At 71.6% G+C, this 108,168-nt stretch carries 116 protein-coding genes, 1 tRNA gene and 1 riboswitch (1 of these 118 only partly in view); of the genes, 46 read left to right on the top strand and 71 right to left on the bottom strand.

Annotated elements, in window-relative coordinates:
* Positions 1-1,583, top strand: the 3' end of a protein-coding gene (locus ABT123_RS27160) for a S8 family serine peptidase (protein ID WP_351319306.1). The gene continues 1,777 nt to the left of window position 1, outside the view; only the last 1,583 of its 3,360 coding nucleotides appear in the window; the start codon falls outside the window, past its left edge; its stop codon occupies positions 1,581-1,583.
* A gap of 87 nt (positions 1,584-1,670) precedes the next feature.
* On the opposite strand, the gene ABT123_RS27155 is transcribed toward ABT123_RS27160, so the two are convergent.
* From ABT123_RS27155 to ABT123_RS27145, 3 genes are all read right to left on the bottom strand, one after another.
* On the bottom strand, positions 1,671-2,087 hold the full coding sequence (locus tag ABT123_RS27155; RefSeq protein WP_351319304.1) for a PIN domain nuclease: 417 nt from the start codon (positions 2,085-2,087) through the stop codon (positions 1,671-1,673).
* The gene (locus ABT123_RS27150) at positions 2,078-2,284 is read right to left on the bottom strand and encodes a type II toxin-antitoxin system VapB family antitoxin (RefSeq protein ID WP_351319302.1); all 207 of its coding nucleotides are present in this window, start codon (positions 2,282-2,284) and stop codon (positions 2,078-2,080) included. Before ABT123_RS27150 ends, ABT123_RS27155 begins: the two co-directional genes overlap by 10 nt.
* Positions 2,285-2,355: 71 nt before the next feature.
* On the bottom strand, positions 2,356-2,574 hold the full coding sequence (locus tag ABT123_RS27145; RefSeq protein ID WP_351319300.1) for a hypothetical protein: 219 nt from the start codon (positions 2,572-2,574) through the stop codon (positions 2,356-2,358).
* A 114-nt stretch (positions 2,575-2,688) separates the two neighbouring features.
* Here ABT123_RS27145 and ABT123_RS27140 point away from each other — a divergent pair, with 114 nt between their 5' ends.
* Both ABT123_RS27140 and ABT123_RS27135 read left to right on the top strand, forming a co-directional pair.
* A complete protein-coding gene (locus ABT123_RS27140; RefSeq protein WP_351319298.1) occupies positions 2,689-3,525 on the top strand; it encodes a helix-turn-helix domain-containing protein in 837 nt (278 codons plus the stop codon).
* A complete protein-coding gene (locus tag ABT123_RS27135; protein ID WP_351319296.1) occupies positions 3,509-3,763 on the top strand; it encodes a DUF397 domain-containing protein in 255 nt (84 codons plus the stop codon). Before ABT123_RS27140 ends, ABT123_RS27135 begins: the two co-directional genes overlap by 17 nt.
* Here ABT123_RS27135 and ABT123_RS27130 read toward each other — a convergent pair.
* Together ABT123_RS27130 and ABT123_RS27125 are read right to left on the bottom strand one after the other, a co-directional pair.
* Positions 3,750-5,177: an outer membrane protein assembly factor BamB family protein gene (locus ABT123_RS27130; protein WP_351319294.1), complete on the bottom strand. Its 1,428-nt coding sequence runs from the start codon at positions 5,175-5,177 to the stop codon at positions 3,750-3,752. The two genes, ABT123_RS27135 and ABT123_RS27130, sit on opposite strands and share 14 nt — an antisense overlap.
* Positions 5,178-5,195: 18 nt before the next feature.
* Entirely contained in the window at positions 5,196-5,768 is a 573-nt protein-coding gene (locus tag ABT123_RS27125) for a hypothetical protein (RefSeq protein ID WP_351319292.1), read from the bottom strand.
* Positions 5,769-5,970: 202 nt separating this feature from the next.
* On the opposite strand from ABT123_RS27125, the gene ABT123_RS27120 reads away from it, so the two are divergent.
* Complete coding sequence (locus ABT123_RS27120; RefSeq protein ID WP_351319290.1) at positions 5,971-7,395, top strand: zinc ribbon domain-containing protein; 1,425 nt, start codon at positions 5,971-5,973, stop codon at positions 7,393-7,395.
* A gap of 15 nt (positions 7,396-7,410) precedes the next feature.
* Entirely contained in the window at positions 7,411-7,989 is a 579-nt protein-coding gene (locus ABT123_RS27115) for a Uma2 family endonuclease (RefSeq protein WP_351319288.1), read from the top strand.
* Positions 7,990-8,086: 97 nt separating this feature from the next.
* Here ABT123_RS27115 and ABT123_RS27110 read toward each other — a convergent pair whose 3' ends face one another.
* On the bottom strand, positions 8,087-8,659 hold the full coding sequence (locus ABT123_RS27110) for a TetR/AcrR family transcriptional regulator (RefSeq protein ID WP_351319286.1): 573 nt from the start codon (positions 8,657-8,659) through the stop codon (positions 8,087-8,089).
* 100 nt (positions 8,660-8,759) lie between these two features.
* Between ABT123_RS27110 and ABT123_RS27105 the strand changes: the two genes are divergently transcribed.
* Positions 8,760-9,047 (top strand): antibiotic biosynthesis monooxygenase, encoded by a 288-nt coding sequence (locus ABT123_RS27105; RefSeq protein WP_351319284.1) that lies wholly within the window; start codon positions 8,760-8,762, stop codon positions 9,045-9,047.
* Here ABT123_RS27105 and ABT123_RS27100 read toward each other — a convergent pair.
* From ABT123_RS27100 to ABT123_RS27090, 3 genes are all read right to left on the bottom strand, one after another.
* The gene (locus ABT123_RS27100; protein ID WP_351319282.1) at positions 9,010-10,578 is read right to left on the bottom strand and encodes an alpha/beta fold hydrolase; all 1,569 of its coding nucleotides are present in this window, start codon (positions 10,576-10,578) and stop codon (positions 9,010-9,012) included. The genes ABT123_RS27105 and ABT123_RS27100 overlap by 38 nt on opposite strands.
* Positions 10,579-10,590: 12 nt before the next feature.
* Positions 10,591-12,168, bottom strand: coding sequence for an alpha/beta fold hydrolase (locus ABT123_RS27095; protein WP_351319280.1), 1,578 nt, complete (start codon positions 12,166-12,168; stop codon positions 10,591-10,593).
* 109 nt (positions 12,169-12,277) lie between these two features.
* A complete protein-coding gene (locus tag ABT123_RS27090) occupies positions 12,278-12,877 on the bottom strand; it encodes a phosphoribosylanthranilate isomerase (RefSeq protein ID WP_351319278.1) in 600 nt (199 codons plus the stop codon).
* Between the two features lie 113 nt (positions 12,878-12,990).
* Here ABT123_RS27090 and ABT123_RS27085 point away from each other — a divergent pair, with 113 nt between their 5' ends.
* Together ABT123_RS27085 and ABT123_RS27080 are read left to right on the top strand one after the other, a co-directional pair.
* A complete protein-coding gene (locus ABT123_RS27085; protein ID WP_351319276.1) occupies positions 12,991-13,371 on the top strand; it encodes a type II toxin-antitoxin system RelE/ParE family toxin in 381 nt (126 codons plus the stop codon).
* The gene (locus tag ABT123_RS27080) at positions 13,368-13,703 is read left to right on the top strand and encodes a helix-turn-helix domain-containing protein (RefSeq protein WP_351319274.1); all 336 of its coding nucleotides are present in this window, start codon (positions 13,368-13,370) and stop codon (positions 13,701-13,703) included. Before ABT123_RS27085 ends, ABT123_RS27080 begins: the two co-directional genes overlap by 4 nt.
* A 117-nt stretch (positions 13,704-13,820) precedes the next feature.
* On the opposite strand, the gene groL is transcribed toward ABT123_RS27080, so the two are convergent.
* The 4 genes from groL to thrC all read right to left on the bottom strand — a co-directional run bounded on the left by groL (position 13,821) and on the right by thrC (position 17,971).
* On the bottom strand, positions 13,821-15,446 hold the full coding sequence (groL, locus tag ABT123_RS27075; protein WP_351319272.1) for a chaperonin GroEL: 1,626 nt from the start codon (positions 15,444-15,446) through the stop codon (positions 13,821-13,823).
* A 302-nt stretch (positions 15,447-15,748) separates the two neighbouring features.
* Complete coding sequence (locus ABT123_RS27070; RefSeq protein ID WP_005315736.1) at positions 15,749-15,952, bottom strand: cold-shock protein; 204 nt, start codon at positions 15,950-15,952, stop codon at positions 15,749-15,751.
* Positions 15,953-16,349: 397 nt separating this feature from the next.
* Entirely contained in the window at positions 16,350-16,628 is a 279-nt protein-coding gene (locus ABT123_RS27065; protein ID WP_351319269.1) for a MoaD/ThiS family protein, read from the bottom strand.
* Between the two features lie 44 nt (positions 16,629-16,672).
* Positions 16,673-17,971, bottom strand: a complete 1,299-nt coding sequence (gene thrC, locus ABT123_RS27060) for a threonine synthase (RefSeq protein WP_351319267.1) — start codon at positions 17,969-17,971, stop codon at positions 16,673-16,675.
* Positions 17,965-18,121: riboswitch (SAM riboswitch) on the bottom strand. It overlaps the preceding gene by 7 nt.
* A 175-nt stretch (positions 18,122-18,296) precedes the next feature.
* Between thrC and ABT123_RS27055 the strand changes: the two genes are divergently transcribed.
* On the top strand, positions 18,297-19,247 hold the full coding sequence (locus tag ABT123_RS27055) for a glucosyl-3-phosphoglycerate synthase (RefSeq protein WP_351319265.1): 951 nt from the start codon (positions 18,297-18,299) through the stop codon (positions 19,245-19,247).
* Between the two features lie 103 nt (positions 19,248-19,350).
* Positions 19,351-20,802 carry an alpha,alpha-trehalose-phosphate synthase (UDP-forming) gene (locus tag ABT123_RS27050; RefSeq protein ID WP_351319263.1) on the top strand — a complete coding sequence of 484 codons (1,452 nt, stop codon included), beginning with the start codon at positions 19,351-19,353 and terminating at the stop codon, positions 20,800-20,802.
* 4 nt (positions 20,803-20,806) lie between these two features.
* Here the strand turns inward: ABT123_RS27050 and ABT123_RS27045 are convergent, their stop codons facing one another.
* The 6 genes from ABT123_RS27045 to ABT123_RS27020 all read right to left on the bottom strand — a co-directional run bounded on the left by ABT123_RS27045 (position 20,807) and on the right by ABT123_RS27020 (position 25,521).
* Positions 20,807-21,115: a hypothetical protein gene (locus tag ABT123_RS27045; RefSeq protein WP_351319261.1), complete on the bottom strand. Its 309-nt coding sequence runs from the start codon at positions 21,113-21,115 to the stop codon at positions 20,807-20,809.
* The gene (locus ABT123_RS27040; protein WP_351319259.1) at positions 21,112-22,509 is read right to left on the bottom strand and encodes a hypothetical protein; all 1,398 of its coding nucleotides are present in this window, start codon (positions 22,507-22,509) and stop codon (positions 21,112-21,114) included. Before ABT123_RS27040 ends, ABT123_RS27045 begins: the two co-directional genes overlap by 4 nt.
* The gene (locus ABT123_RS27035; protein ID WP_351319257.1) at positions 22,506-22,946 is read right to left on the bottom strand and encodes a hypothetical protein; all 441 of its coding nucleotides are present in this window, start codon (positions 22,944-22,946) and stop codon (positions 22,506-22,508) included. Before ABT123_RS27035 ends, ABT123_RS27040 begins: the two co-directional genes overlap by 4 nt.
* A gap of 52 nt (positions 22,947-22,998) precedes the next feature.
* Positions 22,999-23,847 (bottom strand): trehalose-phosphatase, encoded by an 849-nt coding sequence (otsB, locus tag ABT123_RS27030; RefSeq protein ID WP_351319255.1) that lies wholly within the window; start codon positions 23,845-23,847, stop codon positions 22,999-23,001.
* 65 nt (positions 23,848-23,912) lie between these two features.
* Complete coding sequence (locus tag ABT123_RS27025) at positions 23,913-24,179, bottom strand: DUF3263 domain-containing protein (RefSeq protein WP_351319253.1); 267 nt, start codon at positions 24,177-24,179, stop codon at positions 23,913-23,915.
* Positions 24,180-24,237: 58 nt separating this feature from the next.
* A complete protein-coding gene (locus ABT123_RS27020) occupies positions 24,238-25,521 on the bottom strand; it encodes an extracellular solute-binding protein (protein ID WP_351319251.1) in 1,284 nt (427 codons plus the stop codon).
* 231 nt (positions 25,522-25,752) lie between these two features.
* Here ABT123_RS27020 and ABT123_RS27015 point away from each other — a divergent pair, with 231 nt between their 5' ends.
* From ABT123_RS27015 to ABT123_RS27000, 4 genes are all read left to right on the top strand, one after another.
* Positions 25,753-26,685: an ROK family protein gene (locus ABT123_RS27015; protein ID WP_351319332.1), complete on the top strand. Its 933-nt coding sequence runs from the start codon at positions 25,753-25,755 to the stop codon at positions 26,683-26,685.
* Entirely contained in the window at positions 26,685-27,836 is a 1,152-nt protein-coding gene (gene nagA, locus ABT123_RS27010; protein ID WP_351319249.1) for an N-acetylglucosamine-6-phosphate deacetylase, read from the top strand. The genes ABT123_RS27015 and nagA overlap by 1 nt, the downstream gene beginning before the upstream one ends.
* A 115-nt stretch (positions 27,837-27,951) precedes the next feature.
* Positions 27,952-28,860 carry a 1-phosphofructokinase family hexose kinase gene (locus ABT123_RS27005; RefSeq protein ID WP_351319247.1) on the top strand — a complete coding sequence of 303 codons (909 nt, stop codon included), beginning with the start codon at positions 27,952-27,954 and terminating at the stop codon, positions 28,858-28,860.
* A 111-nt stretch (positions 28,861-28,971) separates the two neighbouring features.
* Positions 28,972-29,319 carry an SH3 domain-containing protein gene (locus ABT123_RS27000; RefSeq protein ID WP_351319246.1) on the top strand — a complete coding sequence of 116 codons (348 nt, stop codon included), beginning with the start codon at positions 28,972-28,974 and terminating at the stop codon, positions 29,317-29,319.
* Positions 29,320-29,387: 68 nt separating this feature from the next.
* Here the strand turns inward: ABT123_RS27000 and ABT123_RS26995 are convergent, their stop codons facing one another.
* Complete coding sequence (locus ABT123_RS26995; protein WP_351319245.1) at positions 29,388-30,383, bottom strand: CBM35 domain-containing protein; 996 nt, start codon at positions 30,381-30,383, stop codon at positions 29,388-29,390.
* A gap of 68 nt (positions 30,384-30,451) precedes the next feature.
* Positions 30,452-32,179 carry a diguanylate cyclase CdgB gene (cdgB, locus tag ABT123_RS26990; protein WP_351319243.1) on the bottom strand — a complete coding sequence of 576 codons (1,728 nt, stop codon included), beginning with the start codon at positions 32,177-32,179 and terminating at the stop codon, positions 30,452-30,454.
* A 383-nt stretch (positions 32,180-32,562) separates the two neighbouring features.
* Between cdgB and ABT123_RS26985 the strand changes: the two genes are divergently transcribed.
* Positions 32,563-33,048 (top strand): flavin reductase family protein, encoded by a 486-nt coding sequence (locus ABT123_RS26985; protein WP_502971065.1) that lies wholly within the window; start codon positions 32,563-32,565, stop codon positions 33,046-33,048.
* Between the two features lie 26 nt (positions 33,049-33,074).
* On the opposite strand, the gene arfB is transcribed toward ABT123_RS26985, so the two are convergent.
* On the bottom strand, positions 33,075-33,509 hold the full coding sequence (gene arfB, locus ABT123_RS26980) for an alternative ribosome rescue aminoacyl-tRNA hydrolase ArfB (protein WP_351319239.1): 435 nt from the start codon (positions 33,507-33,509) through the stop codon (positions 33,075-33,077).
* 149 nt (positions 33,510-33,658) lie between these two features.
* Here arfB and ABT123_RS26975 point away from each other — a divergent pair, with 149 nt between their 5' ends.
* Together ABT123_RS26975 and ABT123_RS26970 are read left to right on the top strand one after the other, a co-directional pair.
* On the top strand, positions 33,659-34,234 hold the full coding sequence (locus tag ABT123_RS26975; protein WP_150208500.1) for a TerD family protein: 576 nt from the start codon (positions 33,659-33,661) through the stop codon (positions 34,232-34,234).
* A gap of 104 nt (positions 34,235-34,338) precedes the next feature.
* Positions 34,339-34,848, top strand: coding sequence for a GNAT family N-acetyltransferase (locus ABT123_RS26970; RefSeq protein WP_351319237.1), 510 nt, complete (start codon positions 34,339-34,341; stop codon positions 34,846-34,848).
* Positions 34,849-34,882: 34 nt separating this feature from the next.
* On the opposite strand, the gene ABT123_RS26965 is transcribed toward ABT123_RS26970, so the two are convergent.
* The gene (locus tag ABT123_RS26965; RefSeq protein ID WP_351319235.1) at positions 34,883-36,310 is read right to left on the bottom strand and encodes a M1 family metallopeptidase; all 1,428 of its coding nucleotides are present in this window, start codon (positions 36,308-36,310) and stop codon (positions 34,883-34,885) included.
* 57 nt (positions 36,311-36,367) lie between these two features.
* A complete protein-coding gene (locus ABT123_RS26960) occupies positions 36,368-36,916 on the bottom strand; it encodes a GlcG/HbpS family heme-binding protein (protein WP_351319233.1) in 549 nt (182 codons plus the stop codon).
* Between the two features lie 320 nt (positions 36,917-37,236).
* On the opposite strand from ABT123_RS26960, the gene ABT123_RS26955 reads away from it, so the two are divergent.
* Genes ABT123_RS26955 through ABT123_RS26945 form a run of 3 tightly spaced genes read left to right on the top strand, consistent with a single transcriptional unit; the run spans position 37,237 to position 39,617 of the window.
* Complete coding sequence (locus ABT123_RS26955; protein ID WP_502971062.1) at positions 37,237-38,454, top strand: sensor histidine kinase; 1,218 nt, start codon at positions 37,237-37,239, stop codon at positions 38,452-38,454.
* 2 nt (positions 38,455-38,456) lie between these two features.
* Entirely contained in the window at positions 38,457-39,083 is a 627-nt protein-coding gene (locus tag ABT123_RS26950) for a response regulator (protein ID WP_351319231.1), read from the top strand.
* Positions 39,084-39,113: 30 nt separating this feature from the next.
* Complete coding sequence (locus tag ABT123_RS26945) at positions 39,114-39,617, top strand: hypothetical protein (protein ID WP_351319229.1); 504 nt, start codon at positions 39,114-39,116, stop codon at positions 39,615-39,617.
* A gap of 18 nt (positions 39,618-39,635) precedes the next feature.
* Here the strand turns inward: ABT123_RS26945 and ABT123_RS26940 are convergent, their stop codons facing one another.
* The 4 genes from ABT123_RS26940 to ABT123_RS26925 are packed head-to-tail and all read right to left on the bottom strand — an operon-like array spanning position 39,636 to position 42,384.
* Positions 39,636-40,289, bottom strand: a complete 654-nt coding sequence (locus ABT123_RS26940; RefSeq protein ID WP_351319227.1) for a pentapeptide repeat-containing protein — start codon at positions 40,287-40,289, stop codon at positions 39,636-39,638.
* Positions 40,290-40,291: 2 nt separating this feature from the next.
* Positions 40,292-40,762 carry a GNAT family N-acetyltransferase gene (locus ABT123_RS26935; RefSeq protein ID WP_351319225.1) on the bottom strand — a complete coding sequence of 157 codons (471 nt, stop codon included), beginning with the start codon at positions 40,760-40,762 and terminating at the stop codon, positions 40,292-40,294.
* Positions 40,759-41,676 carry an aminoglycoside phosphotransferase family protein gene (locus tag ABT123_RS26930; RefSeq protein ID WP_351319223.1) on the bottom strand — a complete coding sequence of 306 codons (918 nt, stop codon included), beginning with the start codon at positions 41,674-41,676 and terminating at the stop codon, positions 40,759-40,761. The genes ABT123_RS26935 and ABT123_RS26930 overlap by 4 nt, the downstream gene beginning before the upstream one ends.
* Before the next feature lie 9 nt (positions 41,677-41,685).
* On the bottom strand, positions 41,686-42,384 hold the full coding sequence (locus tag ABT123_RS26925) for a DsbA family protein (RefSeq protein ID WP_351319221.1): 699 nt from the start codon (positions 42,382-42,384) through the stop codon (positions 41,686-41,688).
* A 191-nt stretch (positions 42,385-42,575) separates the two neighbouring features.
* Between ABT123_RS26925 and ABT123_RS26920 the strand changes: the two genes are divergently transcribed.
* Positions 42,576-43,973, top strand: a complete 1,398-nt coding sequence (locus ABT123_RS26920) for an NAD(P)/FAD-dependent oxidoreductase (protein WP_351319219.1) — start codon at positions 42,576-42,578, stop codon at positions 43,971-43,973.
* Positions 43,974-44,015: 42 nt separating this feature from the next.
* On the opposite strand, the gene ABT123_RS26915 is transcribed toward ABT123_RS26920, so the two are convergent.
* Together ABT123_RS26915 and ABT123_RS26910 are read right to left on the bottom strand one after the other, a co-directional pair.
* Complete coding sequence (locus ABT123_RS26915; protein ID WP_351319217.1) at positions 44,016-44,876, bottom strand: NAD(P)H-binding protein; 861 nt, start codon at positions 44,874-44,876, stop codon at positions 44,016-44,018.
* Complete coding sequence (locus ABT123_RS26910) at positions 44,873-45,502, bottom strand: ScbR family autoregulator-binding transcription factor (RefSeq protein ID WP_351319215.1); 630 nt, start codon at positions 45,500-45,502, stop codon at positions 44,873-44,875. Before ABT123_RS26910 ends, ABT123_RS26915 begins: the two co-directional genes overlap by 4 nt.
* A gap of 127 nt (positions 45,503-45,629) precedes the next feature.
* Here ABT123_RS26910 and ABT123_RS26905 point away from each other — a divergent pair, with 127 nt between their 5' ends.
* On the top strand, positions 45,630-46,541 hold the full coding sequence (locus ABT123_RS26905; protein WP_351319213.1) for a ScbA/BarX family gamma-butyrolactone biosynthesis protein: 912 nt from the start codon (positions 45,630-45,632) through the stop codon (positions 46,539-46,541).
* 10 nt (positions 46,542-46,551) lie between these two features.
* Here ABT123_RS26905 and ABT123_RS26900 read toward each other — a convergent pair whose 3' ends face one another.
* Positions 46,552-48,009, bottom strand: a complete 1,458-nt coding sequence (locus ABT123_RS26900; RefSeq protein WP_351319211.1) for a multicopper oxidase family protein — start codon at positions 48,007-48,009, stop codon at positions 46,552-46,554.
* Positions 48,010-48,234: 225 nt separating this feature from the next.
* Positions 48,235-48,307 (bottom strand) — tRNA-Thr (locus tag ABT123_RS26895).
* 163 nt (positions 48,308-48,470) lie between these two features.
* On the opposite strand from ABT123_RS26895, the gene ABT123_RS26890 reads away from it, so the two are divergent.
* From ABT123_RS26890 to ABT123_RS26870, 5 genes are all read left to right on the top strand, one after another.
* The gene (locus ABT123_RS26890) at positions 48,471-49,850 is read left to right on the top strand and encodes an RNA-guided endonuclease InsQ/TnpB family protein (protein WP_351319209.1); all 1,380 of its coding nucleotides are present in this window, start codon (positions 48,471-48,473) and stop codon (positions 49,848-49,850) included.
* A gap of 327 nt (positions 49,851-50,177) precedes the next feature.
* On the top strand, positions 50,178-51,266 hold the full coding sequence (locus ABT123_RS26885) for an ABC transporter ATP-binding protein (RefSeq protein ID WP_351319207.1): 1,089 nt from the start codon (positions 50,178-50,180) through the stop codon (positions 51,264-51,266).
* 78 nt (positions 51,267-51,344) lie between these two features.
* Positions 51,345-52,847, top strand: coding sequence for a hypothetical protein (locus ABT123_RS26880; RefSeq protein ID WP_351319205.1), 1,503 nt, complete (start codon positions 51,345-51,347; stop codon positions 52,845-52,847).
* A gap of 38 nt (positions 52,848-52,885) precedes the next feature.
* Positions 52,886-53,302 carry a hypothetical protein gene (locus tag ABT123_RS26875; protein WP_351319203.1) on the top strand — a complete coding sequence of 139 codons (417 nt, stop codon included), beginning with the start codon at positions 52,886-52,888 and terminating at the stop codon, positions 53,300-53,302.
* Between the two features lie 57 nt (positions 53,303-53,359).
* Positions 53,360-54,187 (top strand): nucleotidyltransferase family protein, encoded by an 828-nt coding sequence (locus tag ABT123_RS26870; RefSeq protein WP_351319201.1) that lies wholly within the window; start codon positions 53,360-53,362, stop codon positions 54,185-54,187.
* A 106-nt stretch (positions 54,188-54,293) separates the two neighbouring features.
* On the opposite strand, the gene ABT123_RS26865 is transcribed toward ABT123_RS26870, so the two are convergent.
* The 6 genes from ABT123_RS26865 to ABT123_RS26840 form a co-directional block, all read right to left on the bottom strand.
* Positions 54,294-55,922 (bottom strand): DoxX family protein, encoded by a 1,629-nt coding sequence (locus ABT123_RS26865; RefSeq protein ID WP_351319199.1) that lies wholly within the window; start codon positions 55,920-55,922, stop codon positions 54,294-54,296.
* Between the two features lie 147 nt (positions 55,923-56,069).
* Positions 56,070-57,026, bottom strand: coding sequence for a 23S rRNA (guanosine(2251)-2'-O)-methyltransferase RlmB (rlmB, locus tag ABT123_RS26860; protein ID WP_351319197.1), 957 nt, complete (start codon positions 57,024-57,026; stop codon positions 56,070-56,072).
* A gap of 98 nt (positions 57,027-57,124) precedes the next feature.
* On the bottom strand, positions 57,125-58,525 hold the full coding sequence (cysS, locus tag ABT123_RS26855; RefSeq protein WP_351319195.1) for a cysteine--tRNA ligase: 1,401 nt from the start codon (positions 58,523-58,525) through the stop codon (positions 57,125-57,127).
* 97 nt (positions 58,526-58,622) lie between these two features.
* Entirely contained in the window at positions 58,623-59,120 is a 498-nt protein-coding gene (gene ispF, locus ABT123_RS26850) for a 2-C-methyl-D-erythritol 2,4-cyclodiphosphate synthase (RefSeq protein ID WP_351319193.1), read from the bottom strand.
* Complete coding sequence (ispD, locus tag ABT123_RS26845; RefSeq protein WP_351319191.1) at positions 59,110-59,877, bottom strand: 2-C-methyl-D-erythritol 4-phosphate cytidylyltransferase; 768 nt, start codon at positions 59,875-59,877, stop codon at positions 59,110-59,112. The genes ispF and ispD overlap by 11 nt, the downstream gene beginning before the upstream one ends.
* A gap of 310 nt (positions 59,878-60,187) precedes the next feature.
* Complete coding sequence (locus ABT123_RS26840) at positions 60,188-60,670, bottom strand: CarD family transcriptional regulator (protein ID WP_003953493.1); 483 nt, start codon at positions 60,668-60,670, stop codon at positions 60,188-60,190.
* Positions 60,671-61,241: 571 nt separating this feature from the next.
* On the opposite strand from ABT123_RS26840, the gene ABT123_RS26835 reads away from it, so the two are divergent.
* A complete protein-coding gene (locus ABT123_RS26835) occupies positions 61,242-61,967 on the top strand; it encodes a DUF461 domain-containing protein (RefSeq protein ID WP_351319189.1) in 726 nt (241 codons plus the stop codon).
* A 64-nt stretch (positions 61,968-62,031) separates the two neighbouring features.
* On the opposite strand, the gene phoP is transcribed toward ABT123_RS26835, so the two are convergent.
* A complete protein-coding gene (gene phoP, locus ABT123_RS26830) occupies positions 62,032-62,703 on the bottom strand; it encodes a two-component system response regulator PhoP (RefSeq protein ID WP_502971061.1) in 672 nt (223 codons plus the stop codon).
* A 5-nt stretch (positions 62,704-62,708) separates the two neighbouring features.
* Positions 62,709-63,926: a two-component system sensor histidine kinase PhoR gene (gene phoR / locus ABT123_RS26825; RefSeq protein WP_351319187.1), complete on the bottom strand. Its 1,218-nt coding sequence runs from the start codon at positions 63,924-63,926 to the stop codon at positions 62,709-62,711.
* 209 nt (positions 63,927-64,135) lie between these two features.
* Here phoR and phoU point away from each other — a divergent pair, with 209 nt between their 5' ends.
* Together phoU and ABT123_RS26815 are read left to right on the top strand one after the other, a co-directional pair.
* Positions 64,136-64,813 carry a phosphate signaling complex protein PhoU gene (gene phoU / locus ABT123_RS26820; RefSeq protein WP_351319185.1) on the top strand — a complete coding sequence of 226 codons (678 nt, stop codon included), beginning with the start codon at positions 64,136-64,138 and terminating at the stop codon, positions 64,811-64,813.
* A gap of 163 nt (positions 64,814-64,976) precedes the next feature.
* Complete coding sequence (locus ABT123_RS26815; RefSeq protein ID WP_351319183.1) at positions 64,977-65,126, top strand: hypothetical protein; 150 nt, start codon at positions 64,977-64,979, stop codon at positions 65,124-65,126.
* A gap of 69 nt (positions 65,127-65,195) precedes the next feature.
* Here the strand turns inward: ABT123_RS26815 and ABT123_RS26810 are convergent, their stop codons facing one another.
* On the bottom strand, positions 65,196-65,648 hold the full coding sequence (locus ABT123_RS26810; protein WP_351319181.1) for a hypothetical protein: 453 nt from the start codon (positions 65,646-65,648) through the stop codon (positions 65,196-65,198).
* Entirely contained in the window at positions 65,641-66,108 is a 468-nt protein-coding gene (locus ABT123_RS26805) for a GNAT family N-acetyltransferase (RefSeq protein ID WP_351319179.1), read from the bottom strand. The genes ABT123_RS26810 and ABT123_RS26805 overlap by 8 nt, the downstream gene beginning before the upstream one ends.
* A gap of 80 nt (positions 66,109-66,188) precedes the next feature.
* Between ABT123_RS26805 and ABT123_RS26800 the strand changes: the two genes are divergently transcribed.
* The 4 genes from ABT123_RS26800 to ABT123_RS26785 all read left to right on the top strand — a co-directional run bounded on the left by ABT123_RS26800 (position 66,189) and on the right by ABT123_RS26785 (position 69,354).
* Positions 66,189-67,031, top strand: coding sequence for a hypothetical protein (locus tag ABT123_RS26800; protein WP_351319177.1), 843 nt, complete (start codon positions 66,189-66,191; stop codon positions 67,029-67,031).
* Between the two features lie 69 nt (positions 67,032-67,100).
* Positions 67,101-67,670, top strand: coding sequence for a hypothetical protein (locus ABT123_RS26795; protein WP_351319175.1), 570 nt, complete (start codon positions 67,101-67,103; stop codon positions 67,668-67,670).
* A gap of 113 nt (positions 67,671-67,783) precedes the next feature.
* Positions 67,784-68,191 carry a YciI family protein gene (locus tag ABT123_RS26790; protein ID WP_351319173.1) on the top strand — a complete coding sequence of 136 codons (408 nt, stop codon included), beginning with the start codon at positions 67,784-67,786 and terminating at the stop codon, positions 68,189-68,191.
* A gap of 17 nt (positions 68,192-68,208) precedes the next feature.
* Complete coding sequence (locus ABT123_RS26785; protein WP_351319328.1) at positions 68,209-69,354, top strand: RNA polymerase sigma factor; 1,146 nt, start codon at positions 68,209-68,211, stop codon at positions 69,352-69,354.
* A 146-nt stretch (positions 69,355-69,500) separates the two neighbouring features.
* Here the strand turns inward: ABT123_RS26785 and ABT123_RS26780 are convergent, their stop codons facing one another.
* Positions 69,501-69,722 (bottom strand): hypothetical protein, encoded by a 222-nt coding sequence (locus ABT123_RS26780; RefSeq protein WP_351319171.1) that lies wholly within the window; start codon positions 69,720-69,722, stop codon positions 69,501-69,503.
* 115 nt (positions 69,723-69,837) lie between these two features.
* Positions 69,838-70,596 (bottom strand): phosphoglyceromutase, encoded by a 759-nt coding sequence (locus tag ABT123_RS26775; RefSeq protein ID WP_351319169.1) that lies wholly within the window; start codon positions 70,594-70,596, stop codon positions 69,838-69,840.
* A 153-nt stretch (positions 70,597-70,749) separates the two neighbouring features.
* On the opposite strand from ABT123_RS26775, the gene ABT123_RS26770 reads away from it, so the two are divergent.
* On the top strand, positions 70,750-72,072 hold the full coding sequence (locus ABT123_RS26770; protein ID WP_351319167.1) for an MDR family MFS transporter: 1,323 nt from the start codon (positions 70,750-70,752) through the stop codon (positions 72,070-72,072).
* Here the strand turns inward: ABT123_RS26770 and ABT123_RS26765 are convergent.
* Together ABT123_RS26765 and mshA are read right to left on the bottom strand one after the other, a co-directional pair.
* The gene (locus ABT123_RS26765; protein ID WP_351319165.1) at positions 72,050-72,544 is read right to left on the bottom strand and encodes a type III secretion system chaperone family protein; all 495 of its coding nucleotides are present in this window, start codon (positions 72,542-72,544) and stop codon (positions 72,050-72,052) included. The two genes, ABT123_RS26770 and ABT123_RS26765, sit on opposite strands and share 23 nt — an antisense overlap.
* Positions 72,537-73,907 (bottom strand): D-inositol-3-phosphate glycosyltransferase, encoded by a 1,371-nt coding sequence (gene mshA / locus ABT123_RS26760; protein ID WP_351319163.1) that lies wholly within the window; start codon positions 73,905-73,907, stop codon positions 72,537-72,539. Before mshA ends, ABT123_RS26765 begins: the two co-directional genes overlap by 8 nt.
* Before the next feature lie 209 nt (positions 73,908-74,116).
* Between mshA and ABT123_RS26755 the strand changes: the two genes are divergently transcribed.
* From ABT123_RS26755 to ABT123_RS26745, 3 genes are all read left to right on the top strand, one after another.
* Positions 74,117-74,932: a class I SAM-dependent methyltransferase gene (locus ABT123_RS26755; protein WP_351319161.1), complete on the top strand. Its 816-nt coding sequence runs from the start codon at positions 74,117-74,119 to the stop codon at positions 74,930-74,932.
* Positions 74,933-75,135: 203 nt separating this feature from the next.
* On the top strand, positions 75,136-76,197 hold the full coding sequence (locus ABT123_RS26750) for a C40 family peptidase (protein ID WP_502971060.1): 1,062 nt from the start codon (positions 75,136-75,138) through the stop codon (positions 76,195-76,197).
* A gap of 221 nt (positions 76,198-76,418) precedes the next feature.
* The gene (locus ABT123_RS26745; RefSeq protein WP_351319159.1) at positions 76,419-77,723 is read left to right on the top strand and encodes a PP2C family protein-serine/threonine phosphatase; all 1,305 of its coding nucleotides are present in this window, start codon (positions 76,419-76,421) and stop codon (positions 77,721-77,723) included.
* A gap of 17 nt (positions 77,724-77,740) precedes the next feature.
* On the opposite strand, the gene ABT123_RS26740 is transcribed toward ABT123_RS26745, so the two are convergent.
* The 8 genes from ABT123_RS26740 to ABT123_RS26705 all read right to left on the bottom strand — a co-directional run bounded on the left by ABT123_RS26740 (position 77,741) and on the right by ABT123_RS26705 (position 83,908).
* Positions 77,741-78,070 (bottom strand): DUF2516 family protein, encoded by a 330-nt coding sequence (locus ABT123_RS26740; RefSeq protein WP_351319157.1) that lies wholly within the window; start codon positions 78,068-78,070, stop codon positions 77,741-77,743.
* A gap of 121 nt (positions 78,071-78,191) precedes the next feature.
* On the bottom strand, positions 78,192-78,767 hold the full coding sequence (locus ABT123_RS26735; RefSeq protein ID WP_351319155.1) for a hypothetical protein: 576 nt from the start codon (positions 78,765-78,767) through the stop codon (positions 78,192-78,194).
* Positions 78,768-78,792: 25 nt separating this feature from the next.
* Positions 78,793-79,182, bottom strand: coding sequence for a helix-turn-helix domain-containing protein (locus tag ABT123_RS26730; protein WP_150208536.1), 390 nt, complete (start codon positions 79,180-79,182; stop codon positions 78,793-78,795).
* 77 nt (positions 79,183-79,259) lie between these two features.
* A complete protein-coding gene (locus ABT123_RS26725) occupies positions 79,260-80,201 on the bottom strand; it encodes a sigma-70 family RNA polymerase sigma factor (RefSeq protein WP_351319153.1) in 942 nt (313 codons plus the stop codon).
* Between the two features lie 49 nt (positions 80,202-80,250).
* Positions 80,251-81,039 carry a putative protein N(5)-glutamine methyltransferase gene (locus tag ABT123_RS26720; protein ID WP_351319151.1) on the bottom strand — a complete coding sequence of 263 codons (789 nt, stop codon included), beginning with the start codon at positions 81,037-81,039 and terminating at the stop codon, positions 80,251-80,253.
* The gene (gene sigJ, locus ABT123_RS26715; protein WP_351319149.1) at positions 81,040-81,948 is read right to left on the bottom strand and encodes an RNA polymerase sigma factor SigJ; all 909 of its coding nucleotides are present in this window, start codon (positions 81,946-81,948) and stop codon (positions 81,040-81,042) included.
* A 92-nt stretch (positions 81,949-82,040) separates the two neighbouring features.
* On the bottom strand, positions 82,041-83,285 hold the full coding sequence (locus tag ABT123_RS26710) for a GNAT family N-acetyltransferase (protein ID WP_351319147.1): 1,245 nt from the start codon (positions 83,283-83,285) through the stop codon (positions 82,041-82,043).
* 41 nt (positions 83,286-83,326) lie between these two features.
* Positions 83,327-83,908 (bottom strand): RsiG family protein, encoded by a 582-nt coding sequence (locus ABT123_RS26705; protein WP_351319145.1) that lies wholly within the window; start codon positions 83,906-83,908, stop codon positions 83,327-83,329.
* 164 nt (positions 83,909-84,072) lie between these two features.
* On the opposite strand from ABT123_RS26705, the gene dtd reads away from it, so the two are divergent.
* The gene (gene dtd / locus ABT123_RS26700; RefSeq protein ID WP_351319143.1) at positions 84,073-84,498 is read left to right on the top strand and encodes a D-aminoacyl-tRNA deacylase; all 426 of its coding nucleotides are present in this window, start codon (positions 84,073-84,075) and stop codon (positions 84,496-84,498) included.
* Between the two features lie 11 nt (positions 84,499-84,509).
* Here dtd and ygfZ read toward each other — a convergent pair whose 3' ends face one another.
* From ygfZ to ABT123_RS26635, 13 genes are all read right to left on the bottom strand, one after another.
* Positions 84,510-85,475 carry a CAF17-like 4Fe-4S cluster assembly/insertion protein YgfZ gene (ygfZ, locus tag ABT123_RS26695; RefSeq protein ID WP_351319141.1) on the bottom strand — a complete coding sequence of 322 codons (966 nt, stop codon included), beginning with the start codon at positions 85,473-85,475 and terminating at the stop codon, positions 84,510-84,512.
* Positions 85,476-85,484: 9 nt separating this feature from the next.
* Complete coding sequence (locus tag ABT123_RS26690) at positions 85,485-85,922, bottom strand: Fur family transcriptional regulator (RefSeq protein ID WP_351319139.1); 438 nt, start codon at positions 85,920-85,922, stop codon at positions 85,485-85,487.
* Positions 85,923-85,965: 43 nt separating this feature from the next.
* Positions 85,966-86,538, bottom strand: coding sequence for a heme-binding beta-barrel domain-containing protein (locus ABT123_RS26685; protein WP_351319137.1), 573 nt, complete (start codon positions 86,536-86,538; stop codon positions 85,966-85,968).
* A gap of 250 nt (positions 86,539-86,788) precedes the next feature.
* Entirely contained in the window at positions 86,789-87,673 is an 885-nt protein-coding gene (locus ABT123_RS26680; protein WP_351319135.1) for a hypothetical protein, read from the bottom strand.
* The gene (locus ABT123_RS26675) at positions 87,670-88,479 is read right to left on the bottom strand and encodes a hypothetical protein (protein ID WP_351319133.1); all 810 of its coding nucleotides are present in this window, start codon (positions 88,477-88,479) and stop codon (positions 87,670-87,672) included. Before ABT123_RS26675 ends, ABT123_RS26680 begins: the two co-directional genes overlap by 4 nt.
* A complete protein-coding gene (locus ABT123_RS26670; protein WP_351319131.1) occupies positions 88,476-89,231 on the bottom strand; it encodes a hypothetical protein in 756 nt (251 codons plus the stop codon). The genes ABT123_RS26675 and ABT123_RS26670 overlap by 4 nt, the downstream gene beginning before the upstream one ends.
* A gap of 91 nt (positions 89,232-89,322) precedes the next feature.
* Positions 89,323-89,598, bottom strand: coding sequence for a DUF3099 domain-containing protein (locus ABT123_RS26665; protein WP_351319129.1), 276 nt, complete (start codon positions 89,596-89,598; stop codon positions 89,323-89,325).
* Between the two features lie 143 nt (positions 89,599-89,741).
* On the bottom strand, positions 89,742-90,032 hold the full coding sequence (locus tag ABT123_RS26660) for a DUF1416 domain-containing protein (RefSeq protein WP_351319127.1): 291 nt from the start codon (positions 90,030-90,032) through the stop codon (positions 89,742-89,744).
* Between the two features lie 68 nt (positions 90,033-90,100).
* Positions 90,101-90,946, bottom strand: coding sequence for a sulfurtransferase (locus tag ABT123_RS26655; protein WP_351319125.1), 846 nt, complete (start codon positions 90,944-90,946; stop codon positions 90,101-90,103).
* Positions 90,947-91,144: 198 nt separating this feature from the next.
* Positions 91,145-91,213, bottom strand: a complete 69-nt coding sequence (locus tag ABT123_RS26650) for a putative leader peptide (protein WP_351319324.1) — start codon at positions 91,211-91,213, stop codon at positions 91,145-91,147.
* Between the two features lie 233 nt (positions 91,214-91,446).
* Complete coding sequence (locus ABT123_RS26645; RefSeq protein ID WP_351319123.1) at positions 91,447-92,148, bottom strand: LmeA family phospholipid-binding protein; 702 nt, start codon at positions 92,146-92,148, stop codon at positions 91,447-91,449.
* A 49-nt stretch (positions 92,149-92,197) separates the two neighbouring features.
* The gene (locus tag ABT123_RS26640) at positions 92,198-93,871 is read right to left on the bottom strand and encodes a hypothetical protein (RefSeq protein WP_351319121.1); all 1,674 of its coding nucleotides are present in this window, start codon (positions 93,869-93,871) and stop codon (positions 92,198-92,200) included.
* A gap of 10 nt (positions 93,872-93,881) precedes the next feature.
* Positions 93,882-94,136 (bottom strand): MoaD/ThiS family protein, encoded by a 255-nt coding sequence (locus tag ABT123_RS26635; protein ID WP_351319119.1) that lies wholly within the window; start codon positions 94,134-94,136, stop codon positions 93,882-93,884.
* A gap of 446 nt (positions 94,137-94,582) precedes the next feature.
* Between ABT123_RS26635 and ABT123_RS26630 the strand changes: the two genes are divergently transcribed.
* From ABT123_RS26630 to ABT123_RS26610, 5 genes are all read left to right on the top strand, one after another.
* A complete protein-coding gene (locus ABT123_RS26630) occupies positions 94,583-95,386 on the top strand; it encodes a winged helix-turn-helix transcriptional regulator (RefSeq protein WP_351319117.1) in 804 nt (267 codons plus the stop codon).
* 24 nt (positions 95,387-95,410) lie between these two features.
* The gene (locus ABT123_RS26625) at positions 95,411-96,433 is read left to right on the top strand and encodes a LacI family DNA-binding transcriptional regulator (protein ID WP_351319115.1); all 1,023 of its coding nucleotides are present in this window, start codon (positions 95,411-95,413) and stop codon (positions 96,431-96,433) included.
* Between the two features lie 303 nt (positions 96,434-96,736).
* Positions 96,737-97,831, top strand: a complete 1,095-nt coding sequence (locus ABT123_RS26620) for a S1C family serine protease (RefSeq protein WP_351319113.1) — start codon at positions 96,737-96,739, stop codon at positions 97,829-97,831.
* 140 nt (positions 97,832-97,971) lie between these two features.
* The gene (locus ABT123_RS26615) at positions 97,972-98,712 is read left to right on the top strand and encodes a response regulator transcription factor (RefSeq protein ID WP_351319111.1); all 741 of its coding nucleotides are present in this window, start codon (positions 97,972-97,974) and stop codon (positions 98,710-98,712) included.
* The gene (locus tag ABT123_RS26610) at positions 98,709-100,157 is read left to right on the top strand and encodes a sensor histidine kinase (protein WP_351319109.1); all 1,449 of its coding nucleotides are present in this window, start codon (positions 98,709-98,711) and stop codon (positions 100,155-100,157) included. Before ABT123_RS26615 ends, ABT123_RS26610 begins: the two co-directional genes overlap by 4 nt.
* Here ABT123_RS26610 and ABT123_RS26605 read toward each other — a convergent pair.
* Positions 100,131-101,012 (bottom strand): phosphatidylinositol-specific phospholipase C, encoded by an 882-nt coding sequence (locus tag ABT123_RS26605; protein ID WP_351319107.1) that lies wholly within the window; start codon positions 101,010-101,012, stop codon positions 100,131-100,133. The genes ABT123_RS26610 and ABT123_RS26605 overlap by 27 nt on opposite strands.
* Before the next feature lie 66 nt (positions 101,013-101,078).
* Positions 101,079-101,690 (bottom strand): TetR/AcrR family transcriptional regulator, encoded by a 612-nt coding sequence (locus ABT123_RS26600; RefSeq protein ID WP_351319105.1) that lies wholly within the window; start codon positions 101,688-101,690, stop codon positions 101,079-101,081.
* Between the two features lie 154 nt (positions 101,691-101,844).
* Here ABT123_RS26600 and ABT123_RS26595 point away from each other — a divergent pair, with 154 nt between their 5' ends.
* A complete protein-coding gene (locus ABT123_RS26595; protein ID WP_351319103.1) occupies positions 101,845-102,681 on the top strand; it encodes an alpha/beta fold hydrolase in 837 nt (278 codons plus the stop codon).
* Positions 102,682-102,765: 84 nt separating this feature from the next.
* On the opposite strand, the gene ABT123_RS26590 is transcribed toward ABT123_RS26595, so the two are convergent.
* Both ABT123_RS26590 and ABT123_RS26585 read right to left on the bottom strand, forming a co-directional pair.
* Positions 102,766-104,928 carry an FG-GAP repeat domain-containing protein gene (locus tag ABT123_RS26590; RefSeq protein ID WP_351319101.1) on the bottom strand — a complete coding sequence of 721 codons (2,163 nt, stop codon included), beginning with the start codon at positions 104,926-104,928 and terminating at the stop codon, positions 102,766-102,768.
* Positions 104,929-105,077: 149 nt separating this feature from the next.
* Positions 105,078-106,895, bottom strand: a complete 1,818-nt coding sequence (locus tag ABT123_RS26585; protein ID WP_351319099.1) for a bifunctional metallophosphatase/5'-nucleotidase — start codon at positions 106,893-106,895, stop codon at positions 105,078-105,080.
* A 145-nt stretch (positions 106,896-107,040) separates the two neighbouring features.
* Between ABT123_RS26585 and mshD the strand changes: the two genes are divergently transcribed.
* On the top strand, positions 107,041-107,970 hold the full coding sequence (mshD, locus tag ABT123_RS26580; protein WP_351319097.1) for a mycothiol synthase: 930 nt from the start codon (positions 107,041-107,043) through the stop codon (positions 107,968-107,970).
* Positions 107,971-108,168 lie beyond the last annotated feature (198 nt).

The raw sequence follows: 108,168 nt of genomic DNA, 5'->3' as shown, positions 1-108,168 counted from the left end.
GCGTCACCGCCGACACCAAGGCCGGCACGGCCGACGGCACCTTCGGCGGCACGATCCTCGCCTCCGGCGACGGCCAGGCCGTACGAACCGGGCTCGTCGTGGTCCGCGAGGTCGAGTCGTACGACCTCACCCTCAAGCACCTGGACACCAAGGGCGAGGCCGCGTCGTACTACACGACGGCCGTGAGCGACCCCGCCGCGGGGATCCGCCACGAGGTCAAGCTGACGGCCGACAGCACCGCCGTCCTGCGTCTGCCCAAGGGCACCTACGCGGTGGAGAGTTCGGTCTACGGGACCGTGGGCGACATCTACTCCTTCGTCCAGCCGGTCGTGAACCTCACCAAGAACACCACCATCGCCCTCGACGCCCGGGTGGCCAAGCCGGTCGCGGTCAGCCCGCCCGACCCGGCCGCGCGCCTCACCGGATTCACCATGGGGTACGAGGCCCCGTCCGTCGGGCTCAGCGGCACCGTGCACGGCACGCCGGAGACGATCCTGCGCACCGCCCACCTCGGCCCCGCCGGCCCGGACCTGAAGGCCCAGTTCAGCGGCGTGTGGCAGGCCCCCAAGGACACCCAGTACCGCCTCGCGTTCAACAGCAGGGGCAGCTGGTTCACCGGCCTGGCCCCCCGCGTCACCAAGGCCGAAACCGCCGAGGTCAAGATCGGCATCGCGGCCTCGGTCACCGGCGCCAAGGGCACGCTCACCGGCATCCCCCTCGACCAGGACGGCTTCTCCATCGGCACCCCGGAACCCACCCCGGTCAGCCCCCTGCCCCGGACCACCACGCAGTACGTCAACACGGCCGGCCTGCGCTGGATCTGGAGCACGCAACAGCTGAACGCCGCGGGTGAACCCCGCATCAGCCACACCACCACCCCGAAGACCCACACCGCGGGCAAGAGCTCCACCCAGCGGTTCAACACCGGGGTGGCCGGCCCCGACCTGGCGGCCGACCCCGAGCAGGGCGCAACCCGCTACGGCAACAGCATCAACGCCTCGATGAAGCTGTTCAACGACGGCTGGGGCCACTCGGGCGACTCCGCGACCACCGCCGGCTCCAGCCGGCTGGACCGCAACGGGGTCAAGGTCGGCGAGGGCCCGGTGGGCTGGCTGACCGCCGACGTACCGGCGGCCTCGGCGGCGTACCGGCTGACCATGACGGCGACCCGCTCCACGAAGGACACCGCCACCAGTACGAAGGTGTCCGCGGCCTGGACCTTCACCTCGGCCCAGGCCCCCGAGGACCGGCCGGCAGCCCTCCCGCTGTCCACCGTGCGCCTCTCGCCCTTCCTCTCCCCGTCGAGCACCGCCAAGGCGGGCGCCACGCTGACGGTGCCCCTGGTCCTCGCCGGCCCCGCGGCCGAGCCCGGCGCGCTCGCCTCGCTGACCGTCAAGGCCTCGTACGACAACGGCGCCACCTGGACCCCGCTGCCGGTCACCACGGACGCCACGGGGGCACGCTCGGTCAGCCCGGCCCACCCGGCGACGGCCAAGGCCGTCTCCTTCCAGGTGGACCTGAAGGACAAGGCGGGCAACACCACCAGCGAAACCATCACGAACGCATACCTGCTGGCCCCGTAACGGGCCCCATGGCGGCTCCCGGCCGGTCCGGAATCCGGACCGGCCGGGATACCCGCACCCAGCAGCTCCCCGCCGAAGCCACCACCGCTACGGCACGGACCCCGGCTCCACGACCCACTCCACTGGCTGCCCGGTGACCTTGGCGATCCCGTCATAGTCAGCGTCGTAGTGGAGGACGACCGCCCCATGGCGCTCGGCGGTCGCAGCGATCAGCAGGTCGCCCAGTGAGGCCCGCCGGTGATCACCACTCTGCGCAAGCAACCCTTGCACTTCGATGGCCCGTTCCCCGATCTCATCCGTGAGGGGAAGCCATTCGAAACCTCGGCGTACGGAGCGGCCTCGCGCGTGGTCTTCCGCATTGCGCGCGCTGTACAGGATCTCCAGGTCGACAACGGCGCATGTGGCAAGCAAGCCCCGCTCCAGAAGGGGCATCAGCTTGCCGCGAACGGCCGGCACATGCATACGCGCCCACGCGCTCTTGTCCACCAGGTACTTCACCGCCATGCGCCCCGCATCACTTCCGCGTCTCGCAGGTCATCGAAGACACCCTCGTCCAGCAACTCCACGAAGCGCCGGCGCCTGGCCGCGGCCACGAACTCCGCCAGCGCTCCGTTGATCGTCGCCCGCTTGGTCGTCGTCCCCAGTATCTCCGCTGCCTCGGCGAGTAGTGCATCGTCCAGGTCCACCATGGTGCGTGACATTGGGCCCTCCAGGCATACAGAACCGGTCGATCCATATGCCAGGATACCGGCTGGGGTGCCTCCCGGCCCGCTCACGCATGGGCCCGCTCGTGCAGGACGGCGGCCAGCCGGAGCGCGGTGTCCAGGTTGCAGCGGCCGAGATCGACCAGCGGCAGCCCGTACGTACCGGCGGCCGACACCTGGTCCACCCCCAACGACGGAAACAGCACCCCGACCCCGTCCAGCGCCGTCTTCAGCTGCACCACGGCTTCCTCGGCCGCCTGGACCCGCTCCTTCGGCGTGAGCACCACGACGAACCACCTTTCCACTCTGCGTATCCGACTTCTGCACACAGCGTGGCGACGAGCTCGCTAGCCTTCAAGTACGGCCACTCAACAACCAGACATGTTGGCCGGGGAGTTCCCATGGCAAGCAAGAACCTCGATCCGTCCTCCTCACCCCGCGCCCTGCTCGGCGCAGAACTGCGCGTCGCCCGCGAGCGGGCGGGCCTCAGCCAGGCCGAACTCGGCGAACCGCTCTTCGTCAGCGGCTCGTTCATCGGCCAGCTGGAAGCGGGGACCCGGCGCATGCACCTCGATCTCGCCCGCCAGATAGACGGGGTCCTCGGCACAGACGGCTTCTTCGAGCGCAACTGCGGCGCTGCCGCCAAGTCCAAATACCCGGACCACTTCGCGGAGGCGGCAGAGGCGGAAGCCACGGCCGTGGCCATTCGCGAGTACGCGCCTCAGCTGATCCCCGGGTTGCTCCAGACAGAGGCGTACGCAAGGGAAGTGTTCCGGGCGTACCAACCGACAGCGCCGGAGTCGGAGATCGATGAGCTGGTCAAAAACCGGCTCGAGCGGACCAAGCTGCTGGCAGACCCAACAACGCCGTTGTTTTGGTGTGTCCTTGACGAGGCGGTGCTTCGGCGAGTGGGCGACAGCAAGGCGGTGCTGGCCGAAGCCCTGCGGCACATCGCCTCCCTGATCCGGTCCCGCCGGATCATCGTGCAGGTACTGCCGTTCAGCGCGGGCTTCCACGCAGGTCTGCTGGGCTTCCTCCAGCTGATGTCCTTCGACGATGCTCCCCCACTGGCGTACGTCCAAGGCACAGGAACAGGCCAGCTGTTCGACGATCCGGCCACGGTCACTCGCCATGCCCTGACCTACGATCTCCTCATGGCCAACGCGCTGTCACCGCGGAAGTCGCTGGCCCTGATCGAGTCGGTGGCGGAGGATTACGAACATGACCAGCAAGCCTGAGTACGACCTCTCGACGGCAACGTGGCACAAGTCTTCCTACAGCGGCGGCGACGGCGGCAGCTGCGTCGAGATGGCCACCTGGCGGAAGTCCACCTACAGCGACGGAACCGGCGGGGACTGCGTCGAAGTCGCCGACGGGTACCCCAACCTCGTCCCCGTCCGGGACTCCAAGCGCCCCGACGGACCGCACCTCACCTTCCAGGCCACAGCCTGGACCGCGTTCGTCACCAGCCTCTGACCGGGTCCACCTCAAACGTGGGCGGCAGCTCGCCCTCCCCGTCCAGGTTCACGAACACGTAGCTGCCGGGCGGCCCCGGGTACACCTCGAACCGCCGCCCGAGCGGCACATCCCGCAGGACCGTGGACTCCTGCCGGGGCCGGCCCGTGCCCGTGTCCAGGCGCCACAGGTACGTCCAGGGAAGCTTCGAGGTCACGACCGTGACCTCGTTCCCCCGCCCCGGCCCCAGGCCGAGGATGTTCTCGCCGTCCAGCGAGCGGTTCCAGAGGCGGCGGCCGTCCGTGAGGGAGTACGCGGACACCGACTGCTTCTTGCCCCGCTGGACCGGGGTGATCAGCAGATCGCCCCGCACCCACGGTGCCGGCTCCGGCCGCAGGTCCTCCTCCGGTCCCGACACCGGCACGGCACCGCGCTGCCGCCCGGCCTTGTCGAACAGCACCACCGATTCCTTGAGCAGGATCGCGATCGGGTCGGCGGAGAGCACCCGGATGTCCTCCAGCATGGTGGCCGTCGGGGGCAGCGGGCTCTGCCAGGCCTGCGCGCCGGTGCGCGCGTCGACGGCCGTCAACCGCATGGCGTCCCCGCACCACTCCACGTACAGGACCCGCTCCCGCGCGCCGTCCACGGCGTTGACCGAGCACTTCGGCGGTATCGCCACCCGCCAGCGCTCTGTGCCCTCGCGCGCGTCGAGCCCGACCAGTGCGCCCTCCAGGACGGTGACGGCCGTGTCGGACACGAGGGCGGGCGCGACCCGTTCGGTGGCCGGGAACTCCTTGGTCCACAGGGTCCGGCCCTCGGTGAGGTCGACCGCCGCGAGCTTCGTTCCGCAGGCCGCGCCGAGTTCTGCGTACGCGAGGACACCGATGTCCGAGGGGGTGGTGCGGCTCAGTGCGCAGACGGTGGTCCCGGCCCCGGCGGGCAGCCGCCAGCCCTTGCGGCCTTCCCCGTTGTAAGCGGTCAGGCCGTCCGTGCGGGCCCGTACGAGCAGACCGGCGCGCTCCGACGGCCAGACGCCGAGCGGCTCCGCCGACGCGGGGCGGACGGGCTCCTGCCAGCCCGAGACGTCCATCTGCGGGCCGCGCATCCAGTCGAAGGCCAGCCACCCGGGCCAGAGCACGGCCAGGGCGGCGGCGACGGCGAGCGCGCGGGCCGGGCGGGAGGAGCGGATGCGTTTCTGGTCCTTGACCAGCTGCCAGACGAACCAGGCGGCCAGCCAGAGGAGCGGGGTGAAGATGATCAGCCAGCCCATGCCGCGCGGGCAGTCGTCGGAGCCACACTCGCCGTAGGGCGCGTCGACGAACGCCAACTTCCCTAGCAGCACGAGGTACAGCGCGGTGACGGCGGCCAACGCCGCGGCCAGGCCGAACCGGGCAGCCCCGATGAGCCGCGCAAACAGCGGCAGTTCCTTGTCCATGATCCCCCCGGCCGCAGCCTAGCGGGGCTCCCGCCCCCGGGTCACCGTCCGCAGAAACTGCACCAGGTCATCCCCGCTGTAGCCCAGCCGGGGCCCTCGCTCGGCCGCCATCAGCAGCAGCTGGCCCACGATTTCCGCACCCCAGCCGTCCGTGCCGTCCGCCGACCACTCCCACAGCTTCTCGATGCCGAGGTCGGTCATCAGCAGGCCGTGCTCGGCTCTGATCTCCCGGCAGGTGTCGGCGACCGCGTCGAGCAGCCGCGCGCCGGGGCGTTCGCACCGCAGTCCGAAGTACCCGCCGATGTCCTCGACCGTGCACCCTTGTGGTGGTTGCGCCTTCAGACCCGCGTAGCGCGGGTCATCAAATCCGGGACGGCCCATGACCGGGCAGTGGATCAGGGTGAACCGCTGCCACCCCGGCGGCAATGGCGGCGGCGGCCGGAAAGCTTCCAGCCCGAAGGCCTCGTACACCTGCGCGGTGGCCTCCACCGCCGTATCGGCGGTTCTGATTTCCGTCCGCTCGCCGTCGTCCCCGACAGCGGTCCACCGACCGCTGTCCCCGTCCCTCCGGGTGGTGAAGGAGATGCCCATGCCGCGCAGCATGGCAGCCCCCCGCGGACCCTTGGCACCCGCCGCCACCCGATCGGGTCAATCCACGGCTGTTCGACCACGGCAGGCGCGCATATGTCAATAGCGTGTGCCGCCATCCGCACCGAACGGAGTGGCGCATGACGATTCAGGCGATCCGTTGCTGGGCGCCGGGTCAGGAGGACGAGCTGGCCGGTGACGGCCGATGAAGGTCACCCGCATCGCCTACTCGAAGAACCTCAACGCCGGCAAGTACGCGCAGCTCGCTGAGCAGGCGCGCCGTCTTGGTGCGGTGCGTTCGCTGGTGTGGCGGTTGTACGGGTCGGTCAACGGCCTTGCATGGTCGGACCGGCAGATCCGCGACGTGTGGATTGCGGACGGCACCGCGCAGACGTTCGGCGTGCTGGCGAACGCGTGGAAAGAGACCGTGCGGGACGCCGCAGCTGACATCACCGCGAACCGCGAAGCAGCCAAGGCCAAGGTCAAGCGGGTCATCTTCCGGCACACCAGCGATAAGCAGGAGCAGAAACGGCTGTTCACCGCATTGAAGCGTGAGACGTGGACCACTGACCCGTTCCTGTCCCGGCAGATGCGCAGGCACTGGCGCCGCGGCCGGAACCGCACCACCAATCAGATTGTGGTGCGCGCCGACCAGTACACGACCCACAGCCTCGCCGCGGACGAGGACGTCTGGCTCGCCATCCCTGGTCTGGAACGCCGACAGCTCGTACGCATCCCGCTGAACACCACCGCGGCCCCGACAGGCACCCTCCGCCTGATCCTTCGGGGCGGCAAGGTTGAGGTGCACTACGCCATCGACGCAGCGGACATGAAGTCCTCCAAGCGCCCGTGCGGCACCCGCGAGATCGGCATCGACAAGGGATACACCGAGGTAGTCACCGACTCCGATGGGCAGCATCACGGAAATCGGCTCGGCGAACTCCTTACCGCCGAATCGGACCACCGCAAGGCCAAGAACACCCGCCGGGCCAAGCTCCGCTCCGTCGCGGAGAAGGCGGAGCAGCGCGGCGACCTGTCCAAGGCGAAGCGGATCCGGGACAACAACCTGGGCACCATCAAGCGTGAGCGCCGTTCGAACGCGTGGCAGTGCCGCGTCCGTGACATCACCTTCAAGGCCATCCACGCCGTCGCCGACAAGGCTGCCGTGATCGTGGCCGAAGACCTGACCAAATCGTTCTCCAGCCACAAGAAGCTGGGGAAGAACACCAACCGGCGCCTGGCTGCCTGGACCAAGGGCATCACCGCCAAGGCGCTGCAAGCCGTGTCGGACCGCAGAGGTTCTGCGGTGCGGCTGGTCAACGCTGCCTACACGTCACAAGTCATCCCCTTCACGGACATCCTTGGTGTCCGCAGAGGAGACCGGCTTCACTGCACCGAGTGCGGGGCCGTGTGGCAAGCAGACCACGCCGGAGCGATCACCATCCTGCATCGAGCGAGTGACCCCGACATCACCCTGTTCACCGCGCACACGCGGGTGAAACAGATCCTGCAGGAACGCGCTGATCGCCAACGGTCCCGACTGCCGATGGACCAGGACTCCAGCACCCGGCACCTGTGCCAGTGCGGAGAGCGAAAAATCCGAACGCTCAAAACAACGAGCAACAAGTAGGAAGCAGGCGACACCATGACCCCCAGCCCCGCCGCACGCCCCCAGATGACCGTCGAGGACTTCGAGCAGATCGCCCGCGCGGCCCCCGAGACCGTGACCCTCGAGTTCATCCAGGGAAGGCTAGAGGTCAAGCCCGTGCCCGACGGCGACCACGACGAGATCATCATGTGGGTGCTGCGCCAGTGCATGCAGCACCGCCCGGAGCTGGCGCTCTACCCGGAGCGAGGGCTGAAGGTCGAGGCCTATCGTGCGGGCCGGGCCCGGGTGGACGGGGCGCTTGCTCCCGTCGGGACGTTCGCCGGGCAGGGGGAATGGGCCGATCCGGCCGGCGTCCTGATGGCCGTCGAGGTCACCTCCCACGACCACGACACCGACCGTCGGGACCGCATCGACAAACGCGACGGCTACGCGGCGGCGGCCATCCCGGTCTACCTGCTCATCGATCGGGACGACCACAGCGTGACCGTCCACAGCGAGCCCGAGGCCGGCACCTACCGCTCGACGTCGAAGACGACGTACGGAGCCGACGTACGCATCCCCTCGCCCGTCGGCATCACCCTCAACACCGAAGCCCTCAAGGACTTCGCCGACTAAGCGGGTGTGGCGAAGTCGAGTGCTGATCCTTCTCGGAGTCCGAGCCCTCGACCGGGCCGAACGGTGAGGATCAGCAGCGCACTTCCTGGGGAGGCGGTCATCCGCCGGGGTTGCCATGCTGGAGGTCGAGGATGATGTCGGCAGCGCGGGCGATGACCGGGGCGCGGGTGGTGCCGGGGTGGTCGGCAGCGAGGAAGTGGTTCCCGATGGCCATGCAGAAGGCGAGCAGAGCGCGGGCCTCGACCTCGTCAGGGTCGTCGCAGAAGGTGCCGATTGCGTCGCGCGCCAACTGAATGCGCTTGTTGTCCACGCGGCGCAGGCGCTCCGCGACGGTGTGGTCGCGGCGGGCCCAGTCGCGGATGGCCAGATCGATGGGCAGCAGGCGGTCGCTGGAGAAGGTGAGCCGCCCTGCCAGGCGGACCTTGTCCCGCGCGTCGCCGCCCTCCCGCTCGACCTGGTCGATCACATCGTCCACGCTCTCGCGCTCCCAGGTGTCCAGCATCTCGGCCAGCAGTGCGTCGCGGTCGGCGAAGTACCCGTAGAAGCCGCCCTTGGTCACTCCCAACGCCTTGGCGAGCGCCTCGACCCGCACGGCCTCCGCACCGCCCGCGGCCAGCGCCCGCAGTCCCTCCTCGACCCACTTCTCGCGCGGTGTGCGCAATGCGCCCATCTGTGGCCCACCTCACCCTGTCCGACCTGTTGTACGAAGCCGTACAACAGGTCTAGCCTCGCGTTGTACGGCATCGTATAACGCGAGAGAGGACACCGTCATGTCATTCGGTTTCGTTGCCTTCCACTACCCGGCCCCCGAGCACGTCGACGAGTTCGTCGCCGAGTGCCACCGGGTTGCCGAGGCGATGCGGCAACAGCCGGGCTTCCTGTCCGTCGGGGTCTGGGTCACCCCGGACGGCGCCGCCGTCGTCACCACCGGCGCGTTCGAGTCCGAGGATGCCTTCCGGGCGACGGCCGGCCTTGCCCGCGAGATGGGTGCGACGCCCGACGGCCTGAGCGACCTGGAGGTCAGGCCCCGCGAGGTTCACTTCCTTGAGTCGCGGTAGGACCGATCTCGAACTCGGGCGGTTCGAGGCTGTTCAGGCAGCCGGTCTTTGGCGCGGCCGGGTTGTCGAAGAACGAGACGGTGATCTCTTGGGCGCACTTCGAGGTGGCGAAGACCACGTGCGGCTCGTACGGGACCGTGACGACCTTGGCGCGGCTCAGTGTGCGGGCGACGTACGGTCCGTTGTCCGCGCCGGTCTGGGAGTCGAAGCCGCCCGAGATGGCGAGGGTGGGGATGTCGCCGCGCGTGGCGTCCCGGATTGAGCGCGGCGCCGCGGGGACGTTCCAGACGGCGCAGTCCGGGCGGAGGAAGGTGAGCTGCGGAGCCTGGGCCTGGACCGAGCGGGGGAAGGTCGGGAACGCGTCCTGGCCGCCCCGGAGTGCCTGCTGCTGGCTCTCGTACGGGGTCCACTCGCTGCAGAAGACGCCGTAGACGAGGCCGTGCGCCACCCTTCCCATGGCTTGGGGGCTGAGCTTGCCGCCCGCCCACTGCTGAGCGATCCGCTGCGGATTGCCGTTCGACAGCTCGTCGAGGGCGGCGGGTACCTGCTCCGCCACGTGGGTGGCGGAGGTCATCCAGTTCACCAGGGCTCCGCCGTCCAGGACGACCTTCACCGGCTTGTCGTGGCCGGGGAGCGTGACGGTGGTGGTGACCGGCTTGGCTTCGAGTTCGCGGACGAGCCGGTCGAAGGTCGCCGACAGGTTCGGGTAGCGCTTATTGCACGCCGGCTGGTCCGCGCAGGCTTTGAACAGGCCGTCGAAGCCCTGCCGGGCGCTGCTCCAGGTCGCCGCCGACCCTGCCCTGGACGGCGGCAGGATGCCGTCGATGCCCACCGAGCGGAGCCCCTCGGGGTGCAGGCGCATAGAGGTGAGCGCCAGGTGGGTGCCGTAGGAGATGCCGAACAGGTTCCACTGCTTGATGCCCAGCGCGGTGCGCAGGTCCTCGTAGTCGGCGGCGCTCTCGGTGTCGTTGTAGGCGCTGAGGTCGAGCCCGCGGGCCGCCAGTCGGTCGCGGCAGGCCTTGGTGGCCTCGACGTGCAGGCGCTCGGTGGACGGCGCGCCGGAGACGAGGCCGACCGTGCGGGCGTTGAACTCGTCGATGTTGGGGCAGAGGGCCGTGGGGTCGGCGGAGTACGTACCGCGCTGGGACATGAAGATGACGTCACGGTCGCGGTTCAGGCCGCCGTCGATCGCCATCTTCGCCTCTCCGACGGCGTCGTCGCCGGGTCCGCCCGCGAGCCACACGATGGGGTCGGGTTTCGGTGTGCCGGACGCGGCGGGCACGATCGCGACACCGAGTCTGATCGTCCGGCTGCCGGGTTTGGTGCGGTTCTCGGGCACGGTGAGGGTTCCGCAGCGGGCTCCTTCGAGGGCCTCGATCGGCTCCGGCGTCTTCGGGCAGGGGCCCGGTACGAAGCCGGTATCGGCGCCGGCGCCGGCGCGGGACTGCGCCTGGGCGGGGGGCGCTGCGAGCAGGCAGGTGACGAGGAGGCCGGTCACGATGCCGGCCGAAGTCGCTCGGTGGAGTGTCATCTGCCCTCCCGGTCATTTCGGGTTCGGGTTCGGGTTCGGGATGATCGCGAACGGGTGGGGCTCCAGGCCGTTCACACAACCGGTGTCGGGCGGCGCGGTCGGGCGAGCGAAGAACGAGGCCAGCACGCGTTGCGCGCAGGGCGACTGCGGGACCACCCAGTGGCCGATTCCGGGGATCCGGACGGAGGTCGAGTGCGGCAGGTCGCGGGCTACGTCCTTCGCCCAACTCGCCCCGGTCTTCACGTCGAACGTGCCGGAGATGACGAGCGCCGGCACCGCGCTTTCCGTGGCCACCCGCTGGACGGACGCCCGGTCCGGGACCTTCCAGATCCGGCACGCCGGGTACTGGAAGGGGAGTTGCGGCACCTGGGCCAGGACCGTGTCCGGCCAGCCGGGGAAGGCCTTGCGCCCTGCGCTCAGCACGTCGGATTCCGAATACCCCGGCGCCCACTCGCTGCACGCCACCGACTGCGTCAGGCCGTGCGCGAACTCGCCGACCTTCTGGACCGATCCGGCCGCGCGGGCCTGCGCGAAGCGCTCCGGGTTTCCGCGGCTGAGTTCGTCGAGGGCCGCCGGGAGGTCCTTGGGCCGGGGGGTGAAGGCGACGATCAGGTTCAGCAGCGCGCCGCCGTCGAGGACGACCTTGACCGGCTTTCCGCCGCTCGGCGGCGGGACGTTCAGCGTCAGGGGCTGTGCCTCCAGCTTGCGCACCTGCTCGGTCAGCGTGCGGGGGAGGTCCGGGTACCGGCTCTGGCAGGCGGGCTGCGCCGCGCACGCCTCGAAGATGTTGCGGATCCCTTCCTGGGCGCTGCTCCATCCCCACGGCAGGGTCATGACCGGGGGAGGTGCGATCGAGTCGATCGCCACCGCGCGGATTCCCTCGGGGTGCCTGCGCAGGTACGTAAGGGCGAGGCCGCTGCCGTACGAGTAGCCGTAGACGTTCCACCGGGGGATGCCGAGCGCCTTGCGCAGGTCGGCGAAGTCGGCGGCGTTCTCGGTGCTGTTGTAGGCGCTCAGGTCGGTGCCGTCGGCCGTCAGGCGGTCCCGGCACTCCTTCACCGCCTTCAGCATGAGCTGTTCCGCCGGCTTTGAGTCGTAGCCCAGGCCCACGGACTGCGCGTTGAACCGGTCGATCTCCGGGCAGACAAGGTTCGGACGGTCGTAGAGGTTGCCGCGCTGGGCCATGACGATCAGTGCGCGGTCCTTGTTCAGGCCGGAGTCGACGAGGAACGGAATGTCGTCGAACGTGTCGGCACCGGGGCCGCCGGCCATGAACACCACTGGGTCCTGTGCGGGCTTGGCCGGGGTGACGGCAGGGATGACCGCCACGGCCAGCTTGATGGTCCGGCCGCTGCCGGGGCGGGAGCGGTTCTCGGGAACTTCGAGGAAGCCGCACCGTGCGCTGCTCAGCGCTTCGATGGGCTCGGGCGGCTTCGGGCAGGGGCCGGGCACGAACCGGGCGGGTGGCGCGGACGCGGTGCTGCCGGGTGTGGGCAGAGGTGTCGGGCCGAATGCCGTCAGGCCGACCAGAGCGGCTGCGGCTGCGGCTGCGGCCACGGCCGTCACCGCGTGGATGCTGTGCTGTGGCATGTGGCCTCGTTCCCGGCCGACCTCGGCGGCGCAGCCGGGCCGGGCCGGGCCGGGCGCGCTTTCGACGCTACCGGCTGGCCCGTCCACCCGCACGCGGAGCGGTCACGGCCTAGCCGCGGGCCGCCTCGATGAACGCGCGGATCAGCTCCGGGGACTTCACGCCCCGCGCGCTCTCCACTCCGCTGGACACGTCCACCCCCCAGGCTCCGGTCACGGCCACCGCCTCCCGCACCGTGGCCGGGGTCAGCCCGCCCGCCAGCAGCCAGCGCCCCTCCGGCGCGGAGAACTCCGGGGACCCCCAGTTCCACGGCTTGCCGGAGCCTGGGTCGGGGGCGTCCAGGAGCAGCAGGTCCTCGCTGTACTCACCGCACCGCTTGACGTGCTCGGCGGTGGCCCGGAGCAGGGTCCGGCCCTCCGCCCGCAGGGCCGCGAAGTCCTCGGGCCCCTCCTCGCCGTGCAGCTGTACGCCCCGTACGCCGCTCTCCTCGGCGAACCGGCGCACCTCCTCGACCGACTGCCCGCGGAACACCCCCACGGTGAGCACCCCGGCCGGCACCCGCTCGGCCAGCCGGCGGGCGGTGGCGGCGTCGACGGTCCGGGGGCTTCCGGGCGCGAACACGAACCCGACGGCATCGGCCCCGGCGGCCACGGCCGCATCGACGTCCGTCCCGGTCTTCAGCCCGCAGATCTTGATGAACACGTCAGTCATACGGCCAGTCAACCAGGTCACCCCGCGTCAACGCCCGGGAGTTCCTCATCCGATGGGGCACTGCGGACGGAACAGCCGTACCATGTCGTCCACGACATAATACGTTCCGCCGCATGGACGACGATCTGCACGTGATCGAGGTGGAACCCGAGGTGCGCACCTGGCTGGAACTGCTGCCGGGCAAGCAGTACCGCAAGGTCGAGGAGTACGCGGAGCTGCTGGCCGTCCACGGAACCCGGACTCCCATGCCGTTTGCCCGCCCCCTCAGGAGCGGGGTGTACGAGCTGCGGCCCACCCTCGACGGTGTCGCGACGCGGATCACCTACTGGTTTGCGTCGGGCCGCCGGATCGTGCTGCTCACCGTCTTCCGGAAGACGCGCATGCACGAGGCGGACCAGGTCGCCCGCGCGGTGGCAGCCCGTATGGTGTGCGAGATGAAGCACGGCCCGGCCCACACGGTGTACAGCCGCGGCGAGGAAGGCGACGCATCATGAACCACACGCGTTGGAAACTGGCCCGCGAGAAGAAGGCCATCGGCGATTACGCCGAGTCCGCCGAAGCAGCCGCGGAACGCTCGGAGGTCCGGCTGGCGATGGCCTTCGCCAAGGCCGTCTACGACCGGCGCAAGGCCTTGGGGCTGTCCCAGGCCCAGCTGGCCGAGCGGGCCGGGCTCACGCAGGCGAAGATCTCCCGTATCGAGGGCGCCGACGCCGTGCCGACCCTCCCGCTGCTGCGTCGCCTCGCGACCGCCCTGGACGCGGCCTTGAACATCGCGCTCGACGAGGACCACGAGGAGGTCCGCTTCGTGGCCCGCCCGGCCGCCTGAAACGGCCGCCTGAAGGCCTGAACGGCCTCGCGAACGCCCGAGGGCGGTATCCCCGGTCTGGGGATACCGCCCTCGGCGTGGTGCTGGGTACTGCTGGAGCCACCGATCCGCAGGGGATCAGAAGTCCATGTCACCGCCCGGCATGCCGCCCGGAGCGGCAGCAGCCTTCTCCGGCTTGTCGGCGATGACGGCCTCGGTGGTCAGGAACAGCGCCGCGATGGAGGCCGCGTTCTGCAGGGCAGAGCGGGTCACCTTCGCCGGGTCGATGATGCCCTCGGCGATGAGGTCGACGTACTCGTTGGTCGCGGCGTTCAGGCCGTGGCCGACGGGCAGGTTGCGGACCTTCTCCGCGACGACGCCACCCTCGAGGCCGGCGTTGATCGCGATCTGCTTCAGCGGGGCCTCGAGGGCCAGCTTCACGATGTTGGCACCCGTGGCCTCGTCACCCGTGAGGTCCGCCTCGAGCTTCTCGAAGACCGAGGAGGCCTGCAGCAGGGCCACGCCACCGCCGGCGACGATGCCCTCCTCGACGGCCGCCTTCGCGTTGCGAACGGCGTCCTCGATGCGGTGCTTGCGCTCCTTGAGCTCGACCTCGGTCGCGGCACCGGCCTTGATGACCGCAACACCGCCGGCGAGCTTCGCCAGGCGCTCCTGCAGCTTCTCGCGGTCGTAGTCGCTGTCCGAGTTGTCGATCTCGGCGCGGATCTGGTTCACACGACCGGCAACCTGGTCGCTGTCACCGGCACCGTCGACGATGGTGGTCTCGTCCTTGGTGATGACGACCTTGCGGGCGCGGCCCAGCAGGTCCAGGCCCGCGTTCTCGAGCTTGAGGCCGACCTCCTCGGAGATGACCGTGCCACCGGTGAGGATGGCGATGTCGCCCAGCATGGCCTTGCGGCGGTCGCCGAAGCCCGGAGCCTTGACCGCGACGGACTTGAAGGTGCCGCGGATCTTGTTGACGACCAGGGTCGACAGGGCCTCGCCCTCGACGTCCTCGGCGATGATCAGCAGCGGCTTGCCGGACTGCATGACCTTCTCCAGCAGCGGAAGGAGGTCCTTCACGTTGCTGACCTTGGAGTTGACGATCAGGATGTACGGGTCGTCGAGCGACGCCTCCATACGCTCCATGTCGGTGGCGAAGTACGCCGAGATGTAGCCCTTGTCGAAGCGCATGCCCTCGGTGAGCTCAAGCTCCAGACCGAAGGTCTGGGACTCCTCGACGGTGATGACGCCTTCCTTGCCGACCTTGTCCATCGCCTCGGCGATGAGCTCGCCGATCTGGGTGTCGGCGGCGGAGATGGAGGCCGTGGAAGCGATCTGCTCCTTGGTCTCGACATCCTTCGCCTGCTCCAGCAGGGCGCCGGAGACGGCCTCGACGGCCTTCTCGATGCCGCGCTTGAGGGCCATCGGGTTGGCACCGGCCGCCACGTTGCGCAGGCCCTCGCGGACCAGCGCCTGGGCGAGGACGGTCGCGGTGGTCGTACCGTCACCGGCGACGTCGTCCGTCTTCTTGGCGACTTCCTTGACCAGCTCGGCGCCGATCTTCTCGTACGGGTCCTCGAGCTCGATCTCCTTGGCGATGGAAACACCATCGTTGGTGATCGTGGGCGCGCCCCACTTCTTCTCGAGGACGACGTTGCGACCCTTGGGGCCAAGGGTGACCTTGACGGCGTCGGCGAGCTGGTTCATGCCGCGCTCGAGACCGCGCCGGGCCTCCTCGTCGAACGCGATGATCTTGGCCATGTGAAGTGGTCCTCCCGGACGGGGTGGATTGCTCCGGACCGCGCTGGCGCCCGCGACGGACGGCCTGCGTGCCAGACGGTTCCTTCCCGTCGGACACTGCGGGCCTCACCGACCCGGTCCTCGTCTATGTAGCACTCTCACCGGGAGAGTGCTAACGCCAATGATTAGCACTCGACCCCCGCGAGTGCAAGCGGTCTCAACGCGAGAGGGGCCCGCATCCCTGTCCGGAATGTGGGCCCCTCGCGTGTACGCGTGCGTACGTGTCGCGCGTACGTGTGACGTGTCGGTGGTCGACGTCCTGGTCAGACTGCGAGCTTGACCATGTCCGCCTGCGGACCCTTCTGGCCCTGCGAGATCTCGAACTCGACCCGCTGACCCTCTTCAAGGGTGCGGTACCCGTCCATCTGGATGGCGCTGTAGTGGACGAACACATCCGCACCACCGTCGACCGCGATGAAGCCGTAGCCCTTCTCCGCGTTGAACCACTTGACGGTGCCCTGAGCCATGCCTAACTCCCCTATTACTGGCCCTTGCGCAGGACCGCACTTCGCGGTCCCGGGTCAGAACTTGCGTCGGAACGCGTCGACCGCGGCTGAATGTATCTGGACCGACGCTGTCTGCAACAGGTCATTCCGACGAGAAATCTGGACATGCGAATAACTCTCAATAGAGTGAAAAGTCGCCTTATCCCAGGGCAAGTTGGACCTGACGAAGCACGTCAAAGCCTCATATCGCACACGCACATTGGCCCGATGTCGACCATGGAGAAGCCCGCTCATATGCGGCGGGCAAGAACAGCGGAGGGGACTTCCCCAACCCTACCGCGCCCAATCAAGCAGAATTGCCCCCTCCGCTTTAGCGGAAGGGGCAATTCAGGGTTTGCGCGTGTCAGCTACCGACGGGTCAGCAGCCGCCTGCGACGGCCGGGATGATCGAGACGCCGGCGCCGTCCGGGGTCGCCGCCTGCAGCCCGCCCTCGAAGCGCACGTCGTCGTCGTTGACGTACACGTTCACGAAGCGGCGCAGCTTGCCCTGGTCGTCCAGGACGCGCGCGGCGATGCCCGGGTGGTTCTTCTCCAGGGACTCGATGACCTCGGCGAGGGTCGTGCCCTCGGCCTTCACCTCGGCCTGGCCGCCGGTGTAGGTGCGCAGGATGGTGGGGATGCGGACGTTGACGCTCATGGCGCTACTGCCTTTCCGGTGTGCAGGGGGGGAGGGTCGGGCCGTCAGACCAGGCCGGCGGCGCGGAACGCGTCCAGGCTCGGCCGGATGGTGGCGGTCTGCCCGCTGTCCGCGGCCACCGCCTCCAGGGTCTTGAGGCCGTCGCCGGTGTTCAGGACCACTGTGGTCAGCGCGGGGTCGAGCTGCCCATTCTCGAGGAGCTTCTTCGTCACTCCGACGGTCACGCCGCCCGCCGTCTCGGCGAAGATGCCCTCGGTCTGCGCGAGCAGCTTGATGGCGTCCACGACCTGCTCGTCGTTGACGTCCTCGACGAAGCCGCCGGTCCGGCGGGCGATGTCCAGCACGTACGGGCCGTCGGCCGGGTTGCCGATCGCCAGGGACTTGGCGATGGTGTTCGGCTTCTGCGGGCGGACCACCTCGTGGCCGGCCTTGAAGGCGGTGGACACCGGGGAGCAGCCCTCGGCCTGGGCGCCGAAGATCTTGTACTGCTTGTCCTCGACCAGGCCCAGCTTGATGAGCTCCTGCAGACCCTTGTCGATCTTCGTCAGCTGCGAGCCGGAGGCGATCGGGATCACGATCTGGTCGGGCAGCTGCCAGCCGAGCTGCTCGCAGATCTCGTACGCCAGGGTCTTGGAGCCCTCGCCGTAGTACGGGCGCAGGTTGACGTTGACGAAGCCCCAGCCCTCGCCCAGCGGGTCGCCGATGAGCTCGGAGCAGAAGCGGTTGACGTCGTCGTAGTTGCCCTCGATGCCGACCAGGTCGCCGCCGTAGACACCGGCCATGACGACCTTGCCCTGCTCCAGGTCGTGCGGGATGAACACGCAGGACCGGAAGCCGGCGCGGGCGGCGGCGGCGCCGACGGCGCCGGCCAGGTTGCCGGTGGAGGAGCAGGACAGGGTGGTGAAACCGAAGGCGCGGGCGGCCTCGACGGCGATCGCGACGACGCGGTCCTTGAAGGAGTGCGTCGGGTTGCCGGAGTCGTCCTTGACGTAGAGCTTGCCGGTCACCCCGAGCTCCTTGGCCAGGTTCTCGGCGTCCACGAGCTTGGTGAAGCCCGGGTTCAGGCTCGGCTTGGCGGCGACGTCGGCCGGGACGGGCAGCAGCGGGGCGTAGCGCCAGATGTTGTTGGGGCCGGCCTCGATGGCGGCGCGCAGGGCTTCCGGGTCGCCGGTGGGCAGGTCGTACGCGACTTCCAGCGGACCGAAGCACTCGGCACAGGCGAAAATGGGACCGAGGTCGAAGCGGGTGCCGCACTCACGACAGGAGAGCGCGACGGCAGGTCCGAGATCGACAGAGGTGGCGACAGTCTGTGCAGCCATGGTGGCGAGGCCCTTTCTCCTCATCTTCCTCGTGGCGCACTTCGCCACGAGACGGATTTGGCACCTTCCCTAGCCGGGGGACCTCGCTGACGCTGACGCGTGCCATCGCGAGAACCGACTGGAGGGTTGCCGGGGCTTCAACGGGCCGTATCCCTCTGCCCCTCTGGATGAGCGGTATGGCTCCGGGCCGCGCGCTGTATGGCGCACCCGGGCATTTGTCGGCGAGCACCCCCGGCATGCGAGGGTCCTGCGCGTTGTTCAAGACTGTAACTGACGGATCGGGCCGATGAGACAGCTGTCCGAACCGCGAGATGGATCACAAACCGGACGGATTCAGGGAGTGCCGCAGGTGCTGGAAGAGGTGGAACGCTGGCTGGGCCGGCGGTCCTGGACAGCCGCCGACAGGCCGCTCGACCAGCTGCTTTCCGCGAAACGGGCGGCTGGGACGACGGTCAGCGTCGTGCTTCCGGCGCTCGACGAGGAGGCGACGGTCGGCGCGATCGTCGAGACGGTCCGGCGGGATCTGGTAGAGGGGCTTCCGCATCCTCTTGTTGACGAGGTTGTAGTAATCGATTCCGGTTCCACGGACCGGACCGCCGAGGTCGCCGCCAAGGCCGGCGCCCGGGTGGTGCACCGGGACGAGATACTCCCCCGCATCCCGGCGGTGCCCGGAAAGGGCGAGGTGCTGTGGCGCTCGCTGATGGTCACCACCGGGGACATCGTCTGCTTCGTCGACGCCGACCTGCGCGACTTCTCGGCCGCCTTCGTCTCGGGGATCGTCGGCCCGCTGCTGACCGACCCGGAGATCCACTTCGTCAAGGCCATGTACGACCGCCCGCTCGGGGACGCCCCCGGCCAGGGCGGCCGGGTCACCGAACTGGTCGCCCGCCCGCTGCTCAACCTGCACTGGCCCCAGCTGGCCGGCTTCGTCCAGCCGCTGGGCGGCGAGTACGCCGTACGCCGCTCCCTGCTGGAACGTCTCCCCTTCCCGGTCGGCTACGGCGTGGAGCTGGGCCTGCTGGTCGACGCCCTGCACACGGTCGGCCTGGATGCCCTGGCCCAGGTCGACGTCGGGGTCCGGCTGCACCGCCACCAGGACGGCCGGGCCCTGGGCCGGATGGCCGCCGCCATCTACCGCACCGCGCAGGTCCGGCTCTCCCGGGGGCACCTGGTCCGGCCGCTCCTGACCCAGTTCGAGCGCGGCCCGGACGGATTCGTCCCGCACACCTATCCGGTGGACACGGAGGAACGGCCGCCGATGCGCGAGATCGAGGAGTACGCGGTCCGGCGCGTGGCGTGACCCCTCCGGCGTGACCCCTGCCGCGTGACCTCCGCCGCGTGACCTCCGCCGCAGCCGGGGGAACGGACGTTTGAGCGGGGGCGGGCCGGGCTAGGTTGGCCGCATGGCTTCCCAGGTACTCGTCGCAGCGAACCGTGGCCCGCTCTCGTACGCGCTGGCCGCCGACGGCACACTCGACACCCGGCGCGGCGGGGGCGGTCTGGTCTCCGGCCTCTCCGCGGCCCTCGCGGAGCAGCCGGGGGCCCTGTGGATCTGCGCGGCCCTGTCGGAGGGCGACCGCGAGGCGGTCCGCCGGGGCGTCGCCGAGCCGGGCGTGCGGATGCTGGACATCGACCCGGCGGTCTACGACGACGCGTACAACGGCATCTCGAACTCGGTGCTCTGGTTCACCCACCACGGCCTGTACAACATCCCGCGCGAGCCGGTCTTCGACACGGAGTTCCGGCGCTGCTGGGATTCGTACCGGACGTACAACCGGGCCTTCGCCGAGGCGCTGGCGGCCGAGGCCGCCGAGGGGGCGGCGGTCCTGATCCAGGACTACCACCTGTCCCTCGCCCCGGGCATGCTCCGGGACCTCCGCCCGGACCTGCGGATCGCCCACTTCACGCACACCCCGTGGGCGACGTACGAGCACCTGGACATGCTGCCGGACGACGTCCGGCGGGAGCTGCTGTGGGGGATGCTGGGGGCCGACCGGCTGGGCTTCCACACCTGGGGCTGGGCGCACCGCTTCATGGCGGCGGCCCACCTGGACGACGAGCGGGGCATGGCCGAGCCGAAGATGCCCGCGGGGCCGGCCGAGCGGTACATCCAGCAGAACCGCTGGTCCAAGATCCGGCACCGGCGCACGGACGTGGCCGTGTACCCGCTGGGGGTGGACGCGGACGAGCTGCGCGCGCTGGCCCACCGCCCCGAGGTGGACGACCGGCTGGCCGGACTGCGCGCGGAGGTCGGCGACCGGAAGACCATCGTCCGCGTCGACCGCACCGAGCTGTCGAAGAACATCGTCCGCGGCCTGCTCGCCTACCGCGAGCTCCTCACCGCCCACCCGGAGTGGCGAGGCCGGGTGGTCCACCTGGCCTCGGCCTACCCATCCCGGCAGGACCTGGTCGTGTACCGCGACTACACGGCGACGGTGGCGGCGGTCGCGGAGGAGATCAACGCGGAGTTCGGCACGGCGGACTGGCAGCCGGTCCTGGTCTCCGTGAAGGACGACTTCGCGCGCTCGCTGGCCGCGTACCGGCTGGCGGACGTGGCGCTGATCAACCCGGTGCGGGACGGGATGAACCTGGTGGCGAAGGAGATCCCGGTGGTCTCGGAGGCGGGGTGCGCGCTGGTGCTGTCGACGGGGGCGGGGGCGTACGACGAGCTCCGCGAGGACGCGCTGACGGTGAACCCGTACGACGTGTCGGAGACGGCCGAGGCCCTGCACGAGGCGCTGTCCATGCCGGCGACGGAACGCGCGGAACGCACCAAGCGCCTGGCCACAGCAGCCACCGCCCTCCCCCCGGCAGCCTGGTTCACGTCCCAGCTGACGGACCTGCGGGGCTCCTGAGGCCCTAGGGGCCCACGCCGAGGGCCAGCCGGAGGACCGCGGCCCCGCCGAGAACCAGCGGCGGGGCCAGCCACCAGGAACCCATGGCCTTCCGGACCGGGGGCACGGCCGTGACCGCCAGCGCGAGCAGGCTCGCGGCGATGGTGATCAGGCAGCTCAGCTCGATCGCGGCGTAAGCGTCGTCGTCCCAGCTGCCCGACGGCCGGATGGTCAGGGCCAGGTACAGGAACCAGGCCGCCACCAGGTGCAGCAGGACGAGCGGCCCGCCCAGCACCCACCGCAGGCACCCCTCGTCCCCCGGCTCCGCCGTCACCGCATGGCCCCCCTCGCGTCCTCCAGCTTGTTCATGAACCCCCGGCCGTACCCCTGGGCGTCGGTGGAGCTCCAGTAGGGCCCGCCGTTGTAGCGCGCGGCGAGCTCCTGGTACTGGGCCGGGGTCATCTGCTCCGGCGGGACGCCGGCGAACTCGCTCTCCGCCTTGAGCTGCGCCAGGTACTCGGACGCGATGAAGATGTTCTGCTTCGGGTCCTGGAGCGCCGACTCGATCACGGAGCGCTGCTGGTCGGTGAGATGGGCCGGGTCGTAGCCGAGGACCTCGGCCCCTCGCCGCAGCTGGATGGCGATCGGGCCGAAGGAGGTCTCGTCGGGGCTGCCGCCCAGCCGCCCCGGCAGGTTCTCCGGGATGATCGGGCTGAACGGGACGTCGAAGGATTCCCGGATGGTCTGCACCCCGTCGTCCATGTACCCGGGCTGACCGCCGATCTCCTGCCACGCGATGCCCGCGACCATGTCCGGGGGCAGCCCGGAGTTCCTCGCCGCCGCCTCGATGATCTCCTTGTTCGCGGCGATCCACGCCCGCCGTTCCTCGTCGTTCGACGGCACCTGCCAGTTCCAGTAGGTGTCCTTGGCGTCCGGCAGCCCGGCCGTCCGGGTGCGGATGTCGGCGAGGGCCGGGGAGACGGGGTCCTTCTTCCCCGGCGGGTCCACGTACCCCTGTTTGGGGGCGCTGCCGGGCAGGTGGGTCAGCGGGTTCGCACTAGCCTCCTGGGCCTCCGACCGCATCGCGGCCATGGCGGAGGCGATGTCCACACGGTGGATACCGCTGCCCAGCCGGAAATCGGGAAGCAGGTCGTGGGCCTGTTTCAGGCCGTGCACACAGATGTCCCGCGCTTCCTTCTCCGTCGTTTTGGCGATGTGGAACTCGCCCCCGGCCGCGTCGTGGAGCATGTTCGCCTCGGCCCTGATGTCGTCGACGTCCATGCCGATCTCGGCGATCCGGTCGAGGATCCCGGTCTTGGCCCGCATGTCCTCCCAGCGGCGCATCGGTTCTGCCTTCTGCGCGGTGGGCGTGATGGCGACGCCCTTGGTGGCGATCAGATCGGACAGCTGCTTCTCGTACGCCTTGCCGTAGGAGTAGCGCATCCTGGCCGTCTCCAGGGCCGCGGCGTAGGCACGCAGGGCGCTGCTCGCCTTGTCGTACCCCTCGGCGAGGTCGGCCAGGAGTTTGCGGGCCTCGGCCAGGCGGGCCACGTAGTTTCCGCTGCCGTCGCTCTCCCAGCGGGTGTCCTTCTCCGCCCGCTGCGCGGGCCCGCCGACCTCGACCAGCAGGTCCCGTAACCGCTTGAACTCGTCGGCGTTGCGCTCGACCAGGGCCGGGTTGCAGCCTTCCAGGAACTGGACGTCCTTGCGGTGGCTGATCCCGCTCATCGTGCCCCCGGTGCCACGTACTGGCCGTACCGGAGGATCTGGTCGAGGAAGCGCCGGGCCGCCTCGCCGTCGACCGCGGCGAAGTCGGTGCCCGCGGTCTTCAGGCGGGTGGCGAGGGCCGCGAAGAGGGCCACCGTGTCCTGGTACTGGTCGTCGGCGAACCGGCCGAAGCGCTCCACCTGCGCGGCGACGTCCTTGTGCGTCCTGGGCACCCGCGAAAGGGTGCCCAGGTCCCCGTCGGGCCGGCCCTCGTGCAGCAGTCCCGCGATCTCGATCAGCAGGTTCGCGTTCCCGTTGATGGACCCCACGTCGGCGGTGAGGCCGCCGTTCGCGGGGGCGCCTCCCGGGTCTGCGGGCAGTTGGTTGAGCCGCATCGCGGGCGACCCGCCCTGGGCCGCGGCCGACTTTGCTCGGGCCCATTCTTCGTCGAACGACACACGTCCCCCTGGGGTCTCAGGTGATTGCGGCGTGGTGCGGTGGTACGACGAGCTAGGCAGGGATGGCCCGGGCCAGGGTGGCGAGGAAGGCGGCTACTTCGGCGGGGCCGGAAAGGGTGAGGTCCGCGCGGGCCGACAGTTCCGGGACCTCTGCCGAGCCGCTGCAGACCAGGAGGCCGGGCAGGCCGTCCGCGCGGCGCTTCTCGACGGCGGCGTACGCGGCGAGGTCGCCCAGGTCGTCCCCCGCGAACAGGACCGCCTCCGCGTCCACCTCCGCCAGGTACTCGGTGAGGGCCACGCCCTTGTCGGTGCCCGGCGGGCGGAGTTCCAGCACGGCACGGCCGGGTTCGACCACCAGGCCGTGCCGCTGGGCCAGGTCGGCGAGGGGCTCGCGGAGGGCGGCGAAGGCGGCCGAGGGGTCCTCGGTGCGGCGGGTGTGGACGGCCAGGGCGCGGCCCTTCTCCTCGATCCAGGTGCCCTGCCACGCCCCGATCGAGTCCAGGAACCCGGGCAGCTCGGCGCGGACGGCGGCGACGCCGGGGTGTTCGGCGGGGGCGTGGACGTTCCCGGTGATCGCGTCCCAGCGTTCGGCCCCGTAGTGGCCGAGGACCACCAGGTGCTCCAGGCCCGGCGCCCCGGCGAAGCCGCCGTAGCGGACGGCGACCCCGGCCGGCCGGCCGGTGATCACCGCGACCGAGCCGACCTTCGGGGCCAGCTCGGACAGGGCGGGCAGGGCTCCGGGATGGGCGCGGGCCTGGTCGGGGTCGGGCACGATCTCGGCGAGGGTGCCGTCGAAGTCGAGGGCGACCACGGAACGGCGGGGCGCACGGAGCAGGGCTTCGAGTCCCTCGCGTCCGGCGGCGGTGACGGGCATCGGCAGGCTGTGCGGACGGCTCCCCATGCCCTCGACCCTACCGGCGCGCCCCAGGCCCCGCCCAGGCTTCCCGCGTACCGCCGGGGCTGTGGCTAGCGCCGGGCGCGGCGGGTGGCGCGGATGCGGCGGAGGCGGTTGACGGTGCCCGGGGCGTGGGCCAGGGCGCGGGGGTCGTCCATCAGGGCGTTGAGCAGCTGGTAGTAGCGGACCGGGGTCATGCCGAGGTGCTCGCGTATCGCGCGCTCCTTGGCGCCGGGCCCGGGCCAGCTGCGGGCCTCGTACGCGAGCACGGCGGCCTCGCGCTCCGAGAGCTCCGGGAGCTGCGGGAGCTCCGGGAGTGGCTGCCCGTCGTCCGTCATACCGTCCAACATATCCCCGGGCTCCGACACCGCTCCCGGGCCCCCGCAGAGCCCCCGGTCAGCCCGCGTCGGCCGCCCGCGCCGAGGAGGCCAGGTCCTCCAGGGTCTTGGCCGGGGACGCGGGGGCGGGCAGCAGGGCGGTGCCGATGCGCTGCTTGATGTCCTCGCTCACACCGGCCCAGGACTTCTTGTTCACCGGGTAGAGCCGCGAGTTCGGCAGGGCCTGCAGGAACGTGCGCAGCCGCGGGTCGGTGCCGCCGGTGCCCGCGGTGCGTGCCTCCATCGCGCGGTAGCCGCTGGTGGTGACCGGCAGCAGGCCGTACTTGCCGGTGAACCCGGTGACGTTCTCCAGCGCGTACAGGTGGTCGAGGAACTTGCCGGACTCCGTGCGGTGCCCGTTCTTGAAGGCCATCACCCAGTCGGCGACGCCCATGGCGGAGCGCGCTTCCCCGTCCACCGTGGGCAGCGGGACCATGCCGTACGACACGCCCTTCGCCTCGGCCTGCTTCATCAGCGTGGGGTGTCCGTTGAGCATGCCGACCTCGCCCCGCGAGAACGCGTCGAACGCGGCCTGCCGGTCCAGCTTCGCGGGTTCGACCGGGCCGGTCAGGCCCTGCCCCTGGAGGGTGTCGCGGAGCCAGCCGACGGTCTTGACGTTGGCCGGGGAGTCCAGGGCGTACTTGTCCTCGCTGTCGGTGTAGCCGCCACCGCCCGCGAGCAGCCACATCATCGTCTCGGCCTGCGCCTCCTCACGGCCCAGCGGGACCGCGAAGGGGGTCTTCACCCCGGCCGCCTTCAGCTTCTTGGCAGCCGCTTCGAGGTCGTCCCAGGTCTTCGGCGCCCACGGCTTGTCCTTGCCGCCGTCCTTGTCGCCGTCCTTGCCGGTGATCCCGGCGTCGGCGAAGAGCTTCTGGTTGTAGAAGAGCAGCCGGGTGCTGGCCACGAACGGCATGCCGTACTGGACCCGCTCGATGGTGCCGGCGTCGGCCAGCGGGGTGAGGAAGTCCGCCTCGGTGCGGACGGACAGCAGCTCGTCGGCGGTGTAGAGCTTCCCCTCGGCCGCGTAGTCGGCGTAGGCGCCGATCTGTGCGATGTCCGGCGCCTTGCCCGCGGCGACCATCTCGGCGACCTTGGCGTCCACCTCCGACCAGGACAGGACGGTCACCTCGACCTTGATCCCGGGGTTGGCCGCCTCGAAGCCCGTGGCGAGCTCCTTCCACCAGCCGGCGGAGGAGTTCTGCGGATTGTCCCCGTAGTCGGCCGCCACGACGCGGAGGGTCACCTCGTTGTCCTGGCTGAGGCCGACGGCTCCGCAGCCCGTCAGCGCGCCCGTCAGCGTCATGGTCAGACACAGCGCGGCGCCTGTTGCGGCCAGCTTTCGGTATCGGCCCTGCACAGCTCTCGATCCACCCCTGGTTGTCCGTACGATGCCCATAAGGTCTACACCACTTTGGCTCCGCCGCAGGACCCGGGGCCGGGCCGAGGTCCCGAATTTGTATGGCTGCTCAACAATCCCCACCAATGGACTAGACCTTTCCCCTCCATCCACGCGAGACTGTCACCCGTGAAACCCGTGAAACACGTCATCGCCCTCGATGTGGGCGGCACCGGGATGAAGGCCGCCCTCGTCGCCGAGGACGGCTCCCTGCTGCACGAGGCGCGCCGCGCGACCGGCCGCGACCGGGGCCCGGAGGCCGTCGTCGAGTCGATCCTCGACTTCGCCGCCGAGCTGCACGCCCTGGGCGTGCAGCGGTACGGCCGGCCCGCCTCGGCCGCCGGAATCGCCGTCCCCGGCATCGTCGACGCCGAGAACGGCCTCGCCGTGTACGCGGCCAACCTCGGCTGGCGCGACGTACCGCTGCGCGAGCTCGCCGGCAGCCGCCTGGGCGGCATCCCCGTCGCCCTCGGGCACGACGTACGCACGGGCGGCCTCGCCGAAGGCCGGATCGGCGCCGGCCGCGGCGCCGACCGCTTCCTCTTCGTCCCGCTGGGCACCGGCATCGCCGGCGCCATCGGCATCGCCGGCCGCATCGAGGCCGGCGCCCACGGCTACGCCGGCGAGATCGGCCACATCGTGGTCCGCCCCGGCGGCCCCGCCTGCGGCTGCGGCCAGCACGGCTGCCTGGAGACCCTGGCCTCCGCCGCCGCCGTCAGCCGCGCCTGGGCCACCGCCTGCGGCGACCCCGGCGCGGACGCCGCCGACTGCGCCCGGGCCGTCGCGGCCGGCGACAGCCGCGCGCACCAGGTCTGGCAGGCCGCCGTCGGCGCCCTCGCCGACGGCCTGGTCACCGCCCTCACCCTGCTGGACCCCCGCATGCTGATCATCGGTGGCGGGCTCGCCGAGGCCGGGGAAACCTTGTTCACACCCCTACGGACGGCCGTCCGGGAACGCGTGACGTTCCAGCGGCTGCCCCACATCGTTCCGGCCGCCCTCGGGGACACCGCCGGATGCCTGGGCGCAGGGCTGCTCGCCTGGGATCTACTCGCCACGGAGGTACCAGCCTGATGTCCGGAAGCGCACACAGCACCGTTCTCTCCGGCGCCAGGGTGGTGCTGCCCACCGGGACCGTCAGAGGCGGCCGGGTCATCGTCACCGGCGACCGCATCGCGGGCAGCGCGCCCGAGGGCGCCGAGACCGTCGACCTGTCCGGACACTGGCTGATCCCCGGCTTCGTGGACATGCACAACCACGGCGGCGGCGGGGCCTCCTTCACCTCCGGCACCCCGGAGGAGGTGCTCCGGGGCGTGGCCACGCACCGCGAGCACGGCACCACCACCCTGGTCGCCTCCACCGTCACCGGCGACCTCGACGAACTGGCCCGGCGGGCCGGCCTGCTGGCCGAGCTGGTGCAGCAGGGCGACCTGGCGGGCATCCACTTCGAGGGCCCGTTCATCTCCCCCTGCCGCAAGGGCGCGCACAAGGAGGACCTGCTGCGCGACCCCGACCCGGCGGAGGTCCGCAAGCTGATCGACGCCGCCCACGGGACCGCCCGGATGGTCACCCTGGCCACCGAACTCCCGGGCGGGCTGGACTCCGTACGCCTGCTCGCCGAGCACGGGGTGATCGCCGCCATCGGGCACACCGACTCGACGTACGACCAGACCCGGCAGGCCATCGACGCGGGCGCCACCGTCGCCACCCACCTCTACAACGCGATGCCCGGCATGGAGCACCGCGCGCCCGGCCCGATCGCCGCGCTGCTGGAGGACGAGCGGGTCACCGTCGAGCTGATCAACGACGGCACCCACCTGCACCCGGCCATGCTCGAACTGGCCTTCCACCACGCGGGCGCCGGACGGGTCGCGCTGATCACCGACGCGATGGACGCGGCCGGCTTCGGCGACGGCATCTACCACCTCGGCCCGCTGGAGGTGGAGGTCAGGGACGGCGTCGCACGGCTGGTCGAGGGCGGCTCGATCGCGGGCTCCACCCTGACCCTGGACACCGCCTTCAAACGGTCCGTCACCCTCGACCGGCTCCCGGTCGAATCGGTGGTCGAGGCGATCTCGGCGAACCCCGCCCGGCTGCTCGGCCTGTACGACCGGGTCGGCTCGCTGGAGCCGGGCAAGTACGCCGACCTGGTGGTCCTGGACGCGGACTTCGACCTCAAGGGAGTCATGCGGCACGGCGAATGGATCGTCAACCCGCTCGGCTGACCGGCCCGTCGGGAGCGGCACGGCCCGACGGACTCGGAGGCGGGTCGGCCCGGGGGGCTGGGCGCGGCGCCCTCCGTTTGGCATGATCCCCGGCACCGACCGACCGGGGGGTGCCATGATCCTGACCGTCACGCTGAACACCGCGCTGGACGTGACGTACCACGTTCCGCGGCTGCTCCCGCACGCCTCGCACCGCGTCTGTGACGTACGCGAACGCCCGGGCGGCAAAGGCGTGAACGTGGCCCGGGTGCTGGCCGCGCTGGGGCACCGGACGACCGTCACGGGCTTCGCGGGCGGCCCGACGGGCGAGGTGCTCCGCGGATCCCTGGACGGCATCCAGGACGCGCTGGTGCCGTGCGCCGGGAGCACCCGCCGCACGGTCGCCGTGGTCGATGCGACGACCGGGGACACCACCCAGTTCAACGAGGCCGGCCCGGTCATCTCGGCGGCCGAGTGGGCCCGCTTCCAGGACCGCTACCGGGAGCTGCTCGGCACCGCCCGCGCGGTCGCCCTGTGCGGCAGCCTGCCGCCGGGCCTGCCGGTCGGCGCGTACGCCGTCCTGGTACGGGCGGCCCGCGCGGCCGGGGTCCCGGTCCTGCTGGACACCGGCGGCGAGGCCCTGCGCCGGGGCGTGGCCGCCCGCCCCGACCTGATCAAGCCGAACGCCACGGAGCTGGCCGAGCTGACCGGCTCCCGGGAACCGCTGCCCGCCGCCCTGGCGGCCCGCCGGCGCGGCGCCCATGCGGTGGTGGCCTCCCTGGGCCCGGCGGGCCTGCTGGCCGCCACCCCGGAGGGCACCTGGCAGGCGGCCCCGCCACAGGCCCTGGCCGGCAATCCGACGGGCGCGGGCGACTCGGCGGTGGCGGGCCTGCTGTCGGCACTGGCGGAGGGCCTGGACTGGCCGGAGCGGCTCGCCCGGGCGGTGGCCCTGTCGGCGGCCACGGTCCGGGCCCCGGCGGCGGGAGAGTTCGACCCCGCCGACTATGCCGGCCTCCTGCCAGCAGTCCACATTAAGTCGATTTAGCCATACACCCAGCCATTTCGGCCAAATAGCCGCCGCTCGCGCCATCGCGGCAGGTTCCGACCGTACCCTGGAATCGAACTGACGTTCGATCAATAGAAGGGTGTTCGCGTGATGCACAAGTTGAGGTCCGCGCTGGTGGCAACCGGCTTCGCCGCAGCGGCCGTTCTGGGGGCGGCGAGCTCCAGCAGCGCCGCCGACGAGGAAGCCGGAGTCTGGATGAACGGCAACCACCCGTTCAACATCCGCGCTTCCGCCAGCACAAGCGGGGCGAAGATCGCCACAATCAGCAACCCCAACACCAAGGTCGCGTGCACGGCGATGCCCTGCAATCGGAACTACGACGGCGGTTCCTACAGCTGTTGGAGCGGCGGACCGTCGGGCAACGACTGGGTGAAGGTCACCTACGGGGGCCGCATCGGCTGGGTGGCCATCTACTGCGTTGAGGCGGGCCGCATCTGACGGGCCGTGGCCGACGGATTGCTCGCCGCCCGCACCGGGGCGGCGAACAACTCAGCCCGCCACAAGGGTCAACGGCTGGACAGCGAGAACTGATCGATGATCGCTTCGCACTGATTGCCGGCCTCGCAGGAGATCTTGATGGTGTTCGTCCCCTGCTTGAGGTTGATGTACGAGTAGGTGTTGGTCCAGCCCTTGGCCCAGTCACCCTCGGCGGCCTTCGAAAAATTCTTCATGTTGATCGCACGACCCTGCGCGGCCCCATTGATCGACAGGGTCGCGTTGGCGTCCTTGCCGGGCACACCGTAGAACACCCGGAAGGTGTACTCACCCTGCTTGGGCGCGTCGACCGTCCAGGTCACGGATGCGCCGACCTGGTTGAAGTTGCCGACGTACTGTCCGCCCTCGGACTTCGCACCCGGCACCGTGCTCTGCAGCTGGGCGCCGCCCGCGATGGCCATGCCCGGGCCGCCCGCGTCGCCCTTGGGCAGGGTCGGGGCCGAGGACTTCGAGGTGCTCGGTTCCGGGCTGGCCGAGTTCTGCGGGGGCGCCGACTGGGTCTGGCCGCCGCCGGCCTGGGTGCCGGTGCCGTCCTTCTTGTCCTTGCCGTCCTTGCCGAAGGTCACGGCCGCGCCGATGCCGATCGCCACCGCGGCGACCACGGCGACCGCCGCGATCAGCAGGCCGCGGCGGGACGAGCCGCCGCCACCGCCGCCGTGACCGCCGCGCGACGGGATCGGCTGGGTGTGCTGCGGGGGCGGGGCCTGCGGGGGCACGCCGTACCCCCCGGCCTGGATCGCCTCCGGGGCGGCATAGTGCGGCTGCGGCTGGGCCTGCGGCGGAACGGCTCCGCGCTGCCCGCCGTACGTCCGCTCACCGACGGTACGCACCTGGTTGTACGAGGTCCGCGGCACGCCGGGCTGGACGCCGGGCTGACCACCGACCGTCGGGCCGGGGTAGCCGTATCCACCGCCCGGCGGGGGCGGGGCGGCACCGGCAGCCTGGCCGTCCGCGTAGAGGTAGCCGAACGGATCGTCGTCCTCGGGCTTGTTCGCGGGCGTGGTCATCGCAGGTCACTCCTTTCGACCCACGGGAGCCTACCCCGAACACGTGCACCCACGGGCTGTGGATCGCGTCAGCCGGCCCGGCGGTGCGCCTTGGATCGGCTTCTTTTCTCGATGTACATCCGCTGGTCGGCGGAGCGCAACACTTCGTCGGCGGACATGCCGCAGCTGGCCCAGCCGATGCCGAAACTGGCCCCCACCCGCACTGCACGGCCGTCCACCCGGATCGGCGGGATGATCGCGTTCCGCAGCCGGACGGCAAGATCGGCGGCGTCGGCGGCACCGAGTCCGTCGGCGAGGACGACGAATTCGTCACCACCCAGCCGAGCGACGGTGTCACCGTCCCTGACGCCCGTCGTCAGCCTCCGGGCGACCTCGATGAGCACCGCGTCACCGGTGTGGTGACCGAACCGGTCGTTGATCGACTTGAAGCCGTCCAGATCGCAGAAGAGCACCGCGAGGCCCTTGCTGCCGTCGTCGAGGTCACCGGCGGGGGCCACGGTGTGCACATGGTGGTCGTACGGGCCGCCCGCCGCCGGGGCGCCGACGCCCCCGGGCGCCCCTGGCGCGCCCGCGCCCGCCCCGGCGTACTCGAAGGGGTCGGCGTAGCCGTCCGGCCGGAAGCCGTGCCCGTGCTCACCGGAGCCGGCCGGCTCGCCGGGCCGGCCCCGCTCCTCGAAGGCCGCGTCCAGCACCTCCACCGCGGTGGCCCGCACCGACTGCGGACGGCGGCACAGCCGGGCCCCCAGCCGGGCCCGCAGCTCGGCGCTGTTGGGCAGGCCGGTCAGCGAGTCGTGACTGGCCCGGTGGGCGAGCTGCAGCTCGTGCCGCTTGCGTTCCTCGATGTCCTCGACATGGGTGAGCAGAAACCGCGGGCCGTCGGCGGCGTCGGCGACCACCGAATTACGGAGCGAGACCCATACGTAGGTGCCGTCGCGGCGGCCGAGCCGGAGCTCCGCCCGGCCGCCCTCGGCCGAGGTCCGCAGCAGGGTGCCGATGTCCTCGGGGTGGACCAGGTCGGAGAAGGAGTAGCGGCGCAGCACGGAGGCCGGCCGGCCGAGCAGCCGGCACAGCGCGTCGTTGGTCCGCAGCAGCCGGCCGTGCTGGTCCCCGCCCATTTCGGCGATGGCCATACCGCTGGGCGCGTACTCGAAAGCCTGCCGGAAGGACTCCTCGCTCGCCCGGAGCGCCTGCTGCTCGCGCTCCAGCCGGACCAGGGCGCGCTGCATGTTCGCGCGCAGCCGGGCGTTGCTGATCGCAATGGCGGCCTGGAACGCGTACATCTGGAGCGCTTCGCGCCCCCAGGCGCCGGGACGGCGGCCGTTGCGCGGCCGGTCCACCGAGATGACCCCGAGCAGCTCGCCGCCGGAGGCGTACATCGGCGCGTACAGCCGGTCTTCGGGGTGCCACTCGTCCTTGAAGCGGGGCTCGGGGCCGTCGGTGTGCCACTGGGGCACGTCGTCCTCCAGCAGGACCCAGCCCTCGGTGTGCGGGATGAAGCGCAGGCCGTCCCAGGACTCGCCCATGGAGAGCCGGCGTTCCCAGGAGCCGCGGGATCCGACCCGGCCGGTGATCAGGGCTTCGGCGGCGGGGTCGCCGGCGAAGGCGGCGACGACGAGATCCCCGTCGGGGCGGACGAGGTTGACACAGGCGAGTTCATAGCCGAGGCCCACGACGATGCCGTCCACGACGGTCTGCAGAGTGTCCGCCAGGCTCCGGGCCGTGTTGAGTTCGGCCACCACCTGGTGCAGCTGCCGCAGGGTCGCAAGACGGACGTACGGCTCCGACTCGGTCTCCATTGCTCGCTCTCCCCGAGACCTCGACAGCAACTCCAGGTTTGTCATCGGCGTTTCGTTGCGGTGTCCCGTCCACTGAATCACAGTGAGCTGTGCGGCAGGTACACAGGGTCAACAAATCTTGCCCTCTGTGACTCAAGTCACATGATATGGAGATAAGGGAGGGGGTGAGGGAGGGTCGCTAGTCCTAGGCCGGGCGCCCGAGGCCGTCGGGGGCGGGTTCGGACTGAGGTCCGATGCGGGGCACGGAAACGCGAGACTAGCGTTCGGACGTGCTGAAGACGACCCCCCGTACCGAACATGCCGAACGAGCCGAGCGCGCCGAACTCGCAGAACGGCCGACCCCTCATGCTGAAGGGGTGAGCAACGAGAACTTCCGGGCCGCCATGTCCCGGCTGGCGGCGGGCGTGGTGCTGGTGACCGCGCACGAACCGCCGCTGACCGAGGACGGCCCGCGCGGCGAGGACGTCGGCATGACGGCCACCGCCTTCATGTCCGTCTCGCTGGACCCGCCGCTGGTGCTGGTGAGCCTGCGGGAGGGCTCCCGGATGGACGACCTGCTGGCCGAACAGCCGCTGTGGGCGGTGTCGGTGCTGGCCGAGGGCCAGCGCCAGGTGGCCGGCCGGTTCGCGATGAAGGGCCGGATCAGCGACCGGCTGCTCTTCGCCGACCTGCCGTGGTCGCGGGGCGAGGTCTCCGGGGCACCGCTGCTGGACAACGCGCTGGCCACCCTGGAATGCCGTACGGAGTCCCGTACCGAGGCCGGGGACCACACCCTGGTGGTGGCGCGGGTGCTCAGCGCCTCCGTACCTTCGGCGGCGGCCGGCCCGCTCACCTACTTCAAGGGCGGCTACCGCCACCTGAGCGCGTAGGCCGGCCCGGGCCGGCCGGGAGCGGGTTACCAGTCGCGGCCGGAGCGGCCTCGCTTGGTTTCCGCACGGGCCTTCTTCTCGCGCAGCCGGCGCTCGTTGATCCCGCGGGGGATCTTCGTCGCGCGGCGCGGCTTCGGCGGCGGGGCGGTGGCCTCCGCCAGCAGCGAGGCCAGCCGCACCAGGGCCATCTCGCGGTTGCGCCACTGCGAGCGGTGCTCGGACGCCCGGACGGTGACCACCCCGTCCACGAGCCGGGAGGCCAGCCGCTCCAGCGCCCGCGCCTTCCACACCTCGGGCAGCGCCGAGCTGGCGGCGAGGTCGAAACTCAGCTCCGCCTTGGAATCGGAGGTGTTGACGTGCTGTCCGCCGGGCCCCGAGGAACGCGAGAAGCGCCACGTGAGCTCGGCCTCGGGCAGCACGACCGAACCGCGGATGACATAGGGACCAGGCATGCCCCCCATAGTCCCGCCCGGCCGCACGCCCCGTCACCTCCATTTCGCACATCCGCACGCGGGGCGGAACCTTCGCGCCCCCTCGCCGCGTTATGACAGTCAGCGATAGCTTGACCACACGGTCTTGGTTTCGAGGAATTCGAGGAAAGGGACATCCGATGGCGGTAAGCCTGTCCAAGGGCGGCAACGTCTCGCTCACGAAGGAGGCGCCCGGCCTCAGCGCGGTCACGGTCGGTCTCGGCTGGGACGTCCGGACGACGACCGGGGTGGACTTCGACCTGGACGCATCGGCCATCGCGGTGAACGCGACGGGCAAGGTCGTCTCCGACAGCCACTTCGTCTTCTTCAACAACAAGTCCACCCCGGACCAGACCATCGTCCACACCGGCGACAACCGGACGGGCGAGGGTGCCGGGGACGACGAGGCGATCAACGTCAACCTGGCGGGCCTGCCCGCCGACGTCGACAAGATCGTCTTCCCGGTGTCCATCTACGACGCCGACTCCCGCAGCCAGAACTTCGGCCAGGTCCGCAACGCGTACATCCGCGTGCTCAACCAGGCCGGCGGCGGCGAGATCGCCCGCTACGACCTCTCCGAGGACGCGGCGACCGAGACCGCCATGGTCTTCGGCGAGCTCTACCGCAGCGGCGCGGAGTGGAAGTTCCGTGCGGTCGGCCAGGGGTACGCCTCCGGCCTGACCGGCATTGCGCAGGACTTCGGCGTCAACGTCTGAGTCCCCCGGTAGCGGTCCGCGGGCCCCGGGCCCGCGGACCGGTGCACCACTGGCCGAAGCCCCCTCCCAGCCGTCCGGGGAGGGGCCTTCGCTACGGTCTGTTGATGATCATCGAACCGCTCGTCCCGGTGGACGGCGCCCTGCCCGGCCCGGTCCTGACCGAGGTCGCCACCCTGTACGCCACCAACCGGGCCTTCTTCGAGCTGACCGGGGACTTCCCGAACCCGGCCAGGATCACCGTCGAACAGGTCGCGGCCTCGCTCGCCGACGAACTCGCGCACGACGGCGCCCGGGTGCTGCTGGCCCGCTCCGCCGGCCGGCTGATCGGCCTGGCGGCCACCCTCGACCACCACCCCGACCCGGCCGACCCCGACCCGTGGATCGGGCTGCTGCTGATCGACGCCACCGCCCACCGCGAGGGGTACGGCCGCATCCTGGCCGGCCTGCTCGAGGACCGGTTCCGGGCGGCCGGCCGGTCCGGCGTACGACTGGCCGTACTCGACAACAATCCGGGCGGACTGGCGTTCTGGCAGGCCCAGGGGTACACGGTCCTGCGCTCCGGCCGGGACCGCGAGGCGGACCGCGCCTGCACGGTCCTCCACAAACCCCTCTGACGGGGCGCCCGTACGCTACGGCTACGGCTACGGCTCAGGCGGAGGGCCGGTCCTCGCCGTACAGCCACGTCTTCCACACCTTGTCCAGGTCGTGGCCGGTCTTCTGCTCCGCGTACGCGGTGAAATCGGCGGTGCTCGCGTTCCCGTGCCGGTGCTCGGCGGCCCAGCCGCGGAGCAGGTCGAAGAACGCCTTGTCCCCCACCTCCTGCCGGATCCGGTGCAGCACCATCGCGCCCCGGTAGTACACGGGCGTCCCCGAAATGTCCTCGGGGCCGGGCGGGGAGGCCGGCGGGAACTCCCACCACTCGGAGTCGGCGGACGGATCGACCTCCGTGTCCCCCTCGTCGAAGGCGGTGAACCGCTCCTCGGCGGTGGGACCGCCGTGGTCCTCGGACCACAGCCACTCGGCGTAGGTCGCGAAGCCCTCGTTGAGCCACATGTCCTTCCAGGACTTCGGCGACACCGAGTTGCCGAACCACTGGTGGGCCATCTCGTGGACCACCAGATCCGCGGTCGGCGCCCCCGGGTAGACCGGCCTGGTCTGGGTCTCCAGGGCGTACCCGAGCGCGCCCTCCTCCTCGACGATCGCGCCCGCCGCCGAGAACGGGTACGGCCCGAACCGCCCGCTGCCCCAGTCCACGATTTCCGGGATCCGACCGAGCGCCTCCGCGCTCTTCGCCGCCTGGTCCGGCACCACCGCGTTGTAGACCGGGATCCCGGAGGCGGTGGTGGCGGTGGAGATCTTGTACTTCCCGACGGCCGCGGTGGCCAGATAGCTGGCCATCGGCTCGCCCGACCGCCACCGAAACACGGTCTCGCCGCTGTCGCCGCTGTCCCCATTCCGGTCGGCCCGCGAGACCAACTGCCCGTTGGAGACCGCCTCGTACCCCTTCGGGACGCGGAGGGAGATGTCGTAGCCGGCCTTGTCGGCGGGGTGGTGGTTGCCGGGGAACCAGGCCATCGAGCCGGTCGGCTCGCCGACCCCGACGGCCCCGCCGGTGGTCCGGATCCAGCCCTCCTCGGACCCGTCGGGGTCCGTGACGACCTTGGGCTTCCCGGAGTACCGCACCACCGTGCGGAACTCCTCGCCCTTCTTCAGGTCCTCGGCCGGGCGGATCGTCAGCTCCTGCCCGGTCCGGTTGAACCGGGCGCCTTCGCCCTGCACGGTCACGCTCTCGACGTCGAGGCCGGCGAGATCGAGGTTGAAGGAACTCAGGCCCTGCAGCGCCCGGGCGGTGATCACGGCGGTGCCGTCCAGCTCGCCGCTGTCGGGCCGGTAGGCGAGGTCCAGGTCGTAGTGCCGGACGTCGTACCCGCCGTTGCCGGCCTTGGGGAAGTACGGGTCGCGCAGCCCGGACGCACCGGGCCGCCCCTGCACCGTGCCGCCCGTACACGCCGTGGTGAGGGCGAGCAGGGCGGCGACGGAGGGGGCGGCGAACCGGAAGAGCGTGCGGTGATCCACAGGCCCGATCCTAAGGCGCGCGCTGCTGCTGGGGCGCTCAGTCTCTTAGGTCGGCTCTCAGTTCCCCAGGGCCTCGACGCCGGCCTTGGCGTACTTCTCATCCAGGTCACCGCTGGGGGCACCGGCCACACCGATGCCGGCGACCGGGGCGCCCTTGGCCTGGACCGGCGTACCGCCGCCGAGGAAGAGGGTGCCGGGGATGTCCTTCAGGTTCGGCGCCTGGGCGAGGCGGCCGACGAGCACGGAGGTCGGGGCGTTCCAGGACACGGCGGTGAACGCCTTGCGCTGGGCCGACTCGTAGGACTGCGGGCCGGCGCCGTCGCCGCGCAGGGTGACGATGGTGTTGCCGTTGCGGTCGACGACGGCGACCGTCACCCGCTGGTTCTCCTTCTCGGCGGCGTTCAGCGCGGCCTGGGCGGCGCGGGTCGCGGCGTCGATGGTGAGGTGGGTGGAGGTGGTGAAGTTCCGCTCGTCACTCTTCTTGGCGGTGGCGTTGGTGGCGGCGGGGGCGGACGGGGCGGCACTGGCTGTAACGGCACCGAAGGTTCCGGCGCCGAGGGCGACGACGAGGGCGGCACCGGTGAGGACACGGGTACGGGTGTTCATGCTGCTGCTCCCTGGCTGGGTGAGGACTCCGTTGCTGCACCTCCGATCCTGCTGCCGCCCGGCACCCCCACCCGTCCCCGTACCGGCTCGCCCTGCGCGACGATCCGGCTGACCCGGGTGTCATCCAATCGGCTGATGCGAAGCCGCTCCCCCGCCGAGTTACCTATTCCGAGCCCGTACGCGACCTCGGGGCGCGGGCCAGCGTCCGACGGGGTCCGGGGCGCAGCCCCAGGGCCGCGGGCGGAGCCCCGGGGGGCCGAGCGCAGGCCCGTCGGGACCGGGGGTGGGGCTGCGGTTCGGCCGGTGGCGGGCACGGCACGATGGATGTAGAGGCAGATCCCGAAAGGACCGGCGTGAGCACAGGCCAGCACCCTCCACGCGCAGGCGCAGCCCATGGCACGCGCGCCCTGGCCGCGGTCATGCACACCGCGTTCTTCCTCCTGCTCGGCGCCTCCCTCGCCCGCTTCCTGCTCCGCCACCCCGGCGAGCCCCGCACCCCCTGGGTCATCGCCCTCAGCATCGCCCTGGCCCTGCTCTATGTCCTCGGCCCCGTCCTCGGCGCGCGCCCCACCGCCCGCCGCCTGTTCTGGCTCGGCCTGGTCGTGGCCACCTGGGTGGTCCTCGTCCTGCTCGCCCCGAGCTTCGCCTGGTGCGCCGTGCCCCTCTTCTACACCGCCCTGCGCACCCTCCCGCCCCGCGCAGCGATCGCCCTCGTCGCCCTGCTCACCGTGTTCGTCGTGTTCGCCCAGCTCCAGCTGGCCCGCCAGTTCGACCCGAACCTCCTCCTCGCCCCGCCGGCCGTCGCGGCCCTCGCCACCGCCGTCTTCGTCCACATGGAACGGCAGGCCACCGCCCAGCGCGCGCTGATCGACGACCTGATCCGCACCCGCCGGGAGCTCGCCGCCACCGAGCGCCGCGAAGGCACCCTCGCCGAGCGGCAGCGGCTGTCGATGGAGATCCACGACACCCTGGCCCAGCACCTGTCCAGCCAGCAGATGCTGCTCCAGGCCGCCGACCGCACCTGGGACGCCGATCCGGCGACCGCCCGCGCGCACGTGCGGACCGCCACCGAGATCGCCGCCCGCGGGCTCGCCGAGGCCCGGCGGCTCGTCCACGACCTGGCTCCGCGCGAGCTCGACAACGGCGCCCAGCTGCCCGAAGCGCTCCGCGCGCTGGACGCCGGCCCGGGCATCACCGTCCGGTTCCATCTCGAAGGCACCCCGGTGCCGCTACCGGACCGCACCCAGTCGGCCCTGCTCCGCATCGCCCAGGGCGCGCTGGCCAACGTACGGGAGCACTCCGGGGCCCGGGCCGCCGCGCTGACCCTGAGCTTCCTCGGCGACCAGGTGGTGCTGGACATCGCCGACGACGGCCACGGCTTCACCGAAGAAGCCCGGCACCCCCGCGCCGAGGACCGCGGGCACGGCCTGCCCGCCATCCGCGCCCGGGTGCAGCGGCTGGGTGGCACCCTGACCATCGAATCCGCCCCCGGCGAAGGCACGGTCCTCTCCGCCGCACTCCCCCTGGAGACCCCGTAACCATGTCCACCACGATCCTTCTCTGCGACGACCACGTCGTGGTCCGGGCCGGCCTGCTCGCCCTGCTCGGCAGCGAGCCCGACATCGAGGTGCTGGGCGAGGCCGGCAGCGGCGAGGAGGCGGTGGCCCTGGCCGCCAAGCTGCACCCCGACGTGGTCCTCATGGACCTCCAGCTCGGCGACGGCATCGACGGGGTGGAGGCCACCCGCCGGATCACCGCGCTGCCGGGCCGGCCCCCGCACGTCCTGGTCCTCACCACCTACGACACGGACGCCGACATCACCCGGGCCATCGGGGCCGGCGCCACCGGGTACCTGCTGAAGGCGGAACGGCCGGAGGAGCTGTTCGCCGCCATCCACTCGGCCGCGCAGGGCCGCACCACCCTGTCCCCGCCGGTGGCCAGCCGGGTGATGGCCCATATGCGCGGCTCCCGGCCGACGCTGACGGAACGTGAGCTGGACATTCTGGGGCAGCTCGCGCACGGGCTGGGCAACCGGGAGATCGCCCGCGCCCTGTTCATCAGCGAGGCCACCGTCAAGACCCACCTGGGCCGGATCTACGACAAGCTCGGCGTGGACACCCGCGCGGGCGCGGTGGCGGTGGCCAAGGAACAGCGCCTCCTGCCGTGAGCCCGGCCCGGGCGTGACACCATCGGATACGTGCTCGACATCGGCTACTCCCTCTCCCGGCGCTTCCCGGACCCCCCGCAGACCGACTACCGGTCCGCGGACGTCCACGCGCTGCGCCACGACCTGTTCTGCGGGGACGTCTACCTCGCCGACACCAAGGAGGACCGGGAAGTATCCACAGCCTGGGGATGGGTGCCCGTCCTCGACTTCGCCTGGGCGCTGTGCGACATCGTCGAGCAGCTCGACCAGGACCCGCGCGGCAGCCGCTCCGCGAACCGGCAGTACGCCGAGCTCGACTTCACCGAGTCCACCGACCGCATGCTCTTCGAGCGCCGCTTCGGCTGGGTGGACATCGAGGCGGACTGGATGCCGCCGGAGGAGGCCCCGCTGACCTTCAGCCACCGCCTGCTCCGCCGCGAGGCCCGGGACTTCCTCCACGACCTGATCGCGGACCTGACCGACATGCACGACGGCCTGGCCGACAACCCCGCCATCTGGACCCTCCAGTCCCGCTTCCCCCGCGTCCCGGCCTAGGCCCTGTCCGCGCCGCGGCTACGCCTCCACCCGGATGCCCAGCTGCGCCGCGAAGGCCGGTGCCAGGTCCAGCAGCTGCGCCGGGCTGATCACCGCTCCGGCCAGCCGGTCCAGGCCGCGGGCGATGTCCAGTTCGGCCACCGCCCGCAGATCCACGTCCGTCAGCCGGGCCCGGCTGAAGTCCGCCCGGCGGATCACGCAGTCGTGGAACTCCACCCGCTCCAGCACGGCGTCCCCGAAGTCCGGCTCCACCAGCACCACGCCCTCGAACACCACGTCCTTGAGCCGCGCCGTCCGCAGGTTCAGGTAGTCGATCTTCCCGCCCCGTACAAGTACGCGCTCCAGGGCCGCCCCGTGCAGCTGCACCCCGCCCAGCCGGGCCTCGGTCAGCTCCACGTCCCGCAGCGTCGCCTCCGCCAGATCCGTCCCGACCCCGCGCAGCCCCTCCAGTACGCAGTCCAGGATCCGCGCCTTGACCAGGCGCGTCCCGTCCAGGCCGCAACCCGCCAGCCGGCAGTCCATGAACCGGGCCCCGCCCCCGTGCTGCCCGCCCAGGTCCAGCCCGTCGAACTCCAGGCCGTCGTAGTCGCCGTCCGGCTCCAGCCCGCCACCGTGCGCCGACAGCCCGGGCAGCCGCACCTCGGGCCGCCGGGCCCGCTTCACCACGCCCATGCTTAGGACCCCAGCTCCGCCAGCCCGGCATCCGTCAGCCGGTACATCGTCCACTCGTCCTTCGCCCGGGCACCCAGCGACTCGTAGAAGCCGATCGTCGGCTCGTTCCAGTTCAGCACCGACCACTCCAGCCGCTCGTACCCTCGCTCCACACAGGTCCGCGCCAGTTCGGCGAGCAGCGCCCTGCCGTGACCGCCACCGCGCGCCTCCGGCCGGACGTACAGGTCCTCCAGGTAGATGCCGTGGACCCCGCGCCAGGTGGAGAACGTCAGGAACCACAGGGCGAAGCCCACGATCTCGCCCGACTCGTCCTCCGCGACATGCGCGAACACCGCCGGCTGCGCCCCGAACAGGGCCGTACGCAGCTGCTCCTCGTCGGACCGGACCTCGTGCAGTGCCTTCTCGTACTCCGCGAGCTCACGGATCAGGCCGTGGAGGGCGGGAACGTCGGCGACCGTGGCGTTTCGAATCATGACGGCAGCCTAAGACTCAACAGCAGCTCGGCCACCGCGAGTTGCTCCCCGTCCAGTTCGTACGCGCCGTCGGCGACCGTGGCGTCCGCGATGTCCCAGAGGCAGTTCTGCAGCACCCGGCCGAGCGTCCACCCCCGGGCCCGCTCCCGGTCCAGCCCCAGCACCTCGGTCAGCAGGTCGAAGCGCCACCGCACCTCGTCGTGGTCGAACCGGTTCCGGATGGCCGGCATCAGATCGAAGCCCGGATCGCCGGCCAGCGGCTTCGGATCGATCGCCAGCCACGGCTCCCGCCCGCCGGCCAACACATTGTCGAAGTGCAGGTCCCAGTGCAGCAGCCGGTCCCCCGGCTCGCCCGCCACCTCCCGCAGAGCAGCCGCACAGTCGAGCAGCAGCTCCCGCTCCCGTCCGTCGGGCAGCTTCCCCACCGCCTCCGGTACGGCGGCCAGCAGGCCCGCGGCCATATCGCCCAGCCCCCGCATCCCGGGCGGCGCCGGCACCGCCGTCAGCCGGGCCAGCAGCTCCGCGATCACCTGCACCGCCCGCCGCGGGTCCGCCGCGGCGACCGCCGAAAGGTGCCTGCGCTCGTCCAGCCGCTCCAGCAGCAGCGTCCCGGTCGCCTCGTCGTGCTCCAGCAGCCGTACGCAGCCCTGCCCGCCCCAGGCGCGCAGCGCGGCCGGCTCCCCCGCCGTCTCCTCGTCCACCGGCTGCAGTTTCAGCGCGGCCGGGGTGCCGTCGGCCCGGTCCACGGGCAGCACCAGCGCGGCCACCCCGTGCATCGCCGGCCCGGACGGGCGCAACTCCCACCGCTCCAGGAACTCCGCCGCCCGCCCGGGCAGCGCCTCGATGAAGGCCCGCCCCTCCGCACCGTTGAACAGCAGCTGCGCCTCGACGAAGGCACCCGGAATCTCGACCATGACCCGAGGCTAGGCGACGCCCACGCCCTTGAGCGTCTCGGCGAAGCCCTCCGCCTCGAACATCGAGCCGTCCCGCGCCCCCGTCGGCCGGCCGTCCACCAGCACCAGCGGGGTGCCCTGCGCGCCGGTCTCCTCGAAGCCCTGCTCGGCCTCCGTCACCCACTCCCGGTACGTCTGGTCCGCGACCGCCTTGTCGAAGGCCGTCCCGCGCAGCCCCGGCACCCGGTCGGCAACGGCCAGCAGGTGCCCGTCGGTGAACTTCCCCCTGGGCTGACTGGCGAACACGGCCGCGTGGTACTCGGCGAACCTGCCCTGGTCCACCGAGGCGCGCAGCGCATTGACCGCCTTCGCGGAACCGCTCGCCCCGCCCTGGTCCAGGAAGGAGGCCAGCAGGTACTCGATCTTCACCTTGCCCGCGCCGGCCAGCTTCAGCAGCGCCTCGCCGCCGGTCGCCTCGAACTGCGCACAGGCGGCGCACCGCGGGTCGACCAGCACCTGCGCGGTGTGCGGCGCGTCCGGCTGCCCGACCACGACCTTCGCCCCGTCCACCCGCGCCGGAAGCTTCGCCAGCTCCGCGGCGATCGGGCTGGTCCGTACGGTGTCCGGACCCGCCTCGGCCCGGTCGCCGCTGCCGCCGCCTCCGGCGCAGCCGGCCACCGCCCCGCCCAGCAGCGCCGCCGCCACGACCGCCGCCACCACGCGCCCCACGCGCCCCGCGCGTCCCGCGCGCCCTGTCCTCCGTACGCCCACCATCAACCCGAATCCTCCCGGACAACATGAAAAGCAGACAAACCTGCCCGGGTCAGGCTAATCGATCACCCCCACCCCCCACCTCGGCCATCCGGCCGATACGCCCACACCCTGGACACACGTACGGAACGCGGTGTACCAACTCCCCCATGACGAGCACGACGATCAACGGCGGCATCTCCTTCTGGTACGCAGCCGACGGCACCCCGCCGCCCCGCGCACCCCTCACCGCCGACGCGACCGCCGACGTCGTCATCGTCGGCGGCGGCTACACCGGCCTCTGGACCGCCTACTACCTCAAGCAGGCCGCCCCCTTCCTCCGCATCACCGTCCTCGAACAGAAGTTCTGCGGGTACGGGGCCTCCGGCCGCAACGGCGGCTGGCTCTACAACGGCATCGCCGGCCGCGACCGCTACGCCCGGCTCCACGGCCAGGACGCCGCCCAGCGCCTCCAGCAGGCCATGAACGACACCGTCACCGAGGTCATCGACACCGCCGCCAAAGAAGGCATCGACGCCGACATCCACCACGGCGGCGTCCTCGAAGTCGCCCGCACCCCCGCCCAGCTCACCCGCCTCAAAGCCTTCCACGAGGCCGAAACCGCCTTCGGTGAAACCGACCGCATCCTGCTCGACGCCACCGACACCCGCGCCCGCATCAACATCGCCGACGCCGTCGGCTCCTCCTGGAGCCCCCACGGCGCCCGCATCCACCCCGCAAAACTCGTCACCGGCCTCGCCGACGCCTGCACCCGCCTCGGCGTCACCATCCACGAGTCCACCCCGGTCACCGAGATCGCCCCGAAACGCGCCGTCACGCCCTACGGCACCGTCCGCGCCCCCTACATCCTGCGCTGCACCGAAGGATTCACCGCCGCCCTCAAAGGCCAGAAGCGCGCCTGGCTCCCCATGAACTCCTCGATGATCGTCACCGCCCCCCTCCCCCCGGAGACCTGGCAGCAACTCGGCTGGACCGACCGCGCCACCCTCGGCGACATGGCACACGCCTACATGTACGCCCAGCGCACCGCCGACGACCGCATCGCCCTCGGCGGCCGAGGCATCCCCTACCGCTTCGGCAGCCGCACCGACAACGACGGCCGCACCCAGCCCGCCACCATCGACGCCCTCACCGCACTCCTCACCGACTTCTTCCCCCAGCTCACCGGCGTCGACATCACCCACGCCTGGTCAGGCGTCCTCGGCGTGCCCCGCGACTGGTGCGCCACCGTCACCCTCGACCGCGCCACCGGCCTCGGCTGGGCCGGCGGATACGTCGGCTCCGGCGTCGCCACCGCCAACCTCGCCGCCCGCACCCTCCGCGACCTCGTCCAACAGGACTCCGGCCAAGCCGGCCCCACCGAACTCACCGGCCTCCCCTGGGTCAACCACCGCGTCCGCCGCTGGGAACCGGAACCCTTCCGCTGGCTCGGAGTCCACGCCCTCTACGCCGCCTACCGCGAAGCCGACCGGCGCGAGGCAGCCACCCACACCCCCGACACCACCCCGCTCGCCCGCCTCGCCGACCGCATCTCCGGCCGCCACTGAAACACCAGCCAGCAGCAGCCACCCGACAACAGCCGGCAGCAGCTACTCGAAACTCCCCCGGTACCGCTCCGCCCACGCCCGGAACGTGCCCGGCGCCCGCCCCGTCACCTCCACCACCGTCGGATGCACCAACGCCGCCGCCCCGTCCGCCCGCCGCCGAGCCGCCGCCAGCAACGCCTCCGCCACCGGCTCCGGCAACTTCCGCCGCCACCCCGCCAGCGCCTGCTCCTCCGACAGCTCCTCGAACCGCAACGGACGCCCCAGCACCTCCGCCAGCTCCACCGTCTGCTGCCGCGCCGACAACGCCACCGGACCCGTCAACCCGTACGTCTTCCCCGCATGCGCCACCGGATCCCGCAACGCAGCCACCGCCACCTCCGCCACATCCCGCGGATCCACCACAGCCGACGCCGCATCCCCGCCCAGCGCCCGCACCACACCCTCCGCACGGACACCCGCCGCCCAGCCCAGCGCATTCGACATCGGAGTCCGCAGCCGCAACACCGTCCACGACAACCCCGACCCGCGCAACCGCTCCTCACACTCCCGGTTCCAGGACGCCACCAGATCCTCCGCACCCGGATCGGCCACCCCCAGCCAGGACACCTTCACCACATGCCCCACCCCCGCCGCCCGCGCCGCGGCCAGAATGTTCTCGTCATCCGCCGGCCGCAGCGGATTGTTCGTCACCGCGAACACCGCCTCCGCACCCTCGAACGCGGCCCGCAACCCCTCCGGCTCCCGGTAATCCCCCACCACCACCCGGCCCGGCAACCCCAACGCCGCCGCCCGCCCGGCATCCCGTACGAACACCCGCCCGGCCGCCCCCAGCCGCCGCGCCACATACCGGCCCACCGCACCCGTGGCCCCCGTCACCACGACCGGTCTCAAAGGGCGGTTCACAGCCGACGCCCCCGCTCCTCCCCGAACTGCAACGCCTCGATCGCCCGCGGCACCGCCACCGCCGGCAACACCAACCGCCACGTCTCCTCCACCCGCTGCGGCAGATCCTCCCGACCCGTCTCCATATGCGAATGCATCTGCGCACCCGTACACGCATTGACGATCAGCCGCGCCAGCGCCTCCACATCCACCGACCTGCGCAGCTCACGCCGCTTCACCGCCAACCGGAAATCGTTCGTCAGCAGATCCGTCCACTGCCGATGCGAGTTCTCCTCCCGCGCAATGAAATGGTCCTGCTCCATCACCAACCGCGCCCCGGCAAACAGCAACGCATCCGTCAAAAGCTGATAAGCCCACGTCAGCGTCACATCCACCGCATGCTGCAACCCCTCCGAAGGCAACGGCGGACTCACCAGATCCGGCTGCGACCGCACGATCTCCCGCGCCAACGCCTCCTTGGACGGGAAGTGGAAATACATCGCCCCCAACGTCATCCCGGCCCGCTCGGCAATCCTCGTCACGCTCGCGCCGGCGAAACCCTGCTCACCGAAGACCTCCGCACCCGCCTGGATGAGCGCCGCCCTCGTCCGCAAAGCGCGGTCCTGCTTGACGGTCCGCTGCACCATCCCGGTCCACACTCTTTCGTCGTTCGACAGGAAAAAAAATATTGCCTATGTTCTCTTAACAGATCTCCGAACCCGATCGTGCCCGATCCGGAACCGGAGACGCGCCGCCGGGGGGAAGCCGAACGCCATGACCAGCACCACCGCAACCCTGACCGACCCCAAGCAGTATGTCGGTAAGAAGCACCAGGACGAGGCCCTCGTCATCGGCTGGCAGCACCACACCGCCACCACACAGACCGTGACGGTCGAATGGCCCGCCCACCACGCCTTCTACACCCCGGCCCCCGGCGCCCACAGCCCCCTGCTGCTCACCGAGAGCATCCGCCAGGCCCTCGCGCTCGTCTGCCACACCTCATACGACATACCCGTCGGCCACCGCATGGGCTGGGAACACATCCGCTTCCACGCCAACCCCGCCGCCCTGCGCACCACCGGCGCCCCGGTCCGGGCCGACCTCCGCGTCACCCACTCCGCCGTCACCCGCCGCCGCCTGGGCTCGGCCCGCCTGACCGCCCACGTCATCGCCACCGTGGGCAACACGTACGCCGGCTCCGCCGAAATCCACTACAGCGCGCACCCGGCCGCGATCTACGACCGCCTCCGCGGCAGATACGCCGACGCCGCCCTGGCCTTCGCCCAGGCCCCCGCCCCCGCCGAGCCCGTCCCCGCACACCGGGTCGGCCGCAGCGAGGCCCGCGACGTCACCCTCACCCCCACCGACACCCCGAACCACTTCGGGCTCCGCGTGGACACCAGCCACCCGGTCCTCTTCGACCACCCCCACGACCACATACCGGGCATGGTCCTCCTCGAAGCCGCCGGCCAGGCCGTCCTCGCCACCGCCACCCGCCCCGTCACCCTCACCGGCTTCGAAACGGACTTCCACCACTACGTCGAATTCGACGCACCCTGCACCCTCACCACCGCACCCGCCCCGCCGGGCCTGGACCGCCGCCCCCGCACCCTGGTCACGGCACACCAGAACAACCGGGAGGTCTTCACCTCCCTGATCGCCACGGCCCAGGCAGCCGCCCGCTGACGGACGCCCGCTAACGGACGATGTCGAGGTTGGCCATCATCCCCATCGCCGAGTGGTCGATCAGATGGCAGTGGTAGTAGTACCGCCCGGCGTACGGCGTCTTGAACGACACCAGGATCCGCACCGTCTGACCGGGCATCACCCGCACCGTGTCCTTCAGCCCCGCCTCGCCCGCCACCGGCGGCACACCATTGATGTCCAGCACCCGGAAGTCCACCAGGTGGATGTGGAAGTTGTGCGGAACCTGCGCATCCAGGTTCTTGATCTCCCAGATCTCCGTGTCACCCCACCGCACCGTGGTGTCGACCCGGTTCTCGTCCCACACCTTCCCGTTCATATAGCCCGTACCGGCCGCGTCCATCTTCATCTCGAAGGTCCGCGTGTTCACCGGCTCCTCGGTCACCGGCAGCTGCGCCAGCCGCGCCGGGACGAAGCTGAAGTCCGGCGCCTTGCGGCCCACGTCGAACCGCATGATCTCCTTCGTCGACGGAGAGGCGAGCAGCGTGTTCTCCAGCACCACACTGGTGCCCGCCGCATAGCGGGAGAAGTCGACGATGATGTCCGCCCGCTCGCCCGGTGACAGCGGCAGCCGCGTCGTCGTGTACGGAGCGGACAACAGCCCCCGGTCGGAGGCAATCTGCACGAACTCCCCGCCGTCCGACAGCTTCAGATCGAACGGCCGCAGGTTCGACCCGTTGATCACCCGCAGCCGGTACTTGCGGGCGGCCACCTTGAAGTACGGCTGGGGCTTGCCGTTCACCAGGATCTGCTTGCGGGTGAAGAAGTCATGGCTGAAGAACAGACTGCCGTCCTCGTTGAGCGCGATGTCCCGGATCACGATCGGCACGTCGTACGCGCCCCTCGGCAGCGGCAGCGACTCCTCGTTGGCATCCGTCAGCTGGTAGACCCCGGCCATGCCCCGGTAGACGTGCTCGGCCTCCTTGTGGTGGGCGTGGTCGTGGTACCAGAGCGTCGCCGCCACCTGCGGGTTGAGATAGGTGTACTTGCGATCGGCACCCGTCGCGATCAGGTCCATCGGCCCGCCGTCGTTCTCCGGGTCCGTCACCGCACCGTGCAGGTGCATGGACGTCCCGCCCGCGGTGTGGTTGCGCTGGCTGACGACCGTACGGCGGCGGGAACGGGCCTTGATGGTCGGCCCGGGGAACGTACCGCCGTAGGTCAGCACCGGGGTGGAGAGACCGGGCAGGATCTCCACCGACGCCTCCTTGACCGGCAGGCTGTAGTAGTCCGTGGTGCCGCTCATCCACTGGGGCCGCAGCACCGGCGGAACCGGCATCGCCACCTGGAACGGCGCGGCCACGGGCGCCAGCCCGACCGCCGCCGCCGCGGGCACCGCGGCACCACCGTCATCGGCCACCGAGGTCCGGTGGACGAGCAGGCCGCTGACGGTGAGCGCGCCTCCGGTGGCCACTGCGAGCTTGAGCAGCTCACGCCTCGAGGTGGACATGCCGGTCTCCTTCGCGGAAGGGGGTGGAGGCGATTCACGCTAGGCCCCGCACCGACAGACCGGTGTCCGGTAATTGACAAGAACTGTCAGATCCCCGCCAAGGACTCCCCCCTTCCGCCGGAGCCCCACCACCACCAGCCCACGAAAAAGAGGCCCCGGATGACGATCCGGAGCCTTCGATTCCGTACGAATTCCCTCGGCCTGCACTGCGCTGACCTGGGACGGAGCCGCCTGTCGGAATCGAACCGACGACCTTCCCATTACAAGTGGGGCGCTCTACCAACTGAGCTAAGGCGGCCTGAAACCCGCCCGTGAACCCTCACGCGCGGAGCCGCCATCACTCTACACAGCGGCCGATTCCCGAGGCCATCACGTTCCGCCGAGGACCGTAACCGTTCATCCGCCTGTTCGTTGAACGGACTGATGTGCCGTTCTGAAGATCGGATCGGAGGGGAGGGGTGATGGAGCGCGTCACTGGCGAGGAAGCCAAGCGGATCAAGCGCGAGGCGCTCGGGGTGGGCGAGCGCGTCAAACACCATGCCCGCACGGCGACCCCGCTCAAGGGCCTGATCAGGACAGCAGGGGCTCAGCAGCGGGTCTACCGCTTCCGCTTCTATCCGACCCCCGACCAGGAGGCTCAGCTCCTCCAGACATTCGGGGCCTGCCGCTGGGTCTACAACGAAGGCCTCGCCCTCCGGGTGAAGGCCTGGGAGCAGCACCGGGTGTCGTTGGGCTTCGCCGAGACCTGCCGGGCGCTGACCGGGTGGAAGCAGGTGAAGAAGACGGCGTGGTTGCGGGAGGTGTCGGCGCCGGTGTTGCAGCAGTCGCTGCGGCATCTGGACGCGGCATTCTCCCGGTTCTTCAGGGGGTCGGCCAAGTATCCGAAGCCGAAGACGAAGCGCCGTTCGCGGGATGCGGCGACGTACGTGCGGACGGCATTCCGATGGGTTGAGGATCCGGAGCGGCCTGGGACGGCGAGTGTGTCGTTGGCGAAGCAGTCGGCTCCGCTGGATGTGCGGTGGTCGCGGGCGCTGCCGCCGGGCGAGCTGACGGTGAAGCTCACGGTGATGCGGGACCGGGCGGGGCGTTTCTTCCTGTCGGTGCTGGTGGAGGAGCGGGTGGCTGCGCTCCCGGAGGCATTCGTCGCGGGAACGCGGGCGCCGAAGGCGGTGGGCCTGGATCTCGGTCTGGCGTCGTTGGTGACGCTGGACGACGGGGAGAAGCTGGCTCATCCCCGGTTGTTGAAGAAGTACGAGAAGAAGTTGGCCGGGCTGCAGCGGGAGCTGCATCGGAAGCGGAGGGGTTCGAAGAACCGGGAGAAGGTGCGGGAGAAGATCGCCCGGCTGTATGCGTCGATCGGTGATGTCCGGCGGGATCTGCTGGATCAGTTCACGACCCGCCTCGTGCGCGAGAACCAAGTGCTCGTGGTGGAGGATCTGTCGATCGCCGGTCTGATGCGGCCGGCCGTGGGCAAGGGCCGGCGGCGTAAGGCGCGGCTGAACGAGGCGATCCGAGATGCCGGGTGGGGTGAGCTGCTGAAGCAGCTGCACTACAAGTGCGCGTGGTACGGCCGGACGCTGGTGATCGTGGACAAGTTCTTCCCGTCGACCCGGCTCTGCTCCGCGTGCCGTACTAAGGGCCCTCGCCTCGACGTCTCCGTTCGGGAGTGGACCTGCGCCGAGTGCGGTGTCGTACACGATCGCGATGAGAATGCGGCGGTGAACCTGCGGGACGAGGGGATGCGCCTGTACTGGCTGACGGCGATGAGGACGCCGCCGGGCCAGGCGCCGCCGAGTGTGATCAGGGCTTCGGAGCTGGCGGATCATTCACTGGCTGCCTAGCCGTGAGCAGTACGGACCGACGGGCCGTCGGCCGCAATGCCTGTGGAGCTCATGTCAGACCGTCCGGATGCGTCCTTCAAGGGGCGCGCCCGGTCGGCAGTGGGCGACGAAGCAGGAAGCCAGGTCAAAAGGCCACCGCTCTGCCTGGCGTGGTCAAAAGTTCGGTGCTCTGCCTGCCGGACGGCAGAAATCTCTCACCTCCGGGTGCTGACAGAAGCGCTGCCTGCGGGTAGCGTCGGGCGGAAGTCCGTTCTGTGGACTAGACCAACACTCTCCTTCCAATCGGATCGTCCGGCACGTTCCTGCCGGTAGAAGGGATTCATCACCATGGCTTCTGTCACCTTCGACAAGGCGACCCGCCTCTACCCGGGCGGCGACAAGCCCGCCGTCGACCAGCTCGACCTGCAGATCGAGGACGGCGAGTTCCTCGTCCTCGTCGGTCCCTCCGGCTGTGGCAAGTCCACCTCGCTGCGGATGCTCGCCGGGCTCGAGGACGTCAATGGCGGGTCCATCCGGATCGGTGACCGTGACGTCACGCACCTGCCGCCCAAGGACCGGGACATCGCGATGGTGTTCCAGAACTACGCGCTGTACCCGCACATGACCGTCGCCGACAACATGGGCTTCGCGCTCAAGATCGCCGGTGTGGACAAGGCCACCATCCGCCGGAAGGTGGAGGACGCGGCCAAGATGCTGGACCTCACCCAGTACCTGGACCGGAAGCCGAAGGCGCTCTCCGGTGGTCAGCGTCAGCGCGTGGCGATGGGGCGGGCGATCGTCCGCAAGCCGCAGGTATTCCTCATGGACGAGCCGCTGTCGAACCTCGACGCCAAGCTCCGGGTGTCCACCCGTACCCAGATCGCGGCCCTGCAGCGGGACCTCGCCATCACCACCGTGTACGTCACCCACGACCAGGTCGAGGCCATGACCATGGGCGACCGGGTGGCCGTGCTGAAGGACGGTCTGCTGCAGCAGGTCGACACCCCGCGCAATATGTACGACCGGCCGGCGAACCTGTTCGTCGCCGGGTTCATCGGCTCGCCCGCCATGAACCTGGTCGAGGTTCCGATCACCGACGGCGGCGTGAAGTTCGGCGACAGCGTGGTGCCGGTGTCCCGTGAGGCGCTGTCGGCGGCTGCCGATGCCGGCGACCGTACGGTGACCGTGGGCGTCCGCCCCGAGCACTTCGACATCGCCGACGAGGGCGGGCTGAGCATCACCGTCAACGTCGTCGAGGAGCTGGGTGCCGACGGTTACGTGTACGGCACCGCGCACGTCGGCGAGAAGTCCCAGGACCTGGTGGTCCGGGTGCACGGCCGGCAGGTTCCGGAGAAGGGTTCGACCCTGCACGTGGTGCCGCGCGGCGGGGAGATCCACGTGTTCTCCACCTCCAGCGGTGAGCGCCTCTCCGGCTGATCTTCACTGTCACCGGGGCGGTCCGCCGTACGGACCGTCCCGGTGGCCGCCCCCGCGTGCCGACCGCAGCGTGGGGGCATGGCCTTCGCCCTGCGCGGTCTGCGCGGCCCCGCCGTCGTCGCCCTCGCGTACACGCTGGTCCAGCTGGCCGTCGTCGTTCCCGGCACCGGTCTCGGCTGGGACGAGACCGTGTACGTCAGCCAGGTCAGCCCGCATGCCCCGGCTGCCTTTTTCAGTGCGCCCCGGGCGCGGGGGATCACCTACCTGGTCGCGCCGGCCGTCCTGCTGAGTTCCGATCCGGCTGTCCTGCGCGGCTATCTGGCGGTGCTGTCCGGGGCGGGCCTCTTTCTGTCGCTGGCCGTCTGGCGCCCGCTGCTGCCCGCGCGGGTGCTGACGGTGGCCGGTGCGCTGTTCGCCGGGTTGTGGGTGACGGTGCTGTACGGGCCGCAGGCGATGCCGAATCTGTGGGTGGCGTACGGGGTGCTGATCGCGGTCGGCTGTTTCCTGCGGGCTGCGGCGACGGGCTCGCGGGGGGCGCTTGCCGGGCTGGCCGCTGCGGTCTGCGGGGTGGCTTTGATGCGGCCTCCGGATGCCCTGTGGCTGGTGTTCGCGCTGGGGGTCTCGGCGCTCGTGGTGCGCCGCTGGCGGCAGCCGGCGCTGCTGGTTGCGCTCGCCGCGGGTGCGTTGCTGGGGGCCGCCGAGTGGTTGGTGGAGGCTCAGCTGCGGTACGGGGGTGTGGTTCCGCGGCTGCGTCGGGCCAGTGAGATCCAGGGGGACCTGGGCTGGTATCCGGGGGCGCTGCTGGACCAGTTGCATGCGCTGGACGGTCGTACGCTGTGCCGCCCGTGCGGGCCGGAGTGGCGGTGGCCGGCGACCGGGTTCTGGTGGTTCCTGGTGCCGCTCGCCGTGGCGGCCGGCCTGGCGGTGGCCGTCCGCCGGGCGGCCCCGGCGGCCCGGGAGGCGCTGGTGCTGGCCGCGGTCACGGGTGGGGTGCTCGCCGTGCCGTATCTCTTCCTGATCGGTTACGCGGCGCCGCGGTTCCTGCTGCCCGCGTACGTTCTGCTGGCGCTGCCCGCGGCTGCCGGGGTGGCGGCGCTGGCGGCCCGCGGCCCGGTGCTGCTCGGTGCGTTGGCGTGCGTGGCGTTGGGTCATCTCGCCGTGCAGTACTCCGTGCTGGATGCGGCGGTGGACCGCAGCCGGGCCACCCGTGCGGCGTTTACGCGGGTGGCGGACCGGTTGCGTGCGGAGGGGGTCCGTCCGCCGTGTGTGATCAGCGGGCATGAGGCGGTCCGGGTCGCGTACCGGTTGGGGTGTTCCTCGCGGCAGGTGGGCGGGCATGATCACAGCCTGACGGGGCGGGCGCTGCGTGCGGCGGCGCGGCAGCGGCCGGTGGCGGTGCTGGTGGCGGAGGGCCATCCGGTGCCGGCGTATGCGCGCGACTGGCGGCGGCTGCCGCTGGACCCGTTGCCGGGGCTGGGGGCGTATCGGGCGCATGTCGCGCCGATGCCGCCCTTTTCGAGCACCGGCGTCAACACGACATTCGAAAGGCCGCCTCGAACCGTCCCTCGAGTGGGTGACTAAATGTCGCCAAATCTTCACCGAGCGCTACTCTCGCCCTCGTGACCCACACTGCCCGCCGTATCGGCCGTTCCCTCGCCCTTGTCCTGCCCGTCGTCCTGGTCCTGTCCGGGACCCTCGCGGTCACCATGGTTCCCTGGGCGGACGACAGCCCTTCCCAGATCCTGACCGCCTCCTCCGCCGAGCAGGTGTCCGTCCCCAAGAAGCAGCTCGCTGCGCAGGACGTCCTGCGCGACAAGCTCCTCGGTGAGCTTCAGCAGGGGCAGACCCCGGGTGTCGTCCTGACGCACCTCCAGCAGGAGGTGAACAAGCGCCCCTCGCTGGCTGTGCACTGTGTCGGGATCGCCGAGGCGCTGGGCCGTGCTGCCGTCCGCGCCTACGGTCCGACGAAGGCGCAGTCGTTCGCCCGTCCCGTCTGCGACACCTCGTACGCGACGGGCGTGGCCTCCGTCGGCTAGGTCCCTTTCTTCCGGGGCGGCTGCCCCGAGACGGTCTCGCCTGCATAGGCTGCCGTCATGACGGAACCTTCCGACGCCCCGCAGGACGGCCTGCAGAACGCCTCGCAGGGCGCCCCACAGGGCGCCCCGAGCGCTCGTGCCACCTCCACCGACTCCGCAGCCGTGTACCCGGCCACGCCCACCCAGGCTGTCGTCCTGGCGGGCGGCCAGGGTTCGCGGCTGCGTCCGTACACGGACGACCGGCCCAAGCCCATGGTGGAGATCCCGGGGACGGGTGTCCCGATCATCGGGCACCAGCTGGCCTGGCTGGCTTCGGAAGGGGTCACCGATGCGGTGGTGTCCTGCGGTCATCTCGCGGAGGTGCTGCAGGACTGGCTGGAGCATGCGGATCTGCCGCTGCGGGTGACGACGGTGGTGGAGAAGGAGCCCTTGGGCCGGGGTGGCGGGCTGAAGTTCGCGGCGGCCCATCTGCCGCACCCGGACCGTGCCTGGTACGCCACCAACGGGGATGTCTGGACGCGTTTCTCGCTGCGCGAGATGGCCGCCTTCCACGAGGAGCGGGCCGCGACGGCGACGCTGGCGCTGGCGCGTCCGCGGATCCCGTGGGGCGTGGTGGAGACGAACGAGTTCGGGCAGATCCTGGACTTCATCGAGGCGCCGCCGTCGCCTTATCTGATCAACGCCGGGGTGTATGTGTTCTCCGGTGAATTCGCCGCTCTGCTGCCGGACTTGGGTGATCACGAGCGGACCACGTTCCCGCATCTGGCGCGCGAGCGCCGGCTGGCGGGCTTCCCGCTGCCCCAGGGGGCCTACTGGCGGGCGATCGACACCGCGAAGGACCTGACCGAGGCCGCGAAGGAGTTGGCGGCGCAGAACGCCCGCTGAGGCCTTCCGGCCTGGCTTGGACAGGGACGGGAATGGGCCGGGGCCCGGTGCGCTGGTCGCGCACCGGGCCCCGGCCCGTTCCCGTCCGTCCGTGCGGGTGGGGGGGTCAGCCGCCGAGCAGGCCGCCCACCAGCCCCGGCTTCCGCGACGGGGACTCGGAGTCCCCGCCACCGCCACGGCTGCCGCTGCTGCCGCCGCTGCCCGAGGAAGAGGAAGAGGGCGGCTGCTGCGGGGCCGACTGGCGGGGGCTCTGGCCGCGCGGGGTCTGCTTGCCGGTGGTGCCGCGGGTCGCGGTCGGCGATTCGGAGCCCGAGCCGGAGCCGCTGCCGGAGCCGCTGCCGGTCCCGGCGGTGGCCCGGGAGGTTGCCTCCGGGGTCGTACGGGAGGACTTGGCGGGCTGGGAGGGCTTGGCCGAGGGGGTGGTGGCCTGCCGGGGGGCCTGCTGTGCGGGGCTGCCGGTGCGGCTGGGCTCCTGCGGGAGCGGGGTGCCGGGCAGGTAGTTGGTGGGGGCTTCGCCGGGTCCGGGCACGGTGACCACGGTGCTGGAGCGGACGGCTCCGCCGAGCAGCGAGCCGATGAGCAGGGTGAGGCCGACGACGATGGTGGCCATGACGGTTCCGCGTCGCAGGACCCGGCGCCGCAGCTGCCAGATCTCGGAGCGCGGGCCGAGGGTGCGCCAGGCCTCGCCGGCGAGGCGGGCGTCGAGGGAGTAGACCGGGGCGCCGGCGATGATCAGCGGGCTCCAGGCGGCGAGGTAGATGATGTCGGGGGCGTCGTAGGCGGGGACGGTCTTCCAGCTGACGGTCATCAGCAGGGCGGCCGACAGGAGTGCGCCGAAGCAGGCCGCGAACCGCTGCCAGAGTCCGAACACGGTCAGGACGCCGACGATGACCTGGAGGAAGGCGACGCTCAGGCCGGCGCCGACGGGGTGGGCGAGGGCGAAGTCCCGCAGGGGTTCGGCGAGGGCCCAGGGGTGCAGGGTGTGCAGCCAGGTGACCATGGAGCCGCGTTCGCCGCCGTCGAAGTAGACGGGGTCGCAGAGCTTGCCCATGCCGGCGTAGATGGAGATGAAGCCGAGGAAGACGCGCAGCGGGAGCAGCACGACGCCGAGGTTCACCCGGCGGTCGGGGTAGTAGGAGGCGTGGCCGGGGCGGGCCTCGGCGCGGTCCCGCCGGATTTCGGTGACCGGCTCGTCGGGGCCGTCCGGCGCGTACGGCCCGTACTGCCCGGGCTGTCCCGGCTGCCCGGGGCGGTGCGACAGCGGGTGTACGGCGGCCATGGGGCGGGTCAGGTCGGCGTCGGCGTGGCTGCGCTGGCCGATGACGGTCGGGGTGAGGAGGGTGTCCTCGGCGAGGTCCTGGGCCAGGTCGATGCGGGGGATGACCTGGGTGGCTCCGCCGTCGAAGGCCTCGTAACCGCGGCCTGCTTCGCGGACGGCCTGGAGGAGGCCGCCGGTGGCGGCTGCGGCGTCGCCGCCGGGACCGGACTTGCCGCTCCAGACGACGGGGGCGCGGCGGCGTGTTGCTCCGGCGGCGGCCACGGCGGCGCCGCTGAGGGCGGGGACGCGGCCCGGACCGCCGGGGGCGGACGCGGGCTTGGGACGCGCGCTCGGGCTCGGTGCGAGCCGCACGCGGAAGCTGGCGTGGTTGACGATGACCTGTGCGGGGTCGCACGGCACCTTGACCATGCTCAGCGCGGGCTGGTCGTCGAACGGCGTTCTTGTGTCCACACTCATCTAACCGAGTGATCATTGTTTAGGACACTGCCTTGACAGCAGGGAACTGTCCGAGACCCGTCAAGCGGCGTTTTCCGGCCACCTCGCCCGGGTGGTGGGCGGGGTGGCCGGGGCCGGCCGGGGTGGCCTGGGTGGCCGGGCCGGGCGTCAGGCGCGGCGGCGGGCCGCCTCGTAGAGGACCACTCCGGCTGCGACACCGGCGTTCAGCGACTCGGCGCCGCCCGGCATCGGGATGCGGACCAGGAAGTCGCAGGTCTCGCCGACCAGGCGGCCCAGGCCCTTGCCCTCGGAGCCGACCACGATGACGACCGGGCCGCCGAGCGCCTCCAGGTCCTGGACCTCGTGCGTGCCTTCGGCGGCGAGGCCGACGACGGTGATGCCGGCCTTCTTGTAGTCCTGGAGGGCGCGGGTCAGGTTGGTGACGCGGGCGACCGGGGTGCGGGCGGCGGTGCCGGCCGAGGTCTTCCAGGCGCCGGCCGTCATTCCGGCGGCGCGGCGCTCGGGGATGACCACGCCGTGGCCGCCGAAGGCGGAGACGGAGCGGACGATGGCGCCCAGGTTGCGCGGGTCGGTGACCCCGTCGAGGGCGACGATCAGCGGGTCCTGGCCGCCGTCGTAGGCCTCGGCGGTGAGGTCCTCGGGGTGCGCGTACTCGTACGGCGGGACCTGGAGGACGAGGCCCTGGTGGTTGAGGCCGTTCGTCATCCGGTCGAGCTCGGGGCGCGGGGCCTCCATCAGGTTGATGTTGCCGCGCTCGGCCGCGAGCTGGAGGGCCTCGCGGACCCGCTCGTCGTTGTCGATGAACTGCTGGACGTAGAGGGTGGTGGCGGGCACGCCGTCGCGGAGGGCCTCGAAGACCGGGTTGCGGCCGACCACCATCTCGCTGGTGCCCTTGGGGCCGCCGCGGCGGGGGGCGGGGCGGCGCTTGGCGGCCTGCCGGGCCATGGCGTTGGAGACGCGGAAGGCCTTGTGGCCCTTGCGGTCCTCGGCCTTGGGGGTGGGGCCCTTGCCCTCCAGGCCCTTGCGCCGCTGGCCACCGCTACCGACCGTGGCGCCCTTCTTGTTGGACGTGCGGCGGTTCCTGCGCTGGCTGTTCCCGGCCATGACCTCTACCTGTTTTCGTTGGTGCTGCGATATGTACGTATGAAGAGTGTGCCGCCCGGAGCGCCGGGCGGCCACCAAGCTCGGCTGCCTGGGCGGGCTCAGCGGGGGCCGAGCGTCCAGCGGGGTCCGGTGGGGCTGTCCTCGATGGCCAGCCCGGACTGCTGCAGCCGGTCGCGGATCGCGTCGGCGGTGGCCCAGTCCTTGCGGGCGCGGGCGGACTCGCGCTGTTCCAGGACGAGCCGGACGAGGGCGTCGACCGCGCCGTGCAGGTCCTCGCCGCGGTCGGTCTCGCCGGCCCAGTGCGGGTCGAGCGGGTCCAGGCCGAGGACGCCGAGCATGGCGCGGACCTCGGACAGCCGGGCGATGGCCGCGTCCTTGTCGTCGGCGGCCAGGGCGCTGTTGCCCTGCCGGACCGTGGTGTGGACGATCGCGAGGGCCTGGGGAACGCCCAGGTCGTCGTCCATCGCCTCGGCGAAGGCGGGCGGGACCTCGGCGGCGGGTTCGACGGTCTTGCCGGCCATCTCGGTGACGCGCTCGGCGAAGCCCTCGATGCGGGCGAAGGCGGACTCGGCCTCGCGCAGGGCTTCCTCGCTGTACTCGATCATCGACCGGTAGTGCGGGGTGCCGAGGTAGTAGCGGAGGACGATCGGACGCCAGCTCTTGACCATCTCGGCGACCAGCACCGAGTTGCCGAGGGACTTGGACATCTTCTCGCCGGACATGGTGACCCAGGCGTTGTGCACCCAGTAGGAGGCGAACTCGTCGCCGAAGGCCTTGGCCTGGGCGATCTCGTTCTCGTGGTGCGGGAAGATCAGGTCCAGGCCGCCGCCGTGGATGTCGAAGGCGCTGCCGAGGTACTTGTGGGCCATGGCGGAGCACTCCAGGTGCCAGCCGGGGCGGCCACGGCCCCAGGGGGTCTCCCAGTCGGGCTCGCCCGGCTTGGAGGCCTTCCACATGGCGAAGTCGCGGGGGTCGCGCTTGCCGGTGATGCCCTCTTCCTTGGGCTGCTGGAGGTTGTCCAGTTCCTGGTTGGAGAGCTTGAGGTAGTCGGGGTACGAGCGGACGTCGAAGTAGACGCTGCCGTCCGCCTCGTACGCATGGCCGCGCTCGATGAGGCCGCGCATCATCTCGACCATCTCGGTGATGTGGCCGGTGGCGCGGGGCTCGTAGGTGGGCGGGAGGCAGCCGAGCGCGTCGTAGCCGGAGTTGAAGGCGCGCTCGTTCTCGTATCCGATGGACCACCACGGCCGGTTCTGCTGGGCCGACTTCCAGATGATCTTGTCGTCGATGTCGGTGACGTTCCGGATGAAGGTGACGTCGAAGCCGCGGTACGTGAACCAGCGGCGCAGGATGTCGAAGTTCAGGCCGGAGCGGATGTGCCCGATGTGCGGAGCCGCCTGCACGGTGGCGCCACAGAGGTAGATCGAGACACAGCCCGGCACGAGCGGGGTGAAATCGCGGATCTGCCGGGCGCTGGTGTCGTACAGGCGAATAGTCACGGCATCAAGGGTAGTGCTCCCGGGGCAGTGCCCTGCGACTCCTGTGGATACCCGTATGCAGGACGCAGACAGGACGCAGGCAGGGCACTGCCGGGGCTCAGGCGGTGCCGGTCCGGTAGACCAGGGCGGTGGCGATGGCGGCGAGGCCCTCGGCGCGGCCGGTGAGGCCGAGGCCGTCGGTGGTGGTGCCGGAGACGGAGACCGGGGCGCCGACCGCCGCGGACAGGGCCTTCTGCGCCTCGTCGCGCCGCTTGCCGATCTTCGGGCGTACGCCGATGACCTGCACGGACACATTGCCGATGGCGAAGCCTTCGGCGCGGACGATCCGGGCGGCCTCGGCCAGCAGCGTGACGCCGGAGGCGCCGGACCACTCGGGGCGGGAGGTGCCGAAGTGCGCACCGAGGTCGCCGACGCCGGCGGCGGAGAACAGGGCGTCGCAGGCGGCGTGGGCGGCGACGTCACCGTCGGAGTGCCCGGCCAGGCCGTGCGTCTCCCCTTCCCACAGGAGGCCGGCGCACCACAGTTCGCGGCCCTCCTCGAAGGCGTGCACATCGGTGCCGATGCCGACGAGGGGCATGACGGGCTCAGTACGCATCGGTGGCCCTCCTGCGGGCGAGTACGGCCTCGGCGAGGACCAGGTCGAGCGGGCGGGTGACCTTGAAGGCCTCTTCGTGGCCGGGGACCAGCACGACGGGGACGCCGAGCTTTTCCACCATTCCGGCGTCGTCGGTGGCGCCCTCGCCGTTGACGGCGATGGTGTCGTGGGCCTTGACCAGGGTGGCCCGGTCGAAGCCCTGCGGGGTCTGTACGGCGCGCAGCCGGGCCCGCTCGGGGGTGGCGACGACCGGTTCGGGGGCGCCGGGCGGGCCGGGCTCGACCTCCTTGACGGTGTCGGAGAGCGGCATGGCGGGCACCACGGCGGGGGCGCCGTCCCGGATGGCCTCGACGACGGCGTCCACCGTGTCCACCGGGACCAGGGGGCGGGCCGCGTCGTGGATGAGGACGGCGGTGATGTCCGCGGGGAGGGCGTCCAGGCCGGCCCGGACGGATTCCTGGCGGGTGTCCCCGCCGGGCACGACCAGGATGTCGGTGCGGTCGGGCAGTGCGTGCTCGTCGAGCAGGTTCCTGACCTCGGCGGCGCCGTCGGGCGGCGCGACGACCACCACGAGGGAGACCGCGCGGGAGCGGGCCATCGCGCGGACGGCGTGGATCAGCATCGGGGTGCCGCCGAGCGAGCGCAGGGCTTTGGGGGCGCCCGGGCCCAGCCGGACGCCGCGGCCCGCGGCGGGGATCACGGCAGCGGTGCGCTGCGTGGGGCTTTCGGGTCGCGCGGGGCGCGGTTCGTCGTACATCTACTAGCTCCGGTCGGCTCCGGGACTCGGCCAGGTTTGTGACTTCGGCCGACATGGGTATGGCCTGAAGCGTGCCGGGTGCGATGCCCTCGCCCCTTCCGTGACGACCGGTCGAGCCGGCTGCCCGGACCCGGCACGCCAAAGGCATGGGCACAAGTGAAACGCTTGAAGATCAAGTGAAACGCTTAGCAAGTGAAACGCTTGAAGAGCCAGACATGCCGCAGCGCCCGGCAACAGGCCTCTCAGAAAAACTGAGAGGCACGGTCATCGGGCACCGCGGCACACTGTGTGAGACGGTCCGTCTCTCGCGTCAGGACGCGAGGACCTCGTCGAGGAGGGCCTCGGCCTTGTCCTCGTTGGTGTTCTCAGCGAGCGCGAGCTCGCTCACCAGGATCTGCCGTGCCTTCGCGAGCATGCGCTTCTCACCCGCGGACAGTCCGCGCTCGCGCTCACGACGCCACAGGTCACGCACCACTTCGGCGACCTTGATGACATCGCCAGAAGCGAGCTTCTCCAGATTTGCCTTGTAGCGACGGGACCAGTTCGTCGGCTCTTCGGCGTACGGTGCACGAAGCACCTCGAAGACCCGGTCCAGCCCGTCCTGCCCGACCACATCGCGAACGCCGACGAACTCCGCATTGTCCGCAGGCACACGAACCGTCAGGTCGCCCTGGGCGACCTTGAGCACCAAGTAGGTCTTGTCCACGCCTTTGATCTGGCGAGTTTCGATGGCCTCGATCAGCGCGGCCCCGTGATGGGGATAGACCACGGTGTCGCCAACCTTGAACGTCATGTGACAGGTACCCCTTCCGTGGCTATCCAGGGTAACACGAGAACGGACTGTTATGAATGGCGTTTTCGCAGGTCAGGGCCTATCTCGGGGCTTGACAACAGCGGCGGGGACGTGCTGCGAAGGGCTTGCGGAAGGGGGTATTCGCAGGTCGGAGCCGCTGTGGGGACGGGCCGAAACGACCACGTTACACCTGGGGGGTGACCTGCACGACGTGATGTACGTCCCGATTTGCCGGGTTCGAACTCGTGAAACCGAACTACTCCGTTCGATGCGCCGCGCGCTCGCCGAGCGGGTTCCGGCCCAATCCGGAATTGATCACGGCGGAATCCCGGAAATTGATCACGACCGTTATCCGGGTGCGCGAACGGCACCGTTTGAACAGGCCGCCTGAACACGCCGCGGAATACAAGATCGCGGGTGGCCCGCCGGGCGGGCCGGTGCGCGCCCGGAGGGTCGGGTGCGGGGGCGGAGCGGGGGCTCGGTAACCTAAGCGCGCTGACACACCCTTAGGGCGGCTTTACCTCCGCCGCCCGCCGCCCTCCGTCCGTACGTCCAAGGAGTTGCCGCAGCCGTGAGCCGCAGCCTTCGACGCGGCGTTCTCGCCGCCGCCGCCATCGCTCTCTCGATCGGATCGCTCGCCGCCTGCGCCGCGGGCAACGACGCGCAGACGCTCCAGATCAAGCCGGACAACGCGGAGACCACCAAGGGCCCCATCCAGGTCCAGAACGCCCTGGTGCTCACCCAGGCCGGGAAGACCGAGAAGGACGCGAAGGGTCCCGCCGTGGTCTCGGCGACGATCTTCAACAACGGCACCACGGCGCAGACCCTCGACGGCATCACCCTCCCGGGTGGCACCGGCACGGTTGTGGTGAAGCCCGCCACCGGCGCCGGCAAGCTCACCATCCCGGGCGGCGGCTCCGTCGTCATCGGCGGCAAGGGCAATGCCAGTGCGGTCATCGAGGGCGGCAGCGAGGCCATCAAGAACGGCGACGCGCAGGCGGTCGTCTTCAAGCTGAGCGAGACCGGGGACGTCGCGCTGCGGGCCTTCGTCATGCCGGCCGAGGGCTACTTCGAGAGCTACGGCCCGTCCGAGGCTCCGGGCGCCGCCGGCTCCAAGCCGTCGGTCGCCCCGTCGGGCACCCCGTCCGGCACGCCGTCGGGCGCCGCGACCGGCAACCCGGGCGCCAAGCCGTCCGGCAGCCCGTCCGGAACCCCGTCGGGTGCGGCGTCCGGCGCCGCCACGACCACCCCGTCGGGCTCGCCGTCCGGCTCCCCGTCGCACAGCGCCGGTCACTGAACAGCCGACAGGGCCCCCGTCCGCAGTGCGGACGGGGGCCCTGTCGTATACGGCCGCTGCCGGCTTACGGCTCGAACTTGTAGCCGAGGCCGCGGACCGTCACCAGGAAGCGCGGGGCACCCGGGTCCGGCTCGATTTTGGCGCGCAGGCGCTTCACGTGGACGTCCAGGGTCTTGGTGTCGCCGACGTAGTCCGCGCCCCAGACCCGGTCGATCAGCTGCATCCGGGTGAGCACCCGGCCCGCGTTGCGGAGCAGCATCTCCAGCAGGTCGAACTCCTTGAGCGGCAGGTCGACCTTGGCGCCGGCGACCGTGACCACGTGCCGGTCGACGTCCATCCGGACCGGGCCGGCCTCGAGCGCGGCCGGGGTGACCTCCTCCGGCTCGCCGCGGCGGCGCAGCACCGCGCGGATGCGGGCGACCAGCTCCCGCGAGGAGAAGGGCTTGGTGACGTAGTCGTCGGCTCCTATTTCCAGCCCGACGACCTTGTCGATCTCGCTGTCCTTGGCGGTCACCATGATCACAGGCACATTGGACCGGCCGCGGAGCTGCCGGCAGACCTCCGTACCGGGCAGGCCGGGCAGCATCAGGTCGAGCAGGACGAGGTCGGCGCCGTTGCGCTCGAACTCATCCAGCCCGTCGGGCCCGGTCGCGGCGATCGCGACCTCGAAGCCCTCCTTGCGGAGCATGTAGGACAAAGCGTCGCTGAAGGATTCCTCATCCTCTACGACGAGCACTCGGGTCACGGAAGGACCTCCGGGGCAGGGGTGGTGGCTGGTACTCGGTCGGGCACGGTCGTCCGGCTGGTGGCGGCCTCCGGAAGTCTCAGGGTGAAGGTGGAGCCCTGGCCCTCTGAGCTCCACACGGTGACCTCCCCGCCATGCGAGGCGGCCACGTGTTTGACGATGGCGAGGCCGAGGCCGGTCCCGCCGGTGGCACGGGAGCGGGCCGGGTCGACCCGGTAGAACCGCTCGAAGATCCGCTCGCGGTCTTTCTCCGGAATGCCGATGCCTTGGTCGGTCACGGCGATCTCGATGAAGTCCCCGCCGGGTGCGGCGACCCGGCGGCCGGCTATGCCGACCCGGGTGCGGGCCGGACTGTAGTTGACGGCGTTCTCCACCAGGTTGCCCAGGGCCGCCGCCAGCTGGCCCCGGTTCCCCCATACTCGCAGGTCGGCGGTGCCTCCTGCGGCCATGGTGATCTGCTTGCTGGACGCCGTGTGACGGCAGCGGTCGACGGCCTCGGCCACCAGCGTGTCCACCCGGACGGGCTCGGCGTCCTCCAGCGGGTCGTCGTTCTGCACCCGGGAGAGGTCGATGAGCTCCTGCACGAGATTGGTCAGCCGGGTGGCCTCGATCTGCATACGGCCGGCGAAGCGGGTGACCGCCTCGGGGTCGTCGGAGGCGTCCATGACCGCTTCCGAGAGCAGGGAGAGCGCGCCCGTGGGCGTCTTCAGCTCATGGGACACGTTCGCCACGAAGTCCCGCCGGACCGCCTCGATCCGCCGGGCCTCGGTCAGGTCCTCGACGAGCAGCAGGACCAGCCGGGAGCCGAGCGGGGCGACCCGCGCCGAGACCGCGAGGGCCTCACCGCGGCCGGTGCCGCGCCGCGGCAGGTCCAGCTCGACCTGTCGTATCTCCCCGTCCCGCCGGGTGTCGCGGGCCATGTGCAGCATCGGCTCCACGGCCAGCTTCCCGCCGCGGACCAGCCCCAGGGCGTACGCCGCCGAGCTGGCCTTGACCACCGCATCCCCCTCGTCGAGGACGACGGCCGAGGAGCGGAGCACCGAGAGGACTGTGTCCACACCGGGCGGCAGCACCGCATTGATGTCCGGGCGCATGGAGCTCCGGGTGGGGCGGGCCTGGTCGCGCTCGCTCCAGCGGAACGCCAGCATGGCGATCACACCGGTGCACAGACCGGCGATCGCTGCAGCTGCGGCGACCGCCGCGTTCACGTCCATGCATCCAGGTTAAGCAGGCACGACGACAGTTCCACAGCCGTTCGGGTGGCACCTCGAACAGTCGTCGCCCAGAGTTCACCGTGGCGACGGGGTTGATTCATTTGTGGTGCCGGAGTCCGACGCGTACGCATCGCACCGTGAGAGCGTGGGGGCCGGAATCGAACGGATCCCCCGGCTCCCCCGGCAGAACGTTGAGAGAGGGAACACCCATGCGGGACGCGTACCACGAGGAACTGGACTCGATCGGGGAGGGCCTGGTCGAGATGGCCCGGCTGGTCGGTTCCGCGATCGGGCGGGCGACCACTGCCATGCTCGACGCCGACCTGAAGCTGGCCGAGACCGTCATCGCCTCCGACCAGAAGGTCGACGACCTCCAGCACGACCTGGAAGCCCGGGCCATCGCCCTGCTGGCCCGGCAGCAGCCGGTCGCCACGGACCTCCGGATCGTCGTCACCTCCCTGCGGATGAGCGCGGACCTGGAGCGCTCCGGCGACCTGGCGCAGCACGTGGCCAAGCTGGCGCGGCTGCGCTTCCCGGACACCGCCGTCCCGCGGGACCTGCACGCCACCATCCTGGAGATGGGCCAGCTCGCGCAGCGCCTGATGGCGAAGGCCGCCGAGGTGATCATCACCAAGGACGTGGACCTCGCGCTCCAGCTCGAGACGGACGACGACGAGATGGACCAGCTGCACCGCACGCTGTTCCAGCACCTGATGGACGACCGCTGGAAGCACGGCATCGAGACGGCCGTGGACGTGACCCTGCTGGGCCGCTACTACGAGCGGTTCGCCGACCACGCGGTGTCGGTGGCCAAGCGCGTGGTCTACCTGGTGACCGGCGAGCACGCGGACGAGCTCCAGCCTCCGACGGTGGTCGAGGGCGTCTGAGGCTGCTCTGGGGCGGCTCCGGGACGGCATTGAACCGGGCTTCTGCCCCAATGCGCCGTTGACGCGCCGCCCGCGCCGGGCATGAATGAGGCGAAAGGCAGTACGACCGAGCACGACCCGAGTGCGGCCCGAGCCGTACGACGTACGCCTGCGAGGAGGAACCATGCCCGATTCCCCCGTCCCCATCACCCCGGAGCAGGAGCAGCCACAGCAGACCGAGGTGCTGCGCCTCCCTCTGCTGGCCGCCTGCGGCTGTGGCTCCGGCTGCGGCTGCGGCTGCCAGGCCGGCGCCCCGTGCCAGTGCGGCGGCTGAGCGCCACCGTTTCCGTCGAAGGGCCCCGTCCACTCCCGGCCGGGGCCCTTCGCTTACCCCGGCGGCCCTTCAGTACGTCTCCACGGCCGGGGCCGGCGACCAGTGCGGCGGCAGCTCCTGCCCCTCGCCGCGGAAGCAGCGGGCCGGGAACCGGCGGTGCCACCAGGCGCCGCCGCGCTCGCCCATGCCGGCGCCGGGGCCGGCCATGGGGCGGGTTGCGGCGAAGAACCGGTCGTCCCAGCGGTCGAGCTCGGGCTGCCGGGTCAGCCGCACCCGCTCGGTGAGCAGCGGCCAGGCCGCGCGCAGCCAGTCCCGGCAGGCGAGCTCACCCCGGTACTCCCAGGCGAAGGCCAGGTCGAAGCCGGCTTCGATGTCGACGACCACCAGCCGCCAGCGGGCCAGCGCCTCGTTCAGACTCCCGAAACCACTGCCGGCCGCCCGGGCGGCGGCGTGCACGGAGGCGTAATCCTCCGGCCCCAGCTCCTCGCCCGACGAGGCCTCGCCCATCGGGGTCTCAGGCATCGAGGTCGAGCACGCCGACCGTCTGACCGCCGCTGGTCTCGCCGGTGAGGCGGAAGCCCAGCTTCAGATAGAACTGCTCCGGCCCGCCCTCCCCCGGCTCCCAGGTGGTGAACAGCCGGTTCCCCCCGCGCCGCCGGATCTCCGCGGCCACCGCCTCCACCGCGTACCGCCCGTACCCGCGGCCCTGCGCATCGGCGCCGATGTTCAACCGCCACAGCCCGCTGCGCCGGTCCTCGGGGTCCTTCTCCGGATCCCACTGGATGTCGAGGAAGGCCATCAGGAACCCGACCAGGTCCTCCCCGTCGAAGATCAGCCGCGGCCAGGCGGTCTCGCCCCACGCGTAGGCCTCGGCGAGCGAGTGCGCGACCGGCTCGACATTCTTCTCCTGCTCGGGCCGTATCCGGAGTTCGATCCCCGCTTCGACATTGGCGGGGGTGATCTTCTCAAGGCGCAACGTCATCCGCGCAAGGTAACAAGGCACGGCCCCGCTGCCCACGGAGTTTCCGCAGTTCCGGGCCCGGTGGGGGCTACGGTCGGCGGGTGAGCCAGATCGAGGAGCGTGCCGAGCGCGCTGGACCCTTCACCACCCGGCTGACCTGGCGCCTCGCGGACGGTGGCACCGCGGTCTGGGAATCGCGCCCGGCCCGCAAGCGCGGTCTGCTGACCGTTCGCGCCGAGGGCGAGCCGGAGTCCCGCTCCCGGACGGCGGATCGCGTGTCCGTCGGCCGGCTGCGCAGGCTGAACGCCATTGCCGCCGGTGCGTTCACCGTCGGTGGGGCCCTGTTCGCGCTCGGAGCCGGCGTCGCCCAGTTCGGCTCCGCCGGCCGGACCGGCGCCTGGATCTACTTCGCCGGCGGCCTGTTCTTCAACACCGGCGGCTACGCCTCACTCCTCCAGGCGGTCAACGCCCCCCGCCGGGACGCCGGAGCCGGTTCGCCGGCCGCGGAACGCTGGAGGTGGTGGAGCTACGAGCCCGGCCGGATCGACTGGCTCAGTACCTTCGTACTGTTCGTGGGAACGCTCGTGTTCGGCATCAACCTGCTGAGTTCCCTGCTGCAGGGACTCTCCGTGCAGCAGGTGAACCGGCTGGTCTGGGCGCCCGACATGGTCGGATGCATCCTGTTCCTGATTTCGGGGCACCTCGCGCTGCTCGAGGTCTGTCACGGCCGGCCGGGCATCCGTCCCCGAGAGCTCGGCTGGTGGATCGTCGCGGTCAATCAGCTCGGGTCCGTGCTCTTCATGCTTTCGGCCCTGGCCGCCTTCACGCGCCCGGCGACCGGAAGCCCCGTCAACATCGACATCGCCAACTGGGGCACTCTCGCAGGAGCGTTGTGCTTCTCCATCGGAGGCGTAGTCCAGTTCTTCGAGCGCCCCCAGGCGTAGCCACCGACCCCTCGAAATGATCAGATGGAGACACCAAAAATGGTGTGACGGACGGTTCGGGGGGACCGAATGACGACAACTGGGGATGCCGACACCGCAGATGCGACGGCGACAGCGACAGCCGGACGGCGGCGGCGCATCCGCCGCTCGGCGATCGCGGGGGCCTGCACCATGGGCGGGGTGTTCGCCGCAAAGATCTCGATAGCGGCATTCAGCGCCGAGTTCGCGTGGTGGGCCGTCGTGCCGCTCGCCGTCCTCTTCGGTGCGGGCGGGGCGTGGGCCGGCGCCCGGGAGGGCCGGGTGGAGGGCGTTCGCGAGGAAGCACTCGAGCCGGGCGAGATGGTGCTGACCGCCTACGCCGTCCTCCCTCTCACCGAGGAGGGTCCCTTCCTCACGGACTACGAGTTCACCCCTTTCGAGTTGCGCGTGACGAACCGGGGGCTCCAGCTCTGGGAACGGGCGGAGCAGCTCTGGAGCCACCCCTGGCGGACCCTGCACCTGACGAACGACGACGGCTGGGTCCTCGTCCACCACGAGGAGCTCGTGATCGCGGAACTTCAGGTGCAGACCCCGGACGGCTCACCGGACGAACTGCTGCTCGCCGCGGACCGGCTGCGCACCCGCTCGCGCCACCACTGACGCTGACGAACCGGCCGAAAAAAATCCGGCCGGCGATGTCGAGAAGCCGTGGCCGGCTCCGTCCCCGGTGTGAACGCGACCAGAATGGGCCGCACAGCACCGAGGAGAACACGATGGCCAAGTACCTGCTGCTCAAGCACTACCGCGGCGCCCCGGCTGCGGTCAACGACGTACCCATGGACCAGTGGACGCCGGAGGAGATCTCGGCCCACATGCAGTACATGCACGATTTCGCGGCGCGGCTCGAGGGGACCGGCGAGTTCGTCGACGGTCAGGCGCTCGCCCCGGAGGGAACCTTCGTCCGGTACGACGGCGAGGGGCGCCCGCCGGTCACCGACGGCCCGTTCGCCGAGACCAAGGACCTCATCGCCGGCTGGATGGTGATCGACGTCGACAGCTACGAGCGGGCCGTCGAGCTGGCCGGGGAGCTGTCGGCCGCGCCCGGGGCGGGCGGGAAGCCGATCCATGAGTGGCTCGAGCTGCGCCCGTTCCTGACCGCGCCGCCCACCATCACGGAGTGACCTCAGCCGTGAACTCCGTGAACGATGTCCTGCTCCGGAGCCTCACGCCGAGCGTGATCGCGATCCTCGTCCGCCGCGGAGCCGACTTCGCGGCGGCCGAGGACGCCGTGCAGGACGCGCTGGTCGAGGCGGTCCGCGTCTGGCCGGCCGACCCTCCGCGGGACCCGAAGGGCTGGCTGGTCACCGTGGCCTGGCGCCGGTTCCTGGACTCGACCCGGTCGGACGCCGCCCGCCGCCGGCGCGAGGACCGCATCAGCGAGGAGCCGGCCCCCGGGCCCGCGCCCTCGGCGGACGACACGCTCCGGCTCTACTTCCTGTGCGCCCACCCGTCGCTGACTCCGTCGTCCGCGGTCGCCCTCACACTGCGCGCCGTCGGCGGGCTGACCACCCGCCAGATCGCCCAGGCCTACCTGGTGCCCGAGGCGACCATGGCGCAGCGCATCAGCCGGGCCAAGCGGACCGTCTCCGGCGTCCGGTTCGACCAGCCCGGCGACGTCGCCACCGTGCTGCGCGTCCTCTACCTGGTCTTCAACGAGGGCTACTCCGGCGATGTCGACCTCGCCGCCGAGGCCATCCGGCTCACCCGGCAGCTCGCGGCCTCGATCGACCACCCCGAGGTGGCGGGGCTGCTCGCGCTGATGCTGCTCCACCACGCCCGGCGCGCCGCCCGGACCGCGCCCGACGGCAGCCTGGTGCCGCTCGCCGAGCAGGACCGCGGCCGGTGGGACACCGCGTCGATCGCCGAGGGCATCGGGATCCTGCAGGCGGCCCTCGCCCGCGACCGCCTGGGCGAGTTCCAGGCCCAGGCCGCCATCGCGGCACTGCACGCCGATGCGCCCAGCGCCGAGGAGACGGACTGGGTGCAGATCGTCGAGTGGTACGACGAGCTCGCGCGCCTGACCGACAGCCCGGTCGTCCGGCTCAACCGCGCGGTGGCCGTCGGCGAGGCCGACGGACCGCGCGCCGGCCTGGCGGCACTCGCGGCGCTGGACGCCTCCCTGCCCCGCCACACGGCGGTGGCGGCGTACCTGCACGAGCGCGCCGGCGACCTGGCGACGGCGGCACGGCTGTACGCGGAGGCAGCCCTGAAGGCAGCCGACCTCGCCGAGCGCAACCACCTGACGCGCCAGGCGGCCCGGCTCAACGCCCGGCGGCGTCGCTGACGGGTCGCTCGGTCAGGAAGGTCTCGTTCTCCCCGAAGTCCGGGGCCTGGAAGGGGTCCGTCGCCGGAGGCGGCGACGCGGCGGCGGCATGGCCGGGCGTCCCTTCCGGAGCGGAGAACAGCGAGGTCAGGTCGATGACGGGTCTCCTACAGCTTGCTCATCTTGGTGTACGGGCTCAGGATCCGCTCGCGCACCGAACCGAAATCGACGAGTGCCGCGATTCCGTCCTCGATGCCGATCACGCGGCCGAGACCGTACATGTCGTGTGTGACCTGGTCGCCCACCGCGAACTGCTTGGGAGGCGGGGCGACCGGGGCCTTGAAGGGGCTGGTAGGCAAATAGCGCTTGGATGCAGCTGGCTTTGTCATTGCCCCCAGTATGCGCCCGCGTGTCTCCATTCGCAGCGGCCGGCCGCAACCGGAATGGCAAGAAGCCCCCCGCCCGCCGAGAACCGGCAGGTGGGGGGCCGTCCTGTGACCGAGGCTACTTCTTGCCCTGGTTCTTGACCGCCTCGATGGCGGCAGCCGCGGCCTGCGGGTCGAGGTAGGTGCCGCCCGGGTTCAGGGGCTTGAACTCGGCGTCCAGCTCGTAGGCGAGCGGGATGCCGGTCGGGATGTTGAGGCCGGCGATGTCGGCGTCGGAGATGCCGTCCAGGTGCTTGACCAGGGCGCGCAGCGAGTTTCCGTGGGCGGCGACCAGGACGGTGCGGCCGGCCAGCAGGTCCGGGACGATGCCGTCGTACCAGTACGGCAGCATGCGGACGACGACGTCCTTCAGGCACTCCGTCTTCGGGCGGAGCTCCGGCGGGATGGAGGCGTAGCGCGGGTCCTCGGACTGCGAGAACTCGGTGCCGTCCGCGAGCGCCGGCGGCGGGGTGTCGTAGGAGCGGCGCCACAGCATGAACTGCTCCTCGCCGAACTCGGCGAGGGTCTGGGCCTTGTCCTTGCCCTGCAGCGCACCGTAGTGGCGCTCGTTCAGACGCCAGGAGCGGTGGACCGGGATCCAGTGGCGGTCGGCGGACTCCAGGGCGAGCTGCGCGGTGCGGATCGCGCGCTTCTGGAGGGACGTGTGGACCACGTCGGGGAGCAGGCCGGCGTCCTTGAGCAGCTCACCGCCGCGGACCGCCTCCTTCTCGCCCTTCTCGTTGAGGTTGACGTCCACCCAGCCGGTGAACAGGTTCTTCGCGTTCCACTCGCTCTCGCCGTGGCGGAGGAGGATCAGCTTGTACGGTGCGTCGGCCATGCGTACGAGCCTAATGGACGCTCGCGGGGGGCGTGTCCGGCGTCCGGCCCTCGGTCGATTGACACAGCCCGTCAATTGAGTGGCGCCGGAAACACCCCCAGTCGTAATGTCCAGCCCAGCGCCGCACCACTTACATCGCCGGGGGGATTCCGTATGTCCGTTGCCACGATGAGACAGGCGGCACGCGAGAGCGTGTCGGGTCTGCCCCGCGCGTTCTGGTGGCTCTGGGCGAGCACCCTGGTCAACCGGCTCGGGGCCTTCGTCGCCACCTTCATGACCTTGTACCTGACCCAGGACCGGGGCTATTCGGCCTCCTTCGCGGGACTGGTGGTGGCGCTCCACGGGCTGGGCGGGGTCATCTCCTCCCTGGTCGCCGGGGTGATGACGGACCGGCTGGGGCGGCGGCCGACGCTGCTGGCGGCGCAGGCCTCGACCGCCTTCTCGGTGGCGCTGCTCGGCTTCATGGAGCATCCGGCGGCGATCGCGGCAGTGGCGCTGCTGGTGGGCATGACCTCGAACGCCTCCCGTCCGGCGGTGCAGGCGATGATGTCCGACATCGTCCGTCCGGAGGACCGGGTCCGGGCCTTCGCGCTGAACTACTGGGCGATCAACCTCGGCTTCGGGGTCAGTGCGGTGGCGGCCGGGTTCGTGGCGGAGTACAACTACCTCGCCGGTTTCCTGGGCGAGGCGGCGCTGACGCTGGTCTGCGCGGTGCTGGTGTTCGTCAAGCTGCCGGAGTCGCGGCCGGAGCGGGACCTGTCGGCGGACGCCGTCGCCGAGCCGGAGGTCCGGCTGGGGACGGTGCTGCGGGACGGCCGCTACATGGGTGTGGTCGGGCTGTCCTTCCTGATCTCGCTGATCTTCACGCAGGGGTCGGTGGGGCTGCCGGTGGCCATGGGCGAGGCCGGGTTCACGCCGGGCGACTACGGGCTGGTGATCATGGTCAACGGCCTGCTGATCGTGCTCCTGCAGATCCCGGTGACCCGCTTCATCGAGCACCGCGACCCGCAGAGGCTGCTGGTGGTCTCGGCGCTGCTGGCCGGGTACGGCTTCGCGATGACGGCCTTCGCCGGGTCGATCGCGGTGTACGCGCTGACGGTCTGCATCTGGACGCTGGCGGAGATCGTGAACTCGCCGACCCAGATGGGCCTGGTGGTCCGGCTCTCGCCGCTGCACGGGCGCGGGCGCTACCAGGGGGTGTACACGATGTCCTGGTCGGTGGCTGCGCTGGTCGCGCCGCTGATGGCGGGGTTCGTGATCGACAGGTACGGGGCGGGCTGGCTGTGGGGGGCGACCGGGGTGCTGGGGACGGTCGCCGCGGTGGGGTACTGGGTCCTGATGCGCGGCCTCCCCAGCGAAGCCCCCGCGCCCGCACCCGCACCCGAGCCGGACCCCGCCCCGGCCCCGGCGGCTCCGGCAGCCCAGGCCCCGGCGGCCTGCCCGGCCTCGAGCCCTACGGCGCCTTCGGCTGCGTGAGGTGGCGGAAGGCGTCCAGGTTGTACGTCGGCTCGCCGCGCGAGACCCGCCAGTCGTACTCCCGCCGGATCGCGCTCGCGAAGCCGAGCTCCAGCAGCGTGTTGAAGGAGCCGTCGGCCGCCTCCAGCACGGTGCCCAGGATCCGGTCCAGCTCCTCCGGGGTGATCACCGACAGCGGGAGCCGGCCGGCCAGGTAGATGTCGCCCAGCGCGTCCACCGCGTAGGAGAGGCCGCCGTACAGCTTGAGGTTGCGCTCCAGCAGCCAGCGGTGCACGGCCGCCTCGTTCTCGTCCGGGTGACGGATGACGAAGGCGTTGACGGACAGCGAGTGGCGGCCGACCCGCAGGGAGCAGGTGGTCGACAGCTTGCGGGTGCCGGGCAGTTTGACGACGTACGAGCCGGGTTCGGGGGACTCCCATTCCAGCTCGGCTCCGGTCAGCGTGTGCTCGATGATCGCCGCGTGATCAGCCATGGTGGGAGCGTACGCGACGGCGATGATCATGCATGGCCGCGGTGTACACGTCGGCCGTGCCGCTCGCCGCCGTGTCCCAGCCGAAGAACTGCGCGTGCCGGGCGGCTTCCCGGCCCATCCGGTCGGTCAGCGCGGGGTGGTCGGCGAAGCGCTGCAGCCGGGCCGCCCAGTCCGCCGGATCGTGGCCGGGTACGAGGATGCCCGTCACCCCGTCGTTGACGGCGACCGGGAGTCCGCCGACCGCCGCGGCCAGCACCGGGGTGCCGGCCGCCTGCGCCTCGATCGCGACCAGCCCGAAGGATTCGTTGTACGAGGGCATGACCAGCACCGATGCCGCCCGGAACCAGTCCACGAGCCGGTCCTGGCCGACCGGCGGGTGGAAGTGCACCAGGTCCGCGATGCCCAGCTTGGCGGCCAGCTTCTGCAGGCCTTCCGGCTTCGCCAGCCCGCTGCCGCTCGGCCCGCCGACCACCGGGACGAAGAGCCGGCCGCGCAGCGAGGGGTCCCGGTCGACCATCACGGCGACGGCGCGCAGCAGAATGTCGGGGGCCTTCAGCGGCTGGATGCGGCCCGCGAAGAGGGGGATCAGGGCGTCCTGCGGGAGCCCGAGGCGGGCCCGGGCCGCGGCCCGGCCGTCGCCGACGGTGAACCGCTCCAGGTTCACCCCGGGGTGGACGACGGCCACCTTGGCGGGGTCGGCGTCGTAGTGGCGGACCAGTTCCTCGGCCTCCTCCGCGGTGTTCGCGATGAGGCGGTCGGCGGCGGTCACGATCTGGGTCTCGCCGATCACCCGGGCGGCCGGCTCCGGGGTGTCGCCCTCCGCCAGCGCCGCGTTCTTGACCTTGGCCATGGTGTGCATGGCGTGCACCAGCGGGACGCCCCACCGCTCGGCGGCGAGCCACCCGACATGGCCGGAGAGCCAGTAGTGGGAGTGGACGAGGTCGTAGTAGCCGGGGCGGTGCCCGGCCCAGGCCTGCATCACGCCGTGGGTGAAGGCGCAGAGCTGGGCGGGCAGCTCCTCCTTGGCGAGGCCTTCGTACGGGCCGGCGTCGACGTGCCGCACCAGTACGCCCGGGGACAGCTCCACGACGGGCGGCAGCCCGCCCTCGGTGGCCCGGGTGAAGATCTCCACCTCGATGTTGATGGCGGCGAGCCGCTTGGCCAGCTCCACGATGTACACGTTCATGCCGCCGGCGTCGCCGGTGCCCGGCTGGTGCAGCGGGGAGGTGTGCACGCTGAGCATGGCCACCCGGCGCGGCTTGCGGTGCTGGCCGAACTCCGGCAGGCGCAGCCGGGGCGGGTCGTAGCGGGTGATGCGGCCGGCGGCACGCCTGCCTCCGAGCCGGGATACGTACTGGCTCAAGGGAGCAGTCCTCTCGGTCGGTGGCTCCGGCAGTCGCCGGCAGTCGCTCACAGGCAGGGCAGGTGTGGCAGGGCATGGCTGGGCGGGAGCGCGGGCGCTCCTCAAGGGGTGCAACCGGTGAGGCCCCGCCCGGCATTCCGCGCCGGGCGATTTGCTTGGGCGTTTGCCGGATTTTTATTCGGTCCGGGCGTTCCGCTTACTCTCGGCACATGAGTTCCCGCCCGTCCCCGCCGAGCCGTACCGCCCGTCCGGTCGGCACGGTGACCCGCGGGACGACCAATCCGAACCGGCTGCGCCGGATGGACCGCTGGATCGCGGCGGTGCACGGGCCGGCCCTGCGCCGGGCGGAGGAGCCGGTGGCCGTGGACCTGGGGTACGGGGCGGCGCCCTGGACGGCGGTGGAGCTGCTGGCGCGGCTGCGGACGGCGGCCCCGCGGGTCCGGGTGGTGGGCATCGAGATCGAGCCGGCCCGGGTGGCGGGGGCGAAGCCGTACGAGCGGGAGGGCCTCAGCTTCCGGCACGGCGGGTTCGAGGTGCCGCTGGCGGGCGGGGAGCGGCCGGCGCTGATCCGGGCGGCGAACGTGCTGCGGCAGTACGACGAGGAGCAGGTCGCCGAGGTGTGGGCGCGGCTGTGTGCACGGCTGGCGCCGGGCGGGCTGCTGGTGGAGGGGACCTGCGACGAGATCGGGCGGCGCCATGTGTGGGTGGCGCTGGGGCCGGAGGGGCCGCGCACGGTCACCTTCGCGACCCGGCTGGGCTCCCTGGACCGCCCCTCGGACCTGGCCGAGCGGCTGCCGAAGGCGCTGATCCACCGCAATGTGCCCGGTGAGCCGGTGTACGCGTTCCTGCGGGACTTCGACCGGGCGTGGGCGGCGGCTGCGCCGTACGCCTCGTACGGGGCGCGGCAGCGGTGGATCCGTACCGCGCGGGCCCTCTCCGGCGACTGGCCGCTGGCGGACGGGCCGGGGCGGTGGCGGCAGGGCGAACTGACGGTGCGCTGGGACGCGTTGCGTCCGGTGGGGTGAACCCGGGCGGCCGGGGAACCGGTTGCGGGCCGGGGCCGTTGAGTCGTGGTGGGAGGGGCGGGGCCGGGGGTCATGATCGGGCGGTTGTCCACAAGGCTGTTGGAATTCGCCGAGTCGTGGCACCATCCCGAATGCAGTGAGAAGTTACTGATGAATAGTCAGATCTGACCGACAGGCAGATCTGCCATGTGTCTGGGGGGACCGTGAACCGACGGCGTCGTGGCGGAGTCGCGCTCGCACTGCTGTGCGCGATGGCCATACTCTCCACCCCGGGCCTGGCCGGCACGGCCTTCGCCGCCCCGGGCGCCCCGGAGCCCGGTCCCGGCGCCAAGTCCCTGGAACAGGTGCGCAAGGACATCGAGGAGCTGTACCGGCAGGCCGGCACGGCCACGGATGCGTACAACCAGGCCGAGACCGAGACCAAGCGGCAGTCCGACCAGATCGTGTCGCTCGCCAAGCAGATCGCCGCCGGGCAGGACCGGATCACCGTCCTCAAGAACCGCGCGGGCGCCGCCGCCCGTGCCCAGTACCGCTCCGGGGGCCTGCCGCCGGGCGCCCAGCTGGCCATGAGCCGCGATCCGGGGCAGTTCCTCGACGGGGCCGACCGGCTGCGCCAGGGCGAGAAGGCGACCGCCGGGGTCCTCTCCGAACTGAACGAGACCCAGGCCGACTTGCAGCAGTACGCCAAGGACGCGACGGCGCACTGGCAGACCCTGGAGGCCAACCGGGTCAAGCAGGAGTCGGCGAAGAAGCAGATCGAGGACAAGATCAAGGCCGCCGAGGAGCTGGAGAGCAAGCTGGAGGCCGAGGAGAAGGCCCGGCTGCTGCAGCTGGAGCAGGAGGCCCAGTACCAGGCCCAGAAGGCCTGGCTGAACACGGGCGCGATCAAGGACGCCAAGGGCGCGGCGACGGAGGCCGGGAAGCGGGCGGTCCAGTTCGCCACCGCGCAGATCGGCAAGCCGTACGTATGGGGCGCCGAGGGCCCGGACTCCTTCGACTGCTCCGGCCTGACCTCCAAGGCGTGGCTGGCGGCCGGCACGAACATCCCGCGCACCTCGCAGGAGCAGCTGAGGCTGCTGCCGAAGATCGCCGTCAAGGACATGCGACCGGGCGATCTGATCATCTACTTCGACGACGCGAGCCATGTGGCGATGTATGTGGGCGACGGTGCGATGGTGCACGCCCCCCGCCCCGGCCGGAAGATCACTATGGCGGGCGCCGGATCGATGCCGATCAAGGCGGTGGTCCGCCCGGACACCCAGTAGGTCCTGGTCCTGTCCGGACCGTGGGCCGACCCGTCCCGGCCACCGAGACCGGTGGGCCGCCCGGGCGTGATGTTTGTCATCCCGCGACCCGGGACTTCGCCCCTGATAAGGGCATATGCCGGAGGCCCGCTCCCACACGGCCATTCCGTCGGCCCGGCATGGCCCGCTAGGGTCGGCACGCAGCGCGCGCCAGCCTCGGGGGGAGGGAAGGAACCGAGACGATGACCGTACCCGTACCGCGGCAGAGGGACACCCCGGCCGCGGAGAGCGGTCAGCCCGGCGCACCTCCGCAGGCGCTGACCCTGCTGGTGATCCAGGACGACCCCGGCGGCGGCCTCACGGTCCCCGAGATCCTCGACGCCGACGGCCAGCGCATCCGGATCCGCACCGCCCGCAACCTCACCGAGGCCGCCCGGCTGCTCACCCAGGACGTGCACTGCATCCTGCTCGACCTGAGCCTGCCCGGCAGCGCCGCCCGCACGGTCGGCGTGGGCAACGGCCACCCGGGCCCGGCCGCCGCCGCCCGCACCGCCACGGCGGTGGAGTCCGGCACCGACGAGCTGGCCACCCTCCGGCAGGTGCTCCGGATCGCCCCGCGGCACGCCGTCCTCGTCCTGACCGCCGAGGCGGACGCGGACCGGGCCGCCGAAGCGGTCCGGGTCGGCGCCCAGGACTTCCTGTTCCGCGACGAGCTGGACGGCCGGCTGCTGAGCCGCGCCATCCGGTACGCGGTGGAACGCAAACGGGCCGACATAGCCCAGTACAAGCTCGCGGAATCCCGGCTCCGAGCCCAGGAGAACGCCCGGCTCGAACGCGGCCTGCTCCCCACCCCGCTGCTCGAAGGCGCCGACCTCCGGTTCGCCGCCCGCTACCGGCCCGGCCGCAGCCGCGCCCTGCTGGGCGGAGATTTCTACGACGCCGTCCGCACCCCCGACGGCACGGTGCACGCAATGATCGGCGACGTCTGCGGGCACGGCCCGGACGAGGCCGCCCTCGGCGTCGAGCTGCGCATCGCCTGGCGCGCCCTGACCCTCGCGGGCCTGTGCGGGGACGACCTGCTGGCCACCCTCCAGGAGGTGCTCGAGGTCGAGCGCCCCTGCGAGGAGATCTTCGCGACGCTCTGCACGGTGGACATCTCCCCCGACAGCCGCCGCGCCGGACTGTGCCTGGCCGGCCACCCGGCCCCGCTGATAACCAGGCCGGGCCGCCCGGCGACGCTCCTCCCGTACGAGGACAGTGGCCCGGCGCTCGGACTGCTGCCGCGCGCCCGCTGGCCCCGCCGCCAGGTGGAGCTGGGCGGCACCTGGAGCCTGATGCTCTACACCGACGGCCTGATCGAGGGCCGCATCGGCACCGGCCGGGAACGCCTCGGACAGGACGGCATGGTCGAGATGATCAACCGGCACCTGGAGCGCGGCCTGCGCGGCGAGGGGCTGCTGGAGGCGGCCGTCACCGAAGCCCGCCGCCTGAACGGCGGCGAGCTCACCGACGACGTCGCCGTCGTCCTCCTGGACCGCGCGGGCTAGGCCGCCCTGTCCGGGATCTAGCGGTTGCCGTTGTAGGGGCCGTACGGCCCGTCACTGCTGCTGCCGCGGCGCCCGCCACCGGACACCCGCTTCAGCGCGGGCTTCACATCGACCATGAACACGATCGTGGCGATGAGCCCGGCGATCTGCAGGAACAGCATGCCCAGGAACAGGTCGACCGCCACCGTGATCCCGAGGATCACCAGCCAGAACGTCTTGGTCTGCTTGTCGGCGGCCCGGTAGGCATCCTCCCGCGCCACCAGCGCGAACACGAAGGCCACGACGGCGAGCACCAGCATGGCGAGCCCGAGCAGCGCCACGACGGAATTGAATCCCTGAATCAACATGCCCCTCTACCGCCTCACGACGCGCTTGGCCTCTGTTCCGTCCACGCTACAGACAGAACGGACCGGACACCGTGAAGGTGCCCGGTCCGCCCCGTCGTCACTCCGTCACTCCGTCACTTCGTCACTCGACGGGTGCTGCCTTCTTCGCGGCGCTCTTGCGCGTGGCGGTCCGCTTCGCGGCCGGCTTCTCCGCGTCGGCGTCGGACTGGGCCGCCGCCGACTCCGACTCGGGCGCGGACGCCGGCTCGACCACCGCGGCGACATCGATGATGTCCTCGGCGACCTCGCCGCGCCACTGCCGCACGGCCTGCTCGCCGTGCTCGGCGACCCGGTCGTACGTCTCCTTGGCGCGCACCGCGTACTCGGCGGCCACCCCGACCCCGCGCAGCGCGAGATCCTGGGCGCTCTCCCCGAGCTTCTTGGCGTCGATCTTCTTCGGGTCGATCGACCCGAGCGCCCCGACCACCCCGACGACCTTGGCGGCAACCGCCTCCAGGTCCTCCTTGGCCCGCTCCTGCACGGCCTTGGGGTCGGTGTTGCGCACCGCCTCGATCCGCGCCGGCGCCTCGGCCCGCAGCTGGTCGATCAGTCCCGGCACCTTCTTGGCCTGCTGCACGGCGTAGTCGGCCGTGCCGGCGGCGAAGTAGAGCGGAGTCGGGTCGGTCAGGGTCTTCTTCAGGTCATCGGCGATGGCCATCTTGCCGGTCCTCCCGGATCGCATTTCACTTCGTGGACGGCACCTCGTCAGCGGGGGGCTCGCCCTCGCTGAGCGCGTTCTCCTTGCGGAACGATTCGTAGATCTGCAGCAGTACCTGCTTCTGCCGCTCGTTGATGGACGGGTCGCCCAGAATGACGGCCCGTGTCTCCACCTCGTCCCGGTCCCGCTCGTCGAGGATCCCGGCCTGCACGTACAGCGTCTCCGCGGAGATCCGCAGCGCCTTGGCCAGCTGCTGCAGGATGTCCGCGCTCGGCTTGCGCAGCCCGCGCTCGATCTGACTGAGATACGGATTCGACACCCCTGCCGCATCGGCGAGCTGCCGCAACGAGAGCTGCGCCTGGCGGCGCTGCTCGCGCAGGTACTCGCCGAGATTCCCGACATTGAGGGATGCCATGTCCTGATCCTCCCGCATCTTGCTAACTTTTGCAAGCAACTGCTTGCAACATCTCCCACCCGCTCGGCGCGGCCCGGTCAGGCGTGGAAAGCGGCCACCTCCAGGGCGGACAGGCGCTCGGGGTCGGCCACCACGTCGATGGCGAGGATCCGGCCGCCCCTGACGAGGAAGGCCATGACGGACAGCGCTGTGCCGTTCGCGGCGACCGTCACGCCCGCCGTGCCGTTGATCAGGGCCGGCCGGGCGAACGGCGAGAGGCCGCCGAAGGTGACCGCCTGGCCGGCGACCGTCTCGGCGCCGCGGTGGACGACCGTCAGGCGGGCGCGGACCACGCCGCCGTCGGAGCGCAGCACCACATCGGGGTCGAGTACGGCGACCAGCGCCTCGAAGTCCCCGTCGCGCGCCGCGGCGAAGAAGGCGTCCACCACCGCACGCTGCGTGGCGAGGTCCGGGTCCGGAGCCGGGGCCTGGCCCTGGACCCGGCGGCGGGCCCGGCTCGCGAGCTGCCGGGCGGCGGCCGGGGTCCGCTCGATCAGCGGGGCGATCTCGTCGAACGGCACGGCGAACATGTCGTGCAGGACGAAGGCCAGCCGCTCGCCCGGCGTGAGCGATTCGAGTACGACCATCAGCGCCAGCCCGACCGAGTCGGCGAGCAGCACCTCCTGCTCCGGGTCGACGGTGTGCTCCCGGCCGAGGACCGGGTCGGGCATCCCCGCCCCCAACAGTCCCGCCCCCAACAGCCCCGTCTCCAGCGGATCCTCGCGCCGCTGCTCGCGCGTGCGCAGCAGGTTCAGGCACACCCGCGCCACCACCGTGGTCAGCCAGCCGCCCAGGTTCTCGACCCCGCTGGTGTCGGTCCGGTCGAACCGCAGCCAGCCCTCCTGCACCGCGTCCTCGGCCTCACTGAGGGACCCGAGCATCCGGTAGGCCACGGACCGCAGGTGCGCCCGGTGCTCCTCGAACCGTGCTGCCCGCTCTGCCTGTTCTGCCCGTTCCGCCGATATCGCCGTCTCGTCCACCCCCCAGTTGTAGCCGGAAGATCAACAACCTGGCGGCCGAACCGCGAACTCAGGCCAGCGGACGCCGGCCCGTGACCACCGTGGCCGACCATTCCTCCGACGTGGCCGCGTGGACCGCGAGGCCCGCCGAGGTCATCGCCGAGGCCGTCGCCGGGGACTGCCGGGTGCTCGTCTCGATCAGCAGGTGCCCGCCCTCGGCCAGCCAGGGCAGGGCCCCCTCGGCCACCCGGCGCTGGATCGACAGGCCGTCCGGGCCGCCGTCCAGGGCCGTGTGGGGTTCGTGGTCGCGGGCCTCCGGCGGGAGCAGCGCGATGGAGTCCGTGGGGACGTACGGGGCGTTCACCACCAGCAGGGTGATCCGGCCGCGCAGACCGGCCGGAAGGGCATCGTAGAGGTCGCCCTCGTGGACCTGGCCGCCGTACGGGGCGACGTTGCGCCGGGCGTAGCCGAGCGCCACCGGGTCGATGTCCGCCGCATGCAGCTCCGCGCCGGGCACGGCCGCGGCCACCGCCGCGCCGACCGCCCCCACCCCGCAGCACAGGTCCACGACCACCGCACCCGGGCGGGCCAGCGCCGCCGCCTGCTGCACCAGGAACTCGGTGCGCCGGCGCGGCACGAAGGCGCCCTCCCCGACCGCCATCCGCAGTCCGCAGAACTCCGCCCAGCCCACGACATGCTCCAAGGGGTGGCCGACCGCCCGGAGTTCCACCATCCGCGCGAGGTCCGCGCCCTCCGCCGCCGCGCCCAGCAGCAGTTCCGCCTCCTCCTCCGCGAACACGCAGCCCGCCGCGCGGAGCGTGTCCACCACCCACTGTGCCTTTGCCGTGTCTGCCGTCACTCAGTCCTCCAAGACCGTCACATCGAGTCGTTCCAGTCGTGCCGGGTCGGCCAGGACGTCGATCGCGACAATCCTGCCCCCGCTCACGGTGAAGCCCATCAGCGCCACCGGCTTGCCCTCCCGCATGCTCACCACCCCCGGCGACCCGTTCACCAGCGCCGGGCGCGCGGACGGCGACAGCCGCTGGAAGGTGAGCGCCTGCCGGGCCACCGCCGCCGCGCCGCGCACCAGCCGCGAAGCGCCGCCGCCGGCCTCCCCCAGGTCGACCCGGAGCACCACCTCCGGGTCCAGAACCGCCAGCAGTTCCTCGAAGTTGCCGTTCCGGGAGGCCGACAGGAAGGCGCCCATCACCTCCCGCTGCCGGGTCAGGTCCGTGTCCGGCACCGGCGCCGCCCCCTGCACCCGCCGGCGGGCCCGGCTGGCCAGCTGGCGGGCCGCCGCCGGGGTCCGCTCCACGATGGGCGCGATCTCCTCGAAGGGCACTCCGAACATATCGTGCAGGACGAACGACAGCCGTTCGGCGGGCGCGAGCTGCTCCAGTACGACCAGCAGCGCCAGCCCCACCGAGTCGGCCAGCAGCACCTCCTGCTCCGGGTCGAGCCCCTCGGGCGGGCTCAGGATCGGTTCCGGCACCCGCACCCCGAGGGGTTCCTCGCGCCGGGCGCGGCGGATGCGCAGCTGGTCCAGGCAGACCCGGGCGACCACCGTGGTCAGCCAGCCGCCCAGGTTCTCCACTTCGCGGGTCGAGCTGCGGTCGAGCCGGAACCAGGCCTCCTGGACGGCGTCCTCCGCCTCGCTGAGCGAGCCGAGCATCCGGTAGGCGACCGCCTGGAGATGCGTCCGCCGCTCCTCGAAGCGGGCCGCCAGGAAGGCCCGGTCGTCACGGACTTCGCTGTGTTCGTAGGTCATGCCCTTCTGACGCAGCCGCAGCAGCGGATGTGACCGCCCCCGCCGCCCGGAGCCCGTCAGCCGCCCGGAACCCGTCAGCCGCCCGGAGCCCGTCAGAAGACGTCCGGGCACCACGGCCGCCGGGCCGTGCGGAACACCGCGTCCGCCAGCGCCACCGCTCCCGGCCGCAGCTCCCGCACCAGGCCGAGCGCCGCCAGCCGGGCCGCCGAGCCGTCGCCCAGGTAGAGGGCGCCCAGCGCGCCGATGCCGAGCACCAGGTCCGGATCGGCGTCGGTGGTCCCACAGGTCCCGGCGCCCGCGTCCAGCAGGTAGCGGCCTGCCGCCAGGCCCTGCGGGTCCTCGACCTCCAGCACCAGCCGGCCCGGCACCTCGTACGTCCGCGCGCCGAGCGCCCGTACCACGTCCAGCAGCCGCACCCACAGCATGTCCACCGCGGTCACCGTGCGAGCCGCGCGCGGGTCCGGGAGGAACTGCGGGAGGAGATCGTCCGGCGGCCGGTACCCGGTGCGGACCTTCAGCACCCAGTCGATGGAGCAGAGGAAGTGCCACAGGGCGCGCTCCGCCTGCGGGGTCACCGCCAGCAGGTCCGTGACGTGCACGGTGTTCAGCGGGACCTTCGCGTCCGTCCAGTGGTCGTCGGCCCGGTAGGCGGCGTAGCCCTGTGCCTCACCGTCGGCCGACCGGTACACGGCGAAGTACTTCTCCTTGTACGGGCGGGAGTCGAGCGCTTCCAGACCGGTGGCCAGGCTCCACCACCGCTCGTCGCGGTCGACCACGCCTGGGGTGGCCGCGCGCAGCCGCTCGTGCAGTTCCGGGCCGGTCCGGCGGGCCGCGGCTGCGTCCACCAGGTCGATCCGGCCGCCGTCGTCGGGCACCGGCCGGCTGCGGTCCAGGCCGGTGCGCGCGACGTCGATCTCCCATTCCGCCGTCGAGGTGGCGGGCCCGAACCCGTACCGGCCGTAGATCGGGTACTCGGCGGCTATCAGCGTGGCCAGCACGTCGCCGCGCTCCTTGGCCGCCGCGAGGTCCGCCGTCATCATCCGGGTGAGCAGGCCGCGGCGCCGGTGCGTGGGCAGCACCGAGACGGCGGAGACCGCGTTCGCGGGGAGCACCGCGCCGCCGGGCACGGTGAGTTCCTGCGCGAACGTCCGGAACGTGGCCACGCAGCCGCCGGTGTCGGAGTCGAAGGCCCCCACCATCCGGTTGAGGTCGTTGTACTTGATCCGCTGGGCGACGTCTCCGTCCGTGACCAGGGGTGAGGACAGGAAGGCGGTCTGTACCGTGCGCAGCCATGCGGCCAGCTCGGATTCTGTGACGGGACGGATGTCGGCGCTCATGGCAGGCACGCTAGCCGCCGGTCCGCGGCCCGTCGCCCGAATTACGCCAGCAGATCGTCCACCTGCGCCTCGCCCTCCCGGTACCGGCGGGTGATCTCGGCGCTGCAGTCGTCGGCGGTGCGCTGGAGCTGCTGCCGGCGCCGGGACACCTGCTGCTCGTACCGGACCAGCCGGCCCATGGCGTCGTGCAGTTCGGCGTCGGTACGGGCGGCCAGGTCGGAGAGTTCCACATCGGCCAGCATCTCGGCGGCCAGCAGCCGGAACTCCTCGCTCTGCGGGGTGCCGAGGGTGACGTGGCGGGCGGAGGCGCTGCGGCTGGAGGGGGCGTCGGCGAGGATCTCGGACAGCCGGTCCACGACCACCGCCGGGATCTCCCGGCCCGCCGGCCCCGCCTGGTCGGTCCGCCGGGCCAGTTCGGCGCGCAGGATGTCGATCCGGCCCTGCAGGATTCTGCGGATGTAGCTCAGGTCGGCCTCGTCGCGCTGGGCGTCCCGGCGCAGGGCCCGCAGTTCGGGCAGTCCGAGCCCGGGGACGCCGGAGGGCTGCGCGTCCGCGTTGCGCTGCGCGGGCGGGCGCACCGCCGACACCGGGCCTGCGGCTGCAGAGGTACCAGAAGTATTCATACGAACGTGTCCGTCCCCTCGACCGGTGCATCCGGGGTCTCCCCGGGCCCCCAGGGCCCGGGGGATGCACCGCCTCCGTGCATCGTGCCACTGACGGTGGGGCAGGCGCAGTCTCAGTGCACCCGATCGGCCCCGGACGGGTGCACGCCTGGTACACAGGTGGTATGCGAGCAGTGGTGCAGAGGGTGGACGGCGCGAGCGTGGTCGTGGCCGGTGAGACCGTGGGCGAGATCGTCGGCGAGGGGCTGTGTGTGCTGGTGGGGGTGACCCACGAGGACACCCCGGAGAAGGCGGCGCAGCTGGCGCGCAAGCTGTGGTCGCTGCGGATCCTGGAGGGCGAGAAGTCCTGCAGCGACAACGGTGCGCCGCTGCTGGTCGTCTCCCAGTTCACGCTCTACGGGGACGCCCGCAAGGGCCGCCGCCCCACCTGGAACGCGGCGGCGCCCGGGGACCTTGCGGAGCCGCTGGTGGACGAGGTGGTGGCGCAGCTGCGGAAGCTGGGCGCGACGGTGGAGACGGGCCGGTTCGGTGCGGACATGCGGGTCTCGCTCACCAACCACGGCCCGTTCACCGTGCTCCTCGACCTGTAGGACTCAGGGACTCAGGGGGCGACGACGACCTCCTGGGCCGCCGCGGTCGAGCCGGCCAGCAGCGCCGCGTCCACCGGGACGTTCCGCTTGACCAGCGCGAGGGCGATCGGGCCGAGCTCGTGGTGGCGCACCGAGGTGGTGACAAAGCCCAGCTGGCGGCCCTCGGGGCCGTCGGCGGCGAGCCGTACCGGCGTCCCGTGCGGCGGCAGCAGCACCTCGGAGCCGTCCAGGTGCAGGAAGACCAAGCGGCGCGGCGGCTTCCCCAGGTTGTGGACGCGGGCGACCGTCTCCTGGCCGCGGTAGCAGCCCTTCTGCAGGTGCACCGCGGTGCCGATCCAGCCCAGCTCGTGCGGGATGGTGCGGTGGTCGGTCTCCAGGCCCAGCCGCGGGCGGTGCGCCTCCACGCGCAGCGCCTCGTACGCCAGGAGGCCGGCGGCGGGGCCGTGGTCGGCGGCGAAGGCGGTCAGCTCGGCGCGCGGCAGGAACACGTCGCGGCCGGCCGGGGTCTCCCGTACGACGTACTTCTCGGCGAGTTCGGTGATGGAGCCGGCGGGCAGGTGCACGACCGCGAAGTCGGCGGTCCGGTCGGCGACTTCCACCCGGTAGAAGAACTTCATCGACTCCAGGTAGGCGATCAGCGCCGGCACGGTGTCCGGTTCCACGTGCGCCCAGACCGTCTCGCCGTCGTCGACGAGGTAGAGCGCGTGCTCGATGTGGCCGTTGGCGGAGAGGATCAGCGCCTCGGTGGCCTGCCCGGGCGGCAGTTCGGTCAGGTGCTGGGTGAGCAGCAGGTGCAGCCAGCTCAGCCGCTCCGGTCCGGTGACGGTGAGGACTCCGCGGTGCGAAAGGTCGACGAAACCGCGGCCGTCCGCGAGCGCGCGCTGTTCGCCGTACAGCTCTCCGTAGTGGGCGGCGACGCCTTCGTCACGGCCTTCGGCCGGTACGGCACCGGGCAGATTAAGCAAAGGGCTGGTCATAGGCCAAGCCTACGACTGCTCGTCCCGCTGCTTGGCGGCGCACTTCCGGCAGCGGCCGAAGATCGCGAAGTGCTTCATGTCGGTCTCGAAGCCGAAGGTGGCGTGCAGTTTGGCGATGAACTCGGAGGCGATGCCCTGCTCGGCCTCGATGACGTCCCCGCAGTCCCGGCACACCAGATGGATGTGGTGATGGCGGTCGGCGAGGTGGTACGTCGGTGCACCGTGCCCGAGATGGGCGTGCGAGACCAGCTTGAGCTCCTCGAGGAGCTCAAGGGTCCGGTACACGGTGGAGATGTTCACCCCGGAGGCGGTCTTCCGCACCTCGACGAGGATCTCGTCCGGGGTGGCGTGCTCCAGGGTGTCCACGGCCTCCAGCACAAGCTGGCGCTGCGGGGTCAGCCGGTAGCCGCGCTGCCGCAGATCGCTCTTCCAGTCGGTGCTCGCCACCCGCCCAGTGTACGGGCGGGTGGCGCAACCGGGCGGTTGCCGGTCAGCGGAAGAAGGCGATGCCGTCGTCCGGCATGTCGGGGAGGTTGCGCGCCATCTCGGCGACCTCCTCCGGGGTGACGACCTTCTTCAGCTGGGCCGACATGTACGGGCGCAGCTCGACGTCCGGGGTGGCCTTCTCCCCGACCCACATCAGGTCGCCCTTCACATAGCCGTAGAGGCGCTTGCCACCGCTGTACGGGCCGGACGCGGCGGTGCGGGCGATCGCGTCGGTGACCAGGTCGATCTGCGGCTTCCGGTCGGCGAGCTCGCCGTACCAGACCTCGACGACGCCCTGGTCGCGGACCATGACGGTCTCGACCTTGCGGTCGGAGTCGATACGCCAGTAGCCGGTCTCGGACTCCAGCGGGCGGACCTTCTTGCCCTCGGCGTCGAGCACCCACGTGTGCGAGACGTACTCCAGGAAGTCCCTGCCGTCGTGGCTGAAGACGACCTCCTGGCCGAAGTTGCACTTCTCTTCACCGGGGAAGTCGAAGACGCCCGCGCCCTCCCAGGTGCCGAGGAGGAAGGCGAGGGGGACGAGGCCCGGGTTCAGGTCGGACGGGATCTGGATCATGAATGGCTGCTCAGGCGATCTGTGGGAGGGGTCGGTGAACCGGAGGTCAGCGCTGGCCCTGGTAGAGCTTCGCGACGGCCAGCGCGGTGAAGGCGAGGACGCCGACGGCGACCAGGACCAGCAGGGAGGTGAAGACTGCCTCAAGCACGGGGTGCTCCTCGGAGGGGTCGGTTCGGGTGGCTACGGGGCCGGTCCCCAAGCCTACTGGCCCGGGGACCTGGCCACTCTGTGAGGTCTGCCGTTGGGCCGGTCAGCCCAGCAGCTGGTTCTGCAGGATCACCGTCTGGTGGAAGGGGACGGCGGCTGGCTCGGCGCCCTTGCGGGTCTGGAGGACCACGGCCTGGAGGTCGCCGGACTGGATGCAGGCGAGCCGGACGGCCTCGTCGCCGGCGGGCGGGGCCTCCCGCATGACCGTGACGTGGTTGTCCACGTCGACGCTCTGCGTGTCGTAGCCCCGGGTCCTGCCCTCCTCCCGCTTCGCCGCGCTCCAGGTGTCGTCGTCCGCCAGCGCGGCACCTCCGACCGGCGCCAGGTGGGAGGTGCAGCCGCTGAACGCGTCCGTGAACGCCGAGGTGTGGAAACGCAGCAGGTAGATGCGGGTGCGGGTGCCGTCGGGCGTGGTCCAGCCGCGGACCGCGATCTGCCGCAGGCCCTCGTCCCGCAGCTGCTCCTTCAGGCCGGGCCGGGAGTCCGGAACGTACTCCGCCAGGAAGCTGTCCGGGGTGACGGTGCCGTCCTGCCCCGGCTTCAGCCCGTCGTCCGGCCGGGCCCCGGCGGGGGCGGGCAGCAGCAGCCCGGTCAGGGCCGCGTAGTGCACCCCGTCCCGGTTGTCCGCGGCAAACGGCAGCGGGGCGCCCTTCGGCAGCTCCGGCTTGCGGATCTCCGGATAGTCCCAGCGGCCGTCGGGCTCGGTGGCGAGGCCGGGGACGTCGGTGCGCTCGCGCCCGGTGATCTCGTACGTGACGGCCGTGCCGGCGCCGGCGAAGACCAGCAGGGCGGCGGTCCAGCGCAGCACACCGAAGGCGAGCCGCCGGCGCCGGGCGGACCGCGCCGGGGCTGCGGGGCCCAGGGTGGCCTCCGGGGCGGTTTCCTGGGCCGGGGCCGGTTCCGCGGCTTCGGGCTGCTGGGCGGTCATGCGGACTCCCCGGGGGACTGCAGGTGGGTCAGCTGGTTCTTGAGGACCTTGATCGCGTCGGAGACGCGGAGCGGCTTGCCCTCGTACGCGCGGAAGATGACCAGGTGGTCGCCTTCGACCGCCACGCACTCCAGGGACTCGACCAGGTCCTTGTCCTTGTCCTGGTCCTTGGGATCGATGCTCATCAGCCAGCACTTGGCCTGGGGGAAGCCGTCCACCGTGGGCGGCTTGCTGCCCTTGTCGGCCGCCAGGCCGAGCAGTTTCCCGGTCAGCGCGGCGAATTCGCCCAGCGCCTTCGGGTCCGCCTGCATCAGGTGGATCTCGCTGACCATGCCGTATCCGTCCCGGTAGCTGCGTCCCGCGATCCCCTTGAGTTTGAGCTGGGCGAGAGCCTTGTCCCGCTCCTTGCGTTCGGTGCCGGACAGGCCGGTCCGCTGCTCCTTCAGACGCTCGACCGCCTTCGCGCCGGGGACGAAGAAGTCGTTGCCCTCCGCGCCGAAGTCCGGGCCGGGCCGGAACTGCTGCGGCATCGGCAGCAGCTTGGCGGCCAGCGGGTGCCGGGGGGCGGTCGGCTGCTCCTCCGCCGTCGCGGACAGGTCCGCCGCCGGGGCGTCCGCAGGCGTCCAGTAGCGGGTCGGGGAGGCGTGCTCGGCCTCGGTGAACTTCTGGGCGCTCACGACGCAGGCGCCCAGCACGCCGAGGGCGGCGAGACCGCCGACGAGCATGGCGCCCTGCCGGCGGCGGTTCGGCCGGCTCTGCTCCGGCGCATCCGGGGCGGGCGTGACGTCGTCCTGCAGTTCGATCACAGTCGCTCCAGCTGGCGCTCGACGAGGCTCATGACGGTCTTCTCGGTGATGGGCTTGCCGCGCTGGTCGGCGTACCAGAGGTCGAGCACGGTGTCGCCGCGCCGGACGATGGCCCGGGCCCGGCTCAGCGGGTGGTATCCCGGCTTCGTCTTGACCGGGTAGATCCAGACCCTGCCGTGGTCGCGCGAGACGCCCGGAACCACCACTCCGTCGTGTCCGGCGTACTCGTCGTCCGGCTGGTACTTCGACTGGCTCACCCGGTAGTCCTCGGCTCCCGCCCGGTCCTGGAACTGGATCAGCCGGAGCTCGACGCGCCGGTCCTCGTTCTCCGACCACCGGCTCAGCGCGACCCGCCGCAGCCCGTCCGAGGCCAGCCGGCCGGACATCCCGGCGGGCCGCTCGAAGAAGTCGGTCACGAACTGCTCCAGCGGCTCGTAGCCGGACCACGCGTCCTGCATTCCGCCGGGTGCCGGGAGCAGCGCCTTCGTCAGGTCCTCGTCGGACCGGTGGCGGCGGTTGGCGTTGATGGTCTGCTCGGTGGTCGCATCGTCCGCGGCCACCGGCTTCGGGGCCGGGAGGTGCTGCTGGGCCAGCGGCGGCAGCGGGGTGGGCGCCCGGCCGCTCTGGACGGCGTATCCGGTGGCCGTGCCGGCCAGGATGCCGAGCGCGGCTGCCGCCGCGATCAGGGCGACCGTACGGCCGACGCGGCGCGTGGCGCGGCCGGGTCCGGGGCCGATCTGTTCGGATTCCAAGAAAGTCCCCCCACAGGACATGAGCCACAGGTTCCGTCACCTGTGCACACGCAAGACCCGTGCCGAGGGAAAGCAGTTGTACGCGCCGGTATTACGGTTCGGCATCCCCGTGGCGCCGCGGCTTGCCGTCCAGTTCGTCCCACCATTCGTCCGAGGTCGGATCGCCCGAGGGGTCGTCCCACCAGCGGTCGTCCGGGCCGCGCCGGTTCGCGATCATCGCGGCGACCGGCGGGATGACCATCGCCACCACGCACAGGGCCACGGCCGCCTCCACCGACCACAGCCGCACGAAGCTCCAGGCGGAGACGAAGAGGAAGAGACATCCGCCCATGAGCAGGAAGTAGACGCGTCGGCGCCGGGCGTACATGCCTCCAGGGTAGGCGGGCCGGCCGCGGACGGCACGAAGGGCCGCACCCCGGTACAGTGGCGTCCAACCCCCTGGGGGTCCCCCCGGACGGAGTCTGGGGGAGGGTGCGGCCCTTCGGCCGGTCAAGCTGTCGTGATCGTCGTTCAGACGGCGATCGCGACGTCCGTCACGCCGCCGGACTCGGCGACGACCACGGCGCGGTCCGCCTGGCCGCCGGGCACGAGCGCCCGCAGCGTCCAGCTGCCGGTGGCGGCGTAGAAACGGAACTGGCCGGTGGCCGAGGTCGGGACCTCGGCGGTGAACTCACCGGTCGAGTCCAGCAGCCGGACGTAGCCGGTGACGGGCTCGCCGTTCTGGGTCACCTGGCCCTGGATGGCCGTCTCGCCCGGCTTGAGGGTCGAGAGGTCGGGCCCGCCGATCTGTGCTCCACACATGTTCTCTGTCCTGTCCTAGAGAGGTCTTGCCTACCGCAGGGCGTCGCGCGCCCGTGCCGCCCGGGGAATTACTTGTTGGCGCCGAGCTCGATCGGCACGCCGACCAGGGAGCCGTACTCGGTCCAGGAGCCGTCGTAGTTCTTGACGTTCTCCTGGCCCAGCAGCTCGTGCAGCACGAACCAGGTCAGCGCGGAGCGCTCACCGATGCGGCAGTAGGCGATGGTGTCCTTCGCCAGGTCGACCTGCTCCTGCTCGTAGAGGGCCTTGAGCTCGTCGTCCGACTTGAAGGTGCCGTCGTCGTTGGCGTTCTTCGACCACGGGATGTTGCGGGCGCTCGGCACGTGGCCGGGGCGCTGCGACTGCTCCTGCGGGAGGTGGGCCGGGGCGAGCAGCTTGCCGGAGAACTCGTCGGGCGAGCGGACGTCGACCAGGTTCAGGTTGTTGATCGCGGCCACGACGTCGTCGCGGAAGGCGCGGATCGAGGTGTCCTGGGCCTGGGCCTGGTACGCGGTGGCCGGGCGCTTGGGGACCTCGGTGCCGTCGACCAGGTCGCGGGAGTCGAGCTCCCACTTCTTACGGCCGCCGTCGAGGAGCTTGACGTCCTGGTGGCCGTAGAGCTTGAAGTACCAGTAGGCGTAGGACGCGAACCAGTTGTTGTTGCCGCCGTAGAGGACGACGGTGTCGTCGTTGCCGATGCCCTTGGCGGAGAGGAGCTTCTCGAAGCCCTCCTGGTCCACGAAGTCGCGGCGGACCGGGTCCTGGAGGTCCTGCTTCCAGTCGATCCGGACGGCGTTGCGGATGTGGTTCTTGTCGTACGCGGACGTGTCCTCGTCCACCTCGACGACGACGACCTTCGGGTCGTCCAGGTGGGCCTCGACCCAGTCGGCGTCTACGAGGACGTCGCTGCGGCTCATGGTGTTCTCCTCCGGGGCAGTGTGCGGCGGGGCGGTGCGGGTGCGGGTGCGGCGGGTGCTGCGTGCAGGTACGTGATTCCGGGTGCGCTCGTGGTTCCTGCGCGGGGAGGCGTAGGGCGGGAGGCAGCTGCGGTCACGCGGGAAAGGCCGTCGTACGGTCGTACGGCCGACGGGAGCGACGTGGAACGTCGCGCTCGGTCAGCGACAGAGCATGGCGGCGACGCGACACAGGTCTACTGCCCGTCGCTTCGTGAGGTCCGCCTGCATTCGCTTCATGGGCATGGATCGTAGGGACGAATCGGCGGCCCTGTCACCGGTGTGTCATATATCGAGACAGGATCGTCCACATGTCGGGATGCGATGACCCTCGCGCACCCTCCGGAGCCCGGCCCCGGCCAGGCCGGGACCCCGTTCATCTGCGGATCGGACCGAGCCGTCTCAGTATGCGGAAAGTTGCCGTCCGCGGGCGGTATTCACGGGCTTCCCGGTGTTCACGGGGTTCAGCCCGCGAGGTCCACCTTCGTACCGTCCACCGTGAGGTGCACACCCTCCTGGTCGGAGGTGAGCGCCGACAGCTTCAGACCGGCCGGCAGACCGCCGTCCAGCCGCCGGTCGAAGTCGGTCTCGCTGCGGACCAGCTCCTCGATGCCGGGGATCCCCCCGCCGGGCACCTCGTCGGCCCGCACCCGGACCGTGGAGCCGTCGACCAGGGTGATGGTGGAGATCACGCTGCGGGTGATGGAGCGGCCCAGGAGGTCCACCGTGGCGGTCACCTTCACCTTGCCCGGCGACCCGCCGTAGGCGACGGTCGCGCCGCTGGTCGAGGCCTTGGTCAGGTCCTCGTACGTGATCAGCGCCGAGCCGTCGGCCCGCTCCGCGGTGCCGCCCGAGTAGTTGTCGTTCAGCTTCACGTCGTGGAAGCGGGAATCGAGCCGGGAGATCCGCATCCGGCGGCCGTCGGCGGTGGCCTCCATGCCCTTGAGGTGGACGTCGACCCGGTCCAGGCGGTGGCCCATCGCCTGGGTGAGGAACGGGAAGCCGCTGATGTCGACTTCGGCGCCGTCGATCGCGGCGCGGTGGGTCCGCACCTTGTCGGCCATCTTGTCCTCGGCATAGCCGACGGCGATCCGGTCGGCGGCGACCAGCAGGCCGGCGAGCACCAGCCCGATGATCAACAGCACGCGTATGAGACGCAGACGCATGTCCCGTTCCCCCAAGTGAGCTTTCAGACGATCTTCTGTGTACGGACGGCTAGTTCACCACGCGTCCCATGAGATAGATCGCGGGGGCGGCGGCGGCCAGCGGCAGCGCCACTCCGGCGGTCATGTGGACGAACCGGGAGGGGTAGTCGTACGCCGCCACCCGCAGCCCGATCAGCGCGCACACCCCGGCGCCCAGCCCGACCAGGGCCCCGCCGGCGCCGATCGCGGTCAGACCGCCGACCGCGATGCCGGCCCCGGCCGCCGCGGCCAGCGAGACGGCCACGGAAGGGGCGGCCGGCAGCGGCAGCGCGCGGGTGAACACGGCCACCGCGACGGCAGCCGCGCCGACCGTCACGGCGGCGGAATCGGCGGCCAGGTAGCCGGCGCAGACGATGGCGAGGGCGGCGGAGGCTACGGAGGCCATCAGGCCGTACATGCGCTCGTCGGGCTCGGCGTGGCTGCGCAGCTGGAGGACCAGGGTGAGCAGCACCCAGGCGCCGAGCGTGCCGATGATCGCGCCCGGGCGGTACGTCTCGTCGACGGCGAGCACGGCGATGTCCGCCGTGACGGCCCCGGCGAAGGCGAGGGCGATGCCCTGGCGGGCCGGCCACATGCCGTTGAGCCGGAACCAGCCGGCCGCGGTGAGGGCCTGCAGGGCGATGAGCGGCACCAGCAGGGCGAGGTCCGCGATGGCGGCGGCGCCGGCCAGGAGGGCGCCGAGGGCGGCGGTGACGAGGGCGGCCTGCGGGCCGGGGTCGATGATCGGCGACCGCCCCTCGGCGCGGGCCTGCCGCGGGTCCCTTATGCGGGTGGTGCCGGCGAGGGTGGGGCTGGAGTACGCCTCGGGGGAGGCCTCGGCGGCCGGCTGCGCGGGGGCGACCCCGGCGCCCGGGCCCGGGTAGGGCGGGAGGTACGCAGTCTCGGCGGGGTCGGCAGGGCGGGCGTGGCGGGCAGGATCGGCCGGCTCGGCGGCCGGACCCGGGTACGGCGGCAGGTACGCGGTCTCGGCCGGGTCGGCAGGGCGGGCGTGGCGGGCAGGGCCGGCCGGCTCGGCGGCCGGACCCGGGTACGGCGGGAGGTATGCGGTCTCGGCGGGGTCGGCAGGGCGGGCGTGGGCGGCGCGGGCGGCCGGCTCGGCGCTCGGGCCCGGGTACGGCGGGAGGTACGCGGTCTCGGCGGGGTCGGCCGCGGCCGGCGCGGCCGGGCCCGGGTACGGGGGCAGATAGGCCGTCTCCGCCGCGGGCGCTGCCTGCTGCGGCAGCTGTGCGGGTGCCTCGTCCCGGAACCAGCCCTCGGGGGCCACCGGCCCCGGGTCCCAGGCTCCGGCCGGCCCGGGCTGCACCGGGCCGTCGGCCGGGTACGGCTGCGAGGCGTACGGCTGCGGCTCGGGCTGCGCGGGGTACGGCTGGTGGTACGCCTGCTCGGCCACCGGCGGCTGCGGCTGCGGCTGCGGCTCCGCCCAGGAGGGCTGCGCGTGCTGCGCCATCGGGTCCTGCTCCTCCCGGAACCAGTTGTCCGGGGCCGCGAGCGGCTGGCTGCCCTGGCCGGGCACCGCGCCCAGCGAGGGCTGGTAGGTGGTGTCCCAGGTGTCCGTCTGCCAGGTCTGGGTGGCGTACGGATCCTGCGGCAGCGGAGGCTGCGCGTGCTGCTGCGGATACGGCCCGGCCTGCGGGTCCTGGGGATGCTGCGGGTGCTGCTGGTGCTGGTTCTCGGGAGTGCTCATGGGGTGCCGGTCACCCGCCCGCGAACGGCGGCAGGACCTCGACGGTGCCGCCCTCGGTCAGCCGGACGCCGTCATGACTGCGCGTGCCCACCGGCTGCTCGTCCACCAGGAAGGAGCAGCGCTGCAGCACCCGGGTCAGCTCCCCGGGGTGCGCGGAGCGCACCGCGTCGAGCGCCTCTGCCAGTGTTTCCGCCGCGTACGGCTCCTCCGCCGTCCCGGCCGCGGCCTTCGCCGCCGCCCAGTAGCGGATGGTTCCCGCTGCCACTGCAGCTCCTTTCGTCGGCTCCGTACCGTCGGCCTCCATGATGACGCCTCGGGTCGCCCGCCACGGCGTGCCTTTGCGCGCCCCCTGTGCGCCTTCGGATACCGAGTGGGGGTCCACCGATCCGGTGAAACCGGGCATACCCCACACCCGGCCTGCGGCGCGTGGTGGTACGAACCACAGAACTCGTGTGTCAGGCGCCCTCGGCCCGGAATGGCCCGGCGGGCTATTCTGGCGGGGAAGAGGATCCGGGCAACGTAGCCCCCCGGGTCCTTTTGTGCTTTCTGCACGTTGAACACAGTGCGAACAGTGGAATCGATGCGGGCCTCAGGGCGCGGGGTCCGCAACCCGTACAGAGCACGTCCTCGACGGGACCGAGGAGGAACCGACGTGATGGGCCAGCCATTCCTGCACGAACGCACGACCACCCCCGCCGGGAGGTCGTCGCGATGAGCTCCCTGCTGCTGCTGACCAACGCCCTGCAGCCGTCCACCGAGGTGCTGCCCGCCCTCGGACTGCTGCTCCACAGCGTGCGCGTCGCGCCCGCGGAGGGCCCGGCCCTGGTGGACACCCCCGGCGCCGACGTGATCCTCGTCGACGGCCGGCGCGACCTTCCGCAGGTGCGCTCCCTCTGCCAGCTGCTCCGCTCCACCGGGCCGGGCTGCCCGCTGATCCTCGTGGTGACGGAGGGCGGCCTGGCGGCCGTCACCGCCGACTGGGGCATCGACGACGTACTGCTGGACACTGCGGGTCCCGCGGAGGTGGAGGCACGGCTGCGGCTGGCGACCGGGCGGCAGCAGCTCGGCTCGGACGACTCCCCGATGGAGATCCGCAACGGCGACCTGTCGGTCGACGAGGCGACGTACTCGGCGAAGCTCAAGGGCCGGGTGCTGGACCTGACCTTCAAGGAGTTCGAGCTGCTGAAGTACCTGGCGCAGCACCCGGGCCGGGTCTTCACCCGGGCCCAGCTCCTGCAGGAGGTCTGGGGCTACGACTACTTCGGCGGCACCCGGACGGTGGACGTCCACGTACGGCGGCTGCGAGCGAAACTCGGCCCCGAGCACGAGTCGCTGATCGGCACCGTCCGGAACGTCGGCTACCGCTTCGTCACGCCGGAGAAGGTGGAGCGGGCCGCCGAGGAGGCCCGTAAGACAGCCGCGGCGGAGGGATCGGCCGCCGTCCCCCGGATGGCGGACACCGCACTGGACGGGACGGTGGGGGCACAGTCCGCAGGACGCCCTGCCCAGAGGTAGGTCACCCCGCGTAGACTGCCGCGCGTGGCCAAGGTGACGCGGGATGACGTAGCACGACTGGCGGGTACTTCCACCGCCGTCGTTTCGTATGTCATCAACAACGGACCCAGGCCGGTTGCCCCGGCCACGCGCGAGCGTGTCCTCGCCGCGATCAAGGACCTGGGGTACCGGCCCGACCGGGTCGCCCAGGCCATGGCCTCGCGCCGCACGGACCTCATAGGCATGATCGTCCCCGATGCGCGGCAGCCGTTCTTCGCGGAGATGGCGCACGCGGTCGAGCAGGCCGCCGCCGAGCGCGGAAAGATGGTCCTGGTCGGCAACTCCGACTACCGCACCGAGCGCGAGGTCCACTACCTGCGGGCCTTCCTCGGCATGCGGGTCTCCGGACTGATCCTGGTCAGCCAGGGCATGAGCGAGCAGGCGGCCAGCGAGATCGAGGCGTGGGACGCGCGGGTGGTGCTGCTGCACGAGCGCCCGGAGGCGATCGACGACGTCGCGGTGGTGACGGACGACATCGGCGGCGCTCAGCTCGCCACCCGGCACCTGCTGGAGCACGGGCACGCGTACGTCGCCTGTATCGGCGGCATCGAGAACACCCCGTCGGTGGGCGACCCGGTCGCCGACCACGTGGAGGGCTGGCGGCGGGCCATGCTGGAATCCGGCCGGTCCGTCGAGGGCCGGCTGTTCGAGGCCCCGTACAACCGCTACGACGCGTACCGGGTGGCACTGGAGGTCCTGGCGGGCCCGGACCGGCCGCCGGCCATCTTCTGCGCTACGGACGACCAGGCGATCGGGGTGCTGCGGGCGGCGCGGGAGCTCCGTATCGACGTGCCGACGGAGCTGGCGGTGGCGGGCTTCGACGACGTGAAGGAAGCGGCGCTGACCGACCCGCCGCTGACGACGATCGCCTCGGACCGGCCGGCGATGGCGCGGGCCGCGGTGGACCTGGTGCTGGACGATGCGCTGCGGGTGGCGGGCTCGCGCCGCGAACGCCTGAAGCAGTTCCCCTCGGCCCTGGTCATCCGCCGCAGCTGCGGCTGCGCGTAACGCTCCGCGGAGCCGGGCCAATCCGAAGCGGGCCAGGCCCGGCGGCCGGCCGGCCCGCTGCCCAGGGCCCGGCCCGGGGCCCAGGGGCCTGCCCGGGGGCCGGGCCCGCTGCGCGGCGCTTTCCCCCACCCCGCCCCTTCCCGAAACCGGGGCTCCGCCCCGGACCCCGCATTGGGGCTGCGCCCCGGACCCCGGTGGGCCGCGCCCTTCCGCTGACGGCCTTATATGGGGCATACGCGGTTCTGTCGGGCTTCTCAGCCTGCGCTCAGGAAGCTCTCATCATCGGCGGCCAGAGTCGTGGTCATGACCGAGAGCCACCGCCGCGAAGGCGGGTACCCCGAGGAGAACCGCCCGTCCCAGCCCGGCGGCTGGTACCCGCCGCCGCCCGTCGGGCCGCCGCCCGCCGCCCCCGGCTGGCACGAGGCACACCAGCCGCCGGCCGCGCCCGCGGCCCCCGCGCACGCCGCCCGCGCCAAGAAGCCGGTCGCCCTGCTGGCCGCGGTGGCCATCGTCGCCGCGCTGGTCGGCGGCGGCACTGCCGCGGCCGTGCAGCAGCTGACGGGCGGCACCTCCGGCCCCGGCAGCGGCTTCGCCGGCAGCCCCATCTCCCAGTCCTCGAACGGCACCGTCTCGGGCGTCGCCGAACAGGTCAGCCCCTCCGTCGTACGGATCGACACCCGCACCGGAAGCGGCCAGGGCACTGGCTCCGGCTTCATCCTCACCGCCGACGGCGAGATCGCCACCAACAACCACGTGATCAACGGGGCCTCCGAGATCCAGGTGACGACCAGCGACGGCAAGAAGTACAAGGCGAAGACCGTCGGCACCGATCCGGACAAGGATCTGGCGCTGATCAAGCTGGAGGGTGCGAGCGGCCTCAAGCCGGCCAAGCTGGGCGACTCCGGCCGGCTCAAGGTCGGCGAGCAGGTGGTCGCCATCGGCTCCCCCGACCAGCTGACCGGCACCGTCACCAGCGGCATCGTCTCGGCCCTGGACCGCGAGGTGAACGTGCCCAAGTCACAGACCCCGCAGCAGCAGCCGCGAGGCGGCTGGCCGTTCTCCTTCGAGGGGCAGCAGTTCAACGGCAACACCGGCAGCGACACCACCTCGTACAAGGCGATCCAGACCGACGCCGCCCTCAACCCGGGCAACTCGGGCGGCGCGCTGGTCAACCTGAACGGCGAGATCGTGGGGATGCCCTCGGCCATCTACTCGCCGGCCGGCGACAGCTCCAAGGCCGGCAGCGTCGGCCTCGGCTTCGCGATCCCGGTCAACACGATCAAGGCCGACCTGGACTCGCTCCGAGCAGGCGGAGCGGGCGGAGCGGGCACCGGCTCGGACTCGGGCTCGGGCTCGAGCTCCGGCTCCGGGTCGACCGGCTGGGGCACCGGCTTCTAGGCGCCGGGGCGCCCGGGGCCCCGCCCCGCCCCGGTGGCGTGCGACGCTGGAACGGACGACGGCGGCGGCCCCGGACGGCAGCCGCCGCCCCGTCGTACGTCCGCACAGCCGACCGACCACGCCACACACAGGGGGCCACCGTGAATCCCGCCGAAGGCGACCCGCAGCGGGTCCTCATCGTCGACGACGAACCCGCCGTCCGGGAGGCCCTGCGCCGCAGCCTCGCCTTCGAGGGGTACGGCACCGAAACCGCCGTCGACGGCCTCGACGCCCTCGACAAGGCAGCCGCGTACGAACCGGACCTGATCGTGCTCGACATCCAGATGCCCCGCATGGACGGCCTGACCGCCGCCCGCCGGCTGCGCGCCGCCGGTTCGGTCACCCCGGTCCTGATGCTGACCGCCCGCGACACCGTCGGCGACCGCGTCACCGGCCTCGACGCCGGCGCCGACGACTACCTGGTCAAGCCCTTCGAGCTGGACGAGCTCTTCGCCCGGGTCCGCGCCCTGCTGCGGCGCAGCGCCTACGCCGCCCGTACCGCAGCCGCCGCGGAGGCCGCCGAGGACAGCATGGCCTTCGGCGACCTCCGGATGGACCTCGCCACCCGCGAGGTCACCCGCAACGGCCGCCCGGTGGAGCTGACCCGCACCGAGTTCACCCTGCTGGAGATGTTCCTCGCGCACCCCCGCCAGGTCCTGACCCGCGAGCAGATCCTCAAGACCGTCTGGGGCTTCGACTTCGAGCCCAGCTCCAACTCCCTCGACGTGTACGTGATGTACCTGCGCCGGAAGACCGAGGCGGGCGGCGAGCCGCGCCTGGTCCACACCGTGCGCGGGGTGGGCTACGTCCTGCGGGCCGGCGAGAGCGGGACCCCCGAGTGAGCCCGGCGGCCGGAATCCGCGCCAGATTCCGCGCGCTGCCGCTGCGCGGCCGGCTCGCGCTGCTGGTGGCGGTGGCCGTGGCGGTGGCCGTGGCGGCCGTGGCGACCGTCGCCTGGTTCATGGTCCGCACCCAGCTCCGCGACCAGCTCGACGCCTCGCTGCGCTCCACCGACGCCCGGGAGCAGGCCAAGGTGCTCCGGCTGGGCTGCCTGCCCAGCCCGCCGGTCGGGAGCGGCCAGTTCGTCAGCAACCTCAACGCGATCGTGCAGATCAACCTGGCCGACGGCAACCACTGCTGGCTGGACGGCCGGGAGACCCTCCCGGTGACCCGGATCGAGAAGGAGATCGCGAGCGGGGAACGCGGCGCGACGCTGTACGACTCCACGACCGTCGACGGGGACCGGGTGCGGGTCTACAGCCAGCCGGCGCTCGTCGACACCCAGCGGGTGGCCCTCGCCGTGGCCAAGCCGCTGGCCGACATCGACAAGCCGCTCTCCACCCTGGCCTGGGTGCTCCTCCTGGTCAGCGGCATCGGCGCGGTCGGCGCCGGGGCCGCCGGGCTCGTGGTCGCGCGGACCGGCCTGCAGCCCGTCGACGAGCTGACCGGCGCCGTGGAGCACATCGCCCGGACCGAGGACCTGACCGTACGGATCCCCGACGAGGGTGACGACGAGATCGCCCGGCTCTCCCGCTCCTTCAACTCGATGACCGCGGCCCTCGCCTCCTCCCGGGACCGGCAGGCCCAGCTGATCGCCGACGCCGGGCACGAGCTCCGCACCCCGCTGACCTCGCTGCGGACGAACATCGAACTGCTCGCCCGCAGCGAGGAGACCGGCCGGGCCATCCCGCCCCAGGACCGGCGGGAGCTGCTGGCCTCGGTGAAGGCGCAGATGACCGAACTGGCCTCGCTCATCGGGGATCTCCAGGAGCTGTCCCGGCCGGATGCGGCCCTTCCCGGGCCGCTCCAGGTGGTGGCGCTGCACGAGATCGCCGAGACCGCGCTGTCCCGGGCCCGGCTGCGCGGGCCGGAGCTGAGCTTCGGCTCCGAGATCCGGCCCTGGTACGTCCGGGGCGAGGCCGCCGCGCTGGAGCGGGCGGTGATGAACGTGCTCGACAACGCGGTGAAGTTCAGCCCGCCGGGCGGCTCGGTCCAGGTGGCGCTGCGGGCCGGCGAGCTGACCGTACGCGATCACGGTCCGGGGATCCCGGCCGAGGAACTTCCGCATGTGTTCGAGCGGTTCTGGCGTTCGCCCACCGCCCGGGCCCTGCCCGGCAGCGGGCTGGGCCTGTCGATCGTGGACCGTACGGTGCGCCGGGCGGGCGGCACGGCCGAGCTGCGGGCGGCGGCCGACGGCGGTCCGGGCACGGAGGCGGTGCTCCGCATCCCGGGCGCGCCGACTCCGCCGCCCGGGGCTCCCTCAGACGGGGTTGTGCGCGAGCAGTGACTCGATGAACCCGCCGCGGGTGTTGGGGAAGTCCATGGGGACGACCCCGAGACCGGTCCGGCCGGCCATCTCCGCGCCGGCCACGAAGGAGTGGATCTGCGGGTTGAGGCGGTCGGCGTTCCAGCGCGGCGGCATGTAGGCGGACGTGGAGACGTAGTTGACGAACAGCTTGCCGGGCTGCTGGACGGCCTTGCGGAAGTGGCCCTCGATCCGGCCCCGCTTGGCGAAGGGCTCGGCGTTCCAGTCGTCCTGGATGTCGAAGTGCGTGCCGTCGCCGTACCGGATGCCCGGCAGTCCGCCGTTGTCGGCGAGCAGGACCACCTTGCCCCGGGCCTGGCCGAGGGCCGGCAGGGCGGAGCCGATGTGGAAGAGCGGGCGCCAGCCGCGGTGGTCCAGGTAGTCGTCGAAGACGGCCCGGAAGGTCGCGTCGCTCTCGCCCGAGTACTCCTGCTTGACCCGCATCAGGATGGTCTCGGTGGGGTGGGCGGCCAGGAAGTTGGCGCAGGAGACGAGCACGTCGCCGAACATCAGGTGCTGGTAGAAGGACCCGTGGTGGATGGCGAAGGAGCCGCCGGTCACCCGGCAGCGGACGTCCAGGAAGCGGATCCCGGCGTCGAGCTGCGGGCCGATGCCGATGTTCTGGCAGGCCACGTACAGGCCGCCGTGGAGCGCGCCGGAATCGTGAGTGCCCGGGATGGTCATCCGCTGCAGGGCGGTGCCGTCGGGGAGTGCCGCCATCCAGTCCCGGGTGCCGAGGGCCGCCGCGGTCGCCGGGGCGGTGGCCGCCCCGAGCCCGGTGATGGCAGCGCCCGCCGTCAGTGCGCCGACCAGAAAGGTCCGCCTGTCCAGTGCCATGCCCGTGCCCGCCCCTTCGCCGGCTGCCGCGTCAGCCGGATTATGGCGTGCACAGGTCAGAAATAACTACCCATCGGTAGAGCCGAGTTGGGGCCCGGGCCGCCCCGCAGGATCCTCCAGCAGATCGGCCAGCCCGCGCAGCCCGGCGACCAGCTCCCGCCCGTCCGGGGCCTGCTCCGGATCGGTGAGCCACTGCGTCATCACCCCGGTCAGCAGCGCCATCTGCACCGATCCGAGCCCGCGCACATCGGCCTCGGCCACCTCCGCCTCCGGCACCCCGCGCAGCTTGGCCGCGATCTGCCGGCGGCTGGCCCGCTGCCCGGCCGCCAGGATCGCCAGCATCTCCGGCGAGGTCTGTGCGTGCAGGAACCCCTCCACCGAGGCCGTCCAGAGCCAGCGCTGCTCCGAGAAGGAGCGGATCTTACGGGTCCACACGTCGGCGTACCGCTCCTCCGCGCTGTCCCCCACCCCGCTCAGGCTGCCGACCTCCGCACCCCACTCGTCGAGCGCAGCGAACAGCGCCTGGTTGAGCAGCGCCTCGCGGGACCCGAAGTGGTAGCCGATGGCAGCACTGCTGACGCCGGCCGCGGCGGCGATGTCCCGGACGGTCGTCCGCAGATACCCCTTCTCCTCCAGGCAGCGACGCGCCCCGGCCAGCAGATCCTCGCGATTTCCCATGCGGGGATCGTATGCCCCACCCCACAGATCCATACGGCCGTATAGATCGGCCGATCTATACGGCAGTCTTGTGCAAGCGAGCAAGATCTCCTACGGTGAAGGAAGAGCCGCCGAGGCACTCCGCCCGTCGGCCGACCGAGGGGAGATCACCGTCATGACCGGTACCGACCAGGTCCGCGACGCGGCCGTCGCGGCAGCCGCCGCCTCCGCCCACCTCCGCCACACCCTCACCATCGACGGCCGCGCCCTCTCCTACCTGGACTTCGGCGGCGCCGGCCGCCCGCTGCTCGCCCTCCACGGCGGCCTCTCCGAAGGCCTGCTCTACGCCGACCTCGCCGCCCGGCTCGGCGACGGATGGCGGGTCATCGCCCCCGACCAGCGCGGCCACGGCGAATCCGACCGGGCCACCGCCTACGACCGGGCCGGCTACCTCGCCGACCTCGTGGCCCTGCTCGAATACCTCGGCTTCAGCCCGCTCCCGGTCATCGGGCACTCCCTCGGCGGCCTCAACGCCTTCCACCTCGCCGCCGAGCGCCCCGACCTGGTCTCCGCCCTGGTGGTCATCGACTCCGGGGTCGTCTTCCCGGAGGACGCGCCGAACCCGGTGGGCTTCCTCGCCGGCGTCCCCTACACGGCCCCCACCCGGGAGGAGCTCATCACCGCCTGCGGCACCTGGGGCCCGGTGGTCGCCCCGGCACTGCGCCCGCTGCCCGGGGACACCGGCTGGCGGCTGCCGTTCCACCCGCAGGACACCCTGGACACCGTCGAAGCGGCCCGCGGCGACCACTGGCAGACCTGGCTGGGCAGCTCCTGCCCGGCCCTCCTCGTCCACGGCCGGCGGAGCGAGGCCCTCCCCCAGGAGCTGGCCGACGCGATGACGGCCGCGCGCCCGAAGACCTCGTACGCCGGTCTCGACACCGGCCATGTGGTCCCGGTCGAGGATCCGGCGGGCCTGGCCGCGGCGGTCGGCGACTTCCTGAAGACCCTCTGAGACGCGCCGAAAACGCGCCGAAACACAGAAAGTCCCCCACCCTCCCGGCCAGGGAAGGTGGGGGACTCCAGGTGGTGGCAGAGATCAGCCGAGGGACGCCCAGGCCTGCCAGAGGGCAGCCGCCTGCAGGGTGTCGACCCGGTTGGCGAAGCCGCCGGTGCCGTTCCCCGCGTTCAGCCAGACCCGGTTGGAGGTGTCCAGGGAGACCAGGTCCTGCTTGCCGTCGCCGTTGACGTCCCCGGCGCCGATGACCTCCTTGTAGGAGGTCCCCCAGTCCTTGAAGACCAGCACCCGGTCCTTGAGCTTGCCCGTGCCCGTGCCGTTCAGCCGCCAGAGCTCGTTCGACGTGTCGATGGCGAGGACGTCGCCGATGCCGTCGCCGTTGAGGTCGCCCGCGCCGATCAGCCGCTTGTAGCCGGTCAGACCGGAGGCAATCTTCACCCGGGCCTTGAAGCCCGACGCGCCGTCGTGCGCGTACAGGTAGAGGTCGCCGGACGCGGCGTCGCGGGCCAGGAAGTCCGGCCGCTTGTCGCCGGTGAGGTCCCCGGAGGAGATCAGGACGTCGTACTTGCGCCAGTCGGTGGCCAGCCGCTTGTACGCCGAGTCGGGCCTCGGCACACCGCCGCAGACGGGCGTGTAGAGGCGGGCCTCGCCGGTGGCCAGCCGCACGATCAGGTCGTTGCAGCGGTCCCCGTCGAAGTCGCCGAACGGAACGACCCGGGTGCCGTCCGGCCAGGTCCCCACCTGGTAGGTGCGCGGCGCGTTCGCCGCGTCCTGGGTGACCAGGTTCATGGCACCGCTCTTGGCCAGGCCCAGGATGTCCGCCCGGGTGTCGTCGGCGTAGTCGTGCCACTTCGGCAGCGCCCGGGCGCCCGTGGTCGCGGTGTACGCCGAAGCCGCCCCGCCGGCCTCCACGGCCCGCGCGGTCTCCGTCCACACGGCCACCGGGGCGCCCTTGGCGTCGGTGGTCACCCGGCCCGCGCTGTCCGTGGACGCGGCCATGGTGTTGAGAGTGCGGGGCTTGGAGGCGGTGCCACGTCCCAGGGTCCGTGTGACGAGGTCCTGGCGGACGAGCTTGCTGCTCTCGTAGCGCTTCTCCGCGTAGGTGACGACCACCTGACCGGTGGCGGCCGACCGTACGGCGCTCAGCGAGTCCGCCACCGCGTTCTGGGTGAGGACCAGGGGAGCGGACCAGGCACCGCCGGAGGCGGCCAGGGTCGAGACCGCCAGGGTCCCGGAGGACATCCAGCCCACGGCGGTGACCTCCCCGCCCGGAGCGGTCAGCAGTTCCGCCGCCCCGATGCCGACGGCCTGCACCGCGCCCCAGTCGCCGCCGGCCGGCTTGCGGGAGTAGCCACCGTGGCCGGAGAGCAGCTGGAACCCGCCCTGCGGGTGGGCCGTGAGGGTGACCTTCGAGGGCTTGTCGCCGAGTTGGGCGGCGAGATCGCGCGGAGCGCTCCACGCGCCGGCGCCGGCGGGCTTGTCCAGCGCCTTGAAGTGCCACTGGTAGGCGGTCTCGTCGGGGTCGACCCCGTCGCCCGTGTAGTGGCTGTTGCCGCCCCAGAGCAGCGCCGTGGCGCCGTCGGCGGCCACCGCGACCCGCAGCTCGGTGAGCCGGTAGTCGTAGACGTTGTCGGGCCGGACGATCGGCTCCGGCAGCCGGTCGAGCTGCACCGGGGCCGTCCAGGCGCCCTGCGGGGCGGACCGCTCGACGACGGTCAGCCGGCGGTCCGCGTCCATCCACGCGAGGACCTGACGGCCCGCCGCATTGCCCGCGAAGGTCAGGCCGCCGCCGATCGTGGTCGTGACGACCTCCGTGGCGGCACCGAAGGCGGTGGCGCCGGCGGCCAGCCGGGCCAGCTTCACCGTCGACTGCCCGCTCCCGGCCGCGGCCGGCTCCGACCACAGCAGGGTCAGCGCGCCGTCGTCCGTGCGGTGGAGCTGCCCGGGGGCCACTCCCGCCGCCTGCTGCCAGGTGCCGGCGCCCGCCGGACGGATCCGGACCACGGTCTGGCCACCCTGCCGGAAGACGCCGACGGCGGTGCCGTCGGAGGTCGACTTCAGGTCCAGGACGGCGGTGACCCCGGCCAGCGGCGCGGGCGCCCCCCACGGGCCCAGGCCGACCGGGACGGCGGCGGCAGCGGCAGGGGCGGCCCCCGGCACGGCGCCGGCGCCGGGAACGGCGACCGCGAGGGCGAGCACGGAAAGGAGCGCACCGCCGAGGAGCGTGCGGGACTGCTTGGTCATACGGGGTGCCCCCCCCGGGCTGAAAAAATCGAAAACCAGACAAGTGAGCGCAGCGTATATCAGCCACAGCCGAGCCAGGACCGGACGCCGAAGGGGCGGCAGACCAACCGGTCTGCCGCCCCTTGGAAACGCTTATCTGCAGGTCCGCCCTACTTGATGACGGTGATCCGACCGGCCGCCGGCGGCGCGATCGGGTTCGTCTCCGAGGAGTGCTTGCCCAGGTAGGTGTTGAAGACGTCCAGGTCGGACGCGCCCACCAGCTTGTTCTTGTGCTCCTTCAGGACGGTGAAGCCGTCACCGCCGCCCGCCAGGAACTCGTTCATCGCCACCCGGTAGGTCTTCGCCGGGTCGATCGCCTGGCCGTTCAGCTTCACCGAGTCGACCACGATCCGGTCCGCGCCGGCCTTCGTCGTGTCGAGGGTGTAGGTGAAGCCCTTCGAGACCTGGAGGATCTTCGGGTTGACCCCGTTCACCGGGCCGCTGACCTGCTGCTGAAGCGTGGTGATCAGCTGGGCGCCGGTCAGGTCGACCACGTTCATCATGTTGGTGAACGGCTGCACCGTGAAGGCCTCGCCGTAGGTCACCACGCCGTCGCCCTCGGCCCCGGCCGCCTTGTACGCCAGGTCCGAGCGGATGCCGCCCGGGTTCATCAGGGCCAGCTGCGCGCCGCCCTTGTCGGCCGGGGCGAGCGCCTCCAGCTGCGCGTCGGCGATCAGGCTGCCGAGCGGCTTCTCGTACTCCGCCGAGCCGCGGCCCTGGATGTCCGCCGAGATGAAGCCCTGCGGACGGTTCGCGATCGGCGCGGCCAGCGCGTTCCAGCGGCCGATCAGCTCGGTCATGTCCGGAGCCTTGGGCTGGTCCCGGTGCACCACGTGGTTGGCCGCCACCGGCGACTTGACCGCCGTACGGACGACGTCCTTGGTCTTGCGGTCGTAGGTCAGCGTGGTCTCGGTGTACAGCCGGCCGATGGAGGCGGCCGAGGTGACCGTACGCGGGTTGCCCGCCGGGTCCGGGATGTTGCAGGCGTACGCCTGGTGGGTGTGGCCGGTCACCAGCGCGTCGACCTTCGGGTCCACATTCTTGGCGATGTCGACGATGGCACCGGAGACGCCGGCGCCCGCACCCGGGACGTTGCAGTCGTAGTTGTACGCGCCGCTGGCGGGCAGGCCGCCCTCGTGGATCAGCGCGACGATCGACTTGACGCCCTGCCGGTTCAGTTCGGCGGCGTACTTGTTGATCGTCTCGACCTCGTCACCGAACTTGAGGCCCTTGACGCCCTCGGCGGTGACCACGTCCGGGGTGCCCTCGAGGGTCACACCGATGAAGCCGATCTTCACGTCCCCCTTCTTCCACACGAAGGTGGGCGAAAGGAGCGGACGCTTGGTCTTGTCGTCCGTGACGTTGGCGGCAAGGTACTTGAAGGAGGACCCCTCGAAGGTCTTCCCGAACTCGTAGCAGCCCTCGACGGGGTGGCAGCCGCCGTACTGCATGCGGCGCAGCTCGTTGCGGCCCTCGTCGAACTCGTGGTTGCCGACGCTGGTGACGTCGAGGCCCATCTTGTTCATGGCCTCGATGGACGGCTCGTCGTGGAAGAGCCCGGACAGCATCGGGCTGCCACCGATCATGTCACCGGCAGCAGCGGTGACGGTGTACTGCTTGCCCTTGCGGGCCTCACGCAGGCTGGTCGCCAGGTACTCGACGCCACCGGCGGGTATCGCCTTGGTGGTTCCGTCGGCCTGACGCTCGGTCACGGTGCCGGAGGACCCCTGCGGGGGCTCCAGGGTGCCGTGGAGGTCATTGAAGGACAGCAGCTGCACGTCGACCGTACGGCTGCTGTCCTGACCGCCACCACTGGCGGCACCGGCCGGCAGTGCGGCGGCGACCAGTGAGCCGGCCCCGGCCGAGACGGCGAGGACGGCAATGGCCAACCGGCGGGCTCGGCGGCGCCGTTGTGGTGTCGCTGACATCAGTTCCCCTTTGCGGACAGCGAAACGACATGGGAGGTGCCCGAGCCTATGGTCAACGCGCGTAGCGCGACAGGGGGTAGCGGGTTGCGAGCTGGTTACGCGCAGGTTCGGACGGGCGGCCCGGCCACGGTCGTAGGCTCGTGGCATGACTGACGCAGCAGCGGCCGTGGAGCCGGGACGGCAGATTGTGACGCTCGACGAACTGACGGAGGAGCAGGCCGAAGCGGTACTCGGCCTGATCGAGGATGCGGCGCGCACGGACGGCACCACCGCGGTCTCGGAACAGGGCCGGCTCCAGCTCCGCGGCGGGCGCCGCCCCGGCATCCGGCACCTGCTCCTCACCGAGGGCGGCCGGCTGGCCGGGTACGCGCAACTGGAGGACACCGACCCGGTGGAGGCGCCGGCGGCGGAACTCGTCGTCCATCCGGCGCTGCGGGGGCGCGGGCACGGCCGGGCCCTCGGCTCGGCGCTGCTGGCGGAGACCGGCAAGCGGATCCGGGTGTGGGCACACGGCGGCAAGTCCGCCGCGCGCCACCTCGCCCAGGTCCTCGGGCTGACCCTGTTCCGCGAGCTGCGCCAGCTCCGCCGCCCGCTGGGCCCGGACGCCACGGCCCTCCCCATCCCCTCCCTCCCCCCGGGCGTCACGATCCGCACTTTCATCCCGGGCGCGGACGACGCGGCCTGGCTCGCGGCCAACGCGGCGGCCTTCGCCCACCACCCCGAGCAGGGCGCCCTGACCCAGCGCGACCTGGACGACCGGATGGCGCAGCCGTGGTTCGACCCGGAGGGCTTCTTCCTCGCCGAACGCGAGGGCGAGCTGGTCGGCTTCCACTGGACGAAGATCCACGCGGCGGACCGGCTGGGCGAGGTGTACGTGCTCGGCGTCCTCCCGGGCGCCCAGGGCGGCGGCCTGGGCAAGGCCCTGACCGCCATCGGCCTCCGCCACCTGGCGGCGGCGGGCCTGCCGACGGCGATGCTGTACGTGGACGCGGACAACCCGTCGGCACTCGCGGTATACGAGGGCCTGGGCTTCACCACCCACGAGGTCGACCTGATGTACCGCACAGAAAGCTGACCACCGGCCTGGCCGGCCGATGCACGCAGCCTGGGCCGGGCACGCTTCGGGGTCCGGGGCGGAGCCCCAGGCCGGGGGCGCCGGGCGGAGCCCGGCTACGGGGTCCGGGGCGTGCAGTACGGCGTGCGCGCTGACAGCGGCCTGATCGACTACGACGCGGTGCGCGAGCAGGCCCTCGCCGAGCGCCCGAAGATCATC

Source organism: Streptomyces sp. NPDC002054, from assembly GCF_040296685.1.
GTDB lineage: Bacteria > Actinomycetota > Actinomycetes > Streptomycetales > Streptomycetaceae > Streptomyces.
This window is presented reverse-complemented; position numbering and strand designations above follow the sequence as displayed.

What these genes read in the sequence shown, in the direction of transcription:
- ABT123_RS27155 (WP_351319304.1), bottom strand. Translation starts at nt 2,087, where the DNA reads ATGGCGGTGAAGTACCTGGTGGACAAGAGCGCGTGGGCGCGTATGCAT.
- ABT123_RS27150 (WP_351319302.1), bottom strand. Translation starts at nt 2,284, where the DNA reads ATGTCACGCACCATGGTGGACCTGGACGATGCACTACTCGCCGAGGCA.
- ABT123_RS27140 (WP_351319298.1), top strand. Translation starts at nt 2,689, where the DNA reads ATGGCAAGCAAGAACCTCGATCCGTCCTCCTCACCCCGCGCCCTGCTC.
- ABT123_RS27135 (WP_351319296.1), top strand. Translation starts at nt 3,509, where the DNA reads ATGACCAGCAAGCCTGAGTACGACCTCTCGACGGCAACGTGGCACAAG.
- ABT123_RS27130 (WP_351319294.1), bottom strand. Translation starts at nt 5,177, where the DNA reads ATGGACAAGGAACTGCCGCTGTTTGCGCGGCTCATCGGGGCTGCCCGG.
- ABT123_RS27125 (WP_351319292.1), bottom strand. Translation starts at nt 5,768, where the DNA reads ATGGGCATCTCCTTCACCACCCGGAGGGACGGGGACAGCGGTCGGTGG.
- ABT123_RS27120 (WP_351319290.1), top strand. Translation starts at nt 5,971, where the DNA reads ATGAAGGTCACCCGCATCGCCTACTCGAAGAACCTCAACGCCGGCAAG.
- ABT123_RS27115 (WP_351319288.1), top strand. Translation starts at nt 7,411, where the DNA reads ATGACCCCCAGCCCCGCCGCACGCCCCCAGATGACCGTCGAGGACTTC.
- ABT123_RS27110 (WP_351319286.1), bottom strand. Translation starts at nt 8,659, where the DNA reads ATGGGCGCATTGCGCACACCGCGCGAGAAGTGGGTCGAGGAGGGACTG.
- ABT123_RS27105 (WP_351319284.1), top strand. Translation starts at nt 8,760, where the DNA reads ATGTCATTCGGTTTCGTTGCCTTCCACTACCCGGCCCCCGAGCACGTC.
- ABT123_RS27100 (WP_351319282.1), bottom strand. Translation starts at nt 10,578, where the DNA reads ATGACACTCCACCGAGCGACTTCGGCCGGCATCGTGACCGGCCTCCTC.
- ABT123_RS27095 (WP_351319280.1), bottom strand. Translation starts at nt 12,168, where the DNA reads ATGCCACAGCACAGCATCCACGCGGTGACGGCCGTGGCCGCAGCCGCA.
- ABT123_RS27090 (WP_351319278.1), bottom strand. Translation starts at nt 12,877, where the DNA reads ATGACTGACGTGTTCATCAAGATCTGCGGGCTGAAGACCGGGACGGAC.
- ABT123_RS27085 (WP_351319276.1), top strand. Translation starts at nt 12,991, where the DNA reads ATGGACGACGATCTGCACGTGATCGAGGTGGAACCCGAGGTGCGCACC.
- ABT123_RS27080 (WP_351319274.1), top strand. Translation starts at nt 13,368, where the DNA reads ATGAACCACACGCGTTGGAAACTGGCCCGCGAGAAGAAGGCCATCGGC.
- groL (WP_351319272.1), bottom strand. Translation starts at nt 15,446, where the DNA reads ATGGCCAAGATCATCGCGTTCGACGAGGAGGCCCGGCGCGGTCTCGAG.
- ABT123_RS27070 (WP_005315736.1), bottom strand. Translation starts at nt 15,952, where the DNA reads ATGGCTCAGGGCACCGTCAAGTGGTTCAACGCGGAGAAGGGCTACGGC.
- ABT123_RS27065 (WP_351319269.1), bottom strand. Translation starts at nt 16,628, where the DNA reads ATGAGCGTCAACGTCCGCATCCCCACCATCCTGCGCACCTACACCGGC.
- thrC (WP_351319267.1), bottom strand. Translation starts at nt 17,971, where the DNA reads ATGAGGAGAAAGGGCCTCGCCACCATGGCTGCACAGACTGTCGCCACC.
- ABT123_RS27050 (WP_351319263.1), top strand. Translation starts at nt 19,351, where the DNA reads ATGGCTTCCCAGGTACTCGTCGCAGCGAACCGTGGCCCGCTCTCGTAC.
- ABT123_RS27040 (WP_351319259.1), bottom strand. Translation starts at nt 22,509, where the DNA reads ATGAGCGGGATCAGCCACCGCAAGGACGTCCAGTTCCTGGAAGGCTGC.
- otsB (WP_351319255.1), bottom strand. Translation starts at nt 23,847, where the DNA reads ATGGGGAGCCGTCCGCACAGCCTGCCGATGCCCGTCACCGCCGCCGGA.
- ABT123_RS27025 (WP_351319253.1), bottom strand. Translation starts at nt 24,179, where the DNA reads ATGACGGACGACGGGCAGCCACTCCCGGAGCTCCCGCAGCTCCCGGAG.
- ABT123_RS27020 (WP_351319251.1), bottom strand. Translation starts at nt 25,521, where the DNA reads ATGACGCTGACGGGCGCGCTGACGGGCTGCGGAGCCGTCGGCCTCAGC.
- nagA (WP_351319249.1), top strand. Translation starts at nt 26,685, where the DNA reads ATGTCCGGAAGCGCACACAGCACCGTTCTCTCCGGCGCCAGGGTGGTG.
- ABT123_RS27005 (WP_351319247.1), top strand. Translation starts at nt 27,952, where the DNA reads ATGATCCTGACCGTCACGCTGAACACCGCGCTGGACGTGACGTACCAC.
- ABT123_RS27000 (WP_351319246.1), top strand. Translation starts at nt 28,972, where the DNA reads ATGCACAAGTTGAGGTCCGCGCTGGTGGCAACCGGCTTCGCCGCAGCG.
- ABT123_RS26995 (WP_351319245.1), bottom strand. Translation starts at nt 30,383, where the DNA reads ATGACCACGCCCGCGAACAAGCCCGAGGACGACGATCCGTTCGGCTAC.
- cdgB (WP_351319243.1), bottom strand. Translation starts at nt 32,179, where the DNA reads ATGGAGACCGAGTCGGAGCCGTACGTCCGTCTTGCGACCCTGCGGCAG.
- ABT123_RS26985 (WP_502971065.1), top strand. Translation starts at nt 32,563, where the DNA reads ATGTCCCGGCTGGCGGCGGGCGTGGTGCTGGTGACCGCGCACGAACCG.
- arfB (WP_351319239.1), bottom strand. Translation starts at nt 33,509, where the DNA reads ATGGGGGGCATGCCTGGTCCCTATGTCATCCGCGGTTCGGTCGTGCTG.
- ABT123_RS26975 (WP_150208500.1), top strand. Translation starts at nt 33,659, where the DNA reads ATGGCGGTAAGCCTGTCCAAGGGCGGCAACGTCTCGCTCACGAAGGAG.
- ABT123_RS26970 (WP_351319237.1), top strand. Translation starts at nt 34,339, where the DNA reads ATGATCATCGAACCGCTCGTCCCGGTGGACGGCGCCCTGCCCGGCCCG.
- ABT123_RS26960 (WP_351319233.1), bottom strand. Translation starts at nt 36,916, where the DNA reads ATGAACACCCGTACCCGTGTCCTCACCGGTGCCGCCCTCGTCGTCGCC.
- ABT123_RS26955 (WP_502971062.1), top strand. Translation starts at nt 37,237, where the DNA reads ATGGATGTAGAGGCAGATCCCGAAAGGACCGGCGTGAGCACAGGCCAG.
- ABT123_RS26950 (WP_351319231.1), top strand. Translation starts at nt 38,457, where the DNA reads ATGTCCACCACGATCCTTCTCTGCGACGACCACGTCGTGGTCCGGGCC.
- ABT123_RS26940 (WP_351319227.1), bottom strand. Translation starts at nt 40,289, where the DNA reads ATGGGCGTGGTGAAGCGGGCCCGGCGGCCCGAGGTGCGGCTGCCCGGG.
- ABT123_RS26935 (WP_351319225.1), bottom strand. Translation starts at nt 40,762, where the DNA reads ATGATTCGAAACGCCACGGTCGCCGACGTTCCCGCCCTCCACGGCCTG.
- ABT123_RS26930 (WP_351319223.1), bottom strand. Translation starts at nt 41,676, where the DNA reads ATGGTCGAGATTCCGGGTGCCTTCGTCGAGGCGCAGCTGCTGTTCAAC.
- ABT123_RS26920 (WP_351319219.1), top strand. Translation starts at nt 42,576, where the DNA reads ATGACGAGCACGACGATCAACGGCGGCATCTCCTTCTGGTACGCAGCC.
- ABT123_RS26910 (WP_351319215.1), bottom strand. Translation starts at nt 45,502, where the DNA reads ATGGTGCAGCGGACCGTCAAGCAGGACCGCGCTTTGCGGACGAGGGCG.
- ABT123_RS26905 (WP_351319213.1), top strand. Translation starts at nt 45,630, where the DNA reads ATGACCAGCACCACCGCAACCCTGACCGACCCCAAGCAGTATGTCGGT.
- ABT123_RS26900 (WP_351319211.1), bottom strand. Translation starts at nt 48,009, where the DNA reads ATGTCCACCTCGAGGCGTGAGCTGCTCAAGCTCGCAGTGGCCACCGGA.
- ABT123_RS26890 (WP_351319209.1), top strand. Translation starts at nt 48,471, where the DNA reads ATGGAGCGCGTCACTGGCGAGGAAGCCAAGCGGATCAAGCGCGAGGCG.
- ABT123_RS26885 (WP_351319207.1), top strand. Translation starts at nt 50,178, where the DNA reads ATGGCTTCTGTCACCTTCGACAAGGCGACCCGCCTCTACCCGGGCGGC.
- ABT123_RS26880 (WP_351319205.1), top strand. Translation starts at nt 51,345, where the DNA reads ATGGCCTTCGCCCTGCGCGGTCTGCGCGGCCCCGCCGTCGTCGCCCTC.
- ABT123_RS26870 (WP_351319201.1), top strand. Translation starts at nt 53,360, where the DNA reads ATGACGGAACCTTCCGACGCCCCGCAGGACGGCCTGCAGAACGCCTCG.
- ABT123_RS26865 (WP_351319199.1), bottom strand. Translation starts at nt 55,922, where the DNA reads ATGAGTGTGGACACAAGAACGCCGTTCGACGACCAGCCCGCGCTGAGC.
- rlmB (WP_351319197.1), bottom strand. Translation starts at nt 57,026, where the DNA reads ATGGCCGGGAACAGCCAGCGCAGGAACCGCCGCACGTCCAACAAGAAG.
- ispF (WP_351319193.1), bottom strand. Translation starts at nt 59,120, where the DNA reads ATGCGTACTGAGCCCGTCATGCCCCTCGTCGGCATCGGCACCGATGTG.
- ispD (WP_351319191.1), bottom strand. Translation starts at nt 59,877, where the DNA reads ATGTACGACGAACCGCGCCCCGCGCGACCCGAAAGCCCCACGCAGCGC.
- ABT123_RS26840 (WP_003953493.1), bottom strand. Translation starts at nt 60,670, where the DNA reads ATGACGTTCAAGGTTGGCGACACCGTGGTCTATCCCCATCACGGGGCC.
- phoR (WP_351319187.1), bottom strand. Translation starts at nt 63,926, where the DNA reads ATGGACGTGAACGCGGCGGTCGCCGCAGCTGCAGCGATCGCCGGTCTG.
- phoU (WP_351319185.1), top strand. Translation starts at nt 64,136, where the DNA reads ATGCGGGACGCGTACCACGAGGAACTGGACTCGATCGGGGAGGGCCTG.
- ABT123_RS26815 (WP_351319183.1), top strand. Translation starts at nt 64,977, where the DNA reads ATGCCCGATTCCCCCGTCCCCATCACCCCGGAGCAGGAGCAGCCACAG.
- ABT123_RS26810 (WP_351319181.1), bottom strand. Translation starts at nt 65,648, where the DNA reads ATGCCTGAGACCCCGATGGGCGAGGCCTCGTCGGGCGAGGAGCTGGGG.
- ABT123_RS26805 (WP_351319179.1), bottom strand. Translation starts at nt 66,108, where the DNA reads ATGACGTTGCGCCTTGAGAAGATCACCCCCGCCAATGTCGAAGCGGGG.
- ABT123_RS26795 (WP_351319175.1), top strand. Translation starts at nt 67,101, where the DNA reads ATGACGACAACTGGGGATGCCGACACCGCAGATGCGACGGCGACAGCG.
- ABT123_RS26790 (WP_351319173.1), top strand. Translation starts at nt 67,784, where the DNA reads ATGGCCAAGTACCTGCTGCTCAAGCACTACCGCGGCGCCCCGGCTGCG.
- ABT123_RS26780 (WP_351319171.1), bottom strand. Translation starts at nt 69,722, where the DNA reads ATGACAAAGCCAGCTGCATCCAAGCGCTATTTGCCTACCAGCCCCTTC.
- ABT123_RS26775 (WP_351319169.1), bottom strand. Translation starts at nt 70,596, where the DNA reads ATGGCCGACGCACCGTACAAGCTGATCCTCCTCCGCCACGGCGAGAGC.
- ABT123_RS26770 (WP_351319167.1), top strand. Translation starts at nt 70,750, where the DNA reads ATGTCCGTTGCCACGATGAGACAGGCGGCACGCGAGAGCGTGTCGGGT.
- ABT123_RS26765 (WP_351319165.1), bottom strand. Translation starts at nt 72,544, where the DNA reads ATGGCTGATCACGCGGCGATCATCGAGCACACGCTGACCGGAGCCGAG.
- ABT123_RS26755 (WP_351319161.1), top strand. Translation starts at nt 74,117, where the DNA reads ATGAGTTCCCGCCCGTCCCCGCCGAGCCGTACCGCCCGTCCGGTCGGC.
- ABT123_RS26745 (WP_351319159.1), top strand. Translation starts at nt 76,419, where the DNA reads ATGACCGTACCCGTACCGCGGCAGAGGGACACCCCGGCCGCGGAGAGC.
- ABT123_RS26740 (WP_351319157.1), bottom strand. Translation starts at nt 78,070, where the DNA reads ATGTTGATTCAGGGATTCAATTCCGTCGTGGCGCTGCTCGGGCTCGCC.
- ABT123_RS26735 (WP_351319155.1), bottom strand. Translation starts at nt 78,767, where the DNA reads ATGGCCATCGCCGATGACCTGAAGAAGACCCTGACCGACCCGACTCCG.
- ABT123_RS26730 (WP_150208536.1), bottom strand. Translation starts at nt 79,182, where the DNA reads ATGGCATCCCTCAATGTCGGGAATCTCGGCGAGTACCTGCGCGAGCAG.
- sigJ (WP_351319149.1), bottom strand. Translation starts at nt 81,948, where the DNA reads ATGACCTACGAACACAGCGAAGTCCGTGACGACCGGGCCTTCCTGGCG.
- ABT123_RS26710 (WP_351319147.1), bottom strand. Translation starts at nt 83,285, where the DNA reads ATGAGCGCCGACATCCGTCCCGTCACAGAATCCGAGCTGGCCGCATGG.
- ABT123_RS26705 (WP_351319145.1), bottom strand. Translation starts at nt 83,908, where the DNA reads ATGAATACTTCTGGTACCTCTGCAGCCGCAGGCCCGGTGTCGGCGGTG.
- dtd (WP_351319143.1), top strand. Translation starts at nt 84,073, where the DNA reads ATGCGAGCAGTGGTGCAGAGGGTGGACGGCGCGAGCGTGGTCGTGGCC.
- ygfZ (WP_351319141.1), bottom strand. Translation starts at nt 85,475, where the DNA reads ATGACCAGCCCTTTGCTTAATCTGCCCGGTGCCGTACCGGCCGAAGGC.
- ABT123_RS26685 (WP_351319137.1), bottom strand. Translation starts at nt 86,538, where the DNA reads ATGATCCAGATCCCGTCCGACCTGAACCCGGGCCTCGTCCCCCTCGCC.
- ABT123_RS26680 (WP_351319135.1), bottom strand. Translation starts at nt 87,673, where the DNA reads ATGACCGCCCAGCAGCCCGAAGCCGCGGAACCGGCCCCGGCCCAGGAA.
- ABT123_RS26665 (WP_351319129.1), bottom strand. Translation starts at nt 89,598, where the DNA reads ATGTACGCCCGGCGCCGACGCGTCTACTTCCTGCTCATGGGCGGATGT.
- ABT123_RS26660 (WP_351319127.1), bottom strand. Translation starts at nt 90,032, where the DNA reads ATGTGTGGAGCACAGATCGGCGGGCCCGACCTCTCGACCCTCAAGCCG.
- ABT123_RS26655 (WP_351319125.1), bottom strand. Translation starts at nt 90,946, where the DNA reads ATGAGCCGCAGCGACGTCCTCGTAGACGCCGACTGGGTCGAGGCCCAC.
- ABT123_RS26645 (WP_351319123.1), bottom strand. Translation starts at nt 92,148, where the DNA reads ATGCGTCTGCGTCTCATACGCGTGCTGTTGATCATCGGGCTGGTGCTC.
- ABT123_RS26640 (WP_351319121.1), bottom strand. Translation starts at nt 93,871, where the DNA reads ATGAGCACTCCCGAGAACCAGCACCAGCAGCACCCGCAGCATCCCCAG.
- ABT123_RS26630 (WP_351319117.1), top strand. Translation starts at nt 94,583, where the DNA reads ATGAGCTCCCTGCTGCTGCTGACCAACGCCCTGCAGCCGTCCACCGAG.
- ABT123_RS26620 (WP_351319113.1), top strand. Translation starts at nt 96,737, where the DNA reads ATGACCGAGAGCCACCGCCGCGAAGGCGGGTACCCCGAGGAGAACCGC.
- ABT123_RS26605 (WP_351319107.1), bottom strand. Translation starts at nt 101,012, where the DNA reads ATGGCACTGGACAGGCGGACCTTTCTGGTCGGCGCACTGACGGCGGGC.
- ABT123_RS26600 (WP_351319105.1), bottom strand. Translation starts at nt 101,690, where the DNA reads ATGGGAAATCGCGAGGATCTGCTGGCCGGGGCGCGTCGCTGCCTGGAG.
- ABT123_RS26595 (WP_351319103.1), top strand. Translation starts at nt 101,845, where the DNA reads ATGACCGGTACCGACCAGGTCCGCGACGCGGCCGTCGCGGCAGCCGCC.
- ABT123_RS26590 (WP_351319101.1), bottom strand. Translation starts at nt 104,928, where the DNA reads ATGACCAAGCAGTCCCGCACGCTCCTCGGCGGTGCGCTCCTTTCCGTG.
- ABT123_RS26585 (WP_351319099.1), bottom strand. Translation starts at nt 106,895, where the DNA reads ATGTCAGCGACACCACAACGGCGCCGCCGAGCCCGCCGGTTGGCCATT.
- mshD (WP_351319097.1), top strand. Translation starts at nt 107,041, where the DNA reads ATGACTGACGCAGCAGCGGCCGTGGAGCCGGGACGGCAGATTGTGACG.